Source organism: Mesorhizobium sp. B264B1B, from assembly GCF_020165765.1.
In the GTDB taxonomy this organism is placed as follows: Bacteria; Pseudomonadota; Alphaproteobacteria; order Rhizobiales; family Rhizobiaceae; genus Mesorhizobium.
Genome location: NZ_JAIUIS010000010.1, coordinates 114651 through 226271, shown reverse-complemented (window position 1 = coordinate 226271; position 111621 = coordinate 114651). Strand labels below are relative to the sequence as shown.

The following is a 111621-nucleotide window of genomic DNA, read 5'->3' as shown; positions in this document are numbered from 1 at the left end:
GTCACGAAATCTTCGAGCCATTTGATTTCCACGCGGCCTCTCCTCCACTGCGTTCGAGCATTGATCCAGCCGCAATGGGAGCATATTTCATTATAATTGCAATGTTATGCAAATTTTGCATGCTTGATTGCGAAAACCGAATTGGCCTTGTGATCGCCGACGCCCCAACGTCTGCAAAACGAAAAAGCTGGCAACTGGAGCCGGTGGCAGGGGAACGTGACGTCGAGCGCGGGAGAAGAATCTGACCGCACACGAAACGGAATGCCACTCAAAGTCAAATCTATGTCGGCGACGTCCGTGAACGCCGGGGGAGAAGAAAAGGCAGCATGAATTCGCAGAACCAAGCCGATCTCGTTTTGCATGGCGGCAAGATTTGGACCGGTTACGGAAATCCGATCGCGGAGGCGATTGCGGTCTTGGGCAACCAGGTCGTGGCCAGTGGCTCCAACGCCGATATCAAGCCCCTGATCGGAAAGGGCACGAGGGTCGTGGATCTGGCCGGGCGCTTCGCAATGCCCGGTTTGAACGATGCGCACCTGCATCTGATCTCGACGGGGCTCCTGCGTGGCAAGGTCGATGCGACGCCCGATGCCGCGCCGACCCGCGGCGCGCTGATGGCTGCGCTGCGGGCACGGGCCGCCGAAACGCCCAAAGGCGCATGGGTGACCGCGCGCGGTTTTGACCAGACCCGATATCCGGACGCACTGATGCCGACCGTGAAGGAGCTGGACGCCGCCCTGCCGGATCATCCCGTTTCGGTCACGCGCGCCTGCGGCCATGTCACTGTCGTGAATTCGCTGGCGCTGGCGCTGGCGGGAATCGATATCGACACGCCCGATCCGGATGGTGGCGTCATTGGGCGCGAGGCCGGGCAACTGACCGGAATGCTGGCTGAGAACGCCCAGAACCTCGTCTACGACGTCCAGCCGACACCCTCTTTCGCCGAGATACTCGATGCTATCGAAGCGGGGGGCCGTGACCTCCTACGGTTCGGCATAACGTCCTGCATGGACGCGGCCACTGGCCAGATCGACGGTATGACCGAGATCGAGGCTTATCATGAGGCCGAGCGCAGCGGCCGGCTCCCGGTACGGGTCTGGGCAACACTTCTGGGCGACCCCGGTTCGTCCATCGTCGAGCCTTGCCATGCCGCGGGTCTCGTTACCGGGGTCGGCAGCGACATGTTCCGCATAGGCGGCGTGAAGATATTCACGGACGGCTCGGCCGGCGGACGCACGGCCTGGATGCGCCAGCCATATATTGGCCAGCCTGACAATTTCGGTGTCCGGATGCTGCCAGACGCTCAATTGTTCGAACTGGTCGACCGCTACACCGCAATGGGCTACACCATGGTCTGCCATGGCATTGGCGATGCCGCCATCGACCAGCTCGTGCGCGCTTATGAACGTGTGCGCGCCGCCAGGCCGGATCACAAGCACCGGCACCGGATCGAGCATTGCGGTTATGTCGATGGTGCCATCAATCAGCGGATGTTGAAGGCAGGCATCCTGCCTGCGCCGCAGCAGGCCTTCATCTATGATTTCGGCGACGCCTACGTCTCGGTTCTCGGGCCGGAGCGCGGGTTGCGCTCCTATCCGATCGGAACCTGGGATCGCCTCGGCATGAAGCCGTCCACCGGCAGCGACTCGCCGGTCTGTTCGCCCAATCCCTTCCCGGACCTCTACGCCATGCTGACGCGCAAGACGCACAAGGGCATGGTAATGGACGCTTCCGAAATACTGACGCCCGAACAGGCGTTGCGCGCCTATACCGAACACGGTGCCTACTCCCAGGGCGCGGAAATGGTGAAGGGCCGGTTGGAGCCTGGAATGCTCGCGGACATCGCCGTGTTCTCCAACGACCTCCTGACGGCCACACCGGAGACAATCCTGCGTGAAACGCGCTGTGAGATGACAATTCTGGATGGGCGCATCGTCTATGAAGGAAGTTGAGGCGGAATGCCGGCTGGGCCCGTCTCTGACAGGAAATCAACAACGAACCACAGGGAGGAATTGAGGGATGTTGAACAGACTTGGCTTGATCGCGGCGCTTGCGCTTGGAACGGCGACCGCCGCGCTGGCGCAGGACGCCACACCGAAGGATGGGGGGAAATTGGTGTTCACCGCGCCCTATGGCAACTCCATCACATCGCTGGACATCACGGCGACACCGCATACGCAAGACGAGATCGTGGCCAAAGCGATCAACCGCTCCCTCTACAAATGGAACCCGGAAAGCGGCAAGCCTGAGCTCGACCTCGCCGAAACGGTAGAGAAGTCGGCGGATGGCAAGACCTATACCTACAAGCTCCGGGAAGCGACCTTTCACAATGGCGACAAGCTCGACGCCGATGACGTGATCTGGTCCTACAACCGTCTGGCCGATCCCAAGAAGGCCCTGCCGGGCGCCGAGCAGATGTTGCAGATCGCCGGCGTCGCCGAATTTCAGGCAGGCAAGGCCGATCATATTTCCGGGTTGAAGAAGATCGACGACAGGACCATCGAAATCACCTTCATCAACCTGGCCGATCCGGGCTGGAACCTGATGTCTAACTATGCGCCGATCTACTCCAAGGACTATCCGGAGGATCAGCTCGCCTCCAAGCCGAACGGCCTTGGCCCGTTCAAGCTCGCCAATTACGTCGCGGGCTCGAAGGTCGAACTGGAGAAGTTCGACGGCTATTATGAGAAGGGCAAGCCGCATCTCGACAAGCTCGACATCATGCTGATGGGCGAAGCTTCGGCTCGCGACGTCGCCTTCCGCAACGCGGAGATCGATACCAACGTTCTCGGCCCTGTGCAGTACGAGGCCTACAGCCAGGATCCGGCGCTGAAGGATCACATCCTTGAGGTGGCCGAAGTCTACACCCGCAATATCGGCTTCAATCCGAAGGTCGAGGCATTCAAGGACAAGCGCGTCCGGCAGGCGATCAATTATGCGATCAACAAGGACCTGATTGTCGAGAAGCTCTTGAAGAACAAGGCTTATCCCGCGGTCTCCTGGCTGCCGATTTCATCGCCGGCCTTCGACAAGGACGCCAAGCCCTATGCCTATGATCCGGAAAAGGCCAAGGAACTGCTGAAGGAGGCAGGGTTCGAGACCGGCCTGAAGTTCTCGGTCACTGCGACCTCGAACGAAAGCTGGGGCCTGCCGATCGTCGAGGCGATCATCCCGATGCTGGCCAAGGTGGGCGTCACCGTGACGACCGACCCGGTGGAAAGCTCGGTCCTGTCCGACAAGATCCTGTCCGACAATTTTGATGCCTTTATCTGGTCGAACTCGTCGGGCCCGGATCCGCTGAAATATCTGAACTGCTTCTATTCGAAGACGTCGCAGACCGCCTGCAACTACGTCAAGTTCAACAACTCCGACTTCGACAAGCTGATCGAGCAGGCAGGCAACGAAACCGATCCGGCCAAGCAGAACGATCTTCTGAGGCAAGCCAACAACCTGCTGCAGGACGAGGCTCCGGTCTGGTTCTTCAACTACAACAAGGCCGTCATGGCCTACCAGCCATGGGTTCACGGGCTGAAGCCGAACGGCGCGGAACTGGCTATCCAGGATTACGAGGACATCTGGATCGACGACAGCGCACCCGCATCACGCAAGTAGCGCGATGGCATGGCTGGCGGGCGGGACCGGTTTGTACGGCCCCGCCCACCGCATGGCGCCCACTCCTCGCCCGCCGCATGGCGCCCAGTTGTTGAAAGGCAGGATTCGCGGATGTCGCGCTTCATCTTTCGTCGCACGCTGCAGATGATCCCGACCCTGCTGGCGGTCGTGCTGATCATTTTCGTGATATTCAGCGTCGTCCCCGGCAGCTTCATATCGAGCCTGATGTCGGAGGGGCGCAACGCCACGAATGCCGATGTGATGGCGCATCTGAACGAGCAGTTCGGGCTGGACAAGCCTCTGCCGGTCCGCCTGTGGGACTATCTGTGGGGGCTGGCGCATTTCGACCTTGGAATTTCCTACCGCACCCGCGAACCGGTGTGGAACGTGATCGAGCCGCGGCTCTGGCCTTCGATCAAACTGGCGCTGGCGGCGATGGGCTTTGCCGCGGCAGTCGGTATTCCTCTGGGATTTCTGGCCGCGCTGAAGCCCGGCAGCGTGTTGGACACCGGCACGATGATGCTGGCGGTTTCCGGCCTGTCGGTTCCCGAATTCTGGCTAGGCTTGCTGCTAATGTACGTCTTTGCGCTGCAGCTCGGTCTGCTGCCGAGCTTCGGCTACCAGCCCGGCGGCATCCGCTACATCATATTGCCTGCCATCGCGCTCGGCGTATCGCCGATGGCGCTCCTGGCGCGAACCACCCGCGCTGGCGTTCTGGACGTGATGAACGCGGATTTCGTGCGAACGGCGCGAGCCAAAGGGTTGACCGAACCGCGTCTGGTGCGCAGTCACGTCACCCGCAACGTGCTGGTGTTGATCCTGACCACGCTTGGCCTTCAGATCGGTTCGCTCATGGGGCAGGCGATCGTGATCGAGAAACTGTTTTCCTGGCCAGGGATCGGGTCGCTTCTGGTCGACAGCGTGTCGGCACGCGACATTCCCGTGGTTCAGGGTACGGTCATCGTGATCGTGTTGTGGTTCCTTGTCATCAACATGCTGGTCGATATCGCCTATGCCATGATCGACCCGCGCATCAAGGTGGCCTGATCCATGCGGTTGCGTTTCAATTTCGCCCTTGGCCTGGCGCTGGCGTTGCTCGTGGTCGCCGCAGCCGTCAGCGCCGGCTGGATTGCCCCGTACAACCCGATATTCGACGCCGACCTGATGAATTCTGAAATGCCGCCGAGCTGGGACCATCTTTTGGGCACGGACGGGCAGGGTCGCGACGTCTTTTCCCGTATCCTCTACGGCGCCAGGGTGTCGCTGACCGTCGGCCTCGTTTCGCAGTTGATCAACTCGTGCATCGGTATGGCGCTTGGGGTTTCGGCCGGTTATTTCGGAGGCTGGTGGGACGACCTGGTGAACGGGCTGACCAACGTCATGCTGGCGATCCCATCCCTGGTCTTCGCGCTCGCCATCATGGCGGTGTTGGGACCCGGCTTGCCAAGCCTCCTGATCGCATTGGGCCTGACCAACTGGTCCTGGACCTGCCGCATCGCCCGCAGCTCCACCTTGTCGCTCAAGAATCAGGGCTTCGTGCAGGCCGCCAGGGCGGCCGGCTTCAGCGACGCCAACATCATGCGCACGCAGATACTGCCGAATATCGTCGGTCCGGTGCTGGTCATCGCGACACTTGGCATCGGCGGCGCGGTTCTGGCGGAAGCTGCACTGTCTTTCCTCGGCGTCGGCATCCGGCCACCACAGCCGAGCTGGGGGAACATGCTGACCGACGCGCGCGAACTGATCCGCACCGCCCCCTGGGCCTCGCTGTTCCCCGGCCTCGCAATCTTCGCCACGGTCCTTGGCTTCAATCTGCTCGGTGACGGGCTGCGCGACATGCTGGATCCGCATATGAGGATAAGGCAGGCATGAGCGGCATTCTTCCCGACCCTGTTCTGTCCATCCGCGACTTGCGCATCGGCGTCGGCAAGCGGAACGAAATCCTTCACGGCGTGTCTTTCGATATCCTGCCTGGGGAAACTTACGGACTTGTCGGCGAATCCGGTTCGGGCAAAAGCATCACCGGCCTTTCGGTGATGGGGTTGCTTAAACGCCCGCTGGAGGTGACCGGCGGCTCGATCTTCTTCCGGAGCCAGGACGTGTTGAAGCTTGGCAGCCGCGCCAGGCGCCGTCTGCGCGGCGACCGTATGGCGATGGTGTTTCAAGAGCCCATGACGGCGCTCAATCCGCTGATGGCGATTGGCCGTCAGATCGCGGAAATGTTCGTCGTTCACAGGGGCTTCGGGTGGTCGGATGCGCGCAGGAAAGCCGTCGAGGCACTGGAAAGCGTTCGTGTGCCGGCGCCCGAGGAACGCGCCCTGTCCTACCCCCATCAACTGTCGGGAGGGATGCGCCAGCGCGTCATGGTCGCCATTGCACTGGCCTGCCGTCCCGACCTGCTGATTGCGGACGAGCCGACCACCGCACTTGATGTGACGGTCCAGGCAGGCGTCCTGGAATTGCTTGCCGAGCTTTGCACGGCTGAAGGAACGGCCGTGCTGCTGGTCAGTCACGATTTGGGCGTGATCGCCAATATGTGCCGGCGCGTCGGGGTCATGGACCGGGGGCGGCTCGTCGAGGAGCAGGACACCAAGGCTCTGTTCGAAAATCCGCTGCATCCCTATACCCGAGGCCTGCTCGCGGCACGCCCTCGCCTGGGGTCGCGAACGCTGGTTGGACGCGCCCGCCTGACCGAACTGGACCAGGTCGTGGGCAGCGAGGAGCGTGGACGCGACGCACCGACGCTGACCACGCCGCGCGGCCTTGGTCTGGAGGCGACCGCATGAACCAGCCTCTTCTGGAAATCCGCGACCTCAACGTCCATTTCCCGCTGCCGCGTCGCTCGCTGTTGGGGCCAAAGCGGACGCTTCGTGCCGTTCAGGGCGTGAATCTGACCCTGAACGACGGAGAGTGCCTGTCCATCGTCGGTGAATCCGGCTGCGGAAAATCCACCACCGCGCTGACCGTGATGGGTCTGCAGGAGCCGACTTCGGGAAGAATCCTGTTCCAGGGCAAGCCGTTGACAGGCCCTGGCGCTCCCGCCCGCAAGGAGCGCGCGCGCATCGCTCAGATGGTGTTTCAGGACCCGTATGCGTCGCTGAATCCGCGCCAGACCATCGGCCGCATGCTGTCCTCGCAGCTTTCCCTGCATGGAATTGCCAAGGGAAGCGAGGCCAGCCACCGCGTCGCCGAGATGCTGACCCGCGTCGGCCTGACGCCCGATCACGCCGACCGTTATCCGCATGAATTCTCCGGTGGGCAGCGCCAGCGGATCGGCATCGCGCGGGCGTTGATGCTTGATCCGAAGATCCTGGTGCTGGACGAGCCGGTGTCGGCATTGGACGTGTCCATCCAGGCGCAGATCATCAACCTGCTGATGGACCTGCAGGAAACGCTGGGCTTGAGCTACATCATGATCTCCCACGATCTGAGCGTGGTCGAGCATGTCAGCGACAGGGTTGCCGTCATGTATTTCGGCCGCGTGGTGGAAGAGGGTGACTGGCATTCGATTTTTAGTCGCCCGACGCATCCCTACACGCGTCGCCTGATCGGTTCGGTTCCCGATCCCGACGCGATCCTGACCGGGGCACGCACCTTGCCGGATGCCGCCTTCGTTCCAGACGCCGCCCGCTTTTCGCCCGACATTTCGCGCCGTCCGGATCCCGACGAAGAACACGAGCCAAGCGAGCTTGTCGAGATCGGCCGCGGTCATCGCGTCCGCCTCGCGCAATAGGAATTGCCGATGACCTTCACCGTCCTTACCTGCGAATTCATGCACGAGAGCAATACGTTCTCGCGCTTCCGCACCGACTTGCCGCAGTTTCAGGTGGACACGCTTCTCCTTGGCGACGAAGCGATCCGCGCCCGCCGCAACGCCAACACCGAACTTGCTGGGTTCATGGATGTGGCGGAACCGGCGGGCTGGAACGTGATCCACGCGATTTCGGCACATGCCGTGCCCGGGGGGCGGGTGACGAAAGCCGCCTATGACCACATCGCCGGTATTATCCTGGAGGCAGCGCGTTCGAACAAGGGCCGCCTCGATGGAGTGCTTCTTGGACTTCATGGCTCGATGGTGCCGGAGTTTTGCCATGACGGTGAAGGGTATCTGCTGGGCCTTCTGCGGGCCGAACTTGGAGCGGACATTCCTGTTGCGGTAACGCTCGACCTTCATGCGATGGTGTCCGAAGACATGGTTCGGGACGCGCAGATCCTTGTTTCCTACAAGACCTATCCGCATGTGGACATGCGCGAAATCGGCGCGCATGCCGCCCGTATCCTGGATCGCGCAATGAAAGGTGAAATCGCGCCCCGGACTGTCAGGGCGCATGTGCCGATGCTGGACGAAGCGAATTCAGGCCGCACCGACATTCCCGAGACGCTGGCCCTTTATGACCGCGCCCGCGAGGCCGAGGCCGAGGGCTTGCTCGCGGTTTCCGTCAATGCAGCCTTCACGGGCGCCGACGTGTCCTGCGTCGGTCCCACCGTGCTCGCAACCTATGACAGCCGTGATCCCGGCGCCAAGCCAGCCGCCATGCGTGTGACAGAGGAACTTGCGGACAGGATCTGGCAGGGCCGGACCAAGAAACGCAATGTTTTCATCGAGGTCGATAAGGCTGCTGCCGAGGCGCATGCCTGGCGCGGCGACAAACCGCTTGTTATCGCCGATTACGCCGACAATCCCGGCGCCGGTTCCTACGGCGACTCGACCGCGCTGTTGAAGGGCCTGCTTGATGCGGGAGTAAAGGGTGCGGTACTCGCGCCGATGATCGATCCTCAAGCGGCAAATGAATTGCACCGTCACCGGCAAGGCGAGACTGTGACGGTGACGATTGGCGGCAGGGGCGACCCCAATTTCGGCGGTGGCCCGCTAACAGTGACGGGTGTGCTGACCAGGCTTTCGGAGGGCAGCTATGTCGGTGACGGACCGATTCAAGGCGGGCTCACCCATAGTTTCGGACCCACCGCCGTAATCGATGTCGACGGGATCGAAGTCCTGGTCGTTTCAGAAGCGCAGCAGATGGTCGACCTTCAGCAATTGCGGGCCTTCGGGATAGAACCGACGGCTCGCCGCGTGTTGGTCCTGAAGTCGATGCAGCATTTCCGGGCGGCATTCGAGCCGATAGCGGGCAAGGTCATCGTCTGCGATGCGGGCGCGCTGGCAACGCCGCGGGCAGAACGGCGTCCCTATATCCACGCGCCGCGCCCGCTCTGGCCGCTCGACAAGGATTTCGAGCGCTTCGTTCGTCCCTTGGTCGACACATTCTAAATTACCAAAGCGGGCCAGTGCAGACGGCCCCTTCCTGAATGCGAATGCTGACAGCGAGCGCACTCTTCGCAGGCCTGCGTGGCGACGGCGGTGCGATCGATCATCGACCGTCAAGTCACAGACATCGCCGATACGCTTCAGCTCATCTATTCGCTCCGGCCTGCGGGCCTGCCCGGGCCGTTCTTCGAGGCTCGGAAAACGGCGGCGTCCGCGCTGCATCGTGACGCGCGCCGTCCCGGTGCCAGAAGTCGAGAACGGCTGCGGTAATAGCCTCTGGCGCGTCCTCCTGAACAAGATGCTTCGCATCCGGTACGACAACGAGTGGAGCGTTTGGAATGCGCCGTGCGAGTTCCTCACCATCTTTCAGCGGGATGAATTCATCCTCGGCGCCCCAAAGAATGGTCACGGGGCAGCGGATTTCGCCGTAACGATCTTCGATCTCCTCGCTGTACTTGTCGTCCATCTGCGCCACCTGGCGCCAGAACGCCTTCTTGCCCTCCTCGCTAAGCCAAGGCTGGAGGTAAAGCCGCATCTCCTCTTCGCGCAATTTGTGCTTCGCTGCGGCACCAATATACGCGCGCAGGACGGCTTCATGGATATAAGCCGGTAGACCGGCAAAAACGTCTTGGTGCGTCTTGGCCGCCTGCACCAGCGCGGATCCCTGCGGGCTGATTGCGACAGGATCGATCAGCATGAGGCTGCTGTAGTCGATGCCGTCCATGAGATGGGCGCGCAGCGCGGCGGACCCGCCAAAGTCATGCGCGACGACGTCCGGGCGCTCTATACCCCAGTGCTTTACCAGCGCCGCGAAAACTCCATTCTGAAGACCGTGCAGGACGTCGGTATCCGGCTTGTCGGACTGCCCGAAACCTACCAAATCATAATAGAAAACCCGACGGTGCCGCGCGAGCCACGGTGCAATTCGCCGCCACACCAGCGAGGAAAATGGCGAGCCGTGCAAGAGGACCGCAGCCTGTCCCTCGCCGAGCGTGCCCCAGGCGATCGCATGACCGCGGTAGATGAAGCGTTCAGGCAGAGTCCAGTTCGCAATCATCTCGTCCTCCGTATCCAGAGACTTGTCGAGGAATCCGACAGGAAGCGGGTCGGACCGAAACTCTCAGCCATGGTGCGATGGTGCGAATTCCGGCCCTGGACAATCTCTCGGCGACAGAAACCCAGGTGGTAGCGTCGTCAGGCCAGCCGTGCAGCAGCAAAGCCGCTGTGTCATGCTTCGCGCCTTCCTCCAGAAAGGGGATGTCGAGCATTTGTGGCCGCGGTTGACGGCATGATGAGCGCGCGTGGGTCTGCATCCCTGCCCAACGAGGACGGCGCGATCGGGTTCCTTGGCATGCGACCATCAGGCCGCTCTTGTCGACCTCCGTCCGAGGCAGCCCGTTCACGGAAAGCCTTCCCCTATCCGAGCCGGACTTGCTTCATGATCCTGTTCCTCAGATGACCCCGCCATTCGCTCGGACGATCTGGCCGTTGATCCAGCCGCTGTCCGGTCCAACCAGCAGGGAGACGACGCGCGCGATGTCGTCGACCTCGCCCAGACGGCCGAGCGGGTTCATCTGTTTGATACGATCGAGCGTAGCCTGATCCTTGCCTTCGAGAAAAAGCTCGGTGGCCACCGGCCCCGGCGCAACCGCGTTGACCGTGATGGCGCGGGATCCCAACTCCTTCGCCACAATGTGGGTGAGCGCTTCGACCGCGGCCTTGGTGGCCGCATAAACGCCATAGGTCGGCTGGTAGAGTCCGACGACGCTGGTCGAGAAGTTCACGATACGGCCGCCGTCGCGCAGGCGCCTCGCCGCCTCGCGAAGGCCGTTGAACGTGCCCTTGAGATTGATCGCGATGGTCTGATCGAAGGTCGCATCATCAAATTGAGCGACCGGCGCGAGCTTCATGATGCCGGCATTGTTCACCAGCACGTCGACGCCGCCATGGGCCGCTTCGGCGGAATCGAACATCCGTCTCACAGCTTGCGGGTCGCTGACATCGGCCTGGAAGGAGGTGGCCCGACCGCTGGCCTTTTCGATCTCGTCCACCAGCTTGGCGGCCGCTTTGGCGCTGCCTGCATAGTTGACGACGACCGTGAGGCCGTCGCTCGCCAGCCGGCGGGCGATGGCCGCTCCAATGCCACGAGACGCTCCCGTGACGATCGCAACTTTGTTCGTTGAGGTGATCATTGTCGTTGTTCCTTTGCCGTGTTGTTGCCGATATCAATCCTTCGCTCGATATTCCTGCGGGATCACGAAGACCTCGTCGGCGCGGGCGTAACCGCCGTCCTTGACCTCCTCGATCAGGACCATGGTATGCGGCCGAGCGGCCTCGGAGAAATATTCCACGAGCATCGCGGTGGCCCGATGGACGATCTCTTCTTTCTGGGCCCGGTTCAGCGCCGCCTCGGGGACCTTGAAATTGACGAAAGGCATGATCTTCACTCCTGTCGATCTGAGGACTTGAATGGTGTGAAGGTAGCCGTTTTTAAAACCAGCACTAGAAAGCCGATTTCAACATCACCATTTCAAAAACCATAACAATCGACTACGAGATGGTCATGGATCGCATCGACGTCATGCGGCTCTTCGTCAGGATCGTCGAGCGTGGGAGCTTTGCCCAGGCCTCGCGGGACCTGCAGGTTCCGCGGCCCACTGCCACTCATGCGATCCAGCGCCTGGAAGCGGATCTCGGCGTTCGGCTCCTCGAACGGACAACTCGAAATGTGAGGCCGACGCTCGATGGCGCACTCTACCATGAACGCTGCATCCGGCTCCTTGCGGACCTGGATGAGGTGGAGAGCGTCTTCAGGAATGCCGAACCCAAGGGTCCGCTTCGTGTGGATATGCAGGGGACCATCGCGCGGTTTTTCGTCATGCCCGCCTTGCCCGAGTTCATCACGCGCTATCCCGGCATCTCGCTCAGCCTCAGCGAAGGCGACCGGATGGTCGACCTCATCACTGAAGGCGTCGATTGCGTCGTGCGAGCCGGCGAACTGTCCGACTCGTCTCTGATCGGTCGCCGCATAACCGCATTCGAGCAACTCACCCTGGCGAACCCAGCCTATCTTGAACGTCACGGCGTCCCTTCAACACCGGATGATCTCGGCGGCCATCGCATGGTTGCCTATACCGCCTCCGCGACAGGGCAGCCGTACCCGCTGGAATTCGAGATGGACGGCGCGGCAAGGGAAATTCCACTACCCTACGATATCGTCGTCCGGGGCGCCGAAATCTACACGGCCTCCGGCGTCGCCGGGCTCGGGTTGATACAGGTCCCGCGTTATCGCGTAGAGCATCAGATCGCCGCCGGACAGTTGGTTCCGGTACTGGAAACTTTTCCACCCCCGCCGATACCCGTATCCGTGCTCTATCCCCAGAGCCGCCATCTGTCTTCGCGGATCAGGGTATTCATTGATTGGCTGGCGGACGTCTTTCGCGCCCCTCGCGGCGCTGCCGGGAGTTCCTCTCAGAAGGGCTCGGTCGAGATGCCAAACTAGGGCAGTTCATCCCGGAAACGCCGAACGGGTAGGCCACGCTTCGGCACGCCGTCTCATCGCCCGTCCCTATGCATGAATGTGAGATGCCGCCGGTGCATTCTCAGGCGAAGGCGTCTGGCGAGCAGAAGCGCCAGGCTAAGCACGAGCACGGCGCTGCCGGCCACCAGCGCCTGGGCCGCCAGAACCATGACCGTCTGCTCCGTCGTCGAGCCTGCCCGCATCTGGCGCACATCGGCTGCCGTGACGCTGACTTGCGGGTTTCCGAAGCGCGCTGTCACATAGTTTGCAAGGGCCGCCACCTGGCCGTCGTCGAGCCAGCCGTCAAAGGCCGCCATCGATTTGCGGCCCGCGACGCCACCTGCCTTGACGCCTTCAAGGATGGTCATGACGACATTCTCAGGCGAGGTTACGCCGAGAGTGCTGTTGTTGGTCAGTGATGGATAGGTGCCATCCGCCGATCCCCCTCCATTCAGGCCATGGCATCCCGAGCAGAGCGACCGGTAGAGATCGTCGCCCACCGCGACCCCGCTGCCCTCCACGCTGGTCTTCGTCCCGGCATCGCGGGCGGCTGCGGGCGGATTGGTCCACGCGAAGCGCGGCCGCTTCTCGTCTCCCGATTGGGCGGGCACGGTCCTGAGGTAGGCGACGATGGCATGAATGTCGTCGTCCGAAAGATATTGCAGGCTGTTCATGACCGTTTCCGCCATCGGACCGCCCGCATATGCCTTTCCAGGCATGGCGCCGGTCTTGAGAAACCGAAACAGCTCCTCATCGCTCCAGCCGCCTACGCCCGCGATCTTGTCGCTGCTGATGTTGAACGCCTGCCAGATACCGGCGCTGCCGCCGGCAAGCTTGCGATCTTCATCCATGCCGAACGTCGTATTCCTTGGAGTGTGGCAGGCGCCGCAGTGGCCAAGCACCTCCACCAGGTAGGCGCCCCTGTTCCATGCGCCGGTTCGGCTTGGATTTGGTCCGAAGCCGCCGGCGTGGAGGTTGGCAAGTTTCCACAACCAGAGCGTCCAGCGCTGGTTAAATGGAAAGGGCAGTATGTTTGCCGGCGACGGCTGAGAAATCGGCGCGGTCGTGAGCAGGTAGGCTCGGATCGCGAGCACATCCTCGCGGTTCATCCCGACGAAGCTGTCATATGGCATGGCGGGATAGAGATCGGCCCCGTCGCGTCTGACGCCTTTCTGCACGGCTCGCACGAATTCGTCGGCGGAATAGCGCCCGATGCCTGTGTCGGGGTCCGGTGTGATGTTGGTGGAATAGACATCGCCGAACGGCGTCGGCACCCGATAGCCTCCGGCGAAAGGCCGGCTCGGATTGGACGTGTGGCAGCCGACGCAATCGGCGGCTCGGGCAAGATATTCGCCTTTCTGGATCTCGTTCGCCCGCAGCGGCGTGCCAGGCGCCAGCGACGCCATGACGGCCGCGATTCGTAGGAGAACGGCGAGGAACGGAACGCTTGCAGCAGGCCAACGCAAACGCTGCCCAGGGCGGATGACCGCTCGTCGGCTCCGCTGCACAGTCACAGTTCGCATCCGCTGAAGATCAATCCGGCCGCCATTTGCGCCAGCATGACGAGCGTGAACAGGGCCCCGATGCCTACCGAAGTCCTGGCCAGAAACGCGCGCGTGCGCGCCTTCAGGGGCGGGCTCGTGCCGTGCCCTGGATCATGAACGGCGCGCCATGACAACAGGACGCCCAGCGCCGCGACGGCGGCGCCTGTCAGCGAGAACAGAACAGTGGGCTGAAACCCGGCGTCGCATTGCCAATATGCGATTGAATAGTCGAGCTGCAGCGATATCGCCCACGCCGTTGGTCCGGTGGCCATGCCTGCCCAGGAAACGCCCGTGCGGATCGCCTGCATGTTACATCCTCGGAACCCAGTAGATTACGAGATAGAGCACGACCCATGAGACGACCACGAAGTCCCAGTAGAAGGCATTGTCCGACACGTCGCTGAAGTGGCGTCCGGTGTTGCCTTTCTTGGTGAACATGAGAACGGCGAGCACGATCGTGTCCCCGACATCGGTGAGGAGGTGTGTCGTGTGCAGGCCGAGCAGGAACCAGACGATCGACCCGTAGGCGTTCTGGTCCCAGGAGATCCGGAGCGCGGGAAATTCCCAGATGCGCACGATCAGGGGAAGAATTCCGGCGATCGACATGACGACGATGCCGATGCGCACCTTCACAAGGTCCTGCCGCCGCGCCCAAAGATCGATCAGACGGTTGGGGACGGCGCTGGCAAGCAGAATGATCAATATTGCCGTGCCCGGCAGGAGGTCGGGTGCTGGCGCTCCGATCGGCCAATGCCGCGCCTGCACAGCCAGGTAGAAATAGGTGCCGATCGCCAGGGCAAAACCGGTTGTTTCAAGGGTGATGAAGGCCACCGTTCCCCACCAGATCGGGCTTGCCGATCCAAAATCATAGGTGGGCAGGTGGCTGACGTCGACGGTTGGCCGGTGTCTCATTCTTCGTCCTCCGGCTCGCCTTTCGGCCAGAACCAGCAGATAAAGCCGATCGAGACCGGTATCGCGCCCCAGACCACCGCCCATGGCGTGTAAATCGAGCCCAGAAACGCGCCACCCACGGCGACGGCCGAGAGCAGCGGCCAGATCGAGTTGTCGGCCGATGGCACGCGCAGTTGCGGCACCGCATCGGCGACCGTGCCGGCAAGCACTTCGCGCGCATCGACGCGCAGGCCCTCGACCACCGGGAGTATGTCGGGTTCGGCCCAGAGCGGCTCGCGATGGGTCACCACTGGCAGGCGCGAAAAATCGTAGGAAGTTGGCGGCGACGTCGTTGCCCATTCCAGTGTGCTCGCCCCCCAGGGATTGTCTCCCGCGAGGCGACCGTTGCGAAGGCTGAGCAGCATGTTCAGGACGAAAAGCGCAAAGCCGGCGAACACCACCAGCGACGAGATGCTGATGAAGAGGTTCGTGCCGCCCCAGCCGCTCGCCGGCGGATAGGTGTAGACGCGCCGCGGCATGCCTTGCAAGCCAAGGATGTGCATCGGGAAGAAGGTGAGATTGAAGCCGATGAAGACAAGCCAGAAATTCCAGCGGCCGAGCCTCTCGGACAGCATGCGGCCGGTGATCTTGGGAAACCAGTAGTAGACGGCGCCGAGCAGGGGGAAGACGGCGCCTCCGACCAGCACATAGTGGAAATGTGCGACGACGAAATAGGTATCGTGCATCTGCAGGTCGAGCGGCACCGAGGCGACCATGACCCCGGTCAGCCCGCCGATCACGAAGGTGAAGATGAAGCCGAGCACGAAAAGCAGCGGCGTGGCAAAAATCGACCGGCCGCCCCAGATCGTCGCGATCCAGCAGAAGATCTGGATGCCGCTCGGAATGGCGATCATCATCGAGGAGGCGGTGAAGAAGCTTTCGCCGAGCTGCGGCAGGCCCGTGGCGAACATATGGTGCACCCATAGTCCAAAGGATAGGAAGCCGATCGCAACCAGCGACAGCACGATCCCGAGATAGCCAAAGACCGGACGGCGCACGAAGCTCGGCAGGATAGCCGAGACGAAGCCGGTCGCGGGAATGAAGATGATATAGACCTCCGGGTGGCCGAAGAACCAGAACAGGTGCTGCCAGAGCAGTGCGTCGCCCCCCGCCGCCGGGTCGAAGAACCTGGTGCCGACCAGCCGGTCGAGGATCAGCATGGTGCTCGACACCATCACCGCGGGCATGGCGAACAATATGATGAAAGCCATGACGAGGACTGACCAGACATAGAGCGGGATGCGATCGAGCGACATGCCAGGGGCGCGCTGCTTGAACACAGTCGCGATGATCTCGACGGCGACCGCGAGTGCGGACACTTCGGTGTAGGTCACCATCTGCGCCCAGAAATCGGGGCGCTTGCCGATCCCATATTCAGGTCCGGCGAGCGGCACGTAGGAAAACCAGCCGGCATCCGCGCCGGTGTCGAAAGCGAAGGCGATCCAGATCATCAACCCACCGGAGAGATAGACCCAGTAGCTGAAGGCGTTGAGCCGCGGGAAGGCGACGTTTCGGGTGCCGATCATCAGCGGCACCAGGTAGATGGCGAACGCTTCCATGACCGGTACGGCGAACAGGAACATCATCGTCGTGCCATGCATGGTGAAGAGCTGGTTGTAGAGATCGGGGCCGATATGGCGTGCCTCCGGCGTGGCAAGCTGGAACCGCATGGCAAGTGCCGACAGGCCTGCAAGGGCGAGGAACAGGAAGGCCGTCACCATATAGCGCCGGGCGATCAGCTTGTGGTCGACCGTGACCAGCCAACCATAGAGGCCGTTCGGCGTCCGCCAGGCATGCGCCAGATAGTCGTGCAGTCTTGCCTCGTCGAGCCCGGTGTCGCGGATGCCTTTCAGGGCCGCTTCCTGTTTTCGCCTAGCCGTCTTCCTGGCAACGCCACTCATTCAAGACTTCCAAGATAGGCGACGACCGCACGAAGATCGTCGGCGCTGAGAGCAATGCGCGGCATCTTCGCGCCGGGTTTTATGGATTGCGGATCGGCGATCCACGCGGCGAGCGCGCCGGGTGTCATGGCCAGCGTGTCGGCGGCCAATGCACGCCGGTGTGCGAGATGGGTAAGGTCGGGCCCGACCGCTCCCTTGGCCGGCGTCCCCCTTATCGTGTGGCAGAGCGCGCAACCGGTGGAAAGAAAAGCCCGCTGGCCGCGGCGTTCCTCCTCGCTGGCAGGCGCGATGGCGGCGGCGTCTTGTCTGGACCGCCATGCCTCGAACGCTTCGCGGCTTTCCGCGATGACGGTGACGGCCATGTGAGCATGCTGGTAGCCGCAGAACTCGGCGCACTGGCCGCGATAGATACCAGGCCTGTCGGCAATGAGGGTGATCTCGCTCGGCCGGCCCGGAATGAGGTCCCTTTTACCGGCGAGGCTTGGCACCCAGAAGCTGTGAATGACATCGGTCGAATCGAGTTCCACCTTTACCCGTTCGCCGACGGGAAGATGGATCTCGTTCGCCGTGACAATCATGCGCGACCGATCATCGTTGGGATAGCGTATTTCCCACCACCATTGATGCCCTGTGATGCGGATGGTGAGCGTCTCCTTTCCGCCCAGCGAGGCAATGGATTTGCCGGCGAAGAAGCTCGTTATCGTCAGCGCGGCGAGAACCAGCACGGTCGCCGCGACGGCGCTTCCGACCGCGCGGCTAAACCTGTGCTCCTGATGGCTGTCGATGACTAGCGGCGGGGGTCCTGCTTGTGCCCGGCGCTGATGGAAGAGCGCCATTGCCAGGGCCAGCATGACGAGCAGCCAGGTGATGGTCGCCACCGCGCCAAAAGACCAGAGGAGATCGAGAATCGCACGGGCATTCGCACCATGTGCGTGGAGTGCGGATTGCCAGCCGCTGCACCCGCTCAGGACCGGTGCCGAGACCACTGTAGACGCGAGGCCGAGCCATTTCAGGACGCCTGGAAGACGGCTGCCGGACGTGCTTCGAGCTGGACGTGCAAAGGCGGACGCAATGGGCCATTGCCGCCGTTGCCGCAGGCGGATGGACGGGCCCGTGCATCTTGCCATGTGAAATCCCCATGGATGCCAAGGCGATAACGCGAATCGCTGTAAAAGGATGCTTGGCAACGATGGCCGGCTTTTCTCCGCCATGCGATTGGCGCCGGGCCGATGCTTGCGCGCCGGGAGCGCAACCAAATGGCGGATATGTCCGTTTCTCCAGGCAAAGGCGCGGGACGCGCATCGGACGGTTCCACGTCGCGAAAGCTTAGGAACTAGCCATGAGCAACACAGACAAAACGGCCGGCGGAAATCGAAGCGTCGCAGGCAAGGACGATCGCAGCCAGGACGCGACGCGCAACGACCGCCGAGGCAGGGAAGAGACGCGGCAGGAACAGGCTGCGGACAGCCATCCGGAAGAGGATCCGGCGGAGGGCTCTCGCCAAACGGTCGAGCACGAGTTGGACAGGCTGGATCGGTCGGGGCGCAGCGCCTCGCAATCCGCGGGCGAGGGCCAGGTGGAACGCGCGCGTGAGGAGCTGCGGAAGCAGGTCAGCGAAGAGACGCAATTACCGGGACGAGGTTCCGCCTGACAGCGGCTGTGGATCGCCCAGGGTTTGGCTTTTTGTTTCGATTCTTCGGTGTCAGACGGCACGCAGGTCGTGTCGGGCCTGCCGTCTTCCGCTTTCCCGGATCCAGAGGGTCGCCATGAGCAGCGCCGCCCCGCCATAGATCAGGCCGGCGAGGGGAAGGTGCGGGTGAAGAGCCTCACCGCACTCTTTTCGACCGTCGGTCCCAGGCATATCCATGTCGATCTTCAAGGCGATGCGGCTCCAGCCGCATCAACGGCCAAGGCGGGCGCTGCGTTTCATTGGCGGTTGGCTTCCACAGGAACAAAAAGCTTGACCGGAGGTTCGAACCTCAATCTCGGCATCGGCACTTGGTCGGAACAATCGACATGATTTTTTCCCGTGTGGTCTCATTGGACACGCATCTCCCATGAGTGGAGCAGCTGACGATGCCGGCCGAAGCGAGGGAGAGCGAAAAGACGGCGGCATCACACGCGCTCTCGGGCTCGGACTGATCACTGGGGCGGCTGACGACGATTGCTCGGCCATTGGCACCTATGCGAGTGCCGGAGCCCGGTTCGGGCCCGACCTTTTGTGGACGGCTCCTGTCACTCTCCCGATGATGTACATCGTCGTCTATCTCTCGTCCAAACTTGGCCAGGTGTCGGGCCGTGGTCTTTTCAAGGTCATTTCCGATTTCTATCCGCGTTGGCTGCTGTGGTCCGTGCTGGTGGGCGTGCTGATCGGCAACACGATCGAGGCAGCCGCCGACCTTGGCGCGATGTCGGCGGCTGTCGTGCTGTTCGTTCCGCTGCCTTCAAACTCGGTCGTCATCGGTGTCGCGATGATTATTTTTGCCTTGCAGATGTTCGGATCCTACAAGCTAATCCGCAACATATTCCGATGGTTGGCACTGGCCCTGCTCGCCTATGTGGTCTCCGCTGTGCTCGCCAAGCCGGATGTGGTCTCGGTGCTGCGCGGCACCTTGCTGCCGAAAATCGAGTTCAGCCGCGAATATCTGTCCATCATCGTCGCCATCATCGGCACGACGCTGTCCGCCTATCTCTACACTTGGCAGTCCAATCAGGAGGTGGAGGAGGAGATCGCCAAGGGCAGGACGAGCCTCGAAGAGCGCAAGGGAGCCACCGAGGGTGAACTCCGCCGGTCCCGGCGCGATATCCTGATCGGCATGATCTTTTCCAACCTGATCATGTATTTCATCATCCTTTCGACCGGATCGACGCTGTACGAGGCGGGGCATACCCAGATCGAAACGGCAGCGCAGGCGGCCGAAGCGCTGCGGCCGCTTGCGGGCGACGCGGCGGGAATTCTCTTTGCGGCCGGGGTGATCGGCGTCGGTTTCCTGGCGGTGCCGGTCATGACGGCCGGCGCCGCTTTCGATTTCGCCCAGGCCATGGGGTGGAAGAATGGCCTGAACGCCAAGCCCCGGCACGCGCCCAAATTCTACATCGCGACGGGAGTGATCACCTTGGTGGCGGTCGTTCTCAATTTCTTTGGCTTCAACCCGATGAAAGCCTTGGTCTGGTCCGGCATCGTGCAGGGTTTTTCAACGCCACCTCTGCTGTTTCTCATGCTCATCATGACCAACAATCGCAAGATCATGGGCGACAAGGTCAACAGCAGGGCCACCAACATTCTGGGTGGCGTGACGACCATAGCGGTCTTTGCGGCGTCCGCGGGACTGGTGGCGACCTGGTTCATGTAGTTCGCCGGCGCGGAAAGGACGTTCAGGCGCAGTGGAACATCCACGGTCAACTCTCGTTGAAATGCGTGTGAGAGAAAGGGCTGTCCATGTCAAAGCTCCAAGCCGCCACTCAAGAGCATTTAGAGCAACTGAGACTCGAGGCTTCGGCTCGTTTCGCCCCGATGATGCTGCATGAGGCATTGTTGCGTCTTTCCCGGGCCTGCGGGGGTGATAGCCTTGCCCGGTTCGAGAAAGCCATGGTCGATCAGATCGAGGCGACCAAGGACGATCGAGCCGATTTCGAGGCAATCAAGGAATTCGCGATCGAACAGCTTTATGCCTGGATCAGGAACGCGAACGAATCGCCGGATAAGAAGCAACCGCTGGAAAAGATAGAGGACCGCAGAACCCCCGGCCGCTCGGAAGAGCCGCAAACGCTGGAGGATCAGCTGCAGGCCGGTCTGGAAGATTCCTTTCCCGCAAGCGACCCGCCAGCGGTGGTGTCCACCTCCATTCCAGGCGGAGCCAAGAAGCTGGTCGGAACCGACGAAGTGCTGAGAAAACAGCGGGAGGCCAAGGAGCAAGACCGCCCCTAGCCCGCACCGACTGGAATCCCGCTGGCCGAACCGCCGCTCACGGACGGGAATCCGTGCCGGTCGATAGCGTCACAGCTTGACGGCCGCTTCCCGGGCCCACAGCCGCAGCTTGCGGCAAGCCTGCACGAATGTGTTGGCGGAGGCTGCGGAGTCCAGCCGCATCAATCCCTCATCGGCATCGGCTGCGACGCCTGCCTTGGCCAGGAGAGGCGCGGCTCCCGGTGTGAAGCCGATGAATTTGCAATGCGCAAAGGCATCCGACACGAAGTCCTTCGCGGCTGCCTCCTTGACCAGCAACTCGGCGCCCGGCTCGGACAGGAGCAGTACCACGGCGTCGAACAGGACCGACGGACCGCCGTCGATCATGTGTCTGGCTTCGATGTGGGTGCCGTCTGCGGCCTCGACGCCGCCCACCTTGGGCGCTATCACCTCCATGACCGCGCCTTCCGTTTCGATGGCCGAGCGAAGTTGTTCGAAAAGGGCCGTGTCGGCCCCGTCGCTCAGCAAGACGCCGACCTTGCGGCCTTTGAAACTGTCGGGGCCGTTCTCGATAATGCTGAGAGCCGGAGACGGCGGCAGGTCGTCGCGCGGCGGGACGGCGGCCTCGGCGGGGTCGGGCATGTTTCGAATGCCAAGCTTGTCGGCGACTTGAGTCGCCAGCGTTTCGTCTATGTTCAGCAGATGCGCCACCATGCGTTCGCGGATCGCCGGTGCCTGCACCTTGCTCAATTCGAATGTCAGCGCCATGGCGATATGGCGTTGCTCCGGCGCTGTCTGGCTGTTGAAGAATTGCCGCGCTTGGCTGTAGTGGTCGGCGAAGCTCTCCGCCCGCAGACGCACCTTCTGCCCCTCTTCGGCGTCGGCGAAAGAGCGGAAGCCGCGTTGCGGATCCTCGCGGGGACCCGAGCCCCACGAATTCGGCTCATAGTTGGCGCGGCCGACCGGGTTGTGCATGGCCATGTGCCCGTCCTGCTGAAAATGTGCGAAGGGGCATTTCGGAGCGTTGATCGGAATATGGGTGAAGTTCGGGCTGCCCAGCCGCTTCAACTGGGTGTCGAGATAGGAGAAGTTGCGGCCCTGCAGAAGCGGGTCGTTGGAGAAGTCGATCCCGGGCGGCACGTTCTGGGTCATGAATGCAACCTGCTCGGTCTCGGCGAAGAAATTGTCCGGCATACGGTCGAGCACCAGCCGCCCGACCGGGATTGGCTCAATGATCTCTTCAGGGATGATCTTCGTGGCGTCCAAGATGTCGAAGTCGAAGCTGTCGGCAAAATCCTGGTCGAACAATTGCACCGTCAGCTCCCATTCCGGGAAGTTTCCTGACTGGATCGCTTCCCACAGGTCGCGGCGGTGGAAGTCGGGATCGGCGCCATTGATCTTGACCGCTTCGTTCCAGATCACCGACTGCATGCCGAGTTTCGGCTTCCAGATGAATTTGACGAATGTGGATTCGTCGTCGGCATTGACGAGGCGGAACGTGTGGACGCCAAAGCCTTGCATGAAACGGAAGGAGCGCGGTATCGCTCGATCCGACATGATCCACATGACCATGTGCATCGATTCCGGCATCAGGCTGATGAAATCCCAGAAATTGTCATGTGCGGTCTGGGCCTGCGGGAAAGCCCGGTCTGGCTCCTGCTTGGCAGCATGGATGAGGTCCGGAAATTTGATGGCGTCCTGGATGAAGAACACGGGAATATTGTTGCCGACGAGGTCCCAATTGCCTTCTTTGGTGTAGAGCTTGACGGCAAAGCCGCGCACGTCTCGGGCGAGGTCGAACGAGCCCTTGTTGCCGGCGACCGTCGAGAACCGCACGAAGGCAGGCGTCTTTTCGCCGGCGCGCTGGAAAATGTCGGCACGCGTGTATTTGGCCAGCGATTCATAAGTCTCGAAATAGCCATGAGCGCCGTAACCACGGGCATGCACCACCCTTTCCGGGATGCGTTCGTGATCGAAGTGGAAGATCTTGTCGCGAAAGTGGGAGTCCTCGATCAGAGACGGTCCGCGCTCGCCGATCCGCAATGTGTTCTGGTCGTCGGAGACAGGCGTTCCCAGGGCAGTCGTGAGAACAGGCGTGTCGGCTTCCGCGATCTGGTGCAATTCGCCGCCATTTCCGCGCGCGGCATTCTGATCGTGCATACGCGCCGATTTGGGAGCTGAACGGTGTGCGGATTTGGCCATGATTTTTTCCTCGATTGACGCCCGTGGGCTGACTTGGCTCAAGGCGCCGAACTGCCGGTGCATGGCTTTGTTCCCGCACAACGGCGCGTCGCGCCTATCCTAAGCCAGCGCGAACACGCTGGTGGACGGCGCGCAAGGGGGCGCGGCCGCAGCAGGATCGTTCGGCCGCATCAGAATTTTCTGGAGAGTTGTCTTCAACGCCCGGAACGATACAAACGTCCATGCATTTAGCTGGGGTCTGCATTCATACTTCTTTCTGGGAGCTGGACCATTGTCAGGCGAAGGCTATCTTTTGGCCGACCAGGAAACCCACGAAGTTTCCATCGTTGACCTGATACCCGCGCTACGGGCTTTCGCGCGCACCTTCTGCCGTATCCCCGACGATGCCGACGATCTGGTGCAGGAGACGTTGACGAAGGGCCTTGCCAACATCGACAAGTTCGAACCCGGCACGCGCATGAAGTCGTGGCTCTTCACCATCATGCGCAACACCTACTACACCCGGGTCAAGGTCGCGGCCAGGGAAGCGCCTGGCCTGCTCGACTGCGCGTCCTCGAGGCCGATTTCGGAAGCCACACAGGAATGGACCGTTCAGAGCAAGGAAGTTCACGGCGCCATCCAGAGGCTCCCTGAACACCAGCGCGAGGTGCTGATGCTGATCGGCGTCCTAGGTGTCAGCTATGAGGAGACGGCCGAGATATGTGGCTGTGCGGTGGGAACGGTCAAAAGCCGGCTCAACCGTGCCCGCGCCGCCGTTCTTGAGTTCCTGGGGGAGAGTTCGCTGCAGACGCTGATGGAAAGACGAAATCATCTGTCGGACGGGCAGATCGATATTGATGCCGACAGCCGCGGATAGTCAGTTCTTTATGTCGCGCCGGCGTTTCGCAAGGAGCGCGTTTTGCAGTTCGATCGCCAGTCTGGTCAAGCGATCAGGAACCTTTTCCTGCTCGATCGCGATCAGCAGAGAGGCAATCTCCTGATCCATCGCCATTCCTGCGCGCGGGTCCATTCTATCATCGCTCGAACGAGACATCGTATTCCCTGGCTGGATGGATGGCAGTCCGTCATCCTATTGTGATGACAAGCAACCGCCATTACAAGGAGATGCCCGGTGCCGAAACCGTTGCCGGCAGCCCTTGCACAGGTTTTTCTTCCACTCTCGATTGCCGAGGTCACAGATCCACTGCGGCGCTTTCAGTCCTTCGGCAATCGATTTGCGGCATGATCCTGATATTGATCGGACTTGATCTGATTGCCGTCCAGGCCGCGTTCCTCGCTGTGCTGCTTCTTGTCCCTGTTGGATAAAACGGCATTCTCTTCGATCTTGTCCTTGGCCAGTTCGGTCATTGCTCCGGCGCCGGCCCCTTTGCCGTGGCTGCCACGGCCGATATGTTTCTTGCTGCCGGATGCCATGCTGTCCTCCTTCGAATTGGCGCCGCTCTTCAGCGTCGCTGTGTTCGACGCCCGAACTGGCATTGGCTGGTAATGTTCCGTCACGCCGGCAAGCAGGAAGGCGTCGCCGTCCCACAGCCGAAACGCTTTTTCGCCATCGATGACGACCTGCAATCCGTGACGTTGCGCCAGGCGACGTATATCGGAGCGGTCCAAAAACAGTGATTCGCGATATGAGTAGTTCAGCAAGGCCAGCCTGCCCGGCCTTTTGAGGACGCGCGCAATTTCGCCGAAATGCCGCTCCGCCACGCCGGCTAGCACCAGATAGGGGAAACTGTCGACCGCCAGAACGCAGTCGAAACTCGCGTCGCCGAACTCCGCCAGATCCAGGCCTGAGGTCCGCCGCAACTCTACATTGCCAAGCGCTGCGCATTGCTCACGGGCGATCGAGACCATCCTCGACGATATGTCGATACCGACGACCCGCCCACAGGATGCCGACAGCGCGCGTTCGAAACGCCCGATGCCGCAACCGATGTCCAGAATGCTGCGTCCAGCACCGGTGAAGTCTTGCGCTGTCAGCCATGCAACGATTTCGTCGGTCGTGGCTGCCAGCCTTTCCTCATCGCCAAGGGAAGCCAACTGGACACTCGCCACCCGGGAAATCGCTGCCGCGGCATCAAAGCCCGAGGCCAGCCGCGTCACCACATCTGCATCCGTCTCGTCGTCGTCGCGTTCGTGACGAACGGCAGAACCCGTTTTCTGCAACGTGGCAAAAACCTCCGATCCGCGGCGAAGCAGCCCGGCTATCTGCTGGAGCCTTTCCCTGTCTCGAGTATCGACCGGGTCGATCTCCGCCACGATCTCCGCCAATTCGACTGCCCCGATGCCTGGGTGGAGATGCAGCGCCAGCCTGGCGATGACGGCCTCGGCACTGACAGCGTCCGCCATACAGTCCTCGACCGCCAGCCTGACCGCTATCCGGCGGCGCACGGATGTTGGTTCCATCGAAACCATGGTCTCATTTCCGCGTCCAAGTCCTTCGCATCGTCCACCTGTCGCCAGCGCCCCAGCCATATTTGTACGGCTCCTGGCCGCGCAGGAAGTCGAACTCGCGCGCACCTTCGCGGATCGATTCGGCGATTGCGTGGCCGACCAGGATCGCGCCTGGACTTTCCTCGGCATAGGCAGGATCGAAACCGCCAAGATAGGCATAGGCACGGCCGCGATGGTGAAATCCGTAGTAGGCGCCGATTGGCTTGCCGTCGATGGCGAGCACCCAGCGTCGGGTCAGATCTCGAGCGTCGAGCAGGGGAAGCGAGCACCTGTGGAATTGCTCGACGGCGGGGTCGGCCAGCACGCCGCCTCCGTTTCCGGCCCAGCGCGCGCCGTGCAGGCCTATCAGGTGGTCGAGGAACAGTTGAGGATCGCCTCGTGCCGGCGACAACTCGACCCGGCCGCGTCTGGATGCGGCGCGGCGCGCCCGGCGCAACTGGCGTCTGCGCCGGGCAGGGACGCAGCCCGCCAGCGTTTCATCGCCGTCGGTGGCAAGCACGGGACAAACGGCGTGGCCGACCAGTCCATCGGCTTTCAATTCGGGATGTTCGATCGCCAGACCGGCACTGCCTTGCGGCAGATCCGGCAGGATCCACTGCGACCACTCGATCGAGAGTATCTTCTCTGCAAGGGCAGTGGCGACCTGGGCCTCGCTGCCGGGCACACACAGCACGTCCAGATAGTCGCTGAGGGAAATGCCGATCGGAAGCAGTTTCGAGCCTTCCGTGCCATGTTCGAGATAGAGCGGCGCCAGGCCCACCAGATCGTTGCCGCGCCAGATGGCGACCGTCGCCAGCTCCCCCGGAGCGAATGTGCGCCACCACGGCAGCAGCCAGGCGGGACATTGAAAGGGCGTCGCCGACGAACTCTGCTCCCACAGGTTCCACCAGTGCGGCGCCAGTGCATGCAATTGCTCTGGATCGCCGATGATCTCGCTGCGCAGCATCTGCTCTTTCACCGCACCGCGGCGAGACGCCTGCGGTCGGCGCCGAGCCGGGCCAGCGCCAGATAGGCGCTCATGTAGGACGAGACCATGCGCTCGAGCGAAAACCGCCGGCGCGCCTCGCTTCGGCACGTCTCGGCATCAAGGCTGGGTGCCGCGACAATTGCTTGCGCCATCTCGTCGACATTGTTGACGATAAAGCCGGTCTTGCCGTGCTCGACCACTTCGGGAAGCGCACCATTTGGAAAGGCGATCACCGGTGTGCCGCAGGCGAGTGCTTCCATCGCGACCAGCGAACTGGTCTCGGCGGCGAGGCTCGGAACGACTAGGCAGCGTGCTGCATTGAGCAAGCGCCGCTTGGCGGCGAAGCCGAGCGGACCGAGGAAGCAGCGCCGACGATCGAGGCGGGGTTCGACCTCATCGCGAAAGTACTGGGTATGCGTCTCGTAAGGATAGACCCGCCCGCCGATGACCAGCGGCACATCAGCCTGCCTGGCGGCATCCAATGCCAGGTGTATGCCCTTTTCCGGGCAGATGCGGCTGAGCACGACGGCGAAGTCGCCCCTGGGCCGCGGCTGGTTCAGCGCGTCGATATCGACACCATTCGGGATCGGGGCAACCAAGCTTGCGTCCGGCGGTGCGGTTCTTTGCTGGGCTGACGAGACGGCGTGAAGCCAGAGATCGTCGCGCCCTGGGCGCAGCGCCCCGGCCGGGTACCAGTCGAGCGGCAGGTGAAGCGTCACCAGGGTCGGACCGTCGGCAGGCAGGTAGGCGTCGAAGTCGATGCCATGCAGGTGAACCACGTCGATCGGCCATTGGGCGCGGGCAGCGGCGATCGCGGCGCGATGGGACTCCTGTGCCCGGTTTTTTGCTGACTGGTCGAGCACGCCGGCTTCGGCGGGCGTTTCCACCAGAGTGCCGCTTGCACTGGAACCCTGGCAGCCGATGACGATGGACCGGTGACCGGCGCGGGTCAGGGCCTGATCGAGCATTGACAGCACCTGCTCGGCGCCGCCAACGGCGTTCGGTCCCACCGGCGCGAGAGGATAGGCAACATTGAGCACTGTGAGCGTCATGGCTGGTCGAGCCGGAGCGCCTCGTGAGCACGGGCGCTTGCATGCAGCCAGGTGCCGGGCTCGAAACCCAGCGGCAGCGATTCATAGTAGAGCCTGCCATCGTTGGGCAGCTTCAGGAAATCATAGGTCGGCGCCAGCCGGAAACGCTCGGTGCGGGTCGAGAACGGCGCCAGCGTCCGCTGCTGCGTCAGGTGGCTGGCCAGCATGCGCTGCTTTTGCTGAAAGGCCGCTTCGGTCAGGCAGACCTCTATGCAATCACTGCCGGTGCCGCTGGCGAAATCCTGAAATACCGGGCCGTCCGGGCCAGCCGAATAAAAGGCCATTTCGATGATGGTGGGCACGGGCCGGCGGTCACGGCGCAGAAGATGGCAGGCCGCGTGAACGGCAAAAGCGGTCGCGTCGTGGTCGGGATGGCCTCCCTCGAAAGGATGTGTGCAGACGAAGCGGATGTCGGGTTCGCAAACAAGGCAGGCGAGTTCCTGCGCGAGCGCCACGAGATTCGCCGCAGCCTCCTTGTCGGGATAGCCAAGAGCGGTCAGGCCCGATGGCGATATGCCGGCCGCGGCCAAGGCTTCCGTCAGTTCCGCACGGCGGGCATCGGCATAGTCCTGCCATGTCTCGAAACCATGCGCTTGCGCGTCGGCAAGATCGCGTGGTGCTCCGTCCGTGACATGGACGATGCGGCATGACCGCAGTCCGGCAAGATGCCCGCCGATGCCGATCGTCTCGTCGTCCGGATGCGCGACGACGACCATGATGGCGGAGCCATGTGCTGCGTCACTGCCCGTCAACAGGGCCGCGAATTCGCCCAGGGTTGCCGACGGTTGATGCATGGGGGCCTCACGCTGCCGAGGCTCGCCGCTTCGACGTGGAAGCCACGCCGGGCGCGTAGCGGCGGATCATGGTTGCACAGAATTCGGCGAATTCCTCCGGCACCAGCGGCGGACTGGTGTGGTGAGGCATCATCCCGCGATGCTCTGGCGTGAAGCAGAAGGTGACGGTCACGTCGAAATCGGCGAGCGCTTCCATCTGTCGGTCGAACCAGTTCAATGCATTCGGCCTGAAACTGTCGGCCCAGGAAAGTCCGGTCCGCATATTGGTGACCCCGAGCCGCTTCATCCAGGCGACGGCGTCGTCCAGCCGCGGGTCCTCGAAATGAAACCACTGCACCAGCCCCATCTCGGGCGTATGGCGCAGGAATTCCTCCAGTGCCGGTTTTGGCGTGCCGTCCTGGCGCAGCAGCCCCATATGGAAGTGACGATAGTAGGAGGAGCCTTCCGCTTCGCGATGGCGCGTTGTTGCTTCCCATTCGCGCGGAAGATCATAAAGGCTGTACCACTGGATGCGCGGAGCGTTGCCGAGCAGCAATTCAGCGGTGCGCCTGAGGCCCCAGACCTGGATCTCGTCGGCGCCGAAGGTCGATACGCCAACTTCGCTGACCCAGATCGGGAGATCGGTGACGGCCGCGATCTCACCGATCTTCTGTGGCCATTCCTGGATCTGCCACAGGTTCCAGTCGAGCGGAAAGCCATGCACCGCGACGGCATCGACGTGGTCCAGCAATCTGAGTTCCTTCATGCGCGTGACGAAGCCGGGGTCGATCGGAGAGATGCCGCCGAGCACCTTGGTCAGGGCCGGGTTCTCGGACGCTATCGCATCCGCCGACAACATTGCCATGGCGGCGAAGCGGCTCCAATCGGGGTCGAGCTCGGGATCCCAATGCGATTTGTTGTTGGGCTCGTTCCAGATCATCGCGGCTTCAATCATGGATCTGTCCTTTCGACGGGTAGACGGCGCCGCCGCCGGCCGGATCGCCGGCGGAACGGCAAAAATAAACCTCCTGCTCGGGGTGCAAAAAAATCTCGAAGCCGGCGCTGCGCAACATCGCTTCGGTGCAGGCGCGGTTGGGAATCCACCAATTGGTCGGATCGTCGGCATATCGATGTTCGATGAAATGCAGTTTCGGAAATTCCGGCCGCTCGAACAGGTCGTGCGTCCAGAAATGATAATTCTGCTCAAGCGCAGGCAGATCGGCGCTGCCGCGTTGCATGGACTGGAAGATCATCAGGTCGCCGGCGACATGCCCGCGGATCAGGTCGAGCGCGAGCAGGGGATGGCGCAGGTGGTAAAGAACCCCCATGAACAGCACGATGTCGAATGTCTCGCGCAGGGCGCCGACGTCATAAACCGAAAGCTTCTGGAACTCGATGTCGCAGTCCGCGATCTCGGCGGCAAAGCGCGCCTGTGCCAGATAGGCCTCGTCGAAATCGATGCCGAGGACGCGACCGGCGCCGCGCCGTTTCATTTCGATGGAATAGAAACCGGCATTGCAGCCGATATCGAGCACGGACTTGCCGGACAGGTCGGCTGGAATGGCATAGGCGAACTTGCGCCATTTGACCAGCGGGTAGTTACCGAGAAAATGGTCCGGAGCAGTTTCGACGCCGGCCAGTTCCATGTTGTGGAACCATGGGCCGAGGGCATCGATACGGCGTTGGATTTCAGCATGGGAATGCAGCATGGCTAAGCTCCTTCGCCCGGAACGGCATGCGAATGTGCCGTAGGCGCGATCATCGTGGGCCGGTGCTGTTTGGACGCAGCATCGTCGTCGAGCAGCCGAAGGGCCGCGCGATAACCGTTGAAAGTGCCGACATCGACATAGGCGGCCCCTGCCTTCACCCCATACGCCTGACCGCCCGCCGTCAGGTAGGCGTTGATCAACGTGCCGATATATTCGTCATAGCAATCCCGCTCGCGCCAGAGTGCCGCGAGCTGGTGCAGGACATGGCCCGGCATCTTGAACGCGCCCCATATCCAGTTCGTCGCCGCGTCCTGCCGCTTGACCTGGATTTCCCGCACCCGGCCCTCCTCGTCGAGAACCACGGCATCGAAGAATTCCGGCCGATCCACCGGGAAGAGCAGGAATGACAGCCGGTCGTCCGGCAGACGGCAGAAGCCGTCTTCGGGAAACCAGATCGTATCGGGAAGCCCGATCAACACCGTCTCGTCCGGTGCGACGAGGGGTGCTGCCCGGAAGATGGCGTCGCAAAGGCCAACAGGGTTGGGTTGTACCACGAACAGAGCGGTCGCCGCTCCGTAGCCCGCGGCATAGTATTCGAGAATGTCGGATTTACCCGATCCGATGATGAAACAGACCTTGTCGACGCCGGCGCGCACCATCCGCCGCACCAGGTACTCGCTTACGGCACATGGGCGCTCTGTCTGTCCATCGATCCGGCTCCCGACCGGCAGCAGCTCTTTCGAGAAGCCGAGCGGTTGAATGCGGCTGCCGCGTCCGGCAGCGGGCACGATGCCCAACATCAGACTGCTTCCTTCATCGGTTCGCCGGCAGACCTCTGCAAGGCTTCGTTCAGGATGCGATCCAGTTCCGCCGCGCGCCGCGTGGATGTGTGTTCGTCCAGAACCCGTTCACGCGCACGGCTTCGAATTGCATCGAGCTCCTGCGATGGCAGTTTGAGCGCCGCGATCACGTCGTCTGTGTCGTACGCCAGCAGGATCTCGCTACCGGGTTCGAAGAAACTGCTGAGGCCCGGCCAGGTGTCGGTGACGATCGGCACGCCGCATGCCGCTGCTTCGAACAGCCGGCCCGAAGGGCACCACCCCTTTTGCGCCATCGCCTCGCGCGTCACATTCAGCGTCAGGCGGGACGACGAAAAGAAGGCTGGATGATCTGCCGGCGGAAGATGCCTGACGAAGAAGATGTTGTCGCTCCACGGGAATTCCTGTGGATATTGTGCACCGCCGATGATGAAGCGGTGGTCAGGCAGGAGTGCGGCCGGACGGACCAGCAGTTTCTCGACGCCGGCCTGGCGATCTGCCGCATAGGTCCCGAGATAGGACAGATCGCCCGCAAATTCCGGCCTAGGTACTGCCGGCCGGTGTTGGTCGGGATCGACATGGCCATAGAGCGGCACCACGTGGCGTGCACCGAGGACCGACTTGAGTGCATCGATTGCCGAGCCGCCCGTGTAACTCAGGACGAGATCGAAATCGGCAAGGCCCTCGGGCCCGAAATAGGGTGGGCGTTCACCTTGATCGAGGCGCGCCAGAGTGACCGGAGTGTCCAAGTCGTAAAAGACGCGCAGCCCGCGGCATGCCTGCTGCGCCAGGCGCGAAGCGTCCACGGCGTCGGGACAGTAGGAGGTAATGATGACGACGTCGGATTGCTTGATCGTCTGCTCCGCGACCCTCCGGATGTCCTCCCAGTCGGGGTAGAGCACGATATTGCCGCCATCCAGTTGATCGAGGTCCCGCGCACCGGCATAGTAGGGGGTGTTGCGCTCGAAAAAGGTGATGGACCAGCCGTGCCGGGCCAGCGCGCGGATCAGGCCACGCCACAGGGTGGCGTGGCCGTTTCCCCATGAAGACGTGACGGTGAGACCGAAAATGACCATCTGCATCCGGCAAGTCCTCGTCAGGCAAGTTCGTTCAGACGGATGAGCTTTGCTCCCCAGTCTCCGGACACGATCGTCGTGATTGAGGCGGGGTCGATATCGAAGCGAAAACTGTCGCCGACGGGCAGACCAAGCACATGGCAGACGGCTGCCTTGATCACGTCGGCATGGCTGATCAGCGCGACGCATTGATTCTGATGCCGCTCGCGAGCCTGATCCATCAGCGAGACGATACGCTGTTGGACATCCAGCATGGTTTCGCCGCTTGGGGTGCTTGCTTCCTGCCGCCGGCTGTTCCACGCCTGCCAGCCGGCATCGCCGTTCAGCTCCTCGAACGTCTTTCCCGACCAGATGCCGAAGTCGATCTCGTCGAGTTCGGCGCAGATCGCGATTTCGCCGACATTACAGGCAGTCGCGATCGGCTTGGCGGTTTCCTGCGTGCGCTCGCGTGGGCTGCACCAGATAGCGGCAATCGGCTCGCGGGCCATGCGGCGGCCAAGATGCGCCGCCTGAGCCCTGCCGGATTCGCCAAGGCGAACTCCGCCCATCCGTCCGGCCAGATAGGAGCCGACATTGTCGTGTGCCGCGTGCCGGATCAGGAAGAAGGTCGTCGTCATTCCGCGGCATCGAGCATAGGCTCGTCCCTGCCTGTGATGAATGCGAGCGTGCGCTGCCGAGCTTCGGCATCGGTGAACTGCTCAGGCGGAGACTTCATGAAATAGCTGCACGGACCGGTCAGCGCGCCGGCGATGCCGCGGTCAAGCGCCAGCTTGGCGCAGCGCACGGCGTCGATGACCACGCCGGCCGAATTGGGCGAATCCCAGACTTCCAGCTTGAGTTCGGCGTTGAGCGGCACTCCACCGAAGGTCGTGCCTTCAACCCGGATGTAGGCCCATTTGCGATCGGTGAGCCATGGCACATGGTCACTGGGGCCGACATGAATGTTGCCCGGCTCCAGGGGAACATCGAACTGGCTGGTCACGGACTGCGTCTTCGAGATCTTCTTCGATTCCAGCCGCTCGCGTTCCAGCATGTTGAGGAAATCGGTGTTGCCGCCGAAGTTCAACTGATAAGTGCGGTCGATGCGGACGCCGCGCTCGCGGAAGAGATTGGCCAGCAACCGATGCACGATTGTCGCGCCGACCTGGCTCTTGATATCGTCGCCGACCAGCGGCAGCCCGCGTTCCTCGAAACGCAGGCGCCATTCGGGCCGTGACGCGATGAAAACCGGTATGCAGTTGACGAAGGCGCAGCCGGCCTCGAGGGCGCATTCGGCATAAAAGCGCGTCGCTTCCTCCGACCCCACCGGCAGGTACGAGACGAGCACATCGGCACCGCTGTTCCGCAGGATTTCGCTGACATTGGCAACCGGCTCCGGCGCTTCCTCGATTTCCGTGCGCAGATATTTGCCGATGCCGTCCAACGTGGGGCCACGCTCCACGCGAACCCCGGTTGCAACCGCATCGGCAAAACGGAACGTGTTGTTCGGGGCGCTGTAGATCGCATCGGCCACGTCGCACCCGACCTTGCCCTTGGCGACATCGAACGCACAGACGACCTCGATGTCGTCGACGTGGTAGCCGCCGAGATCGGTATGCATCAGCCCGGGGATCGGCTCATTGCCTTTTGCGTCTCGGTAATAGGAAAGGCCTTGCACCAGGGAGGATGCGCAATTGCCTACACCGACGATACCGACACGAACTTTCTTCGATCCCACGAAACTGCCGTCCTGTGCTGTCCAAGGTAAGTTCCTGGGCCCGAACCGTCAGCTTGCCGGAATGTTCCTTGGCATGTGGAAAAATTGCGCGCGGCAGGATGGATCAAAGCCGCGCATGCCGCGTTGGCGCACGGCGAGCTTGGAATCGGTGGATGATCGTCTACGGCGACCACAAACGAACGGAAGACGCGCGACAGCTTCGCGAGGCTGCAAGCGAAATGGCTGAAAGCCTCGATTGCAGGCCCTGTGGCATTCAACGCCACGCTGCGCTGGTAGGGTTGTTCGTCAAGGTCTCGGAACTGGTCCAGGCACTGGCCGATGTCGAGTTCGAGGTCCGCGGCGGGGACACCCCTTCGCCGAGGCAGCGGCAAGGTGCCAAGCTGCTGGTCGGCCTTGCGGCGGAAGTGGCGAGGTCCTGGCGAAGCGGCTTCACAGTGACCGGCGCCGTCGATCCCATGCTGAGGCATATGCTGGCCGCGCTCGACTGCCGGGGCAAGGTTCTTACCGGCACGGCCGAGGGATACGCGCATTATGCGCTCTATCCTGAAAGCTATCTCGGCGCGGCGCGGGCATCAGGCCTCGACGCGAATACATGCGTCATCGGCATCCGCAGCATTGGCCTCGGGCTTGCCGCCCTGGTCGCCGCGGCGATCGACGCGCCGGTACCCATCAGCGTGCGCCCGATCGGCCATCCTTTCCGCAGGTATGTCAACGCCGACCCGGAATTGATCAGCGCCTGGAGGGACAAGCCCTCGGCTTGCTTCGCTGTCGTCGACGAGGGCCCCGGCCTGTCGGGCAGTTCGATGCATGCCGTCGTCGCATGGCTGCGGGGGCTGGGCATCGATAGGGATCGCATTCACCTGTTCCCCAGCCATTCCCGCGGTCCGGGTGCCGAAGCCTCTAAGGAGGTTCGTGAGACATGGTCGGGTTGCCGCAAACATGTGGCGCGGGCCTTCGAACGCGCCTTCCCGGGCGGCGCGCAAATGCCGACGCTACGCGATTGGGTGGCGGAGGCTGCCGGCAGCCCGCAATTGGCCCTGACCGAAATATCCGCTGGAGAGTGGCGAAACCTCCACTACGCCGAGGAGAGGCTCTGGCCGCCGAGTCAACGCGGCATCGAGCGGCGAAAATTCCTGGCGTCCGCGGGACGCGATCGGTGGCTCGTCAAATTTGCCGGCCTCGGTCAAACCGGGCAGCGCAAGATGCAAACCGCGGAGATGCTGCACGAAGCCGGCTTCGGACCGCAGGTCGTCGGGCTTTGTCACGGTTTTCTGGTTGAACGGTGGGCCGACGGCAAGACAATGGATCAGGCAAGCCTATCGAAAGACAGGCTTGTCGCGGAGCTCGCACGCTATCTCGCCTGGCGTGCGGCTAATCTGGGAACTCCGGAGCCCGGTGCTCCATTGCCGGAACTCGTTGATATGGCCGTCTACAATGGCGCCGAAGCTCTTGCCGAGCGGTGCGCGGCGGAGCTGCGGAACTGGTTCTCGAAGCAAAGCCCTGCGCAAGCGCTGCCACGGGTCGAGATCGACGGAAGGCTTCACCCGTGGGAGTTTCTCGTTTGTGCCGACGGGACGTTGATCAAGACGGATGCCGTCGATCACTGCCGGGGACATGATTTGATCGGCTGCCAGCCCATAGAGTGGGACATTGCCGGCGCTCGCGTCGAATATGGATTTTCCGACAGCGAGCTAGCGACGTTGGTCCACCGCATGGAAGCCGGGGAGCGGCTCAATATCGATACCGGCCTAATTGACTATCTCGAACCTTGCTACCTGGCGTTTCAACTGGGACTCTGGGACGTTGCTGCCCGATCCGAGCATGGCCCGGAGAAGCCAAGGCTGGTAGCTGCGGCAACGCGGTACAAGAAAGGGCTGCTACGCTTCCTGGAGAGGTCCGGGCCGTGACGATCAGTCCAGTCTTCGCAGCATGTCCGCTTCGCGTTCGAGAATGGTGGCCACTTCCTCGCGCTGCAGATGCGTCATCATCAGGCTGACGCAGCACTCGAGATAGGTGATGGAGGCCCGTCGCAGAAAGGCAGCCGTCTCTCTTTCCGCAATCTGCTCGATATCCTTTGCGGATCGTTTGGGTTGCACAGGTCCGTTCTCCATAGCGGGATCTCATCGTCAAACCCCGAGCTTGCCAGGATGTTCCGCGCAATCCGCAAAAGTGCGGCAGGAGGCATGACCGTGCTTAAGCGGTCATGCCGGAACACGTGGCTGCGGCGGCCTGGCCTCAGGCCGGAAGGTCCTGCAACCTGCCCGATCTTGCGTTTGTCGCAATAGCTGTCATCCGGCCGTCGATCTCGCTGGTTTCGAGATTGGAGAAGTATCCGATCGTCTGCATCAGCCCTTGCCTGAGGGGCACTTTCGGCGTCCAGCCGAGCAGCGCCTTTGCACGCGAGATGTCGGGCTGCCTGCGGCGGGGATCGTCTTGCGGCAAGGGCAGGAATTTCAGATCCGATTTGGTTCCGGTCATGTCTCTCACCATGGATGCCAGTCGCATGATGGTGAATTCTCCGGGATTGCCCAGGTTGACAGGTTTTCCGGGATTGGGGTCGAGATCCATCAGGCGCATCATACCTTCGATCAGATCGGAGACGTAGCAGAAGGACCTTGTCTGCAACCCATCACCGAATATCGTCATCGAGCGCTTCTCAAGCGCCTGCATGATCAGGTTCGAGACGATGCGGCCGTCGGCGGGGTCCATCCTGGGACCGTAGGTATTGAAGATGCGAGCCACGCGAATATCGGCTTTTGCTGCTCTCAGATAATCGAAGCAAAGCGTTTCGGCGGTGCGCTTGCCTTCGTCGTAGCAGGCGCGCGGGCCGGTGAAGTTCACATGGCCAACATAGTCTTCCCGTTGCGGATGTTGTTCCGGGTCGCCATAAACTTCACTTGTCGACGCCTGCAGGAATCGCGCATTGTTGCGGGCGGCGAGTTCGAGCAGGTTGAGCGTTCCGATGACGCAGGTGCGTGTCGTGTGTATCGGATCGGCCTGGTAGCGCGGCGGCGAAGCAGCGCATGCCAGGTTGAAAACGCGATCGACCGGCTCGCCGAGGTTCAGCGGCCGGCAGATATCCTGCTCGATCAGCCGGAAGCGCGGCTGGTCCATGATCGAGACGATGTTGTCCATGCGGCCGGTAAGGAAATTGTCGACGCAGATCACACGCCAGCCGTTGCGGAACAACGTTTCGCAAAGATGCGAGCCGAGGAAACCCGCGCCGCCGGCGACAAGCACTGTCTTCGCCCTTCGCGCTTTTCTTGTTTGCCGCATCGCTGTTTTCTCCTGTCTTTCAGTCATGCTGCGGTTCCGATATCGAGATCGATCATCGCCGCTCTCGGTCGTGTCAGCAGCGACACGAATTCGCGGGCCCTGGCCGCACCGGTATGTGCTGCCAGGACGAGTTCGCGCGCCCGGCCGGCCATGGCGAGCCGGGCGCGCTCGGATTCCCTGAGCAGGATATCGACGATGTCATCCGCCTTGTCGGCCGTGCGGATCGCCGAAGCAGGAAAGAAGCTGTCGAGACCCGGCCAGCGATCGCTGATAATCGGCGTGCCGCAAGCGGCAGCCTCGAAAAGCCGTACGCTGGGCGACCATCCGGCGGCGATCATCGATCTGCGCGTGACGTTCAGCGTGTAGCGCTGGCGGCTATAGAATGCGGCATGGTCGGCCGGCGGCAAATGTTCGATTCGTTCGACATTCTCAGGCCAGACGATGTCGGACGGATATTGCGAGCCGGCGACGACGAAACGGCGCTCCGGCATGCGCCGTGCGGGCTCGAGCAACAGCGCGTTGAGCGTTGCCTGCCGGTCGGTGCTGTAGGTGCCGAGATAACCGAGGTCCCAGCCGACTGGGTCGGCGGTTCGGTGATGCCGTTGCGGATCGACCGAACAGTAGAGCGGTTCGGCACGGCGCGCACCGAAATCCTGCGCCAGTCGGCCAAGCGTCGGCCCGCCGGTGAAGGAGAAATAGACATCGAAATACGGAATCTGGCGCCGACTAAGATAGTCGCATTCATCCGTCGAAAGCTTTGCCAGGGTCACCGGCGTGTCGATGTCATAAAAGCAGAGCGCCCCTTTGCAGAGCGCCGCGGCAATGTCGATGACCGCGCGCCCCTCCGGAACGAAGGACCCGACGACCACGACATCGGCCTGTTGCAGGCGTCGTGCCCAGTCCTGTTGTAACTCCTGCGTCGTTTCGTAGTAGCGCAGAGTGCAGAAATCGGGATCGCGCAAGTCGCGGTGATTGGCATACCACGGCACGTTGCGCTCCAGGAAGGTCACGCGGTGACCGAGTTCATGCAGGCCTTTCAGCAGGCCTCGAAATGTCGTGGCGTGGCCGTTTCCCCAGGACGAGGAGAGGGACAGGCCGAGAAAGACGATGTTGAGCCGCTTGGTCATTACGCCGCCTCCACGGTCCCGCGCTCGAAGTGCCGCCTCAAGACCGTATCGGTCACGGCCGCTCTCATGGCGTAGGTATGTTCACCGCGGACGCGGCGCAGCGCGGACGCGCCGATCGCCTTTGCCCGATTGGGGGTCAAGGTGCGCATGATTTCGGCGACATCGCCGCCGTCGCGCGCGACCAGGATCTCCTCGCCGGGTTTCAGGAACAGTTCGACGCCCAGCCACGCATCCGTGATGAGGCAGGCACCGGCGCCCGCCGCCTCGAAAACCCGGGTGGCGGGCGAAAAGCCGTTTGCGGCCATGCTGTCGCGGCTGATGTTCAACACGGCCTTCGGGGTGACGTTGAAGGCGTTGTGGTCGCGGGTGCCGACGTGGCCGAGCCAACTGACATTGGCGGGAAGCGGCTTGTCGCCCCAGCCCGATCCGCCAAGCAGGAAACGCTGCTCCTGCAAACGGCTGGCCGGATCGAGAAAAAACGCCTCGACGCGCGCCTCACGGTCCGGCAGCCGGTTTCCGAGGAAAGCGAGGTCGCAAGCAAAACGCGCCTGACTGGCGACTGGATGATGCGTTTCAGGATCGAGCGCATTGTAGATCGGCACGCATTCCTTCGCTCCCATGGCGCGATAGGCCCAGACCACGGGGTCGCCGCCGCCATAGGTCAACACAAGATCGATTTGCCGCAGCGCGGCATGCAGCGGATGGTCCGGTTCATCGCGCAATTGGCCGAGCGTCGCCGGAGCATCCACGTCCCAGAACACGACGAGCGCGTCAGGACGCGCGTGATCGAGCACGGCGCGCAGCAGCGCCTCATCCTCGAAACCGACGCCGCTCGCCTTGACGACGATATCCGCCTCGGCGGCGCACGCCGCCACCTGCATCAGCGCGTGCTGGGTCGCCTCGTACACGACGACGGCGCACCAATCCGGCGCCTCGATGTCGCGGTTGTTCCGGCGGTCATAGACGTCAGGTTCATAGAAGGTGATTTCGTAGCCGAGTTGGGAAAGCGCCTTGAGCAACCCACGGTAATAGGTAGCGGCGCCGTTCCAGTAGGACGACAACAGGCTCGATCCATAAAAAGCGATCTTCATTCAGCAGCTTCCTTTGCGGCGGTCGGATTGGTGATGTGTTGAGGTCCGCATTCGGCGAGCACGCCGAACAACTCGTCCACGCGGTGCCGGCATGTGTGCCGCAGGCGGATGGTCTCGAGACCAGACGCCGCCAGGGAGGCAGCGAAATCCGCGTCGCCGAGTACGGCCCGGAGGTGTCGCCGCATCTGGGAGCCATTGTCCGCGAACAGGAAATCGACGCCTGGCCTGAACAGTTGCTCGGTGTCGGACCACGGGGCCGAAATCAGCGGAATGCCGCAGGCGAGCGCCTCGAACACGCGGATGGTCGGAATGCCGGGCAGGCCTTCCCGATAGGGGCGGCGCGGAACATGCACCGTGACACGATGCGCTGCGAACGCCTTCGGCACGTCGGCATTGGCGATCCAGCCTTCATGGCGCAGGCCGGCGGCTGCGAGATCGGCGAGCGCCTGCCTGGGGTAGCGCACGCCATGAACGGTGGCATCGAGGCCGAGTTCGTGCACCGGCTCGATCAGAAATTCCTTGAGCTCCGCGGTACGCTCGTCGTCGCCCCAGTTTCCAATCCAGATCAGATCGGAGGTCGGGCGGATCTCAGGATGCGGTCTGAACAGGCGGTCGTCAGCCGCCTCGTGCCAGGTGAAGACGCGTTTGCCCCACCCGGCGCGCAGGTAGCTCTCGCGCAGGGCTTCGCCAAAGGCGAGGACGCCGTCGTAATGCTCCAGCCGGAGCGCCGAGATCGCCTCGGTCGCCGACACGGCGCGGTGGTGGGTGTCGTGAAACAGGAGGATAAAGTTGCCGCCGTTGGCCCTGGCGCGACCAAGGCGCGCGACGAGGTCCGGCTCGGTCCATTCATGGACGACCACCACGTCCGCATCGGCGATCCAGGCCTCGTGGTCGAAGCCGGCATCGTAGGTCACCGGCATCAGCTCGGGGAAATCGTTCCTGAAGCGCTCGATGGCGAAGGAGCCCTTCTCGGCCAGCAGATTCGAGCGGCTCCAGCCGTTCGCCGGCTCCAGCGCGATCGCCTGATGCTGGCGCGCGACCAGCTCCCGCATGACGCCGCGCAGGAAATGTGCGTTGCCGTGGTTCCAGTCGGAAACGACCGAATGGGTATAAAACAGAAAGCGCATGATCAGCGCTCCGCCATCGCTAGGGCCGCTTTGTCGTAGACGTCGCGCATGGCCGTTGCCTGCCTCGCCAGCGAAAACCTGCGGCTCCGGCGCAGGGCTGCCCGTCCGAGCTCCCGCCTGTGCTGCGCATCCGCGGAGAGACGGTTGATGCAGGCGGCGAGGTCGTGCGGGTCGCGCGCGTCGTAGAATAACGCGGCCCCGTCCCATAACTCGCGGTAGGTGGCGATGTCGGATAGAACCAGCGGCGTCGCCGACATGGCCGCTTCCAGCGTCGCCAGGCCGAACGGCTCGTAGAGCGATGGCGACACGAAGATTCCGGCGCGTGCCATCAGGGAGCGCATCTCATCATGCGGTAGCGCTCCGAGAGCGACGGCATGGCTGAAGCCGGCGCGCTGGCCGTCCGGACCTAGCGTGGAACCGGCTGCAAAGACGGGCCATTGCGTTATCGACGCGGCCTGGTCGATCACCGCGGCGTTCTTGGCTTCATCCCACCAGCGGGCGGCGGCGAAGACGAGCGGTTGACGCTTTTCGGCTTTCGCTACCGGGCGGGCGCCGTTGGCGACGACATTAAGATGCGCGATTTGTCCATAGCAGGTTTCGAGCATGCCGGCGTGGCTGTGGCTCGGCGCGATGACGGCGTCGGCCCTGTCGAAGCCGCGCCTGTTGCGCTGCCTCTGCCAGTCCCATGCGCTGTCCACCGCCTGTCCCTTGACGGCATGGAACCATGTGACCACGCAGGAATGCGAGACCACCACGACAGGGCAGGGCGCATCGAGCCCCACTGCCTGCGTCGGCGCATTGAGATGAACAAGGTCGATGGCGTGGTCACGAATGGGCGCATGCAGCTCCCCCGGCAACGCATCGAGGTCGCTGGCATTGCGGGTCATCCAGTCCGGCGGCGTGTTCAGCCAGCTCAGTGTCGCCAAGGACTGTGCTTCTTCGGCCTGTTGCGTGGATGGTTCCGGACCGAGACCGGCGAGCAAAACGCTGTCCCCGCCATCCACGAATTCCCGCGCCAGATCAAGCGCGTACCGCCACACGCCGCCCACGGCATCGACCGTCATCAAGATGCGCCGCGAACGCGGGGTCAGTGTCCGCAACATGTCGCCTCCAGTTCCGCCAGCGGACGCGGGCGCTTCTCCTGGATGTCGCTGAATTTTTGGAACGAGGCGAGATAGTGTTCATGCGCGCGCTCCCACGCGATGTCATCGGGCTCGCCCCAAAGCTCGCGATAGCTGGGCGAACTCGGGTAGGGATAGAGCGGTACCGGCTCATTGGCCCATACGCCGTTGTCGATCAGGTGGTTTCGCCAGTAGTCGACCAGGGCAGGGTCATCTTCGACCACGCCGATCAGATTGGCCTGGACGAACGGAACATGGCGTCTTGCATCGACGAGCAGCGCGGCGAGTTCCTCCGTGCCCAGGCGGCAGCGCTTGGCCAGCATGGCCCGGCCCTCCACTGTCAGGCTTTCGAGGCCCGCTTCGATGGACACGCAACCGGCCGCGCCAAGCAATTCCAGCAGTTCGGGCTTCCACAGGTCGATGCGGGTCTGTACGCCGAATTTCACATCACGGTCGACCAGTGCCTCCAGCAAGGCTTTCTGCGGCAGGAAAATCTCGTCGATGAAGTAGATATAGCCAACACCTTGGGCGATCAGCCGGTCTATTTCCGTCACGACCGCCTCGTGGTTTCGGCGGCGATAGGCATCGCGGAAGTCCATCTTGGCGCAGAAGCTGCAATTGTAAGGGCAGCCGCGCGACGCCTCGACTTCCGCGCCGAACCCCACCTGGTGGTCGTCGAACCTGTGATGGTGGTGCGCGTGCGCGGCGATCCAGTCCGATGGCCATTCGAGCGGCGGATGGTCGATGAACGAACTGGCGTGGACACCGCCGTTCGAGATCAGCCTTGCTTCGCTAAAGTAGGCGGTTGACGACACCGCACTCCAATCATCGCGCCGTGCAAGGTCGGCCACGACCTCCTCGCATTCGCCGCGCACGATGATGTCGACGCCGAGCTTGCGCAGCGTTGGCGCCGGTGTCGCCGAGCCATGCGGCCCGACCGCGACGGTGCGCCCGCCCCGCCCGGCAAGGCGGTTGAGAAAATCGGCCGGCACGCGCAATTCCGGCGGCGCGCAGCGCCAGAACAGATAGGTCGGCGCGGTGGTGACGACCGTCATTGCCGGCGCGAACTCGGCCACCCGTTCGGAAAGGCTGGAATTGTCAAGCTTCTGAAGCTGTCCGTCCAGCATCAGCACCTCATGGCCAGCCCGTTCGAGCAAGGCTTTCGAGTAGCCGAGTTCCAGGGGTAGATGCGGTTGGCGGCAGCCGAAATAGATGCTGTCGTCGTAGGTCCAGAATGGGTTGACCAACGCGATTTTCATGCGACGTACCTCTCGGCTTCGGCGTGGGGTTCGAGCCGGTGACGCTGCAACCATTCGGCGAGGTCGCGGATGCCTTCTCGCCACGAAACATGCGCCGTCCAGCCAAGCGTGGTTTGCATCTTTCTCGTATCGGCGACGAAGAAGGGCTGGTCGCCCGTCCGCTCTGCCTCATAGCGGATCGACAGTGCTCGATCCGTCAGGCTGCCGATCTCGCTCAACAGCATGCGCAGGCTGAGCGCATTTTTCGGTCCGCCGCCGAGATTGAACGCCTGGCCCGTGATCGTCTCGATCCGGTCGAGCACGGCCCTGTAGGCTGCAACTGCATCGGAGACGTGCAGGATGTCGCGCACCTGCCTGCCGTCGCCGTAAATGGTTATCGGCCGCCCCGAAAGCGCGCAAAGCAGGAAGTGCGCAACCCAGCCCTGGTCCTCCGTTCCGAACTGGCGCGGGCCGTAGATGCAGCTCATCCGCACGACCGCCGTCGGCAAGCCATAGGACTTGGCGTAGTCGAGCACGTACTGGTCGGCCGCGCCTTTGGAGCAGCCATAGGGTGTGCAAAAGTCCAGGCTGCGGCCCTCGCCGATGCCCTCGGTGCGGATCGCAGGGTGGCAGGGCACATAGCGCTCGCCCTCCGGGCGAACCGCAATGTCGGGGAGGCTGCCGTACACCTTGTTGGTGCTGGCGAAGATCACCGGGATCCGTTCGCCGCTCTGTCGCGCCGCCTCCAGGACGTTGAACGTTCCTCTAAGGTTGATGTCGAAATCCTCGCCCGGCCGAACCAGGCTGGTGGTAACGGCGGTCTGCGCGGCCAGGTGGAATATGGCTTTCGACCCCGTGAGGGCCGAAGCCAAGCCGTTGGCGTCGCGCACATCGACGGTTTCCACGGTGAGGCGGCTTCCATGCTTGTGCGACAACCATTCAAGGTTCTGTTCGACACCAGCGCGACTGAGATTGTCGATCACCAGCACCGGCTCGCCGTCCGACAACAGGCTGTCGGCGAGATTGGACCCGATGAAGCCGCTGCCGCCGACGATGGCGACAGGTGCTTCGCGACGGTTGCGTCTACCCGGCTTCATGACACCAGCCCGCGTTCTTCGAGCTCGCGTTTCATGTCGGCGCCCCGATCGATGGCAATCGTGTTGCGCACCCAGGAAACAAAGTCGCCGAGCGAATTCTCCAATTGCCGCCCCGGCTCGAAACCGAGCAATTCACGCGCCTTGGAAATATCGGCGAAGCAGTTGCGAATGTCGCCGGAACGCGCTTTGCCGAGCAGCTCGGGTGAGCGGTCCGGCGTTCCCATGGCCTCGGCCAGCAGGCGCGCGACATCGCGGATCGCATAAGCCCGGCCGCTTCCGATGTTGATGACGTGGCCTTTTGCCTGGCGTTGCTCCAGTGCCAGGCGAAAGGCGCGGGCGACGTCACGTACATGAACGAAATCGCGCTTCTGCTGGCCATCTTCGAAGATCATCGGCCGCTTGCCGTTGGCCAGACGCGAGGCGAAGTTGGCCAGCACGCCGGTATAGGGGTTTGAAAGCGCCTGTCCGGCGCCGAAAACGTTGAACAGGCGCAGCGCCACCGCATCGACGCCATAGGCTTCGCCGAAGATCAGCACGGCGCGTTCCTGGGCATATTTCGTCAATGCATAGATGGAGGCGAGATCGATCGGCTTTTCTTCGTCTGTCGGCAACGGCGAGAGAGGTTCGCCGTCCGCAGACAAGGGATTCCACTGTCCGCCTTTGAGATCGTTGGCCTTGCGCCGGGCGTTGCCGATGCGCCGGCCGTCGGGCGTGGCGTACAGACCTTCGCCGTAGACGCTCATCGAGGACGCGACGACGATCCGCTCGACCGGGTGCTTGATCAACACCTCGAGCAGTGTTGCAGTGCCGAGATCGTTGGCGCCGACGTAGCGGGCGATCTCGTACATGGATTGGCCAACGCCGACTTCCGCAGCCAGGTGAACCACCCCGTCGACGCCGTTCAGCGCCTTGGTGACGGCTTCGCGATCGCGCACGTCGCCCTTGATCAGTTCGGCTCCAGCGGGAAGGTTGACCGCTTCGCCTGCATGCACCTGATCCAGCAATGCATCTAGGATGCAAACCGAATAACCGTGATCGGCGAATTCTTGTGCGACGTGGCGACCAATGAAACCACAGCCCCCTGTGACCAGTATACGTTTCACGACAACTCCTCGGACTGGTGACCTCGGCGTCCCCAACTTCTCGGCAAAAGCTTTGTTCCCTGGGCATCAACAAAGTTCTCCTGGCGGTTTCATTCGACAGCAGGCGCATCGCACCGCGCGACGGGTGCTGGAACATTGCCTGCCGTGTGCTGTTAGGACGCTCAACAGTTGCCGCGGTGCGTGCGCGGCGAGAGAGCAGGTCCAAAGGAGATTTCGATGTCGCAATCGCAGACGACCACCAATCACGAAGAGATTCGCAAATGGGCCGAGGAGCGGAACGGCCGGCCGGCAGTGGTGCGAACCAAGGGCGAGGGCGGCATCCTGCGGATCGATTTCGGCGAGCCCGAGGAGGCATTCGAACCAGTCGAATGGGATGAGTTCTTTCGGATATTCGATGAGAACCGTCTGGCTTTTCTTTACCAGGCCAACACCGGCGGCGGGCAGACCAGCCGTTTCAACAAGTTCGTCGAGCGTGACCAAAAGGGCTGACCGAGGCCCGGCCGGCGATCAATCGGAAACCTGGTTCGGCTCAGTTCAGAAGCCTTGCGCCGCTGGACTTTGCCAAATCGCGCATGATGGCGTTAAGCCAGTCTTCGGTGGACTGGCCGATCCGCCTTTGGTCGATGTCACGGATCGCTCGCTCAAGCGTCCTTTCGACAAGCCGGTCGGAGGCTTCCACATCCCCCAGCAACAGACGTGCCGCAAGCCTGAGTTTGGGCAGGAGCGAAAACACGTCGTCCGGCGAACTTGGCACAAAGCCGCTCGCCGCAGCCGGGCTTTGCGGCGGGAAAAGAGCATTGAATACAGCCCCGCTGCCCGAGGATTTTCGCAGGTTGCTGGCATGCCGGAGATGTTCGGGAATGGCGATATCGCTGTCACCGCTGAAAAACACGAACGGCACGCCGCGGCGCATCAGTTCGTCCGCGATCGGAAAGACCCGTCGCCCGTTGAGGTTGACGTCGAGGATGGCAGCCTCGGCCAATTCAGTGTGCAATGATGCTTGTTCGACCGTCGCTGCCGGTCCCAGGATGATCGCACCCATATTGCTGAAATAACGGGCGAGATCTCCGGCTACCATCCATTCGTCTTCGACGATCAGAAGATGCACCCCTTGCAGATCGCGCACCTCGTCATCCTTTCTCGACCGATATCTCGTGGAAACAGTCTCCCTGGCCGAGCCTGCTGGCGTTTCAGCACGAGCCCGGCCGAAATCGTCGAGCAATTCCACGCCGCTGACTCCATGTGCGTCGGGAGCTTTGTTTCAGAATGGACGTTTGGTCATTGAACACGTGAACTCCAAATTCAACGCCATCCGTCGCGACTTGTTCCGTATCTCCGCCGCGCCTATGCTTACCTGCTGTCCGCCTGCTTCATAAGTGATTTCGCACACAGGTGCCGAAAGGGGAACTTCCAGTGACAGCCCAGTCGAAAAGATTTCCCATCGTTGGCGTCGGCGCGTCCGCCGGCGGGATTCCGGCGATGGAAGGGCTGTTCAAGGGTATGGCCGATCAGCCCGGCATGGCGTTCGTCGTCATCACTCATCTCAGCCCCAAGCGAGAGAGCCTGTTGCACGAGGTCGTCGGCCGCTACACCGAAATGGCGGTCGAAATCGCGGCGGACGGCATGATCGTTCAACCAAACCACGTCTATGTCATGCCGCAGAACGTGACCATGACCATCGACAAGGGAATGCTGCGCCTGCGCCGGCCCAATGGGTTCAGCCAGGAGCGCAAACCCATAGACATCTTCTTCAGCGCACTTGCCGAAGACCAGGGCGAACATGCCGTCGGCGTCATCCTGTCGGGCGGAGATTCCGATGGAACCTTGGGCGCCAAGGCGATCAAGGAGCATGGCGGGCTCACCGTCGCGCAGATCTCCGACGGCTACGGCCCGCGCAACCCCGATATGCCGCAGAGCGCCATCACCAGCGGACTTATCGATATAGCCGCGCCCGCCGAGGAGATCGGCACGAAACTGGAAGCCTTCACGCGCGGCTTCGACGCGTTGAATGGGTTGGCGGAGGAGGATAGCGTCCGCACGGCGGGTATGGAAAAGGTCCTGTCCCAGATCTACGGCATCCTGCGCAGCCACTCAGGCCATGATTTCTCGGGCTACAAGACCAAGACGTTCCTGCGACGCATCAAGCGGCGCATGCAGATCGCGCAGATGCAATCCATTGGCGCATACGTGGAATGGCTGCAGAAGGACCCTCGCGAGGTGATGAACCTTTTTCGCGACCTGCTGATCAACGTCACCAACTTCTTTCGCGATCCCGAGGCCTTCGAACTGCTCGAGCGAAAGATCGTACCGCAACTCTTCGAAGGCAAGACCGCCAACGACATCATCAGGGTGTGGATTCCCGGCTGCGCCACAGGCGAAGAGGTGTTCTCCATCGGCATCCTGCTGCGCGAACATGTGGAAAAGCTCCCGGTCGTTCCGCGAATCCAGATATTCGCGACCGATATCGACGAACCGGCGCTGGCGGTGGCGCGGGCAGGGCGCTATCCTGAAGCCCTGCTGCAGGGACTTTCCCCCGAACGCCGCCAGCGGTTTTTCAATGGCGACGGGGACACCTATGTCATCAGCAACGAGATACGGGAGCTGTGCATCTTTTCGCCGCACAGCGTCGTTCGCGACCCGCCTTTCTCACGCATGGACCTGGTGTCGTGCCGTAACCTGCTGATCTATTTCGGCCCCGCCATTCAGAACCGGGTCATTCCTATTTTCCATTACGCCCTGAAGCCCGGCGGTTATCTTTTCCTCGGCACCTCGGAGAGCGTCGGACAGAACGACGATCTGTTCGCTACCGTCGACAAGAAACATCGCATCTTCCAGGCGCGGGAGCATGCCTCGCCGCATGTCAGGCTGCCGGCCCTGATCGGCGATGGCCGTTCAGGCGCATTCCCGTCCGAGAGCACTGGCTTGAGGAAGGGAGCCGCCGGTTATCCCCTACGCCAGGCGGTCGAGGCGCAGGTGCTGGAGCGCTTCGCCCCCCCGCATGTGCTGGTCAACGCCGAGGGCGATGTCGTCTACTACTCAGCTCGCACCGGCAAATATCTCGAAGCGCCGCAAGGCATTCCCAGCCGGCAACTGTTGACAATGGCGCGCCGTGGGCTGCGACTCGACCTGCGCGCCGCGCTGCGGGAAGCGACGTCGACGCGCCGGACCGTCATACGGGAAAATCTCACGGTCGAGGAGGATGATGAGCGGATCCAGCCGATCAAGCTCACCATTGAGCCGCTGGCGGAACGCGACAATGGCGAGCCGCTCTATCTCGTCCTGTTCGAACCGTCGGGACCTACGCAGATCCGCACAGACGAAGGCGGCAGCCATGACACCGACAGCACCGCCGATCTGGAGCGAGAACTGCGCGATGCGAGGGAGCGCCTGCAATCGACGATCGAGGAATATGAGACCGCACTGGAAGAGGTGAAATCGTCCAACGAGGAACTCGTCTCTGTCAACGAGGAGGCCCAGTCGACCAATGAGGAACTTGAGGCCTCGAAGGAGGAAATGCAGTCGCTCAATGAGGAACTGAACACTATCAATGCCGAGTTGACGAACAAGATCGAGGAACTCGATCACGCCAACAGCGATCTGCGCAACCTGTTCGAAAGCACGGAGATCGCGACCATTTTCCTCGATCGCAATCTAGTGGTGCGGACCTTCACGCCCGCGGCTTCGTCGTTCTTCAGTCTGCGACCCTCCGACGTCGGCCGGCCGCTGACGGACCTGTCGAGCCAGTTGGAGTATCCCGAGTTGAAGCAGCATATCGCCGAGGTGTTCGAGACAGGCGAGACCCTGAACCACCACCTTGCGCGCGACAGCGCCGGGCGGTTTCACATGGTCCATATCAATCCCTATCGGGACAAGAGCAACCGCGTTCAGGGTGTGGTCGTGACACTGGTCGACGTCACCACTCTGGCTCAGGCGGAAGAACATCAGCAGGTTCTCATCTCTGAGCTCAACCACCGGGTCAAGAACATGTTGGCGGTGATCGTCAGCATTGCGAGCCGCACGCGGGAGAAATCCGTGTCGAAGGATGAATTCGCGGAAGCCTTGATCGGACGCTTGCATGCGATGTCGCGGGCCTATGGATTGTTGAGCCGGAAAAGCTGGAAGGAAGCTTCGGTCAGCGAACTGCTTCACCAGGAACTCGAACCGTTTGGCATTGAACGGTTCGAACTGAACGGCCAGGAGATAGAACTTGGACCGCAACAGGGCCTTTCCCTTAGCATGGCCGTCCACGAACTGGCCACCAACGCGGCCAAATATGGCGCTCTTTCCAAACCTCGTGGCAAGGTGGTGGTGATGTGGTCGATCGCTGACGACATGTTTACGCTTACCTGGCGCGAGAAGGACGGTCCCCCTGTCAATGAACCCGTCGGCAGCGGCTTTGGCCTCACGCTGCTGCAGGGAGAGATCGGCTACAGGCTTGGCGGCCATGTCGAAACCGTTTTTCGCAAGGAAGGCCTCAACGTTCAGATCGCATTTCCCGTTAACCGGAAGGAGGGGTCGTGAACGACGGACCGCGCGTCCTGGTTGTCGAGGATGAATGGCTGATCGCGGAAGACACCGCGTTAGTCCTGCGTAGCGCCGGTTACCAGGTGGTCGGTCCCGCGCCTTCGGTAGCGGCGGCGCTTCGTCTCGTCGGCTCGGACAAGATCGACATGGCGTTGCTGGACATTCAGCTGAACGGTGAAACGAGCCTGCCCCTCGCGGAGACATTGCAGGCGCAGGGTGTTCCCTTCGCCCTCATGACGGGATTTGGCGCGCGCGACCTACCGGCATCCTTTCGCGACTGCAAATTCGTGCCCAAGCCGGCGACTGAAGCAGCTATCCTGGCTGCGCTGGCCGACCTGGGGTCGCTGCGCGACGTTTCGCGTTGACGGGCACTCGAAGGGCGCCACAGGATCAGTCCAAGGGCTTGTCCGTCGGTCGCGGAGTCGTGCTGGGCTGACGGGGACGACCGGCATTTCGATTGGCTGTGGGATTGTCCAGGGGAGGGGCTGAAGGGTGAGATCCTCCGGCAGTCTTCGGCGTCGGCGATTTCGCCCCTGCGTCCGTATCACCGGCGTCTCGCCTCGGGTGTGGCAAACCATCGGTGTTCGGAGACCGAATAACGGGTTTCGAGCGAGAATTCTCGTTGGCCATGGCGGCACCCTTCTTCCGAACCGAACTCAGCGGGTCAATCGCCGACACAACAGAAAGTTCCGAACTGCCAATGCCGATCGGGCGGGCGTCCAACGGATGCCGGGAATGACACAGCTCTTGCCTCTGGAATTGCGACATCTCAGCCATGCGGCCGCATAACCACCTTGATGCAACCATCCTGCTTGTCTCGGAAGGTCTTGTAGAGGTCCGGCCCGGCTTCGAGCTCGGCTCTGTGGGTGATGACGAAAGACGGGTCGATCTCGCCATTCTGGACCTTGGCCAGAAGTGGTTCGAGATAGCGCTGGGTATGGGTTTGGCCCATTCGGAAGGTCAGCCCCTTGTTCATCGCGGCGCCGAACGGGATGTGATCGACCAGGCCGATATAGACGCCGGGAACCGAGATGGTGCCGCCCTTGCGGCAGCAATAGATCGCCTCTCGCAGCACATGCGGCCGATCGGTGCCGAGATAGACGGCGGCCTTCACCTTGTCGAGCATGGCGTCGGCGCTGGCGCCGGGGTCGGATTCAGTGCCGACGCAGTCGATGCAGCGATCCGGGCCGCGGCCGTCGGTCATCGCCATCAGTGCGTCGTAGATATTGGAATTGCTGAAGTCGAGCGTCTCTGCTTTGCCGTGTTCACGCGCCATGGCCAGCCGCTCCGGCACCTTGTCGATGGCGATGACGCGGCCGGCGCCGAGCATCCACGCGCTCTGGATGGCGAATTGGCCAACCGGGCCGCAACCCCATATCGCGACCGTATCGCCCGGCTCGATGCCGGCGTTCTCTGCCGCCATGTACCCGGTCGGGAAGATGTCGGAGAGAAACAGCACCTGTTCATCTTCCATTCCCTCCGGCACCTTGATCGGACCGACATCGGCGAACGGAACCCGCAGATATTCCGCTTGTCCGCCCCAATAGCCGCCGACAAGATGCGAATATCCGAAAAGGCCGGCCGGCGATTGACCCATCGCTTCGGCGGCCTGTTTTGCGTTGGGATTCGAGCGGTCGCAAAGCGAAAACAGCCCGTTCTGGCAAAACCAGCACTCGCCGCAGGAAATGTTGAACGGCACCACCACCCGGTCACCCTTCTTGAATTTCGAATGGCCCTGACCAACCTCCACCACTTCGCCCATCGTCTCGTGGCCAAGCACGTCGCCCGATTTCATCGTCGGCATGTAACCGTTCATCAGGTGGAGGTCGGAGCCGCATATGGCGCAGCAGGTAACCTTGATGATCACGTCGCGGTCATCCTCGATGACGGGATCGGCCACTTGGTCGCAGCGTATGTCGCCTTTGCCGTGCCATGTAAGGGCTTTCACGATGTTGCTCCTGAGTTTCGAGGGTGCGTTTCATTGGTGAGACGCGCGTTTCTCGTGCGTGGCGCCGGAGATGCCGCCGGTCAGTCCTGGGACGCCGAGCCCGGCGCAGCCATCTCGCGGTGCTGTTCGGCCAGCGTACCCGCTGGCGTGACATGCGCAGCGGCGACCTGCAGCTTGTTCTTCCAGCCGCTGACCACCTGTTCTTCGCCAGTCATCATCGCTTCGTAGCCGGCCTTGGCAACGTCGGCCGGATTGTCCTTCTCGTCGGTGCCGACCTTGGTGTCCATCATCTCGGCGCGTTCGAAGAAGCGTGTCTGCGTGGCGCCGGGCATCAACACGGTCACCGTGACGCCGGTGTCCTGCAATTCGTGACGCAAGGCGATCGCGAAGGAATCGATGAATGCCTTGGTGCCGTTGTAGACGGCTTGGAAAGTCCCGGGCATGAAACCGGCGATCGACCCGGTGAAAAGAATGCGCCCGCGCCCGCGGCGAGCCATCTTGGCGCCGAGTTCATGCGCGAGATACACCGTTCCGGTGATATTGGTGTCGATGATGCGCCGGATCTTCCCCCAGTCCTGGTCGACGAAGCCATTGCCGAGCCCGCGTCCAGCGTTGAGAAACAGCAGGTCGATGTCACGCTCGCTAATTCGGGAGATCAGCCGATCCACGCCTTCGACGGTCGCGAGATCGGCCTCGACGGCTTCGACTGCGATGTTATGTGACCCGAGTGCCTCGGCGGCCTGCTGGATTGCCGGTTCATCAGCCGCAACGACGAGATTGTAGCCATCCTTCGCGCAGAGTTTCGCAAGTTCCTTGCCTATGCCGCTCGAGGCGCCGGTGACCACTGCGAGTTTTGCATCCGTCATGATTTCCTCCGTCGTGCCGGCCGAACCAGCAGAGGAGATGATTGTTCCGTGGATCGGTATCGTCCGGTCGGCGCCTGTCGGGAGTCTGACTTCTGCTCTTGGCCGGGCGATGGATTTTCGGAATTCGGGCGGGAACAACCGGATGGTCCCGCAGTTCGGCGCGTGCAGGAGGAACATGATGCAACATGCTGATAAGATCGCGCTCCGGCGTGTGAAAATGCTGGTCGAGCAATATGTGCTGACCAGGAGCAGGCGATATGATTTCGTGTCGACGGAGTTGGCTTGCAGGGCCATTCGTGAGGTGATGCGCAGCCCGATCGAAGATGCCGAACTGGATCGCATGTTGGCCAGAAGCGCGGCCAGGCAGGGGCTTTCGGTGCGATTCGACCGGATGGAAGCTTGGCAGGCTGCTTCGCCATCTCCCACCGAAGGAGTATCGATATGAGAGCCGTGTTGCTGATGCTGGCACTGGTCTGTCTGGCCGGGTGCAACAATCCCGATCCCGACAAATCCAAAGCGGATACGAACAGTCAGCCGGTCGACAAAAACCCCACAACCGACACGAACCCCACCCCACAAACCACCACCGGCGGAGATCAGCAAGGCACCCAACCGGCCCAGCCGGCATCCCCTAAGCCGGCTGGCGGCTAGCTACCGGCCTAGCCCACCAGACTGGGACCGCCATAGAGCAGTTCATCGTCTGCGGAAACGGCTAACCACTCTGTGTTGTTGTTTTTGCGCAATTCCTAAGGGAAAGCGCACCGCGCTTTTCCCCGGAAAGCCGTACACACTTTTCCTGGATTGCTTTAGTGGCGCGCCGAGCTTCTCGTTCTGGGTTCCCTGGCAACAATTCTGACGGGTACCGATTTGACGGCGGGGACGTGAGCCTTCTTGGCCCGGTGCCACAGAGGAACCAGGGGATTGAGTTCCGGATAATAACCGGCGCAGTTGCCTTCGGGCACGGAGTAGGGGGTGATGCGCAAACCTCGAACCCGCCGCTCCACGCCATCATCGGCATGGGTTTCCAGATCGATTTCCTGCCCGGCGCTCAATCCGAACCGCTGAATGTCGGCCTCGTTCATCAACAGGACCATGCGTGTGCCGTGTATGCCGCGCAGTCTGTCATTGTACCCATAGACGGTGGTATTGAACTGGTCATTGGAGCGCACCGTTATCAGCGTCAGCACATTGTGACCCGAAACATCGATGTCCGGGTCTGTTTCAAGCGTCGTCGGCAGCTTGAAATTGGCTTTCTTGTTCGGCGTCTCCCAGACCCGTTTCGAGGCCTTGATATCGCGGTGAAAGCCTCCCGGCGTCAGGAACCGCTTGTTGAACTCACGAAAATGCTGCGGGTAACAACGCTCGATCTCATCGCGGATAAGGGAATAATCGGCGACCCATTTATCCCACGGGATCGAACTCACCCCCGATACGGTGGCCTTGGCCAGTTCCGCCACGATCTTCGGTTCGGAAAGCAGATGCGGTGAAGCCGGCGGACGCGAACCGAAGGAGCCGTGGATACAGGCGGTGGAGTCCTCCATTGAAACGGTCTGGTCACCGCTCGCCTGATGGTCCCTTTCCAGCCGCGACAGGCAGGGCAGCAGATAGGTCACCGCCCCTGGCAGGAGATGGCTGCGGTTGAGCTTGGTGGCGACTTCGACATGCAGCCCAAGCCGACGCCATGCTTTCTCGATCAGGCCGGTTTCGGGAACGGCGCGAACGAAATTGCCGCCGAGTCCGATGAAGCCGTTCACCGAGCCGGCGATGACGCCCTCGCAGGCCTCGACCGTGTCGAGACCCTTCTCGCGTGGCGGCTCGAAATCATAGAACCGGGCGAACTTGTCGAGCGGGACGAGCTCGGGCTTTTCGGATATGCCGACAGTGCGCTGGCCCTGGACATTGGAATGGCCACGCAGCGGTGAAATGCCGGCGCCGGGCTTTCCCATGTTGCCGCGCATGAGCAGCAGGTTGCATAGCATCTGCACGTTCTCGGTACCGTGCCGGTGCTGTGTCAAACCCATGCCGTAATTGCCGATCACCGCATTGGAGCGGCTGTAGACCTCGGCAACATGTTCGAGATCCGCCTGCGCTATTCCCGAGCGCCTGACGACTTCGTCCCACCTGGCTGCCCGCAGGTAAGCCTCGAATTCGGCAAAACCATCCGTGTGCTCGGCAATGAAATCGACGTCGAGGACGCGCGGATTCCCGTGTTCCCGTGCCGCGTCGTCGAGCGCCAGCACCGCTTTGGCGATGCCGGTCATGGCGGCGATATCGCCGCCGCTGCGGACCTGGAAGAAGTCGCTGGACATCTTCGTGCCGGGCCCCGGCGACAGCATCTCAAGGGGATCTTGCGGATTCTTGAAGCGCTTCAGCCCCCTTTCCGGCAAGGGATTGAAGGTGAACACCGGCACCCCGCGTTGACGAGCCTCTTGCAGCGGATGCAGCAGCCGCGGCGCCGTCACCCCGGTGTTGTGGCCAAAAAAGAACATCATGTCGCACTGGGAGAAGTCCTCGAGCTGCACGGTTCCAACCGGCGAGCCGATCGATTCGGGCAGCCCGACCGAGGTCGATTCGTGGCACATGTTGGAAGAATCGGGCAGGTTCGATGAGCCATAGATACGCGCAAAGAGCTGATACATGAACGAAGCCTCCAACGAGGCCCGGCCGGATGTGTAGAAGACGACCGATTTCGGATCGAGCCGCCGAAGCTCCATCCCGATCTCGAGGAACGCGTCATCCCAGGAAACCGGTTCATAGCGGTCGGTTACGGCATTGTAGCGCAGGGGATCCGTAAGCCTGCCCTGTTTTTCGAGGTCACGATCCGGCCAGTCGAGCAGTTCGGTGACCGTATGTCGTGCGAAGAAATCGGGGCCGCAACGCAGCTTCGTCTGATCCCACATGGTCGCCTTCGCGCCATTTTCGCAGAACTCGAAGGGCCGCGGATCGGCCGGCTTGGCCCATGAACAGGAAACGCACATGTAGCCATCGGCTTTGTTCTGCTTGAGCAGCGTGCTCCATATGCCCGACATCAGCAGGCCTTCGCCGTATGCCTTGCGGACCAATGACCTCAGGGATCCCCATCCGCCTGTGGGATGGTTGTATTTTTTTGTTTCAATACGGTCGGTTACGGCAGGTTTCATCGAGATCGTCCTTGAAGAACCGATACCGAACCTCGCCCGTCACCGATTGTTCCCGCGGCTCCGTGCAGAGTTGGGGTCGAATCTTGCGGGTCGAAGCCGACGCGACCGAGGAGTGATCGCGGCCGGTCGTGGAACTATTTTCGTGATCGGCTGTTCGGCTTGGGAAGGGAGCCTGGCAATGGTGCGACGCAATGCAGTGCTTTCGCTCGTGATAGCCGCCATCATCATCATCGGCTTCCTCATAGGATTTCTCTATGCCGACATGGGCTGGCATACCTCGCCACTGAAGCGGGCGCCTGAACAGAACCGGGGCGGTAACGCGCCGACGGATACTTCGCCAGCCGCGGGTGTCCGGAAAAATCCCCAGGAAAACACCGAAATGCCGGGGCAGCAGTAGCGACCTCGAACGGGATCCCGCGCGAAAGGATGTCATGCTGTCAGATCCTACCGTGCTGATCTTGATGTATTTCCTGCTGCCGGTCTGGTTGGCCGCCGGATTTGCCGACTGGATCTGCCATCGCGCCTCTCACATCGAATCGACGACAGGCGCCAAGGAGTCGTTGATCCACCTTCTGATGTTCGCCGAGGTCGGAATACCTTTGCTGGCCGCCATGTTTCTTGACGTGAATGCTCTCATCATTCTCATCATGATCGTCACCTTCTTCGTCCACGAGGCGACAGCGATGTGGGACGTCAGCTACGCCACCACCGCCCGCACCGTCACGCCGATCGAGCAGCACGTTCACAGCTTCCTGGAGATGATCCCGCTGATGGGGCTGGTCAGCGTCATTTCCCTCCACTGGGGACAGTTCCTCGCCTTGTTCGGGGCGGGGACGGAAACCGCGCGCTTCGAACTTGTCTGGAAATCGGAGCAGCTGCCGGTGACCTACATTGCCTGCGTGATGGCCGTGATCCTGATTTTCGAACTGCTTCCCTATCTGGAAGAGCTCGTCAGGGGATTGCGGGCCAATGCCGGGAAACTGATCCCGTCGAAGGCCAGGCGAGGGGATCCGGGCCAGACGACATTGCGTTGACGTGATCGCGCAGCGACACTCCTCCGGCCACTGGCATCGGAATCCAGCCGGTCTGCAATGCCAGGATCGTTGTGCGGAACATTTCTGTCGGGCGAGCCATTGAGAGAGCGGGCATGGCAGCGATGGGGAGTGCGACGATGGGATTTCTATCCGACCTCGACAAGAAATTGACGGACAATGTCTACGAACATGGCAGCCAGCTCACCGATTCCGCCGCGGATCTCCCGCAGACGGTCGGCGAAATTGTCGAACGGCTGATGCCTTTCGTCCAACCTGAGGCGCGCGAGACGGTCAAGGCTCAGATTCTGGGCCTGATCCACGAGTACAAAGCCGAGCGCACCCGGAGCGCCGCCGAGCAGGATCATCCAGACTGAACTACCCGTTCTGGTCTATCGCGTGAGGCGCCGGCTGGCTGCCGCCCCCGCTGCCCGATGTATCGCGCCCGAACCATATCCAAGCCGCGACAAGCACAATCACCACGATGGCTATCCAGGCAATGAGACGGGGCATCGAGGGGTCCTTCCCTGCCAGTCGATCGTTCGGGCGGCGCGGCGATCAGGATGGAAGTCGAACCGCCCGACTCCTCGTTAATCCGATTGCCGATCCTTTGTTCCGCTCGAGCTGGTCCCCGTCGCTGCCGCTTGGCACCTGCCGCGGCCGACAGACTTGCACTCCGTGCTGGGCTCGATCGTGGCCTCGGTTGACGGGGAGGGCGGGCGCGCTAGATCAAAACTTACGCCGAACATGGTTTTCGTTGGTGGGGGAGGTCATTCGTGTGGCGGGTCCAACGCCGGATCTAATTCTTAGCGGCCGTCGCCTTGGCCGCAACAGCGCATGCCTGCTGTTGCTCATGGCCATGTCGACCGCGTGCTCGTCCTCGGACCAGATCGAACAGCAATCCCGAACTGCCGCCTCGACGGCGCAGACCGTATCAATGACGCTTGATGCCTGGGCGGCGGGAGCTGCCCCTTCCAAATATGCTTCGGGCACGCTGCAATCGGCCGGCACGACACTGGCCGATATCGACGCGAAGATCCGATCGGCCACTACGGCTGAACCTGCCGAGCAGGCTGCGTTGGCGGAGGCGGTCAAGGACCTGTCGATCGCGGTGAACCGCGCCCAGGCGGGAGTGCAAGCGGACCGCCGCCCGCAAGTGCAGGAGGCTCAGGAAGATATTCGGACGGCCACGCGCTCCCTGGCCGCCGCTTACTTCAGATATTTCGCGCCGAAGCCATGAAGAAGCTCCTGGAAATATCGCTGGGCATCGTCACCAGTGTTGGCGGCTTCCTGGAAGTCGGATCGATGGCGACGGCAGCCCAGGCAGGTGCGACCTTCGGGTTTCAGCTGATCTGGGCGGTGGTTCTCGGCACCATCTGCATCATTTTTCTGGTCGAGATGGCCGGCCGGTTTGCCGCCGTGAGCCATCACACGATCTCTGACGGGATCCGGGAACGATTTGGCTTCAACGTTTCGCTATGGCCATTGCTTGCCGCCCTGCTGGTCAATTTCATGGTGCTGTCCGCCGAGATCGGTGGTGTTGCCATCGCGCTCGAACTTGCCACCGGCATTGGCTTTCAATGGTGGGCTTTACCCGTGGCTTTGATGGCATGGCTGTTGCTGTGGAAAGGCACGTTCGGGCTGATCGAGAAAGGCGTGTCGATACTCGGCCTCGTGACGCTGTGCTTCGTGGTCGCAGCGATGATGCTGAAGCCCGATTGGACAGCTGTCGCGTCCGGCGCGGTGCCTACACTGCCGACCCATGATGCGGCGAGTTACTGGTTCATGGCGGTCAGCATCCTTGGCGCTTCGATATCGCCTTACCTGTTCATGTTCTATTCCTCGGGGGCGATCGAGGACCAGTGGGACAGAAGCTATCTCGGAACCAATCGGGCCATCGCCGGACTGGGCATGGCCTTTGGCGGCACCATTTCGATCGGCGTCTTGATGGTGGCCGCGCTCGTGCTTGCAACGCACGGCATCGATCAGGTCGACGACTATCATCAATTACCGTTGATGCTGATCCCGATATTCGGCTTCTGGGGGTTCGTCCTGTTCGTTGCCTCGCTCGCCATCGCTTGCTTCGGCGCCGCACTCGAGGTTGGGCTGCAACAGGCTTATCTGGTGGCGCAAGGGTTTGGATGGAACTGGGGCGAAAACCTCAAGCCACGCGACGATCCTGGCTTCAGTGCCGTCTACACGGTATCATTGTTTCTGGCCGCCATCCCCATCATGCTTGGGCTCGATCCGCTGAAGCTCACCATTTTTTCCATGGCGCTGACCGCCGCCAGCCTGCCGCTGACGGTAATTCCTTTCCTTTTCCTGCTGAACGACAAGCGCTATGTCGGCGAGCACCGCAACGGCATTGTCTCGAATGCCGCGGTGATCTTCATCATCGGGCTTGGTTTCGTGCTCGCCGTGGTGACCATTCCCCTGCAGATATTCGGAGGCACGTGATGGATTTGCTGCGCGACATCCTCGACAAGCAGATCGTCGACCGCGAACAGGTCAAGATCGGCAAGATCGACGGGCTGGTGGCGGAGTTGCGGCCGGGCAAGCCGCCGAGGATCATCGCGGTCGAGCTCGGCTCCGTCACCTTGGCGCGTCGCCTCGGCGTACGGCCAGGGCGTTGGATGACGCAGCTCGCGGCAGCGTGGGGCGGCAAACGCCATCGCAAGCCGCACCGGATCGCCTGGAAGAAGGTCCAGGACATAGGCGTCGACATCCAGTTCGATATCGATGTGCGCGAAACCTCGATCTTCGCCTGGCAGGACTGGCTGCGCGACCATGTCATCGGACGCATTCCGGGAGCTTGATGATGTCCACCGTCAACCTCGAACATCTGGCCGGACGACGCGTTCTCTCGCGGCAAGGCGAAAGCATCGGCTATATCGAGGAGATACGAGCCGAACCGGCCGGCGACGACTTCGTCGTTACCGAATTCCATGTCGGTATCTACGCCGCTTTCGAGCGTCTCTCGGCCTCGACCATCGGTACGGCGGTGCTGGATTTCTTCCGGCTGCGCCGTCGCGACGGCCTGTACCGTATTCCCTGGGACAAGCTCGACATCTCCGATCCTGCACGGCCGAGGCTGCTGTGTTCGACAACGGAACTTTCCGGCATGAAGGGCGCGCCCGAATTTCATCCACGAGCGAGGCAGGATCGATGACGACCCAGGCGGACGGCCGCGCGAAAAGTGCTCGAACTCAGCCAAGGGTTATCTGATGCTGTCTGCACTCAGGATGATGCGCCTTACCGCAGCAGGCTGGCTGCCAGGAACACCGCGGCCGCTATCAGTACGACGGCCGCAATCACCATTAGCGGCCAGTTGCTGCGGGGCTGCAGTTCGGGCTCGTTCTCCACCGGCCGCATCGCGTTGGCGAAGCTGGCATCGTTTTCGAATTTTGGCCGGAGAGAACGCTGCGGACCTGCTTCAGTGACCGGGTTCTGCGTGTCCGCCGCCTCGGCGTCGGTCTCGAACGGGGCAACTGCAGGATCGAATCCGGGCGTTTTGTCCCGTGTGGCTCCGGCCTGAACTTCTCCCCTGGCTGCGGCAGGTGTGGAATTTGAAATCTTGGCCATGAACTCTCCTCGGAACCCAATTCGGCAAGTTCGCTCGGTCGACAGATTGACGCTCATGGGTCGCATTTAAAATCAAATCTCGCAGCCGCCGATTTGTTCCGCGCCGCGGTCCCGATGTTGAAGGTCTCCTGGCCGGCTGTGGGGCCTGTCCGAAGGCGCTTGCAGCGCATCGCACGGCGCCGGAACAAAGCCCATCCTGGCTTGTTAGGGCGCATCGTAAGTTCGCGCATCGACAAGGACAAAGCCAATGAAAACGCGACACCTTCTTGCCTCGCTCGCCGCTGCTTCCATGCTTATCGCAATGCCTGCTTTGGCTGCTGCCGACAGCGCCCAGGATTTCGTCGACAAGGCCGCCGTCGGCGGCAAGTTCGAAGTCGACTCAAGCAAGATTGCCCAGGACAAGGCCCAGGATCAAAGCATCAAGAATTTCGCGCAGACGATGATCCGGGACCACGGCGCGGCCAACGCCAAGCTGGAAACGATTGCCGGCGAACAGAAGTTGAAGATGCCGACGGCGCTCGATGCGCAGCATCAGGCCGATCTGGATAAGCTCCAGAACGCACAGCCGCCAATCGATCCGGCCTATGTGGACATGCAGCGCAAGGCGCACGCCGATGCCGTCAATCTGTTTGAAAGCTACGCCCGCGACGGCGACAACGCGGCCCTCAAGACGTTCGCCCAGCAGACGGTCGATACGTTGAAGATGCATCGGCAGATGATCGAAAAGATCGCCGCCGGCCAGGACTCCATCACGGGAGCGACAACGCCCGCTGTGAAAACCACGAACACGCCCAATGCCGCGGCCCTGGTGCCCGGCGCAAACAGTTTCACCGAGACCCAGGCAAAGAGCCGCATCGAGGATGCCGGCTATTCCAATGTGTCGAAGCTTGCCAAGGACGATCAAGGCATCTGGCGCGGCCAGGCGACCAAGTCAGGCCAAAGTGTCGCCGTCGGGCTCGACTATCAGGGCAACGTCGTCGCCGACAGCAAATGAGCCCGATCAGGAGATATCAAAATGAAAACCGTAACTGCACTGTTCGACAACTATGACGACGCAGCCGACGCGGTCGGCGAACTGGAAGCGTCCGGAGTGCCACATTCCGATATCAGCATCATCGCCAACAACTCGGATGGCTGGTACGAGAGAGATCGTTCCGAAGCCGCTGAAGATGCCGCGAGCGGTGCAGGGATAGGGGCCGTGGTCGGTGGCGCCGGCGGTTTGCTGACAGGGTTGGGCGTCATGGCCGTTCCGGGCGTCGGACCTGTGGTTGCGGCCGGATGGCTTGCCGCTACCGCCACCGGGGCGGTTGCCGGCGCGGTGGCTGGTGGTGCGGCGGGCGGTATCATTGGCGCTCTGACGGATTCGGGCGTTTCCGAAAACGATGCAAATGTCTATGCAGAGGGCGTACGTCGTGGCGGTACGCTGGTGACGGCCAAGGTGGACGATGGGCTTGTTCCGGAAGCCGAGGACATTCTGGGTCAGTCCAGCTCGGTTGACGTGATGGAACGCCGCAGGGCTTACGAGGCGGATGGCTGGACCGGCTTTGACGTCAACGCGGGCGACTATGTCCCTGAGCGCGACGGCGGCAGGGCAATAAACCGGCCCTGAAGAACAAGCCTGCCAGGGCGGCGGGGCACTTTGCAGCCAGGCCGGCGTGGGTGCCTCGCCCGAAATTTGATCTTCGGGACATGTGCGAGGGATGTTTGGACCGCTGATCGAGTTTGCTGTGGGCCACAGTAGCTACAATCAATCCTTGTCCTGATGATAGAGCCGATCGGTGGCTCGATCGCTTTCTCTGCGTTCTGCGGGACCGCGGCGACGTCGAGTGACAATGACGTAGGCCAGCAATACGAGCAGCAACAATGGCCCGCCGGCGACGACGATCAACCACATGACGCTTTCAAACATGGGACGTCTCCTTTCCCTCACAACCGGCAAGGAGAAGAACCGTTCCGCGCGTGGACGACGGCGCCCGGATCAATCTGCCTTCAATTACCGGCCACGTTCGTAGGTTCCGACGAGTTCTGCCTGCTCCAGCAAATGTTTTTGCGCCTCCTGCCAGATACGCTCCACGCCCGTGCTTGCGGGGATAGCAAGGTTCGGCGTGTCGAGCGCCGCCAGCCGGAAGTGGTAGTGATGGACACCGTGGCCCGCAGGCGGTTCAGGGCCGTCGTAATAGGCGTTACCGAAATCGTTCCGCGCTTGCCTGAGGGCCTGTGGACCCGGTCTGCCGCTTTCCGCTTCGGGCAACTCCTGCACCTCCGGCGAAATATTGAACACCCCCCAATGGCCGAACATTCCGCTCGGCGCGTCGGGATCCTGGACGACAAGGACGAGGCTCTTTGTGCCGTCCGGTACCCCGGCCCACTTCAGAGGCGGAGATACGTTCTTGCCGTCACGAGTATAGGCTTCGGGGATCTCTCCGCCGTCGGCAAAGGCGGGGCTACTGAGCGTCAGGGGCATGGTTCGCACTCCTTTCGAGGAACATTCGATCGCATCACCGCCGCATCGCAAAGCGTGCCGGAATTGTTTGCGGTCATCGAATTGCTTGCGAGCACGTTCCGGCGCGGCTCAAGCGCGCTGCGGCTCGAAAGGATCCTAAGATCCCGTCATAAGCGGCTTGAGGACGAATATGGCCAAGAGGCCAATAAAAAACACGGCGGCGATCACGACACTCCAGGTGATGAGCTTTCCGGTACCGCGTTGCTCTTCCTCGCGAGACAGGTCTTCCGGCATTTCGCGGATCCTCCTGTAAGGTTCGATGATTTGACAACCTGTTTTGTCGAGGCAGGTTCCCGGCAGCCAAATCCAGAGCAGGACCCGCAGTTCAACTCGAACGCACCCCGCTCTGGACAGGAAGGCTGCCGGGCGCCTAGCGCCGCGCCGCCCCGCGGCTAAGCGGCTTTCTCAAGAGCGCGCTCATTGACCCCGCCTTCGCCTAAGCCTGTAAGCGCTTCATCGGTTGCCACTTCCTCTTTGAGCGTCTCGTTCAGGAGCTTGACCGCGTCGCTTTTGCCAAGCTGTTCAGCCCACGCGATCAACGTGCCGTAACGTGCGATTTCATAGTGCTCGACCGCCTGTGCCGCTCCGACCAGTCCTGCATCCAATGCTGGGTCGCCCTTATAGTCGTCGAGAATCTCCGACCCCTCTTCGAGAATGCCGTCGATTGCCGGACAGGTCTTGCCGCGGGCTGGCTTGTCCATCAGATCGAACACCTGTTCGAGGCGGTCGACCTGGCCTTCGGTTTCCACGCGATGTTTCTCGAACGCCGCCGCGACCTCCTCGGACTCGGCACCCTTGGCCATCTTGGGCAGCGCCTTTAGTATTTTCTTTTCGGCGTAATAAATATCCTTCAGCCCGTCGAGGAACAGGGCTTCCAGCCCTTTCGTCGCCGCCTTCTTCGCAGTCGCCATGTTTTCGTCTCCCTAAGGTTGTCATGAAAGCTCCACCACCGGTGTAGCTTTCCATAACCTTGAACACGGGCCGTTGTTCCCGCCGGATCGAGACAAAGACAAGGACGGCCGTATCTCACACGATCGCACTGTCCCAGCCGCCATAGTGCGCATCGCTTGACGCTGGCTGCGGTCCAGCTACCTCTCACCAGCCGGCTGGAGAGAGTGCGTAGCGGGTTTTCGACCTTCTAGGTTCGGCCCGCACGCGTGCTGGCGGCCTTCTGCGCTGCTTTCTTTCTTCCGGCAGCACCCTTGGTGCGGACCGCCTTGCGTGCGGCGGCGGACCGGCCTGCAGTGCCCTTCGTCTCCGAGGCTTTCTTGGCTGCGGCCGAGCGCTCCTCGGCCGTCCGGCGCGACGCCGCCTGCTTGGTCTGTCTTGAAAGCGCCTCATGGGATGCCGTGTTCTTCGGCTCGTGCTCGAGAACCTCGGAAACGGCCTTCGAGACCTTGGGGCTGCGTTTTGGCTTACGTTCGCCCTGGCCAACTTCATAGGCGTATTCGGCGCTCTTGCGGGTGCTCTCCTTGACGCTTCGTTTCTTGGGCGGAGGCAGGTCGATGCCTGCGCGGCGCGCCTCCGAAAGACCGATGGCGATCGCCTGCTTGGTCGAGCGCGCGCCGTGCTTGCCGCGACGGACCTTCTCGATCTCGTCATGCACGAATTCGCCGGCCTGCGTGGTGGGCGATTTGCCTTCGCGCTTGTCTTTTTTCGCTTTCTCGATGGTTCTCTTATCCGGCATCGCTTTCTCCTTGTTGGATATAGCGCGACAGATGGCGGTGCGACGTCGCGACCTCCAGAAAACCCAACGCATCGATGGCGCGAATGATCCGGAGGAAAAGAGACTTTCTCCGGCGAGGATCTACGGGCCGGCCGGACGCCACGAGAGCGCCGACGTCGTCGTGAGGCAGAGCGCGGCAAATACAATCGCAGTATTTGCCGCATGGGAATATTCCCATTGCTGCCTGAGCGCTTCCCAGTTTGCAGGAACTATCGTCCAGTTCTGCGTCGCCTGGTTGGCAGGCAGCGTCCAGACAACGAAGATCGCGAGCATGATCGCGAAACACAGCGCCGCAAGCAGGGCGAGCCAAAAGGGCCAAGCCTGTGAGCGCACGGAGATCGCCAACAATGCGTTCACGATCAGCGCGGCAGGCCAGAGCAACCCGAGGATCGCCCATCCGTAATAGATACCTTGGACGGTGAAATATTCCGGCTGCGGCAGAGATATCTTGTTGGGAAGAGCGGCGAGATGGGCCCCTGCCGGGATGAGCGCGAGGGCCGAAATGACAATGGCGAGAAATTGCAGAACCCTGACTGTCATGGAAACTTCTCCGCGGAATGATTTTTAACGCGCCGACGACCCAATCGATCTGGCTCTCTGATGAGGCGATGGCGTTGGCGCCGGCGTCACGCGGGCAGTTGGCGCAGGAACCATTGAATCGCGAGGTCCGCGACTTTTTCCAGCGCGCCGGGCTCCTCGAACAGGTGCGTCGCCGCCGGAACGATGGCGAGCTCCTTTTCACACCGCAGCGCCGCGAACGCCGAACGGTTGAGCGCGATCACCTGCGTGTCTGCGCCGCCGACCACGAGCAGCGTTGGTGCCCGGACGCGGGGCAGGGCAGGTGCCGCAAGATCCGGACGCCCGCCGCGCGAGACGACGGCGGCCGCCCGATCCGGACGTTCGGCCGCAGCTATCAGCGCCGCGGCAGCCCCTGTGCTCGCGCCGAAATAACCGACGCGCAGCGCCGACGTTTCCTCGGACATGTGCAGCCAGTCGGTAACCTGAACCAGTCGATCGGCGAGCAAGCGGATGTCGAACCGCAACTCGGCGGTAATCTGGTCGATACGTTCCTCTTCGGTCGTCAACAGGTCGATGAGCAACGTGGCGAGTTCCGCCTCGTTCAACCGTCCGGCCACATAGCGGTTGCGCGGGCTGTGCCGGCTGCTGCCGCTGCCGTGAGCGAAGAGGACGAGCCCACGGGCTTCCTGCGGCAGCGACAGGTTGCCCGCGAGCATTGCGCCGCCGGCGGGAACCTGCACGGCCTTCTCGTTTGTCTTCAGGACTGAGACCATGGCGATCTCCATCTCAACTGGATCGGTCCCTAAACCCCGAACGGATAGGTCTCCGCGAGCTCGCCGGCGTCCCATTGCGAGCTGCGCTCCAGCGGCTCAACCGCCCGCGTCTCGTCGAAATGCAGCAGCATGTCGAATTGCGCGGCAAGGTCGGCATGGAAGTAGTGGCTGGCCCGTTCGGTCTCAGGCCGGTAGATGACGCCGATCGCGCGCTCCAGGAGCCGTCGCGGCAGGGCTTCGCCGTCGCCGCGCAGATCGAGCTGGAAGCGATCAGCCGGGACTGCATGCAGCAGCGCCTCATAGCTGCGCGCCAAGGCAGGCCGGACAACCTTGCGCTCGGCCGGACCGTCCCAGTTCGATGCCGCCGTCACCGTTCCTTGATACGTCGTGAAGCCGACGAGGAAGGCGTCGCGCTGATGCTTTTCGCGGATAAGCTGTCCGAGGTTGATTTCGCCATGCAGGCTCCTGTCCGTCGCCCTGGCGTCGCCGAGATGGGAGTTATGCGCCCAAACCACGATCTTCGGCGGCCGCCCGAGCCGGCCGAGATGAGCGGTGAGAGCTTCGAACGTCTCGGCCATGTGCCGGTCACGCAGGTTCCAGGTCGATTCGGGCGCCAGGAACATGGCGCGATAATAGGCCTCCGCATTCTTCACCAGGCGGGCGTTTTGCTGCGCCGCGAAGAGTTCGTCCGCGATGGCGCCTTCGCGCGGCTCGGCCTTCGCCGGGCGCCGCTTCAGCATCTCGACCAGCTGTGCGACCACAGCCTCCTGGCAAGATTTATCGACCTCATTGCCGGCTATGAAGCCATAAGCCTGCGGGTCAGGGCCGAAATGGTCGAAACAGGCATAGCGGCGACGCGCGATCTCCGCCGCGGCCGGGTCGGCCTTTTCGAGATAGCGCAGCACAGCCTTCATCGCGCCATGCAGGGCATAGAGGTCGAGGCCGTAGAACCCGGCTTTCGGATTGCCCTTGCCGGGCGCTTCATTGTGCCGGCGCAGCCATTCGACAAAATCGACGACGACCCTGTTCCGCCACATCCAGATCGGGAAGCGCCGGAAATCGGCGAGCGCCTCTTCGGCGTCGATATCCTCGCCTGTTCCCTGAACATAGCGGTTGACCCGGTATGTGTCGGGCCAGTCGGCTTCGACAGCGACGGCGGCAAAACCCTGCTCCTCGATCAGCCGCCGCGTGATCCGCGCGCGCTCCTGATAGAATTCGTGTGTGCCGTGCGAAGCTTCACCGAGCAACACGAAGCGCGCCTCGCCGATCGCCGCCAAGAGCTCGTCGTAGTCTCGCGCGTCTCCGGAGAGCCGAACGACGTGCTTGTGCAATCGGTTTGCCGTATTCTGCGGCGCATCGCGGCCGGACGGTGCGGTTGGTCGCCCCGCCTTGGCGAGAAGGGCGCGGACCTCGTCGTCGCTGGTTTGGGAGAAATCTTCATACCAGCGCCCGACGCCGATGAGCGGCTGCGGCGTCGTCGCACAGACGACCTCGTCGGCCTCGCTCTCCATCGCCTCGCAGGTGTCGGGACTGCCGACCGGAACGGCCGCAACGATACGGGCAGGCCGCTTTCCGCGCAGCGCCCTGACCGCCGCGCGCATGGTCGACCCAGTGGCGAGCCCATCGTCCACGAGAATGACGATTCGATCCTCCACAAGGAGCGGTACCCGCTCGCCGCGATAGAGGTGCTCGCGGCGTAAAAGCTCCCTCTCCTCGCTGGCAGTGACCGCATCGATGACGTGGGCCGGCACAGCGAGGCCTTCCACGATCTCGTCGTTCAGGACGCGTACGCCGGAGGTCGCGATTGCGCCCATGGCCAACTCTTCGTAACCGGGAACGCCGAGCTTGCGTACGACGAAAACGTCGAGCGGTGCCTTCAATGCCTGTGCGACTTCGTAGGCGACAGGCACGCCGCCGCGCGGCAGCGCCAGCACGGTGACATCATCGCGCGCTGCGAAGTGGCCGAGCTTATCAGCGAGAACGCGTCCTGCCTCGCGACGATCCGAAAAGACAATAGTCATGATCTCAAGCCCAATATTTGCGTCGCGCCCACCCTTTGGAGTCCCGCTGCAAGGCTTTGATTGGCCGAGGCCACACGGGGCGGCAAGGCGTGGCGCAGGCACATCATTGGCGTGTTCGTCGCCAAGAGTTCGAGCGGCGGGCATTCCCAAGCCATCCCCCACTGCGCCGATGCTCGGAAACGGCCTAATCCCCCAAGGGTTCCGTGTCGCTCCGGTGCGGCTAGTCCGGATCGCTCCAAAAGCGTTGCCTTTGTTTCCGGAGGGAACAAAGCGGCCTGCCGGAGATTGGGGCACGCAGGAGGAGTTTCCAATGGACAAGGAAGAACTCATAAAGCGACGAGCCTACGAGATCTGGGAGCGCGAAGGCCGCCCGCCGGGCCGAGAGCAGGAGCATTGGGACCAGGCCGTGCAGGAAATAGAGGCGGAAGGATCGGAAGCCGAGCGCGGTCCGGTGGTGCCCGATCCGACCATCGGCAGCGGGTCGGAGCCTCGAAGCTCCTGAAGCGACGTCACTTGCCGCCAAGGAGGAAAAATGCGTCGACCGACTGTTCATTCCGTCGACGCATTCGAGATGGCGTCTCGGTCAACGTCCGAGCAGCGCCCTGAGCCTGGCGAAGATATTGAAACCTTCGCCCATGGCGGCGCGCACGCGAACGGCGACCCACCCGGCTTTCATGGTCGCACCGACGTGGCAATCGCAGACGATGTTGTGCAACTGCCAGTTGGACAGTTCGAAAAAGCGCTTTGCCTCGCCATAGGTGTCGCCTTCCAGACCCTGCGCCCGCAGTATCGGATCTTCGAACGCGACGCTGATGGGGGATTGCACGCAGTAGGCGTTTTCGCGCATGTCGGGGCTCATATATTCGGTGCCCGGAAGCGCTCCGAGGCGCCGTTCAGGATGACGCTCAAGAAGACTTGCCCAGCGCTCCAGGCGTTGGTTCCGCGTCATTGTCGGGCACACCGTATCAACTTCCGCGATTGCGTGTAGTTGTTCGAGTGTATGGGACTTCATGGTCAGCTCCTGTTGATCCAGGTTCCTCCCGCTTCAAGGTGAGTCGCGAGATCACGACAGCGCGCTCGCCGTCGCCGCGCTCCGAACTCTTTGTTGTCGCTGAAGTTCCATCATTTTGAGAATTTGAAGGCTGGTGCGGCGGCAACTCGGCAAACCCCAGGGCCGTTGCGCCACCTCGGTCGGTGCTGGGTCAGCCCCTTCCAACTCCACGCTCCTGGCCCCGGCCGCCTTTCGGCGCAGGAGTGTCGGTGTTCAATGCTGGAGATCGTCGGGCGGCTCCTCCAGGCTCCTGCTGGGGTGAATTTCGTTCGAGAGGGGGATATCCATCGTGCAGATCACCTCGGCATCGGTGAAGCGCAGCGAGCCAGCTCCGCCGATCTCATAGGGCACCACCTTTTCGATCAGCTCGGATCCGAAGCCGCGTCGCGCAGGTATTGCTGCCGGACCATGCAGGTCCTCGATCCAGCGGATCTTCAGCTCCTGTCTGGCGGGCGTGCCACCCACTTTCCAGCTTACGCTGATTGATTTGTCGGCTGCCGACAGCGCGCCATATTTCATCGAGTTGGTGGCGAGTTCGTGGAACGCCAGGCCCAAGGTCTCCGCCGTCTTTCCGGACAAGGAAATATCCGGGCCATCTATGGTGAACTGATCTTCCGTCCGGCCGCCTTGGGACGCAAGCTCGTCAAGGACAAGCATGTCAAGCTGCACGGTGGCCGAGGCCGATCGCATCAGCACATTGTGCGTGCGTGCGAGCGCATTGATGCGGCCCTCGAGGTGAAAGGCGTAGTCCTCGACATTGTCGCTGTTTTCAACCGACCGGCGAGCGATCGAACGGACAATGCTCAACGTGTTGCGAACGCGGTGCTGCAATTCGGCGGCAAATGCCTTCGTCGCCTGGAGGCGGTCGCGTGTGACCTGGAGTTCGGCTTCGAGCCGGGCGATATGATCGTCACGTTCGTCCATCTGTTCATCGACATGGCTGAGCCGCATCGACGCGGAAGCATCGCGTTCTTCGGTGGACACACCTTGCGGACGGGAGAATGTACCCGTGACGTCTTTCTTGGGAGGTCTTTTTCCAGCCACCTGTCAGTCTTTCAACCGTTCCTCGATCATGCGCGGTGCCAAGCGCATCGTCTCGTCGGCCTTTGGCTCGCGTTCACGCGCCCAGGATTGGCTTTCGTGCCGCCGCGCGCGGTTTTCAGCCGGCGAAAATGATACCGTCGAGCCGGCAGGAGCATTAATGCCGCCGCTGTCGGCGGAAATATGGAGGGCGATCGCAGCGGCCAACTCCCCAGCGGATCGATCGTACCTGCCGATCCGCCGATCAAATCGCGCTTGGCCATCGCTCGCTACCGCTTCCGGTCACGCCGAACCGGCAGAAGCCGGCCAGGTTCCCTATGAAGTTTCATTTTGCGCTCCACTCGATGAGCCCGTGCCTGATCATGCAAAAGGCTCCCTGACGTCCAACAGATGAAGGTAATCAGGATTGAAAAAGGCCGCCGCCTCCAGTTTCGCCAGGTTCTTGATCGTTACAGTGCCGTTGTTGAACGAAATGAGGCCGTCGCGCCTGAGATCCTGAAGCGTACGGTTTATGTGCACGTTCGAAAGACCGAGCGTATCGCCCAGGGTCGCCTGGGTTACCGGTAGGGGATAGCTCTTGCCGGCCGTTTCACCAATTGCGTGAAGCCTGTGGAACAGCTCGCAAAAAAGGTGAGCCATCCGCTCATAAGCAGTCCGCTGGCCGATGTTGACGACCCATTCGCGGGTGATCGCCTCGTCGAGCAGCGTGGTCCACCAGAGCGCACGCGTAAGATTGGGATAGCTGTTGGTGAAGCCGAGGATGGCGCTCTGCGGGATCGCCGCAACCTTGGAGCGGCTGAGAGCACCGATCGAGTGGTCCATGCGCCGCAGCAGGAACACGTGAAGATCGCAAAGGTCGCCCGGCACCAAATAGGCAAGGATCTGTCGCCGACCGTCTTCGAGAATCTTGTAACGGCAGGCAAATCCTTCGAGCAGCAGGTTGACCCCGCCTGTCCTGTCGCCCCTTTGGATGACGTCATCGCCGGCGGCGAATTCGGCGACCTTTGTTGTCGCGCTCTCGATGGCGTCGCATTCTTCCACGGACAGGACCGTGAAATTGGACAGCTTGCGGATAAGCGGGTGCCGCGCGGTCTTCGCTCTCAGGCCAACCGCCGGCTCGCTTCTCTCGTTCATCGCGTATCGTGTGCCGTCGCGGCAACGAACTCGACAATGCTGCCGAATTCCAGAGGCTTTTCAAATCGCCTGATCCCGCCGAGCTCTGCTGGAATGGCCGTCTGATCATAGCCGGTGGCGAAGGCGATCGGAACGCCTTTCGCCAACGACTCGCGGGCAATCTCGAATGTCTGCTCGCCGCGCAAGTTGATATCGAGAATCGCAAAATCGCATTGACCGCTGTTCAGCAATTCGATTGCGGGCTCGACCGTGGCGACCGGGCCGAGCACTGTCGCCCCTTGTGTGACCAGAGCCTTACGCAGGTCATCGGCGAGAAAATATTCGTCTTCCACGATCAAAACGCGAATCCCGCCCAGAAAGGCTGATTTCGCCGCTTCCCCGTCCATGGTGCAAGCACTCTCCCTTTGCGGCGGCCATCACTTGGGACACTACACCGCAACCCGCTGCACTCCCAGTTATATTTCCACCGATGCAGCGGAGGTGAACTCCAAAGCCACCGCCAGCCCCTATTCCTGAATCGACATCTTTTTCGTCTGCCGTTTTAACAATTGTGATGGCAGGTTTCGGTGTCCGTCAACACAGTGAGAAAAACCGGGAAATAAGGAGGAGGAACCGATGCCTGTGATCGATATGACCTCGAAGGAACTGATCCGGGCCATCGATCACTACATCAATTCCCGCAGAAATCTCGAATGGCCAATTTCCACGGCGCAGGCGGTGTCAGCCATCCGTTACGAACTGCCAGAATGCACTCTCTCTGACAAAGAACTGGCGGACATTGTTGCCAGCTCAGCAATTCAAAAGCATCGCAACATCGCATTTGACCTGCAGTCGTAGCCACGCTCATGCATGTCGCCCAAAACGCCTCGGTTTGGAACAAAGACATGCATGAAAACAGAAACCTGACACACGTCGCCCGCCTCGACGCATGCCGGGGCGGGCGCTTTGGAACATGCGGTCATTGAAGGACCTGGACGATTTTCCGGGTTTCCGGGTCGACCAGAACTGTTCGATTGTCGACCACGACGTAGCGGTATTTCACATCGGGAACTTCATGAAGTTCGACCGTATCAGGCACGGTGGATCCGACATTGAGTTCCACACCGGGCAGCTGGACCGAGGCCAGCGGCTGCTTCTTCACATACTCCTTGATAACGGTTTCTTGCTCCGGCTGGATGACCACATCTTGCGCCGCGGCCGCTCCGGCCCCCGCAAGAAACAGGATGCCCACTGCCGTTCCCAGTAGATATTTTTCCACTTCTGTCTCCATCAGATGTTGCGCAGGGCGCCGAGCCGACGACGCCACCGGCATTTCGGCAGGTGCGCCCCATGCGCCGAACTTCGCAAAATGCCGGCAGTTCCATCCGCTCCGGAATATATTAGTCTGCGGTGGAACAATCGCGGGGCGGCAAAGTTTTGCCGCGAAGGGACTGCCATCCTAGGAGACCTCCCATGAGAACCACTCTGATAACCAGCATGCTAGCGCTTACCCTCGGATGTGGGGCGGCAATCGCGCAGACCCAGCAGCAGTCGGGCGAAGCGGCCCAATCGGGTGGGGCAGACACTTGCGCAGCCGGCTCGGCCGATTGCCAGAAGGGCGGCAGCACCGAGCAGCAGACGCAAGGCAAGGCCGGGATGAAGACCGACGAGCAGGCGCAAGGCAAAGCCGGAGCGAAGACCGATGAGCAGGCGCAAGGCAAGGCGGGCGTAAAGACCGACGAGCAGGCGCAAGGTAAGGCCGGCATGAAGACCGATGAGCAGGCGCAAGGCAAGGCCGGCATGAAGACCGACGAGCAGGCGCAAGGCAAGGCCGGCATGAAGACCGACGAGCAGGCGCAAGGCAAAGCCGGAGCGAAGACCGACGAGCAGACGCAAGGCAAGGCGGGCGTGAAGACCGATCAGCAGGCGCAAGGCAAGCCCCGCATGAAGACCGACGAGCAGGCGCAGGGCAAGGCCGGTACGACTACCGGTCAGCAAGCGCAGGGCAAGGCCGGTACGACGACCGATCAGCAAGCGCAGGGCAAGGCCGGTACGACTACCGATCAGCAGGCGCAGGGCAAGGCCGGTACGACTACCGATCAGCAAGCGCAGGGCAAGGCCGGTACGACTACCGACCAGAGTTCAACCGCTTCAATCAACAATATATCCGTCGAGCAGAAGACCGAAATCACCAACGTCATCCGCGAGACGAAGGTGGAACCGGTCTCGAACCTCGACGTGGACATTTCGGTCGGCGTGAAAGTGCCGAAGCAGAAGGTGCGGCTGCATCGACTTCCGCACCGGATCGTCGAAATCGTTCCTGCCTATGAGAGCTATGAATATTTCCTCCTGGCCGATGGCAGGATTGTTATTGTCGATCCGAACTCATATGAGATCGTCGCTATCCTGAGTTAGGAACCGAGCCGACTAACAAAAGCCCGCTCTCCATCGAAAGCGGGCTTTTGCGGCGCCTTCGGGCTCGAAAAATGTCAGTCGTGCGTCCCCTATTCACTCCGCTGCCATGTCGGGTGCCCGGCTTCGTACCGGGCCTAGCGCGTCGGCGTTCTGCACCAGTGCGCGCATGTAGCCCAATGCGAAGGCCTTGCCGGCGTGCCATGGCGCGTCGCAGGCCATCTCAGGCGTGTGATCGGGTATCATGACGCCTTGATAATTCTCGTCGCGCAGAATGCGCACGATCTCGGCCATGTCGATGTCGCCGTCGTCGACGAAGGTTTCGTGATATTTCGGCACTTTGCCCCGCACATTGCGGAAATGGATATAGCCGATGCGGCCACGCCGCGCGAAACGGCGCACATGGCTGTAGATCTCCTCGGTCTGCGGCATCTCCTGCAGCGAGCCGAGGCAGAGCTCCAGCCCGTTGGCGGGCGAGTCGACGATATCCATCAGCCGATCATATTTCTGCGGCCGGTTGACGAGGCGCGCCGTGCCGCGCAGCGCCTCGGCGGGTGGATCGTCCGGATGCGCAGCCATCACGACGCCGGCCTCTTCGGCCACCGGTACGATTTCGCGCAGAAAGACGCCAAGCCGTTCCCACAGTTCTTCTTGCGAGACCCTGACAGGCGCGGCGCCGGCTCGGCCCGGCCGGTAGCGCATATTCCAGACCACTCCGTCGGGCAGCGGCAGGTCGGGATCGATATTGGACAAATCGAGCCCCACGGACATGGCGTCGCCGCGCGCGAATGGCCCGCGCTGCCAGCCCCACACGCCCGCGATCGAGAAGTTGTAGCCTATGCAGGGAATGCCGGCCCGGCCGGCGTCACGCACCAGGCGCTTGAGGCCGTCGAGCTGCCTCGACCGATCGGGGCCGCCGAGCAGCACGTCGGACCAGAAGCGCGGCGACAGGTTTTCGATGCCGGCGATCTCCAGGCCGTTGTCGCGTACGGTTTTCACCAGTCCGGTGAAATCCTCGTAGCTCCACAATCCATCCGTTGAACAATCGCCCCAGCCATCCGTTTCGGTGCCGGCCGACAGCGAGGGATCGCGGCCGCGAAAATAGTTGGTCAGATGCGCAACGACATGCGTTGCGCCGGCCTGCCGGGCAAAGCGGAAATTCTCCGGCGTCAGCGAATCGCGATAGAGGCCAAGTCCGATCTTCATCCGCGTTACCCTACTTGACGCCGATGCCGGCGGTGAGGCCGCCATCGATCTTGTAGTCAGCGCCGGTGCAGAAGCCGGCTTTCGATGAACACAGGAAAGCGATGAGCTCCGCCACTTCCTCCGGCTCGCCGATGCGGCCGAGCGGATGGGCGGCGCCGAAGCGCCTGTAGGCTTCTTCGACATCGGCGTCGCTGCCATTGTCGCCACGCGCCGCCTTCTCGAGGATTGGCGTGCGGATCGAGCCCGGGCTGACCGAATTGACCCGGATGCCGGCCGCGGCATAGTCGAGCGCCAGCGAACGCGTCAACGTGTGGATGGCGCCCTTGGTTGTGGCATAGGCTGCGACGTTCTGCTGGCAGGCGAACCCCTGCACCGAGGCGACATTGACGATGGCACCGCCGCCTCGGCGGATCATTTCGGGAATGCCGAAATGCGCGGTCAGGTAGATCGACCCGACATTGACCGTCATCGCCCGGTTCCAGGTTTCCCAGTCGGTGGTGGTCGCCGTGCCGTAGGGGTGGACCGCCGCCGAATTGACGATGATGTCGATGCCGCCGAACCTCGCGACGCCCGCTGCGACCGCGTCGCGCACCTGGTCGGAAACGGAGACATCCACCGTTTGCACCAGCGCATTCGCTCCGGCCTTGGCGAGGTTCTCCTGCATGGCGGCATTGGCCGCCCGGTCGATGCCGCAGGCGATGATCGCAGCGCCGCCTTGCGCCAGGCGGCTCGCAGTGGCGAGCGCGATGCCGGTCGTGCCGGTGATCAGCGCCACCTTGTTCTCAAAATCAGACATGATGCAAATCCTTGGAAGATGCCGGACCCGGCTGCACCGGGTTTGCCGCCGAGATACGGGCGTTTTCGAGGTCGTCGGGAACGAAGCGCAAGCCGAAATCGAGATGCCGGCTCATCAGGTAGCAGTAGGCAATGCGGTCGCGCGCGCGCAGCGCCGCGATGATCTCGCCATGCGCGTGGCGTGTTTCGCTCAGCACCGGCCGGATGGATTTGCCGACGGTCATGATGTGCAGGATGACCGGCGACAGGAACTGATAGGTCTGCACCAGCATACGGTTGCCGGCGAGCTTCATCAGCGCCAGATGAAAATTGAAATCGCGTTGCGCGGCTTCCTGGACATCCTTGCTGGTCTCGATCAGGTCATTGACCTCATCCAGGGCTTCAAGTTCGGCGGCACTGGCATTGAGGATGATGTGGTCGCCGACGCTCACTTCGATGATGCGGCGAAATCCTTGTATGTCGTGAAAGGACGTTTTCGATATGTCCATCTGCGCGGCGAAAAAATTCTGGATCGCGACATTCTGGCGATCGGCGAGCACCGCGCCGACGCGCGGCTTGGGATCGATCAGCCCATAGGTTCGGATGGTGCGCAGCGCCTCGCGTATCGTGTTGCGGCTGGCGCCGAACAGTTCGCCAAGCTCCCGTTCGGTGGGCAGCACATCGCCGATGGACATGGCGCGATTGCGGATGAGGTCGAGGATCTGCCGCACGGTCTGGTCGACGGCGGAACTGCTGATCCCGGCTTCGTCTGCCGCCTCCATCGAATCGTGGCTCGCCTGTTCCACCGCAGAACTCCTTGCTATTTGTTGGACCACCCTAGGGCTCGATCCACAGGAAATCAACTGTATGGCGAAGGAAAGGTTCTGTTGACAGGCTTGTGGTCCGACAATATGGTCGCCGCCAACCCTGAGGAGGCTTCATGGAACAGTGCTGGCGCTGGTATGGTCCCGATGATCCGGTGACGCTTGAACATGTCAGGCAGGCCGGCGCCACCGGCGTTGTCTCCGCGTTGCACCAGATCTATGACGGCCGCGCCTGGCCTGAGGCCGATGTGCTCGAGCGCAAGCGGATCATCGAGGCGGCTGGCCTGAAATGGTCGGTCGTCGAGAGTATTCCGGTGCACAATTCCTTCAAGATCGGCGCGCCCGAGCGCGAGCGCTATGCCGGCTACTACCGCGACAGCATCCGGGCGCTCGCCAAGGCCGGCATCGAGACGATCTGCTACAATTTCATGCCGGTGGTGGACTGGACCCGCACCGACCTAATGTATCGCCTGCCGACAACCGGCTATGCGCTGCGCTTCGATGCGATCGATTTCGCGGCCTATGATCTTTTCGTGCTGCAGCGCAAGAACGGTGCGGCAAGCTATACGCCGGCGCGTATCGCCGAGGCCGAGAAGCGGCTGAAGATGCTGACGCCAGAGCAGATCGACCGGATCGAGCGCAACCTCATTGCCGGCCTGCCGGCGACCGAACGCAGCTATAACAGGGACAGTTTTCGCGAAGCCCTGGCTGAATACGATTCGATCGGGCCGAAGGAGTTGCGCGACAACCTCGCCTGGTTCCTGCGCGAGATCATTCCGGCGGCCGAAGAGGAGGGGGTGCGCATGTGCATCCATCCCGACGACCCGCCATTCTCGCTCTACGGCCTGCCGCGCGTGGTTTCGACGGCACAGGACGCGCGTTTCATCCTCAACGCCGTCGACAGTCCCGCCAATGGACTGACCTTCTGCACCGGCTCCTATGGCACGCGCGCAGACAACGACATCGTCGCCATGGTCAAGGAATTCGCCGACCGCATCCATTTCGTCCACCTGCGCAACATCACCATCGAGGAGGACGGCTCGTTCTATGAAGCCGAGCATCTCGAAGGCGGCACCGACATGGCGAACGTCATCCTCGCTCTGATGCAGGAAGAAAAGCGCCGTCGCGAGCAAGGCCGGGCCGACTGGCAAATCCCGATGCGGCCGGACCATGGGCATCTGCTTGCCGACGACATCGGCAAGAAAAAGATCAACCCCGGCTATTCGCTTATCGGACGGCTCAAGGGGTTGGCTGAACTGCGCGGCATCATGCGCGCCGTGGAGCGTTTCGATCTGGCTTGAACCCTGCATCGGCCAGTCGGGAGGATGTGTGCGCTTGCGCAAATGAAAACAAGTTGCGCATATGAAAAATGGTGCTAGTGTCGATGGCGAGCCGGCTATTGCCGGTGCCGGGAGGATTTGAGTGGCATGACGAAGCTGCGCGGACTGGCGTGGGATCATAGACGATGCTGGGGTCCGCTGGACGCCAGCATCGAGTCCTATTGCGCCGCGCATCCCGGCCTGGAGATCCAATGGGACCGCCGCAGCCTCTATGAATTCGGTGAGGGCGCCCTCGGTCCGGTGCTCGGCACTTACGATCTGGTCGTGTTCGACCATCCCTTCATCGGCGATATCGCCCAGGATGAACTGATGGTCCCGTTCGACGCTTATCTGTCGGCCGAACAGATCCATTTCTTCGAACGTGACTCAGTCGGGGCGTCCTGGCGTTCCTACCAGAAGAACAGCCGCCAGTGGGCGCTGCCGATCGACGCCGCCTGCCAGGTCGCCTCCTATCGGCCGGATTTGCTGGAGCGCTACGGCCCGGTGCCCGGCACGCAGCAGGACGTGCTGGAGCTTGGCCGGCGCGCGCGCAGCGACGGCAAGTGGCTCGGCCTGCCCTTCGTGCCGACCGACGCCATGTGTCTGCTTCTGACGCTTGGCCGTCCCCAGGAAGATGGCGAGCAATTCATCGCGAAGGAAATGGTCGAGCAGGCGATTGCGCAATTGCGCGAGCTTGTCGCGCTTTCGCACCCGGACTCGTCGAAGTGGAATCCGATCCGCTGCTACGACCACATGATCGCGCATGACGACGTTGTCTACGTGCCGTTCGCCTTCGGCTATGTGAATTACGCCTCGAAACCCGACAGGCCCCATCTGCGCTTCGCCGACGTGCCCACCCCGCAAGCCGCCGGCGCCTTGCTCGGCGGTGCCGGCATCGGCGTCAGCGCCCAATCGAAGCACAAGCAGGCCGCGATCGACTACGCACTGTTCCTGTGCTCGCCCGAATACCAGCGCGGCGACTATGTGAAATCTGGCGGACAACCGGGTTCGCTGGCTGCCTGGAAGGATGCCGGGGTCAATGGTCTTTCCGGCGATTTCTTCGGCTCTACGCTGCGGACGATCGCCTCGTCCTATCTGCGTCCGACCCATCCGGGCTTCATCGCCTTCTTCCGCGAATGCGCGCCGCATGCCGCCGCAGCCATAGCCGGTGACATGTCGGCGACCGAACTCGCAGGCCACGTCAACAGCCTCTACCGCGAAACCAGGCAAGTCCAGCCGGAACGGAGCGTCGCCTGATGGCCGCCAGCGTTGCCGAGACGCTCGACGAGGGCGAAAGCGGCCGCAACGGCTATCGCGTGCCGGCGGTGGAGAAGGCGCTCGACGTTCTGGAATTCATGGCCTCCAGCGCCGAAACGCTGACCCAGACCGAGATCGCGACCGGCCTCGGCCGCTCCATTCACGAGATCTACCGCATCCTGCTTCTGCTGGAGAAACGGGGCTATATCTTTCGCACGCAATCGGACCGTTTCCGGCTGTCGCTGAAGCTGTTCGAACTGGCGCACATGCATCCGCCGGTAAACCGGCTGGTAGAATGCGCTCTGCCGGTGATGCGCGAATTGACCGCCAATGCCGACCAGAGCTGCCATCTCGTGGTGCGCGAGGGCCAGAACGCACTGGTGGTTTTGCAGATCGATTCGCCGCTGCCGATGCGCTACTCGGTAGCACTCGGGTCGCATTTCCCGATCCTCGAAACAAGTTCGGGTGCCGTGCTGCTCGCCCATTCGAACCGGGCCGAGCGCGACCGCATCGTCGAGCGCATCGTGGCCGCCGGTGAGGGCCAGGGCACGCGGGCCGAAATCGAGGCGCGGCTGAACGAGGTCGCCAGGCTCGGCTACGAGATGCGCGCTTCCTTGGCCGTTGCGGCCTGCACCAACATCTCCATGCCTGTGCACGATCACACCGGTGCCGTCATCGCCGCGCTAACCGTGCCGCTGCTGCCGCAGAAGGCGGCGCGGTTCGACAGCGAAACCGTCTTCGAAAGCACCCGCGCCGCCGCCGAGAAGATATCGGCGGCACTCGGCTGGGGCGAAGCCACCAACTCCTTACGTGCCGACCCGGAACGGCGGGACTATCCGTTCAGCGACTAACAAAAGCGATAAATCTGGGAGAAGAAAATGCTCTGGTCCAAGTCAATCCTGTTTGCGTCCGCCGCCGTGCTGGCGCTCGGCGCCGCCGCCGCGCATGCCGAGAACATGCCCAAGCGCATCGGCTACGTCACCAACTACGCCACCCATGAGTGGTATCAGAACGTCATCAAGGGCATGAAGGCTCACGGCAAGGAACTCGGCATCGAGGTCGAGGTGCAGGATGCCAATCTCGACATAGCCAAGCAGGTCGCCGCGGCCGAAGACTTCATCGCCAAGGGCGTCGACGTGCTGATCATCACCCCGGTGAACGAAGAAGGCGTGGTGCCGCTGCTGCGCCAGGCCAAGGCCGCCAACGTGCCGGTCGTGCTGGAAGGCAATCCGGTCAAGGGCATGACGACCATGGTCGCCATCTGCGACTACGACACAGGCTATTTCTCCGGCGTCGAGGCCGGCAAATACGCGAAGGAAAAGCTCGGCGGCGTTGCCAAGGTGATGAATGTCGGCCTGCCGCTGCTTTCCGCCACCGTGCTGCGCTCCCACGGCTTCATGGACGGGCTGAAGACCATCATCCCCGATGCGGTCATGGTCCACGATCTCGACGGCGGCGGCAATCCGGACCGCGCTCTCGAAGTGTCCTCCGCGGCACTGGCCAAGAACGCCGATATCAACATCATCTACGGCATCAATGATTCGTCTTCGTTGGGTGGCCTGCAGGCCTGGAAAGCGGCGGGCAAGTCGCAGGATGGCCTGTTGACGGTCGGCACGGGCGGCGAAGGGCTTGCCTTCATCAACGCGATGCAGAACGAGCCTTCCTATCGCATCGAAGCCGCGATGTTCCCCGAGAAGGAAGGCTTTACCGCCATTGATGCCGCGGTGAAGCTTTTCAACAATGAGGAAGTGCCGGAGCACATCGTCAGCCCGACCGCGCCTATGAACGGCGACGACTGGAAGAAGTTCTATGACTATGACGGCACCACCCGCACAATCAAATGGGATGCCGTCAACGCGCTGCAGCCGCCGGCAAAGTGCATGAAGACCTCCGCCGACCTGAAGAAATAAGGCCGGCCGATATCGCCCTTCCCGTGTTGCGGGAAGGGCAGGCGGCCAGGACCTTTCGGTGGCCAAGACAAATGCCGGGTTCGACACGACAGGTTCCAGAGGGACCAGGCAAACGGCCGGGAATGGACTGAAATGAGCGAGCTTACACAGGCCTCCGCGTCGAAGCGTTTCATCGGCGGCAACCTTCTGGGCAGCAGCCAGCTCGTGCTGGGCGCAATCCTGGCCGTGCTGTGCATCGCCATCTCGATCGCGGCGCCGCAATTCTATTCGGAGGCCAACATCATCGCCATCCTGCGCCAATGCGCTCTGGTGCTGATCGTCGCCTCGGGCATGACCATGCTCATCATCACCGCCGAGGTCGACCTATCGGTCGGCGCGTCGCTCGCCTTCGTCGGCTGCATCGGCATGGCAGTGCTCAATTCCACCCATAGTCTTGCGCTCGGCATGCTGGCGGCGCTCGCCTTTGCCGGCGGGGTCGGCCTGTTCAACGGGCTGGTCGTCACCAGGCTCAGGGTGAATTCGCTGATCGCCACCATCGGAACGATGATGATGCTACAGGGCGGCGTCTATCTGTTCACGCGCGAGGCGGTGCAGAACCACAACCAATTGGCAAGCTTCACCGATCTCGGCGCCGGTTATGTCGGCCCCGTGCCGGTTCCCGTCATCTTGGCGGAGCTGATCTTCGTGGTTGCCTATGTGACGCTGCGCTTCACCACGCTCGGCCGCTACCTCTACGCGGTCGGCGCCAATGAAAAGGCGGTGCGCCTGTCAGGCATTCGCTCGGAACGGCTCAAGCTGTTGGCCTTCGTCGTCACCGGCCTGTGCGTCGGTGTTGCCGGCATGATCCTGTCGTCGCTGATGAATGCCGGCCAGCCTACCGCCGGCCGTGGCTTCGAGCTGACGGTGATTGCCGCCGTCATCCTCGGCGGCACCAGCCTGCTTGGTGGCCGCGGTTCGCTGTTCGGTACCTTGCTTGGCGTTCTGGTGCTGAAGGTGATCGACAACGGCATCATCATCCTCGGCTGGAACCAGGATTTGCAGATGGTGGTGCCGGGCATCGTCATCATCCTGGCAACCTATCTCGACATCATCCGGAACAGAGCCAATGTCCGTTGATTTCCTGCATCCTGGCGAAGGCGCGGCCATCGATACCGATGTGCCGGCGCTGGAATTGCGCGGCATCGGCAAGCGCTTTCCCGGCGTCGTGGCGCTCGATAATGTCGACTTCACCCTGGAGCCCGGCAAGGTCCATGCGCTGATGGGCGAGAACGGCGCCGGCAAGTCGACGCTGATCAAGATCATGGCCGGCGTCTACGGCAAGGATGCCGGCTCCATCCGCATGCACGGACGCGAGGTCGACATCAAGTCGCCGCGCGACAGCTTGAAGCAAGGCATCAAGGTCGTGTTCCAGGAGATCGCGCTGATCTCCGAATTCACCGTTGCCGAGAACATCTTCCTGGAAGGCTATCCGACCGGCAGAAGCGGCTCCATCGACTGGAAGAAGATCCGCGCCGATTCAGCCGCGCTCTTCGACCGCATCGGCTTCAACGTCGATCCGGCGGCGCGAACCGGCTCGTTGCCGGTCAGCCAGCAGCAAATGGTCGAGATCGCCCGCGCGCTCGCTCATGAAGCCCGCGTGGTGGTGATGGACGAGCCGACATCCTCGCTGACGCCGAACGAGGTTTCGCTGCTGTTCACCGTCATCCGCCGGCTTGCCGACCTCGGCATCGCGGTGGTCTATGTCAGCCACAAGCTCGACGAAGTGTTCGAGATCGCCGACACGGTGACGGTGCTGCGCGACGGGCGCCACATCTCGACCAAGCCGATCGGCGAGCACACCAACGACACGCTGATCCAGGACATGATCGGCCGGCGCATCGAAAATCTGTTTCCCCGCAAGCGTGGCGCACCGGCTAGCAAGGTAGCCCTGTCAGTGGACAAGCTCAGCACGGCGAAGAAGCTCAACGGCGTGTCCTTCGAGGCGCGCGCCGGCGAGGTGCTCGGCTTCTTCGGGCTGATGGGCGCCGGTCGCACCGAACTCGCCAAGGCGATCGTCGGTTACGATCCGATTACTTCGGGCACGATCACCGTCGACGGCCAGCGCCTCTCGCCGCACGATACGCGCACCGGCGTCAGGTTAGGCATCGGTCTGCTCACCGAGGACCGCAAGAGCGAAGGGCTGATGGGCGAGCTGCCTGTCTACCAGAATGCCAGCCTCGCCTCGCTCGGCGCCTTCGCCCGTATGGGCTTCGTCGATAAGGCCAGGGAACACAAAGCGGTGCAGGATTACGTCGACCGCTTCCGCATCAAGACGCCCAGCCTGTTCCAAGAGGTGAAAAACCTCTCAGGCGGTAACCAGCAGAAGGTGCTGATCTCGCGCTGGCTGATGCGTGGCCTCAAGGTCATCGTCGTCGACGAGCCGACCCGCGGCATCGATGTCGGCGCCAAGTCGGAGATATTCGCCCTGATCGACCGGCTCGCCGGCGAAGGCTTGGCTGTCGTCATGATGACGTCGGAGATGCCGGAACTGCTCGGTCTTGCCGACCGGGTCGCGGTGATGTGCGAAGGCCGCCTGACCGCGATCATGCCGCGCGACGAAGCCACGCAGGAGAAGATCCTCAATGCGGCGATCGGATAAGACATGAGCGTTGTGAATACAGTCTCCGCGAAAGCCCGGCCGTCCATGCTGGCGCGGCTCTTTGCCCGGCAGGAATTGGCGCTGCTGGTCTGCCTCGTGCTGGTGCTGGCTTTCTTCTCCGTTACCGTCGAGAATTTCTTCTCCGTGCGCAACATGACCAATGTGCTCGGCCAGGCCTCGCTCGCGCTCACCGCCGGCATTGGCTGCGCCATCGTCTTCATTTCCGGCGAGGTCGATATTTCGATCGGATCGCTGCTGGCGACCATTGCACTGCCGCTGATCATCATCATGAACGACACCAATTCGCTGCTGCTCGGCGTCGGCGGCGCGCTGTTGTTCGGGCTGATCATCGGTGTCGTCAACGGCTATCTCACCGCCTATGCCGGCATCAACTCGCTGATCGTGACGCTGGGCACGATGTTCATCATGCGCGGCGGCGTCTATCTCTACACTGGTCAGCGGGCGATCCCTGACGATGCCAGCCTCGACAGCTTCATCGCGCTGTCGGATGGCCGCCTGTTCAACGTCATCCCCTATTCGGCCGTCATCGCCATCGTCCTGCTCGCCGCCTTCGCCTACATGATGCAGCACCGGCCGTTCGGACGGCAAATCTATGCCGTCGGCGGCAATCAGGAAGTGGCCCGTCTTGCAGGCTACGACGTGCGGCGGGTCAAGTTCATCTGCTTCATCATCAGCGCGCTGCTGGCGACGGTCGCCGGCATCATCCTGGCCGCGCGGGTCGGCTCGGCACAGCATACGGCGGGGCTCAATTTCGAATTCCAGGTGGTTGCCGCCACCGTGCTCGGCGGGGTCAGCCTTGCGGGGGGCATCGGCAGCCTGACCGGCATGGCGCTGGGCGTGCTGATCCTGCAATTCCTGTCCAACGGCCTGCGCGGGCTTGGCCTGCCGACCGAGTGGCAGCTGGTCATCACCGGCATGATCATCATTGCCGCGGTCGCCCTTGATGAAGCGAAACGCCGGCGTGCGAATGGAGGCTGAAGATGGCTCGTCTTGAAGCAAAAATCGCCGTCATCACTGGTGCGGCCGACGGGATCGGCCACGCGATCACGCAAGCGATGGCGCGCGAAGGGGCGCATGTCTTCCTGGGCGACATCGCCGACAGCGCTGGTGAGGATTTCGCGGCCGCACTTCGCGCCGCCGGCCACCGCGCCGACTATCTGCATTGCGACGTTTCGCAGGAGGCCGACATTTCAGGCCTCATCGACAGTGCCGTCAAAAAGACGGGACGCCTCGACATCCTCGTCAACAACGCGGCCATTGCCATTGGCGGCATGCCGGTGCACGAGATGACCGACGAGCAGTGGCACCGGCTGATAGCAGTCAACCTGACCAGCGTGTTTCGCGCCTGTAAATACGCGCTGCCGCACATGATCGCGCAGAAATCGGGCTCGATCATCAACATGGCCTCCGCGCAAGGCCACATCGGGCTTGATGGCTGGACCGCCTATGCCGGTGCCAAGGGCGCGGTCATGGCGATGACACGCCAGATGGCGGTTGAATTCGGGCCGCTGAACATCCGCGTCAATTCGATCTCTCCGGGCACCATCAACACGCCGATGAACGACAAACTCATCAAGGAGATCGGCGGCAATCTTGCCAAGGCCTGGGTCAAGATGCATCCGCTCGGCCGTATCGGCGAGCCTTCGGAAGTGGCCGAGGCCGCCGTCTATCTTGCCTCCGATGCCGCCGGCTTCACCACCGGCACCGACCTGCGCGTCGATGGCGGGCTGACGGCGGCGCCGCGCTACGTTCCCGAACTGCTTTGAAAATTTTGAAACGAGACATGACATGAACAAGGCCCTCGAAGGCGTCCGCATCCTCGATTTCAGCCATCTGCTGCAGGGGCCGTTCGCTACCCAGCTGCTCGGCGACATGGGCGCCGATGTCATCAAGATCGAGCGCGCCGGCGCCGGCGACATGTTCCGTGGCATGACCTTTTTCGCCAAGTGGGTCGGCGGTTCGGAGAGCCCGAACTTCCTCGCCTGGAACCGCAACAAGCGTTCGATCGCGCTCAACCTGAAGAGCCGCAAGGTGCATGCCATCATCATGGAGATGGCGAAAAGCGCCGACGTGGTGGTGCAGAACTTCCGCCCAGGCGTGCTGGCCAAGCTCGGCTATGGTTATGAGGATTTCAAGACTGTCAATCCGCGCATCATCTATTGCTCGGGCTCGGGCTATGGCGAGGAAGGGCCTTATGTCGAGCGCCCCGGCCAGGACATGCTGATCCAGGGGCTCGCAGGGCTGATCGCCAACACCGGCCGCGGCGATCAAGCCCCGGTTCCCGCCGGCGCCGGCCTCGCCGACCAGATCGGCGCCATGAACATGGTCTACGGCATCCTGTCGGCGCTCTATTATCGCGAGAAGACCGGCAAGGGCCAGAAGATCGAGGTCAACCTGCTGGCCGGCCTCTTGGCGCACCTCAACCAGGAATATGTCGCGGTGCTCAACCTTGGTGAGGACTTCGTGCGGCCGAATTCCGGGATCGGCCATCCCGGCATGCAGGCGCCGTTTGGCATCTACGAGACCAGCGACGGCGGCTACGTGTCGATCGCCATGAGCCCGTTCAAGACGCTCTACGAGGTGCTGGAGGCGCCGCAGCTTGCCGTCTACGACGATCTCAAGACTTTGTTCGACAAGCGCGATGAAGTCTTCGAGAAGGTGAATGCCGAGACCAGGAAATTCGCCACGCAGGATTTGTTGGCGCGGCTGCTGGCAGCCGATATCTGGTGCGCCGAGGTGAAGGATATCCGCCGCGCCGCTGAGGACCCGCAGGTCAAGCACATGGGCATGATCACCAGCTACGACCATCCGCGCGGCGGCAAGGTGCAGGTGGTCGCCCCGGCGGTCAAGATGAGCGAGACGCCCGCGACCATAGAACGGCCGGCGCCGCTGGTCGGCCAGCACGGCCGCGAGATCCTGGCCGAGTTCGGCCTCTCCAAGGACGAGATCGCCGCATTGGAGGCGTCCGGTGACATGACCGTGGACGCCGCCTGACGATGCGCGCCTACCAGACACTCACGGTCGAAACCGCGGGCCGGGTCGCGATCGTCACCTTCCGCCGCGCCGATCAGCTCAACGCCATGAACCGGCTGATGCAAGGCGAGATCACTGAAACCTTCGAGTCGCTATCCGGCGATGCAAGCATCGGGGCGATCGTGGTGACAGGGGAAGGGCGCGGCTTCATGGCCGGCGCCGACATCAAGGAATACGCCGCCCAGACCGGACCGGAATTCGACATTTTCCAGGCTGCCGGCATGCGCATGTACGCGGCCATCGAGAACAACCGCAAACCGGTGATCGCGGCGGTCAACGGCTTCGCGCTGGGCGGCGGCATGGAGCTGGTGCTGTGCTGCGACCTCGTCATCGCCAACCAATTCGCCAAGCTCGGCCTGCCGGAAATCAAGCTCGGGCTGATCCCCGGCGGCGGCGGCACGCAACGCAGCGTGGCCAAGCTCGGCCGCAACCGCGCCAATTTCCTGCTGATGACCGGCGCCATCGTCCCGGCCTCGGAATTCGTCGCTGCCGGTCTGGTCAACGAGATCGTCGAGGTCGACCGGCTGATGCCGCGCGCGCTGGAACTGGCCGAAATGATCGCCGCCGAGCCTGCTGCCGCAATCGAGGGACTGAAGGCGCTGACGGCGCATGCCGTGTCCGGCGATCTGGACGATGGGCTCACCATGGAGCGCGACATATTGGGTGAGCTCTATCGCAGCGAGATCGGCCAGCAGCGCGTCAAGGAGTTCGCCGAGCGGAGCACGACAAAGGCAAAGAAGGGCGGGCCGTGAACGCGGGCGACGATTATCGCGGATTGGGCTGGGCGCATGGCGCGCTGACTGTCCAGCGGCTTGGCGCGATGCTGGCGCCGGTTACGTTCATTCTGGAGGACGGTCGGCAGGTTTCGCCGATGCACATTGCGCCGTGGTCGAACGAGCCGCAGGCGCAAGCGCTGCCAGGCATCCTGCGCAAGCTGCGCGGCGAATGGCCCTGCGTGCCGTTCGGCTATTCGGTGCCTGCCGAGGGATGGCCGCAGAACTGGGCACCGCTGATGGGTCCGCCGGAGCCGGATGAAGAGATCCATGGCCACAGTTCCAACCATGACTGGCAATGGCGCGACAACGACGGCGGATCATTGTCGCTGGAGCTTGCCTATCCTCAGGGGAGCCCGGTCGAGCGCGTTGAACGGACGGTGACGCCCGATCCGTCGGCGCCGGCCGTCGACATTGAACTCAAGATCGTTGTCCGCCGTGCCTGCCGCTTGCCAATCGGCCTGCACCCGGTTTTCCGGTTGCCGTTCGAGACGGGCGCGGCCACGCTGGAACTCGGTCGCTTCGATCGAGGCCTTACCTATCCGCATGATGTCGAACCCGGCGCTGAGCTGTTTGCCCGGAACACCTCGTTCAGCGACTTGGCCAGCGTGCCCGCGCGGGCCGGCGGGGTGGCCGACGCCTCTCGCCTGCCATTGGCGGTGGACACGGAGGAATTGCTGCAGATCGAGGGCGTCGACGGCGCGGTCGCGCTGGCCAACCACGCGGACGGCTACAGGACAAAGCTCACTTGGCAGAAAGAGCATTTCCCGAGCCTTTTGCTCTGGTACTCCAATCGTGGCCGCAAAGCAGCACCCTGGAACGGGCGCCATGTCGCCATCGGCATCGAGCCGATCTGCTCGCCCCTCGGGCTCGGCCCGGCGACAGCGTTGGCCGACAATCCGATCGCGCAATCCGGCATTGCGACGGCGCAGGAATTCTCGCCTGAAAAACAGTTCGTGACCCGCTATCGCATCGAGGCATCCGCGCTGTGACGAACCGTGCCGCAATGTCCCTGGTCAAGCCGAACCGGCCGCGCTTCACGGATGTCGAAGGACTGGCCGCGATGGTCGGCCATGGCGAATCGTTTGGTGTCGGCGGCCACCATTTCGCCCGGCTGCCGATCGCATTGCTGCGTGCGATAGCCCGGTCGGGCGTCAAGGATCTGCATTACATCTGCTGGGCCGGCGGCTTGCCCCTCGAACTGCTGCTCGAAGCGCATGCCGTGGCTGAGATCGACCTCTGTTTCTCCAGCCTCGACATTTTCGGCTTGCCGCCAAAATTCCGCGCAGCCGCCGAAAGCGGCGCGATACCGGTTCGCGATTGGACGGCGCTGGCCATGATCCAGGCGCTGCGGGCGGCGCAGCAGAACCTGCCCTCGATGCCGTTCCAGCTTCCGCTGGGATCGGGCATGCTGGCGCGCGTGCCGGGTGCGAGCGCCAGACCTGATCCGATTGCCGGTACCGAAAACGGATTCGTCCCGCCGCTGCGGCTCGACACATTCGTCGTCCATGCCCAGCGCGCCGATGAAAGCGGCAATGTGCAGATCATCGGGCCCCGCGCGCTGGACTTCGCCATGGCGGGTGCGGCGCGCAAGGTGCTGGTCACGGTCGAGGAAATCGTGCCGGGCGGGACGCTGCGCCAGGACGGCCGCCAGAGCGTGCTGACCCGCAACCAGGTTTCGGCGATTGCGCTGGCGCCGGCCGGCGCCTATCCGGCCTCGTGCCTGCCGTTTTACGTCACGGATTATCAGCGATTGTCGGAGGCGTTCGCCGACCGGCAAACGCCTTTGGCGGACAATCTGCGCCCGCCTTCCGAGGGCGTGCCGAAGCCGTTGCAAAGAGCTGCGAAGGTTCGAGCTGACACAGCGCTTGCCATGCCGGCGCTTGCGCGCGCCGAAGAGAAAGCATCCGTCGACGAGATCATCGCCGCTCGCATCGCCGCCGAACTCACCAATGAGAGCTTCGCCAGCGCGGGTGCGGTCTCGCCGCTGGCCAACGTCGCCTACCGGCTGGCCAAGGCCACGCACGCGCCGGACATGATCATCGCGACGATGAGCTGCGGCCATCTCGACATCGCGCCGAGCCCGATGATCCTCTCGCTGATCGAAAGCTTCGATTGCGAAACGGCTGTCGCGCATGCCGGCGGCGACGACACCTACTCGACCTATTACCAGGCCGGCGCGGTGACGCACGAGATCGTCGGCGCGGCACAGGTCGACCGGCGCGGCCGCGTCAACACGATCGCACTGCGCAAACCAAGCGGCGGCCTCATCCGGTTGCCGGGGCAAGGCGGCATGGCCGATGTCGCCAACATGCACCGCGATTACCTGCTCTACATCCCCCGCCACTCGATCCAGTCGCTGGTGGACGAGGTCGAGATCGTCAGTTCCGCCCGGGGGTTGCTGACGGCGGCCGAACGCGAGCCGATGGGCTATCGCACCGGCAGGGCGCTGGTCTTCACCGATCTCTGCGTCTTCCGGCTCGACGAGACTTCGAGGGAATTGATCGTCGTCGAAACCATGCCGGACGTCACGCAGCAGCAGATCCGTGACGCCACCGGATTTGCGGTGTCGTTCGACGCCTGTTGCCGCGAGGTCTCGCTGCCTTCCGACAACACGCTCGCCATCTTGCGAAACCGCATCGACCCGCTCGGTCTGCGCCGTCTGGAATTCGTCAGCGCCAAGGAGCGCGGCGCGCTGATCGCCGAGATTCTTGAAGCCGACCGCGCGATGGTCGGACGCTGCATCACCGCGCAGACGGCGCTTGTCGAAAGCTGAGATCCCATGGCCAAGCCGTTGCTCGACATGTCAGCCGCGCGCGTTTTCTTCGACGGCATCTTCACCAGCCCGCGCGTCGCGCATCCGGAGGGCGTGGCCGTTCACCGCGATGGCTCGATCTGGTGTGGCACCGAAACCGGCGACCTGCTGCGGCTGGCCGCCGATGGCGGCTCGGTCGGGCGCATGGGCGGCACCGACGGTTTTCTGCTCGGCATCGCTTTCGACAGCGCGGGAAACTGCTTTGCCTGCGACCTCAGGCATGCCGCGATTTTCCGCTGGGATGCCGCGACAGCGCGCATGGAGCGCTTCGCGTCGGCCGGCATTCGCGTGCCGAATTACCCGATCGTCGACGAGGCGAGGGGTTGGCTCTTCGTTTCGGACAGCGTTGGCCAGGACAATCGCTCGGGCATCTTCCGCTACGATCTCAAGACGGGCGAGGGCGGCCTGTGGTGCCGGGAGGCGATGTCGTTCGCCAACGGCATGGCGATGGCGCCGGACGGCAACGGCCTCTATGTCGTGGAAAGCGACGCACCCTGCATCAGCTATGTGCCGATCCTTGCTGACGGATCGGCGGGGGCTCGTGAGATCGTCGTCGAGGGCGTGCACAATGTTCCGGACGGAGTGGCCTTTGCGCCTGACGGCTCATTGTTCATCTCATGTTATGAGCCCAGCCGTATTTATCGCTGGCAAAAGGACAAAGGTCTCGAAGTGCTGATCGAGGATCCCGCCGCAACCACGCTGGCGCACCCCACCAACATCGCCTTCAAGGGCGACAAGCTCTATACCGCCAATCTGGGTCGCTGGCATATTACCGAGATCGACTTGAGCCTTCTCCAGCAAGGGAAGTAGCATTTCGCAGAAGGTCAACTCGTCGGGCGAAAGGGTTTTGCCAGCGAGGCCGGGAAGTGCAGGGCCAGCATCTGGCGGTTTCGTGAGATCAGCACCAGAACGATGATGGTGGCGAGATAAGGCAGGGCCGAGAGCAGTTCGGATGGCACGTCCAGCCCCAGCGCCTGACCTTGCAACTGAAGGATCGTCATCCCGCCGAACAGCCACGCGCCAAGCAGGATACGCAGCGGCCGCCAGGTGGCGAAGACCACCAGCGCAAGCGCGATCCAACCCTTGCCGGCAGTCATGTTCTCGACCCAGAGCGGCGTGTAGGCGACCGACAAATAGGCGCCTGCCAGGCCTGCCATCAGCCCGCCGAACAGCACGGCCATGTAGCGGATCCTGATCACGGGATAGCCGATCGCATGCGACGTCTGCGGCGACTCGCCGATCGTGCGCAGCACCAGGCCAGCTTTCGTGCGGTAGAGAAACCAACTGATGGCGACGAACATCAGCAGGGCCAGATAGACCATCGGATCGAAGCGGAACAGTAGCGGACCGATCAGCGGCAGATCGGACAGAACGGGGATGTCGAGGCGGCGCAGTGCCTCGATCGGCTCGCTGCCGAAGCCGCGCCCGAGGAAGGCGGAGACGCCCGAACCGAAGATCGCCAGCGCCAGGCCGGCTGCATATTGGTTGGTCAGGAACGTCAGCGCCAGAACGCCGAACAGCAGCGAGGCGGCCGCACCCGCCAACGCGCCGGCCAGGATCGCCACAGGCATCGGATAGCCCGCGGTGACGGCCCAGAATGCCAATGCGGCGCCCATCAGCATCATGCCTTCGATGCCGAGATTGAGGACACCCGACTTCTCTACCACGAGCTCGCCGAGCGCGGCGAATATCAGCGGTGTGGCGGCAATGACGGTGCCGGTGAAGATGGCGATGAACAGATCCATCAGGCTGTCTCCCGCACGATCCGAAACCCGCTCATCGTGCCGTCTCCAGCGCATGCGTGTCCCGGACGGGTCGCACCAGGCGAACGCGATAGAAGATGAAGAAGTCGGCGGCGAGCAGGAAGAACAGCAGGATGCCCTGGAAGATCCGCGTCAGGGCCGAAGGCAGGCCGAGCGTCATCTGCACACCTTCGCCGCCGAGGAAAAGCAGCGACATCAACAGCCCGCCAAGCACGATGCCGAAGGCGTTCAGCCGTCCGACGAAGGCAACGATGATGGCCGCGAAGCCGTAGCCTGGCGAAATCTGCGGCGAGAGCTGCCCGAGCGGCCCGGCGGCTTCCGCCATTCCGGCGATGCCGGCCGCGGCACCTCCCGCCAGCAGTCCGATCCAGACCGCAGCCGATTCGCGAAAGCCGGCATAGCGGGCGGCAAGCGGTGCAGCCCCGCTCACCGACATCTTGTAGCCGAGAAAGCTGCGGTCGGTGAACAGCCACATCAGGAGCACGGCGACGACCGTGATGAATATCGACGGGTTGAGGCGATAGGCGGGGTCAAAGGATTCGAACAGGGCCGCCGTCGGCAGAAGTGCCGTCTGCGGATAGTTGAAGCCGGCCGGATCGCGCCACGGTCCGTGCACGAGATAGGACAGGAACAGCGTCGCGATATAGGTCATCATCAGCGTGACGAGGATCTCGTTGGTGTTCATGCGGGCGCGCAGAAAGGCGGGGATTGCCGCCCAGGCCATGCCGGCGCCCATGCCGGCGATGAACATCAGCGGCAACAGCAGCACGCTTTCGGGGTTCGGCCAGAAAAGCCCCACGCCGCTGGCCGCGATTGCCCCCATGGTGAACTGGCCCTCGGCGCCGATATTCCAGACATTGGCGCGGAAGCCGACCGCCAGCCCGCAAGCGATGAGGATCAGCGGCGAGGCCTTGAGCAGCCATTCGGACAGGCCGTTCATGGAAGAGAGCGGCTCGATGAAGAAGGCATGGAGGGTCGCCAGCGGATCATGTCCGAGGGAGGCGAAGAAAATCGATCCGACGATGACGGTCAACAGGGTCGCCAGTGCGGGCGCGGCGACGCGCATCAGCGAGGAGGGCTCCGGCCTTTGTTCAATCCTGAAGCGCATTGTTGCCACCTCCGTTCGCCAATGCGCCGTCGCTCATGCCGCGGCCCGTCATCAGAAGTCCGATCTCCTCGCGATCGGTCGTCTTGCGCTCCAGCGGCGGGGAAACCTTCCCTTGGCAAATGACCAGCAGCCGGTCGCAGATCTCGAACAACTCGTCGAGTTCCTCGGAGACGACGAGCACCGCCGCGCCGGCGCGGCTGAGATCGACGATGGTCTGCCGGATGAAGGCGCTCGCGCCGACGTCAACCCCCCAGGTCGGCTGAGACACCAGGAGGAGCTTCGGCTGGAGCGCGATCTCACGCCCGACGATGAATTTCTGCAGATTGCCGCCGGACAGGCTTTGCGCGGTCGCCTGCGGCCCGTTGGCCTTGACCTTGAACCTATCGATTATGCCGGCGGCGAACGCCTTGGCCCGGCGCCGGTCGACCAGCCCGTTGCGCACCGTGCCGAAGCGGTGCGCGGTCAGCACCGCATTCTCCCACAGCGTGTGCGAGGGCACGGCGCCGCGCCCGAGCCGCTCTTCGGGAACGAAGGCGACGCCGAGCTTGCGGCGCTCGTGCGGGCGAAGGCGGGCTGCGCCGGTTCCGCAAATCCGGATGGCGTCGCTGCGCTCATGCGTGCGCTCGCCGCTGAGCAAGGCGATCAGCTCGGCCTGGCCATTGCCGGAAACCCCGGCCAGGCCGACAATCTCGCCGCCATGCACCCTGAAAGAAATGTCCTTCAGGTCGACGCCGAAATGATCCCGGGACTTCACCGTAAGTCTGTTGACCTCGAGCACCGGTCTGTCGCTTGGCGTCGGCGGGCCGACATGCATTTCAGGCAGCTTCGAACCCACCATCATGCGGGCAAGCTCCAGCGACGTCGTCTCCTTCGGACGCGCGGTGCCGGTGACCTTGCCGTTGCGCAGCACGGTGGCGGTGTCGCAGAGCTCCTGGACCTCGTCGAGCTTGTGGCTGATATAGACGATGCTGCAGCCCTCGGCGGCAAGTTGGCGGAGCGTCTCGAACAGCTTCACCACCGCCTGCGGCGTCAGTACCGAGGTCGGCTCGTCGAGGATCAGCAGTTTCGGCGCCTGCAGCAGGCAGCGCACGATCTCGACGCGCTGGCGCTCGCCGACCGACAGGTCGTGCACCTGGCGATGCGGGTCGATGGGCATGCCGTAGCGGCGTGACAGATCGCGGATATTCTCGGCGAGCGAGGGCAGGTCGTACGCGCTGCTGGCCGAGAGCGCTATGTTCTCGACCACCGAAACGGATTCGAACAGCGCGAAATGCTGGTAGACCATTTCGATGCCGAGCGCGCGCGACATCGCCGGGGTGTGCGTGGCGATCGGATTGCCATCGCAAAAGATCTCGCCGGAATCGGCTTGCGTCGCCCCATAGATGATTTTCATCAGAGTGGATTTGCCGGCGCCGTTTTCGCCCAGCACGGCATGGATCTCGCCGGGTTGAATCGACAGCGACACATCGTCATTGGCGATGACGCCGGGATAGCGCTTGCAGATGTTGCGCAGTTCTAGTCGCGGATGCATGGCGGGTCCTGCCGTGGCGTGAAGCGAGGTTGGACGGGAACCAGGCAAGGAGACGCCGAAGGTATGGACTTGGGCGTCTCCCGGCACTTTTACGGCGATCAGCTCAGCCTGCCGATCATCCCCTTCACGAACCAGTTCATGCCGCGAATGTCGTCATCGGCCAGAACCGAACCGGCGGCAACCTTGACGTTGCCGTCCTGATCCTTCAGCTCCCCGGCGTAGGGATGAAGCTTGCCGCTGCCGATGTCGGCCTCGAGCTGCTTGAGCTTGGCGCGGGCATCGACGGGGATACCCTCATTGTAGGGGGCCATTTTCACCACGCCGGCCGCCAATCCGTCCCAGCGGACTTCCGGCTTCCAGGTACCGGCGGCCACGGCCTTGGCTGCGCCGACATAGTCGCTGGTCCAATCGAGAACGAAAGAGGTCAGCTGCTTGCCCGAGGCGAATTTCGACATGTCGCTGGCATAGCCGATCGACCAGGCGCCACCTTCGCCGGCGACCTGTACGCCGGTCGCGGTGTCCGTCATCGAGCAGACCACGTCGCAGCCTTGAGAGATCAGCGTCTTGGCCGCCTCCTTCTCCTTGCCCGGGTCGAACCAGGAATTCAGGAAGATGGTGTTGCAGGTCGCGTTTGGATTGACGCTCCGCGCGCCAAGCAGCAGCGCATTTGCCGGACCGACGATGTCGGGGATCGGAAAGCCGCCGATGAAACCGATCTTGCCCGATTTGGACATGTAGCCGCCCGCCGCGCCGGCGACGAAGGTGCCTTCGTAATATTTCGCTTCGAAGGTTCCCAGATTGGCTAGGTGGACGATGCCTGAGCAGTGTTCGAACGCCACCTTGGGAAAGCGCGGCGCCACCTTCTGCATCGGCGTTCCATGCGAAAAGCTTGTGCCGAAGATCAGCCTGTTGCCGGCGCTGGCCAGTTCGCGGAAGACACGCTCGGCGTCCTGCGGCATGAAGATGTTGTCGATGACGGTGAGCTCGACCTTGTCGCCGAATTCGGCCTTGATGGCCTCGACGCCGAGGCTGTGCTGCTTGGTCCAGCCGATCTCGGCGACCGGCGAGACGTAGACGGCACCGATCTTCAGCACCTCCTGCGCCTGTGCGATGGTGCTCAGCGCTCCCGCGCCAAGAGCCGCGCCGGCCGCGCCGCTGTGTTTCAGGAATTCACGTCTCGTCAGTTTCTTCATGATGGTAGCCCTCTGTTGGTCTTTTTTGTTGATGCCCGGCTTGTCGGTGCCCGGTCTGTTCTGGGGATATGGAGGTGGAGATGCGTTGCCGCGTCGCCGCCGCCGGATGCATTCGACAATCTTCGCAGCGGCACAGTCGCGCCGTCGGCCTTGCCGTCGAGATAGGGCGCTAGCGCTTCGGCAGGCGTCATCTCTGGAAACACTGCGCGATCCATGATGTAGCCGCGCACCACCGCGCGGTGGTGGGTGTCGATCAGGTCCATGGCCGGTTTCAGCCGGCCCTTCTCCAGCAGGTCGACGACCCGCGAGTGGTCGTCCAGCAGATTGCAATAGTCGAAATCGGCTGAAATGAGGGAGCGCAGCAGCGTCGTGCGGCGCACCAGCTGCGCGTGGATTTCCTGCATGACCTTGTTGCGGCTGAGGCGTACGAACACGGTATGGAACTCTTGGCCCAGCACGTCGGCCAGCGCATCGTTGCCGGCGGCAACAGCTTGGCGCTGGCGCTCGACATGCTGGCGCAGTTCGGCCCAGCCGGCCGGCCCAAGGCGATCGCTGAGCTGTGCTGCGACGCCCTGTTCGACGAGCGTCAACGCGTCGTAGATCTCCATCGCCTCCTGCATGCTCGGCTTGGCGACGAAGGCACCGCGGTTGCGTTCGATCTGGGCCAGCCCGTCATCGGCGAGCCGGATCAGGGCCTGGCGCACCACGATGCGGCTCACGTTGAATATTTCGGAGAGTTCGCGTTCGCCGAGCTTGCAGCCGGGCACGAGGCGATGGTCGATGATGGCGCGGGTCAGCGTATCCGCGATGGTCTGGGAACGGCTGCTCAAGGCATGGTTCTCCGCCATTTCGACGACATGATCAGCGGGCTTTCGTGATGGCGACATGCCTCGTCAGGACACGACATATCCCAGGTTCAGCTTTCTCATATCGGAATTCAATCATCATAATCTGTCAACACAAAAAAGGATTTTGGACGACAAAAAAATGTTGATTGGTATCCAATCTTGTGGTTTCGTCATCCCGAAACGTCGGGCTAGGTTCATGGTGAAGGGCTAGCCGAGTTGGGAGGGAAGCCGATGGCAACCCGTTGCGTTGACCGCGAGCTTTTGAACGATTGGCACATCGTCGCGGATCAGGAATCGCTAAGCCAGGATACGCGGTTTGCCACATGCCTGCTTGGGGTCGCTCTCACCGTTCACAAGTGTTCAAACAAGATCGAAGTCGTTCGCAGCGATACGGGCGCCACGCTGAAAAGCGCCGAGCGTTATGGCTTCATCTGGACCTGTCTGGAAAAGCCCTCGCGCGACATCATCTATATCCCCGAGGCCAGTGAGGCAGACCGGCATCTTGTCGGCGGCGGTTCGATCGCGGTCAAGGTGTCGGGCCTCCGCGCGGTCGAGAATTTTCTCGATATGGGGCATTTCCCCTTCATTCATACCGGCTGGCTCGGCGAGGAGCCGCATACCGAGGTCGCGCCCTACAAGGTTGAGATCACAGCGCAGGACGAGGTGCTGGCGACCGAATGCAAATTCTATCAGCCGGTGGCTTCGCCGACCGCCAAGGAAGGCTTTGTCGTCGACTACATCTACAAGGTGATTCGGCCCTACACGGTGGCTCTCTACAAGAGCAACCCGATCCAGAAGGACCGGCTCGATGTCATTACCCTGTTCGTGCAGCCGGTGGACGAGGAAAACTGCATCGCGCATCCTTACCTCTGCTATCTTAAGGAAGGCATGGAGGCGGCAACGGTGCGCAGCTTCATGCAATTGATCTTCGCCCAGGACAAACCGATCCTGGAGAACCAGGTACCTAAGCGCCTGCCGCTCGATCCGCGTGCCGAGACCCCGATCCGTGCCGATGCCGTGTCGGTTTCCTACCGGCGCTGGTTGCGTGATCGGGCCGTCACCTATGGCGCGATACCGGCACAAGCCTGATGACGTTCGAGGGCATCCAGAGGATAAAACGATGACAAAATGCTCGGATCCCGTGATCCTCAATCTCTGGCATCCCGTAGGGGCGATCGCCGAGACCGTTCCCGGCGGTGTCCAGGACACCGTTCTGCTCGAGGAGCGCCTCAGTTTTGCGGTCGATATGGATGGTGAGCCCGTCGTCTGGCGCTCACGTCCCGATGTAGAAGGGGTGGATCGTGTTCCAGGCGCCGACAGGCTGCCGGCAAGAAGCGCCTACGGCTATGTCTGGACTTCGCTCGGCTCGCCACCGGCCGAGCTGTTCCCGATCCCGGAATATGAAGAGCCGGACCGCCGCAAGCTCAACGCGGCCACGTTTGGCGTCAACGTCTCGGCACCGCGCGCCATCGAGAACTTTCTCGACATGGGCCACTTTCCCTATGTGCATACCGACATACTCGGCGTCGAGCCGCATACCGAAGTCAAGGAATACGACGTCGAGATATCCGTCGACCGTGACGAGATACTGGCCACGCGCTGCCGCTTCTTCCAGCCAATGGCTTCGACCGCTTCCGGTGGCGGTGCCGACGTGGACTATGTCTATCGCGTGCCGCACCCCTATTGCTCCGTGCTCTATAAATCGAGCCCGGTCGACGAGGCACGGCGCGACGTCATCGCCATCTTCCTGCAGCCGGTCGACCAGGAGCATGTGCGCGCCCACATGCTGCTTTGCGTGCTCGACGAAGACAATGAAGACAAGGTGATCAAGCGCTTCCAGCAGACGATCTTCGGCCAGGACAAGCCGATCCTGGAAAACCAGGTGCCCAAACGCCTGCCGCTCGATCCGCGCGCCGAAACGCCCATCCGGGCCGATAAGTCGGCCATCGCCTACCGGCGCTGGCTCAGCCAGAAGGGAGTGACCTACGGTGTCATTCCGGTTGCGGCCTGACGAGATTCTTGGAGACGATTGATGTTGGAAGAAGCCAGAAGCCAGTGGCATCCGATCGCCGCTTCCCATGATTTGCCGTACCGCCACGTTTTCCATGGTCAATTGCTCGGCCGGGAATTCGCCGTCTGGCGGGCCGATGACGGCTACATCAACATCTGGGAAAACCGCTGCCTGCATCGCGGCGTCAGGCTGTCGATAGGCATCAATGACGGGCGCGAGCTGAAGTGCCAATATCACGGCTGGCGTTATTCGAACCGCACCGCCGGCTGCACCTACATTCCAGCGCATCCTGCCGACGCGCCGGCCCGCACCATCACCAACCGCACCTTCCCCGGGGTCGAGCGCTACGGCTTGGTCTGGTCCTCCGAGGAGCCTCGCGGCGAGGTGCCGGATGTTGCCGCGCTGACCGAAGGCAAGCTGCTCGCCTTGCGCGGCATCGCGGTCAACGCGCCGGCCGACAAGGTCGTCGAAAGGCTGAAGGCCTATCGCTTTCAGCCCAACGCAGCGATCGAAGGCGAGGGCGCGGAAACCATCATCGAGGCCGCGCGGGATTTTGCCGTGGCGCTGCACTCGCGCGATGGTGGTGCCGAGACGCGCGGCGTGTTCTTCGTGCAGCCGGTTGATTCAAACCGTTCGGTGATCCGTGGCGTGCTCGATCAGGAGGTCGAAGCAGCCGCCCGCATCGCCATCCTGCGCCACCACAATGAGCGGCTTTCCAAGCTGCGCGACGAGGTCGAGCGCGACGTCGCGAACGCACCGGCGCCCGCGCCGATCGAGCCGATCTACGAAAGGGTGTCGGCCGAACTCGCCGAAATGCCCGAGGTGACCGCGCATGGCCGCAAGGCGGCGCTGCGCGTCAGCGTGGCCAGGAAATGGCAGGCGGCCGACGGCGTTGCCGGTTTCGAGCTCCGCCCGATCAAGGGCATCCTGCCGACGTTCCAGCCTGGGGCCCATATCGACGTCCATATGCCCAATGGCGAGATCAGGCAGTATTCGATCACCAACGGCCCTGGTGAAACCGACAGCTTCATCATCGGCGTCAAGCTGGAGCGGGATTCGAAGGGCGGCTCCAAATGCATGCATGAGACAGTCCGCGAGGGCGACGTGCTGGCGATCTCCGAGCCGCGCAACAATTTCCCGCTGCGCCGTGACGCGATCAAGACGCTGTTCGTCGCCGGCGGCATCGGCATCACGCCGCTGCTCGCAATGGCGCAGGCGCTGAAGAACCAGGAGCTGGCGCACGAGCTGCACTATTTTGCGCAAGGGGAGGAACACCTCGCTTTCGCCGATCGGCTGAAGCATCTCGGCGATGCGCTGAAGCCGCATCTCGGGCTGTCGCCGGACGCGACCGGCGCCGAGCTTCGGGGGATTCTCGCCGGTTACCGGGACGGCATGCATCTCTACATCTGCGGTCCCGGACCGATGCTGGAAGCCGCCCGCAAGATCGCCGCCGAGCAGGGCTGGCCGGATACCGCCATCCATTTCGAATATTTCAAGAACACCAACAAGATCGACGACAGTTCGAGCTTCGAAGTAGCGCTGGCGCGCTCCTGCGTCACGCTGCAGGTGCCGGGCGGCAAGACGATCATGCAGGTCATGCGCGAGAATGGCATCGATGTTCCGTCGTCCTGCGAGCAGGGCGCATGCGGTACCTGCGTCGCGACAGTGATCGAGGGCGAGCCGGACCATCAGGACGTCTACCTCAACGATGCCGAGCGCAAGGCCGGAACCAGGATCATGACCTGCGTCTCGCGCGCCAAATCGGCACGCCTCGTGCTCGACGTTTAGGAACTCCCGATGATCACGCTTTACGATTACGAACTTTCGGGCAATTGCTACAAGCTGCGGCTGCTGATGAGTTTTCTCGGCATCGACTACAAGACAGTGCCGGTCGACTTCTACCCCGGCCGCGAACACAAGTCGGAATGGTTCCTGAAGCTCAATCCGCTCGGCCAACTGCCGGTTATCGAGGATGGAGGGCTGATCCTGCGCGACGCCCAGGCGATCCTGGTCTACCTCGCGTCGAAATACGATCCGTCGAGCACATGGTATCCCCGGAACAGACCGGCCCTGCTCGGCGAGATCAGCCAGTGGCTGGCCTTCGCCGACGGCATCACTTCGACGGCGTCGGCCGCCCGCCTGCACGACGCGCTGTTCTACGATTTCGACATCGATGCCGCACGCGCCAGCGCGCACCGGCTGTTCCGTATCCTCGACGAGCATCTGTGGTTCGGCGAGCAGCAGGGCCGCGGCTGGATCTGCTCGGCCGATCATCCGACCATCGCCGATATTGCCTGCTTTCCCTACATCATGCTGTCGGAGGAGGGCGGCATTACGCGCCAGGACTATCCCGCCATCCGGCGTTGGTGCGATCGTGTCAAACGCATCAAAGGCTTTACCGTGATGTCGGGCGTGTTCCCGGCGGGGCCGGCCAAGGCCGCATGATTTCTATCGCAACGCCGGGCGATCGATCGTCCCGGCAAGCAAGTTTGGGAGAAAGAAATGAAAACCCGCGCCGCTGTTGCCGTTGCTGCCGGAAAGCCGCTTGAGATCATGGAGGTCGACCTCGACGGCCCGCGCGAGGGCGAGGTGCTGGTCGAGATCAAGGCGACCGGCATCTGCCACACCGACGAGTTCACGCTGTCGGGTGCCGATCCCGAGGGCCTGTTTCCCGCCATTCTCGGCCATGAGGGCGCCGGCGTGGTAGTCGATGTCGGCAAGGGCGTCACCTCGGTCAAAAAGGGCGACCATGTGATCCCGCTCTATACGCCCGAATGCCGGCAGTGCCCGTCGTGTTTGTCGCGCAAGACCAATCTGTGCACCGCCATCCGCGCCACGCAGGGGCAAGGCCTGATGCCGGACGGCACCTCGCGCTTCTCGATCGGGGGCGAAAAACTGTTTCACTATATGGGCTGCTCGACCTTCTCCAACTTCACCGTGCTGCCGGAGATCGCCGTTGCCAAGGTCAATCCCGACGCGCCCTTCGACAAGATCTGCTACATCGGCTGCGGGGTGACCACCGGCGTGGGCGCGGTGATCAACACCGCCAAGGTCGAGCAAGGCGCGACCGCGGTGGTCTTCGGCCTCGGCGGCATCGGGCTGAACGTCATCCAGGGCCTAAGACTTGCCGGCGCCGACATGATCATCGGCGTCGATCTCAACAACGACAGACGAGCCTGGGGCGAGCGCTTCGGCATGACGCATTTCGTCAATCCGAAGGAGATCGACGGCGACATCGTTCCCCATCTCGTCAACATGACCAAGCGCGGCGCCGACCAGATCGGCGGCGCCGACTATACGTTCGACTGCACCGGCAACACCAAGGTGATGCGCCAGGCGCTGGAGGCTTCGCATCGCGGCTGGGGCAAGTCGGTGGTCATCGGCGTCGCGGGCGCCGGCCAGGAGATCTCGACGCGGCCGTTCCAACTGGTCACCGGGCGGACCTGGATGGGCACCGCCTTCGGCGGCGCGCGCGGCCGCACCGACGTGCCCAGGATCGTCGACTGGTACATGGACGGCAAGATCGAGATCGACCCGATGATCACCCACACGCTGAAGCTCGAGGACATCAACAAGGGGTTCGACCTCATGCATGAGGGCAAGTCGATCAGGAGTGTCGTGGTTTACTGAGGGCGGCCCACACGCCGCGGGCCCGAGGACATCCCCGCTTGGACCGACAGGAGCCCTGTCGGCTTGAGAAGGCGGGCCACAGAAATGCCCGGACTTTTCGCTACCTCCAGCCTCCCGGCCAGGTCGGCGTGTTCCCAAAGTCCGGCGTCGACCGGCGGCGTGACCAAGGTGCACCTCGGTTACGCCGCCGGTGCTGTTTGCAGGGCTGAAGGTTGCGGGTGCGGCGGCCGGCAGCTATGTCGGACCGAAAGGTCATGACGAAAGGCAGAGTTGATGAAAGTCGTTTCCACGTCCAAGTCGCATGGCGGCGTCCAGGGTGTTTATTCGCACGCTTCAGAGGTCTGCGCCTGCGACATGACCTTTGCCGTCTTCGTGCCGCCGCAGGCCAAGGATGGGCCGGTGCCGGTGCTGTGGTATCTTTCGGGTCTCACCTGCACTCATGCCAATGTCATGGACAAGGGCGAGTACCGGCGCCTGGCGGCCGAGCTTGGTCTCATCGTGGTCTGCCCCGACACCAGCCCGCGCGGTGCCGATGTGCCGGACGAGAAGGATAATTGGCAGTTCGGCTGCGGCGCCGGTTTCTATGTCGATGCGACGCAGCAGCCTTACGCCAGGAACTACCGTATGTATTCCTACGTCCTCGACGAGCTGCCGGGATTGATCGCCGCGAACTTCCCTGCCGACATGGCGCGCCAGGGCATATCGGGGCATTCGATGGGCGGACACGGCGCGTTGACGATCGCGCTGAAGAACCCCGACCGCTTCAGGAGTTGCTCGGCCTTCGCGCCGATCGTTCAGCCGACGACTGCTGGCTGGTCGCGGCCTGCGCTCGAGAAATATCTCGGCGCCGACGACAGGGACTGGCGCGCCTATGACGCCACGCTGCTTATCGAGGACGGCCGCCGTTTTGGCGAGTTCCTGGTTGACCAGGGCACGGCCGATGGGTTCCTTGACGAAGGCCTCCGTCCGTGGCTGCTCGATGAAGCCTGCAAGAAGGCCGGCATCGACCTCACCTTGCGCTTGCAGGAAGGCTACGATCATTCCTACAACTTCATCTCGACCTTCATGGACGATCACCTGAAGTGGCACGCCGCGCGGCTAGGCTGAAGAACCGCCGGGCATTATCAGCGGTAGGACCTGTGCATCGGCGAAGGCGACATAGCCATGGCGCAGGCGGCGCACGGGTCCGCGCCCGATATCGCCGGCAAGGGTATCGTCAATCCCTACGATGATCGAATCCACCCGCATGCTGCTGCAATGGCTTGGCCACAACCGCGGCGCCATCGTCGCTGCCATCGAGAAGGAAACTGAAAATGTCCTCGCATAGGATCGCTGTCATCGGTGGTGACGGTATCGGGCCGGAGGTCGTCGAAGCCGGCGTGAAGGTGCTGGAAGCCCTGACCGCTGTCGAGCCGGGTCTGGCCTTCGACTTCAAGCGCTTCGACTGGGGCTCCGATTATTACCGCCGCAACGGCCGCATGATGCCGCCGGACGGCCTCGGGCAATTGGAGGGTTTCGATGCGATCTATTTCGGCTCGGTCGGCGATCCGGACCTTCCCGACGACATCACCCTCTGGGGCCTGCGCCTGGCCATCTGCCAGGGATTCGACCAATACGCCAACGTGCGGCCGACGCGCCTCTTGCCCGGGCTGACCGGCCCGTTGCGGCCCGATCTCGGCAAGCAGATAGACTGGGTGATCGTGCGCGAAAACAGCGAAGGCGAATATGCCGGTGTCGGCGGTCGCGCCCATCGCGGACTGCCTATCGAGGTCGGCATGGATGTCGCCGTCTTTACCCGCGCCGGGATAGAACGCATCGCCCGTTTCGCCTGCGAGCTTGCGCTGTCGCGCCCCCGCAAGCTTCTGACGGTCGTCACCAAGTCGAATGCGCAGCGTCATGGCATGGTGCTGTGGGACGAAGTCGTGCGCGGCGTGCTTCGCGACTACCCCGGTCTCACCGTCGACTGGATGCTGGTGGACGCCATGACCCAGCGCATGGTCAACAAGCCCGGCAGCATCGACACGGTTTTGGCGACCAATTTGCATGCCGACATCCTCTCCGACCTGGCCGCCGCGCTGGGCGGATCGCTCGGCATAGGCTCGACGTCGAACATCGATCCCTCGCGCAGCCGGCCGTCCATGTTCGAACCCATCCACGGTTCGGCCTTCGACATCACCGGCAAGGGCGTCGCCAATCCGCTCGGATCGTTCTGGACGGCGAGCCTGATGCTTGAGCATCTCGGCGAGCAGGCCGCCGCGCGGCGCCTCATGGTTGCGATCGAGCTTGTCACGGACCGGGCGGAATATCTCAGCCCCGATCTCGGCGGCACCGCGAGCACCGCCGAGGTTACCGCCGCGGTGATCGCGGCCCTTCGCGCCAATTAGCGCGGCACGAGCAGGCAAGCACGTCACCGAGGGCGGTGGCCTCAGGGAGTTCGCGCGCCTTCGGCGTCCGTCCCCCGATATTTCACATGCTCTATGAACGCGCGCAGCTTGGGCAAGACCTGGCGTCTGTCGGGATAATACAGAAAAACGCCCGGCGTCGTGACGGCGAAGGGCGTGAGCAACGCTTGCAACCGGCCATCGGCAATCGGGGCCTCGGTAAGAGGGCCGGGCACCTGTGCAAGTCCGACACCTTGGATCGCCGCGCCAAGCAGTGTCGGGTAATCATGCGCGACCAGCGGCCCGGAGACGATTGCCTCGACGGTCTTGTTGCCGTCGATGAAGGGCCAGGGCGCGATCGATCCGTTGGAGCGGCGCATGCGCAGGCAGGCATGGCCGCGCAGATCGTCGAGGCGCTCCGGCCGTTTCTGCCGGCGCAGATAGCCAGGGCTGCCGACGACCACGAGCGGGAACGGCGGCGTCAGCCGAACCGCGACCATGTCGGCGGCGATGAACTGGCCGAGCCGGATGCCGGCGTCGAACCCCTCGGCCGCCAGGTCGACCAGCTCACCGCTTGCGGCGATCTCCACCTCTACTTCGGGATAGGCCTGGCAAAAGGATGCCACCAGCGGCTCCAGCAGGATCGGCACCACGGCGCGCGGCACAGAGAGGCGCAACAGCCCAGTCGGCCGCTGCCCAAGTTCACGTGCGACTTCGCTTGCGGCGACCAGTTCCTCGAAAGCGGGCTTTGCGCGCGAAAGGAACCGTTCGCCGGCTTCGGTCAGGCCGACGCTGCGCGTCGTGCGCATGAAGAGCGCCGCACCGACGCGCACCTCGAGCGCGCGCACCGCCTGGCTGATCGCCGATGGCGTGACGCCGAGCTCCGCGGCCGCTTTTCGGAAGCTGCGGTGTTGCGCGACGCCGAGGAACGCCTCCACGCCGTCGAGCGCACCTTTCCGGATTGTGAAGTTCTGCTTCATGCCCCGTCAACATTATCGCGAATAGTCGACCGCTGGAAGCGGGCGTAAATTGCGCCTTACATCTCTTGGGAGGCCATATGTCGCCTGCAACCATTTTCCTGTTACATCTCGCTCTAGGCTACGTGCCTTGGCTGCTCTGCGTCGGCGTGTATGTCTTGCCCCGGCTCAGATCCGTCAACCTGGTCGAGGCGCAACGTGCCATCGCCACGCTGCACAGCTTCCGCTTCTTCGGGCTTGTCTTCATCGTTCCAGGCGTCGTCGGGCGCGATTTGCCGGCTGATTTCGCCACCTTCGCCGCCTATGGCGACTTCGCAACCGGAGTGTTGGCCATGCTGGCGCTTTTGACGACGAGGATACGTCCGCTGTTCTGGTTGTCCGTCGTCGCGTTCAATCTCGTGGGGACGATCGATATCGCCGTCGACTACTATCACGGCAGCCAAGCCGGTCTTCCTGAGCTGGCGGGGCAGTTGGGCGCTGCATACGCGATCCCCGTAATCTATGTCCCACTGCTGATGATCACGCACGTCGTCGCGTTCTACCTGATGGTGCGCCCCCAGATCCAGGCAGCTCGAGTCTTCGCAGGCGACGCGGCCGCATCTCCGTGAGGCAGCAAGTGCCGGTGTACCGGCGCGCCGCGGCGCAGACGCTTCGCGGCGCGCGGGTATTCGACTAATAGGTCGTGCGCCCGCCCGACAGGTCGAAGGTCGAGGCGGTGGTGAAGCTGTTTTCCTTTGAGACGAGCCAAGCGACCATGGCGGCGGCCTCGTCGACCTCCAGCAGACGGCCGCGTGGAATGCGCGAGCGCATGTATTCGATGTGCTCGGGCGTGAGCTGTTCGAGGATTCGAGTCTGCGCGGTGGCCGGCGAGATGCAGTTGACTGCAATGTCATACTGCGCGAGCTCCTTGCCGAGCGATTTGGTCATGCCGATGACCGCCGCCTTCGAAGCGGAATAGGCGGCGGCGTTGGGATTGCCTTCCTTGCCAGCGACGGAAGCGATGTTGACGATCCGCCCGTAATTGCGCGCCTTCATCCCGGGCACCACGGCGCGGTTGGCGTAGAAGGTGCCGTTGACGTTGATGTCGATGATCTTCTTCCACGTCTCTATGTCGTAGCTGTCGAGCGGGGCGGCGGGACCGGCAATGCCGGCAGAATTGACCAGGATGGAGATTTTGCCGGCGCTCTCCTCGGTTTTTGCCCGCGCGGCGTCCACCGTCTCCCAATCCGCAATGTCGACGACCAGGGTCGTGGCGGCCTTGCCAAGGTCGCGCTTGGCCGCTTCGAGGCGCGCCTCGTCGACGTCCCATAAGGTGACCGTCGCGCCGGAGGCGACGAAACGTTTGGCCATCGCGAAGCCGAGGCCTTGCGCGCCTCCGGTGACCACGGCGTGTTGGCCGTCAAGATCGATCCTGTTCATGCCGAGCGTTCTTTCTGGTTGAGTGAATTGAGGTTGCCCGTTGCGGGCGGGCGATGTCGCTACATGGTAGCGCCGAGGTTCCAGGGCACGAACTCATTGTCGCCGTAGCCCAGCAATTCCGATTTGGTACGCGCGCCCGATGCCACGCGCAGGATCTCTGCGAAGATCTCCTGGCCTTTGTCGTCCAGCGTGACGCCGTCGAGGATGTCTCCGCAATTGATGTCCATGTCCTCGCGCATCTGCTCGAAAATGAAGGAATTGGAGGCAAGCTTGATCGAGGGTGTCGGCTTGCAGCCGAAGGCCGAACCGCGCCCGGTGGTGAAGCACAATATGTTCGCGCCGCCGGCGACCTGGCCGGTTGCCGAAACCGGATCGTAGCCGGGCGTGTCCATGAAGACGAGGCCGCGTTCGTTGATCGGTTCGGCATATTCCAGCACCGCGCGCAGATTGGTCGTCCCGCCCTTGGCGGACGCGCCGAGCGACTTCTCCAGGATCGTCGTCAACCCGCCGAGCTTGTTGCCGGGAGACGGGTTGTTGTTCATCTCCATGTCGTGCTTGGCTGTGTAGTCCTCCCACCAGCGGATACGCTCGATCAGCTTCTCGCCGACCGCGCGGTTTTCCGCACGCATGGTGAGCAGATGTTCGGCGCCGTAGATCTCCGGCGTCTCGGACAGCACCGCCGTGCCGCCTTGCGCGACAAGCAGGTCCACGGCGGCGCCAAGCGCCGGATTGGCGCTGATGCCGGAATAGCCGTCCGACCCGCCGCATTGCAGCGCGAGCACCAGTTCGGAGGCCGGTTGTGGCGTCCTTTGCGCGGCGTTGACCATGGGCAGCATATCGACGATCGCCTTGACCCCTGCCTCGACCGTCTTGCGTGTGCCGCCAGTCTCCTGGATCGTCATCGTGCGGAAGGTCGTGCTCTCCTCGATATTGTAGGACTGCATCCAGCGCGGAATCTGGAACGCCTCGCAGCCGAGCCCAACCATCAGCACGCCGCCGACATTGGGGTTCGTGGCAAAACCCCACTGCGTGCGCTTCAAGAGGTCGTAAGCGGGGCCTTTGGTGTCAATGCCGCAGCCAGTGCCATGGACGAGCGAGATCACGCCGTCGACATTGGGATAGTCGCGCAGGATGCCGCAGCGGTTGACCTCTTCTACGATGAAGCGGGCGACGCTGGCCGAACAATTTACCGAGGTCAGGACAGCGATGAAGTTGCGCGTCCCGACCTTGCCGCTCGGCCTGCGGTAACCCATGAAGCTCGCGCGCTCGGCTTCAGGGACGACAGGCGTTTGCTTGGCGTTGGTGCCGAACAGATAGTCGCGTTCGAAATTGCGCAGATATACATTGTGCTCGTGAACCCAATCGCCGGCGGCGATCGGTCCGCGGGCGAATCCGATGGTCTGCCCATATTTCACGACCGGCTCGTCCGAAGCGATGTCGCGGATCGCCATCTTGTGGCCGCGCGGTATGCGCGCCTTCGCGGGCATGTCGCCTGCCTTGTCGCCGATCATCAACGGATCGATCGCCAGAAGGATGTTGTCGGCATGCGAAAGCTGGATGAACCGCGCCATTACAAACTCTGAAAAAGCCCCCGTCGGCACAATGCCGCCGAATGGATCGGAATACTAATATAATAGATTGTCAACGGTCAAGCTGCGAACACGGCTCACCAGGCATCGGCAAGCCGGTCGGATGCCAGGTTCGGGACCTCAAACCTGCGCCGCCCGTCTCAGCGCTCAGTCGAGGTCGTCAGTCGAGAAGCTCGGCGGCGACTTCGAGCGTGTTGCGAAATGACGTCTCGAGGTGATGCTCCATTGCCTGTGCGGCGCCCTCGGCGTCGTGACGCTTCAGCGCGTCCAGAATGGCCTCGTGCTGCTCGATCGTCTGCTCGCCATAGCCGGGCTTCGGAATGGCGAGATAGCGGCCGCGATCCATCTGCGCCTTTGAGATGTCGACGGCGCGCCAGATCATCGGCAAGCCGCATATTTCAGCAATGGTGCGGTGAAAGACGTCGTCGAGCTGAATCGCTGTGGCGTACCTGCCGCGCGCAATGGCGAGCTTATGCGCGGCCATGTTGTCTTCCAGCAATTCACAGGCAGCCGGCGTCAGCTTGGCGGCGGCGCGCCTGGCGCTCTCCATCTCCAATGCACGCCGGATGACATAGGCTTCCTCGAGGTCGGCCCGGCTGATGGGAGCAACGTAGGTGCCGGTCTGCGCCAGGATCTTGACGAGCCCTTCGTCGCTGATGCGTTTGACCGCTTCGCGCACGGGCGTGCGCGAGACGCCCAGCGCTTCGGCAATTGCGATCTCATTGATGACCTCACCCGGTTTCAGCCGTCCGACGACGATCATGTTGCGGATCTTGTTGTAGATCTGGTCGCGCAGCGGGAGGGCTCGATTGAGGGTCGAAGGATCTAGATCCATGGAAAATCCCATCGTTCGTCCACCTGAAATGGCAAAATTATTCGAATGTCAAACGGAATGCACCTGCTTGCGACGCCGGGTTCGTTGCGATCCGACGCCAGTGACGGGAGCGGTCAGATCCAGCTTGCCAGAACTATTATATTAGTGCAATAGTGCCGCCCGTTGCGTGATTTTCAGCCTATGGTGAAGTGCCTGGTGCGGATGCGCTGAAAGGGGCCTTCGGGCCGGCTCGAGGTGGGCCGAACCGTGCCTGGAAGTGCATTATACTAACATAACGCTGCCTGCATGCTACCAGGAAGGACCAAGCCTAGATGAGTGCCGCCGCCGATTGTGCCCTGGACATGAGAGGCATCTCCAAGACTTTTCCCGGCGTGAAGGCCCTGTCGAACGTCAATTTCGCCGTCCGGTTCGGCACCGTCCATGCGGTCGTCGGCGAGAATGGCGCCGGCAAGTCGACGCTGATGAAGGTGCTCAACGGATCCTACGCTCCGACCGCCGGCACGATCCTCGTCGGCGGCGCCGAAGTGCCCATGCGGCGTCCCGCCGACGCCCAGGCGCTCGGCATTCGCATGGTGCACCAGGAGATCAATCTTGTTCCCGACCTGACCGTCGCGGAGAACGTCTATCTCGGCCGCATGCCCGGCAAATGGAGCTGGCTGCACAAGGGCGAAATGGTCAGGAAGGCCGCCGCCGTCCTCCACGAGCTGGGCGCGGCCATCAACCCGCGCGCGCGGCTCGGCGACCTGTCGATCAGCCAGCAGCAACTGGTCGAGATCGCCAAGGCCTACGCGGCGCAGCCCAGGATCATCGTGCTGGACGAGCCGACATCGAGCCTGAGCGAGCACGAAACCGCGGCGCTGTTCCGGATCCTTCGCAAGATGCGCGATGACGGCATCGCCATCGTCTACATCAGCCATAGGCTGAAGGAGGTTCTCGAGATCGCCGACGAGGTGACCGTGCTGCGCGACGGCTCAATGATCGAGACCCGTCCGATCGACGGCATAACCGCGGCCGAGATGATCAGGCTGATGGTCGGCCGCGAGGTCGCCAACGTGTTCCCGAAAAGCCCGGCCGCGATCGGCAAGTCCGTGCTGCGTGTCGAACGCATCGGCGACGGGGCGCATTTCCGCGATGTCAGCTTCGATGTGCGCGCCGGCGAGATACTGGGCTTGACCGGACTGGTCGGGGCGGGGCGCACCGAGGTAGCGCGCGCCATCTTCGGCCTGTCGCGGCTGGTGGAGGGAACGGTCAGCGTCAACGGGCGCAAGGTCGCCATCAACTCTCCTTCCGAGGCGGTGCGAGCCGGGATCGCCTACGTCCCCGAGGACCGCAAGGGCGACGGCATCGTTCCGGGCATGTCGGTCCGCGAGAACATCAGCCTGCCGATATTGCGGCGTCTGACCAGCTTCGGCCGCATCAGGCGCAGCGCCGACCGTTCGCTGGCGGCGACCTATGTGAAGCAGTTTTCCATTTCGCCGCCCGACGGGGAGCGGCGCATCAACCTGTTGTCGGGAGGCAACCAGCAGAAGGCGGTCATCGCCAAATGGCTCGCGGCCAAGCCCTCCGTGCTCGTCCTCGACGAGCCGACGCGCGGCGTCGACGTCGGCGCCAAGGCCGAAATCCACAGCATCATCGGCCGGCTTGTCGCCGACGGCATGGCGGTGGTGATGATCTCGTCGGAACTCCCCGAAATCCTCGGCGTCTGCGATCGCGTCGTTGTGATGCGCGACGGCCGCGCATCGGAGCCGCTCGCCCGCGCCGAACTGAGCGAGGAGCGCATCATGGCGCTGGCGACGGGGGAGGCGGCATGACTGATGCGGCCATGGAGACCAGCGGGGCGAACCGCAATGACCGCTTCACGCGCGGCAGCAGGCTTGCCGATGTCCTGTCCAAGGCGGGGCTTGGCTTTGCCATCCTTGCAGTGATGCTCTACGGCTCATTCGTCAGCCCCGCCTTCTTCACCACGGGCAATCTGCTCAACGTCCTGACCTCGATGTCCATTGTCGGCATCGTCGTCGTCGGCATGACTTTCGTGCTTGTGGCAGGCGGCTTGGCCGACCTGTCGGTGCCGGCCACCATCGCCTGCGGGGCCATCCTTTCGCTCGGGCTGCAGCCAATGATCGGGCCGGTTCCTGCCTTCGTCCTGGCGGTGGCGCTTGCGGGCCTTATCGGCCTGCTCAACGGCGTGCTGGTCGGCTATGTCGGTATCAATCCCATCATCGCTACGCTCGGCATCGGCACCATCGGGTTGGGCATCGTGCAGGCGGCCGTCGGCGGCGTCATCGTCTATGGCAACAATCCCGCTTCGGCCGAATTCGCCAAGGGCCGGCTCTTCGGCGTCCCGGTCGCGGTGCTGATTTTCCTGTTGATCGCTCTCATAGGCCATTTCGTCCTCTCGCGCTCCTTCTGGGGCAGGTGGACGCTCGCCACGGGCGGCAATTACAGCGCCGCCGAGGCGAGCGCGGTGCCGGTGGAGGCAGTGAAGGCCGGTGCGTTCGTGATCACGGCGTTGGCTTCGGGCGTCAGCGGCGGCCTGCTGGGCCTGACCTTGCAAAGCGCGCGGCCGCTGATCGGCGCCGGCTACGAGTTCAGCGCCATCACCGCGGTCGTGGTCGGCGGCGTGTCGATCATCGGCGGTTTCGGCTCGGTGCCGAGGGCGATCGCGGGCCTGATCTTCGTGCAGCTTCTGACCAACGTCATGGTGCTCGACGGCGTGCGCACGCCGATCCAGGGTTTTGTCCTCGGCATCCTGATCGTCGGCGCCGTCGGCATGGACGCGGCATTGCGCAAGAGGGGGGTGGCGTGATGAGGTTCCTGGCGCTTGCCTCGCGGCA

At 62.6% G+C, this 111621-nt stretch carries 115 protein-coding genes and 2 pseudogenes (2 of these 117 running past the window's edge); 53 read left to right on the top strand and 64 right to left on the bottom strand.

Annotated elements, in window-relative coordinates; translation table 11 throughout:
* On the bottom strand, nt 1–32 hold the 5' end (the start) of the coding sequence (locus LB547_RS21470; RefSeq protein ID WP_140497338.1) for a LysR family transcriptional regulator. The gene continues 949 nt to the left of window position 1, outside the view; 32 of the gene's 981 nt are visible here — the first part of the coding sequence; the start codon lies at nt 30–32; the stop codon falls past the left edge of the window.
* Nucleotides 33–104: 72 nt separating this feature from the next.
* Nucleotides 105–542, bottom strand: coding sequence for a hypothetical protein (locus LB547_RS21465; protein WP_224519091.1), 438 nt, complete (start codon nt 540–542; stop codon nt 105–107).
* On the opposite strand from LB547_RS21465, the gene LB547_RS21460 reads away from it, so the two are divergent.
* The 7 genes from LB547_RS21460 (at nt 513) to LB547_RS21430 (ending at nt 8881) form a co-directional block, all read left to right on the top strand.
* A complete protein-coding gene (locus LB547_RS21460; RefSeq protein WP_246675864.1) occupies nt 513–1952 on the top strand; it encodes an amidohydrolase in 1440 nt (479 codons plus the stop codon). The two genes, LB547_RS21465 and LB547_RS21460, sit on opposite strands and share 30 nt — an antisense overlap.
* 67 nt (nt 1953–2019) lie before the next feature.
* Nucleotides 2020–3612, top strand: a complete 1593-nt coding sequence (locus tag LB547_RS21455) for an ABC transporter substrate-binding protein (RefSeq protein WP_140555695.1) — start codon at nt 2020–2022, stop codon at nt 3610–3612.
* Between the two features lie 111 nt (nt 3613–3723).
* The gene (locus LB547_RS21450; protein ID WP_140497345.1) at nt 3724–4659 is read left to right on the top strand and encodes an ABC transporter permease; all 936 of its coding nucleotides are present in this window, start codon (nt 3724–3726) and stop codon (nt 4657–4659) included.
* A gap of 3 nt (nt 4660–4662) precedes the next feature.
* Nucleotides 4663–5484 carry an ABC transporter permease gene (locus LB547_RS21445; RefSeq protein WP_140497347.1) on the top strand — a complete coding sequence of 274 codons (822 nt, stop codon included), beginning with the start codon at nt 4663–4665 and terminating at the stop codon, nt 5482–5484.
* Nucleotides 5485–5489: 5 nt separating this feature from the next.
* Nucleotides 5490–6398, top strand: a complete 909-nt coding sequence (locus tag LB547_RS21440; protein ID WP_411908915.1) for an ABC transporter ATP-binding protein — start codon at nt 5490–5492, stop codon at nt 6396–6398.
* Nucleotides 6395–7345: an ABC transporter ATP-binding protein gene (locus LB547_RS21435; protein WP_140515184.1), complete on the top strand. Its 951-nt coding sequence runs from the start codon at nt 6395–6397 to the stop codon at nt 7343–7345. Before LB547_RS21440 ends, LB547_RS21435 begins: the two co-directional genes overlap by 4 nt.
* A gap of 9 nt (nt 7346–7354) precedes the next feature.
* Nucleotides 7355–8881, top strand: a complete 1527-nt coding sequence (locus LB547_RS21430) for a M81 family metallopeptidase (protein WP_140763683.1) — start codon at nt 7355–7357, stop codon at nt 8879–8881.
* Between the two features lie 142 nt (nt 8882–9023).
* Here LB547_RS21430 and LB547_RS21425 read toward each other — a convergent pair whose 3' ends face one another.
* The 3 genes from LB547_RS21425 to LB547_RS21415 all read right to left on the bottom strand — a co-directional run bounded on the left by LB547_RS21425 (nt 9024) and on the right by LB547_RS21415 (nt 11316).
* On the bottom strand, nt 9024–9935 hold the full coding sequence (locus tag LB547_RS21425) for an alpha/beta fold hydrolase (protein WP_140763680.1): 912 nt from the start codon (nt 9933–9935) through the stop codon (nt 9024–9026).
* 394 nt (nt 9936–10329) lie between these two features.
* The gene (locus LB547_RS21420; protein WP_140763677.1) at nt 10330–11070 is read right to left on the bottom strand and encodes an SDR family oxidoreductase; all 741 of its coding nucleotides are present in this window, start codon (nt 11068–11070) and stop codon (nt 10330–10332) included.
* 33 nt (nt 11071–11103) lie between these two features.
* Nucleotides 11104–11316 (bottom strand): tautomerase family protein, encoded by a 213-nt coding sequence (locus tag LB547_RS21415; RefSeq protein ID WP_140497359.1) that lies wholly within the window; start codon nt 11314–11316, stop codon nt 11104–11106.
* A gap of 125 nt (nt 11317–11441) precedes the next feature.
* On the opposite strand from LB547_RS21415, the gene LB547_RS21410 reads away from it, so the two are divergent.
* Nucleotides 11442–12380 (top strand): LysR family transcriptional regulator, encoded by a 939-nt coding sequence (locus LB547_RS21410; protein ID WP_140763674.1) that lies wholly within the window; start codon nt 11442–11444, stop codon nt 12378–12380.
* A 53-nt stretch (nt 12381–12433) separates the two neighbouring features.
* Here the strand turns inward: LB547_RS21410 and LB547_RS21405 are convergent, their stop codons facing one another.
* From LB547_RS21405 to coxB, 5 genes are all read right to left on the bottom strand, one after another.
* A complete protein-coding gene (locus tag LB547_RS21405) occupies nt 12434–13804 on the bottom strand; it encodes a c-type cytochrome (RefSeq protein WP_140561697.1) in 1371 nt (456 codons plus the stop codon).
* 104 nt (nt 13805–13908) lie between these two features.
* On the bottom strand, nt 13909–14250 hold the full coding sequence (locus LB547_RS21400; protein WP_140525144.1) for a hypothetical protein: 342 nt from the start codon (nt 14248–14250) through the stop codon (nt 13909–13911).
* A 1-nt stretch (nt 14251) separates the two neighbouring features.
* Nucleotides 14252–14854, bottom strand: coding sequence for a heme-copper oxidase subunit III (locus LB547_RS21395; protein ID WP_140561696.1), 603 nt, complete (start codon nt 14852–14854; stop codon nt 14252–14254).
* Nucleotides 14851–16794 (bottom strand): cytochrome c oxidase subunit I, encoded by a 1944-nt coding sequence (gene ctaD / locus LB547_RS21390; RefSeq protein WP_140561694.1) that lies wholly within the window; start codon nt 16792–16794, stop codon nt 14851–14853. The genes LB547_RS21395 and ctaD overlap by 4 nt, the downstream gene beginning before the upstream one ends.
* The gene (coxB, locus tag LB547_RS21385; protein WP_224702949.1) at nt 16791–17780 is read right to left on the bottom strand and encodes a cytochrome c oxidase subunit II; all 990 of its coding nucleotides are present in this window, start codon (nt 17778–17780) and stop codon (nt 16791–16793) included. Before coxB ends, ctaD begins: the two co-directional genes overlap by 4 nt.
* Before the next feature lie 353 nt (nt 17781–18133).
* On the opposite strand from coxB, the gene LB547_RS21380 reads away from it, so the two are divergent.
* The gene (locus tag LB547_RS21380; RefSeq protein WP_140497373.1) at nt 18134–18445 is read left to right on the top strand and encodes a hypothetical protein; all 312 of its coding nucleotides are present in this window, start codon (nt 18134–18136) and stop codon (nt 18443–18445) included.
* Nucleotides 18446–18496: 51 nt separating this feature from the next.
* Here the strand turns inward: LB547_RS21380 and LB547_RS21375 are convergent, their stop codons facing one another.
* A complete protein-coding gene (locus LB547_RS21375; RefSeq protein ID WP_224647138.1) occupies nt 18497–18673 on the bottom strand; it encodes a hypothetical protein in 177 nt (58 codons plus the stop codon).
* A gap of 178 nt (nt 18674–18851) precedes the next feature.
* Here LB547_RS21375 and LB547_RS21370 point away from each other — a divergent pair, with 178 nt between their 5' ends.
* Both LB547_RS21370 and LB547_RS21365 read left to right on the top strand, forming a co-directional pair.
* Nucleotides 18852–20147: an Nramp family divalent metal transporter gene (locus LB547_RS21370; protein ID WP_140515194.1), complete on the top strand. Its 1296-nt coding sequence runs from the start codon at nt 18852–18854 to the stop codon at nt 20145–20147.
* Between the two features lie 86 nt (nt 20148–20233).
* Nucleotides 20234–20722 carry a hypothetical protein gene (locus LB547_RS21365; RefSeq protein ID WP_140497376.1) on the top strand — a complete coding sequence of 163 codons (489 nt, stop codon included), beginning with the start codon at nt 20234–20236 and terminating at the stop codon, nt 20720–20722.
* A 69-nt stretch (nt 20723–20791) separates the two neighbouring features.
* Here the strand turns inward: LB547_RS21365 and LB547_RS21360 are convergent, their stop codons facing one another.
* A complete protein-coding gene (locus tag LB547_RS21360; protein WP_140763671.1) occupies nt 20792–22903 on the bottom strand; it encodes a catalase in 2112 nt (703 codons plus the stop codon).
* Nucleotides 22904–23195: 292 nt separating this feature from the next.
* On the opposite strand from LB547_RS21360, the gene LB547_RS21355 reads away from it, so the two are divergent.
* On the top strand, nt 23196–23759 hold the full coding sequence (locus LB547_RS21355) for a sigma-70 family RNA polymerase sigma factor (RefSeq protein WP_140561714.1): 564 nt from the start codon (nt 23196–23198) through the stop codon (nt 23757–23759).
* On the opposite strand, the gene LB547_RS21350 is transcribed toward LB547_RS21355, so the two are convergent.
* The 12 genes and pseudogenes from LB547_RS21350 to LB547_RS21295 form a co-directional block, all read right to left on the bottom strand.
* Nucleotides 23760–23912: a hypothetical protein gene (locus LB547_RS21350; protein ID WP_181165412.1), complete on the bottom strand. Its 153-nt coding sequence runs from the start codon at nt 23910–23912 to the stop codon at nt 23760–23762.
* A 185-nt stretch (nt 23913–24097) separates the two neighbouring features.
* A complete protein-coding gene (locus LB547_RS21345; protein WP_224519089.1) occupies nt 24098–24316 on the bottom strand; it encodes a hypothetical protein in 219 nt (72 codons plus the stop codon).
* Between the two features lie 213 nt (nt 24317–24529).
* Nucleotides 24530–25246 (bottom strand): annotated as a pseudogene (locus LB547_RS21340) (class I SAM-dependent methyltransferase); the annotation flags it as partial.
* A 70-nt stretch (nt 25247–25316) separates the two neighbouring features.
* The gene (locus LB547_RS21335; protein WP_181169760.1) at nt 25317–26297 is read right to left on the bottom strand and encodes a GNAT family N-acetyltransferase; all 981 of its coding nucleotides are present in this window, start codon (nt 26295–26297) and stop codon (nt 25317–25319) included.
* A gap of 8 nt (nt 26298–26305) precedes the next feature.
* A complete protein-coding gene (locus LB547_RS21330) occupies nt 26306–27370 on the bottom strand; it encodes a glycosyltransferase family 4 protein (protein WP_140561687.1) in 1065 nt (354 codons plus the stop codon).
* On the bottom strand, nt 27367–28203 hold the full coding sequence (locus LB547_RS21325) for a PIG-L deacetylase family protein (protein ID WP_140497388.1): 837 nt from the start codon (nt 28201–28203) through the stop codon (nt 27367–27369). The genes LB547_RS21330 and LB547_RS21325 overlap by 4 nt, the downstream gene beginning before the upstream one ends.
* A gap of 7 nt (nt 28204–28210) precedes the next feature.
* Nucleotides 28211–29137, bottom strand: a complete 927-nt coding sequence (locus LB547_RS21320) for a beta-xylosidase (protein ID WP_140497390.1) — start codon at nt 29135–29137, stop codon at nt 28211–28213.
* On the bottom strand, nt 29130–29891 hold the full coding sequence (locus LB547_RS21315; protein ID WP_140497392.1) for a TIGR04290 family methyltransferase: 762 nt from the start codon (nt 29889–29891) through the stop codon (nt 29130–29132). The genes LB547_RS21320 and LB547_RS21315 overlap by 8 nt, the downstream gene beginning before the upstream one ends.
* A 2-nt stretch (nt 29892–29893) precedes the next feature.
* Nucleotides 29894–30691 carry a sugar phosphate nucleotidyltransferase gene (locus LB547_RS21310; RefSeq protein WP_140497394.1) on the bottom strand — a complete coding sequence of 266 codons (798 nt, stop codon included), beginning with the start codon at nt 30689–30691 and terminating at the stop codon, nt 29894–29896.
* The gene (locus tag LB547_RS21305) at nt 30691–31791 is read right to left on the bottom strand and encodes a glycosyltransferase (protein ID WP_140671955.1); all 1101 of its coding nucleotides are present in this window, start codon (nt 31789–31791) and stop codon (nt 30691–30693) included. Before LB547_RS21305 ends, LB547_RS21310 begins: the two co-directional genes overlap by 1 nt.
* A gap of 14 nt (nt 31792–31805) precedes the next feature.
* Entirely contained in the window at nt 31806–32402 is a 597-nt protein-coding gene (locus tag LB547_RS21300) for a histidine phosphatase family protein (protein ID WP_140763668.1), read from the bottom strand.
* The gene (locus LB547_RS21295) at nt 32399–33502 is read right to left on the bottom strand and encodes an inositol-3-phosphate synthase (protein ID WP_140564421.1); all 1104 of its coding nucleotides are present in this window, start codon (nt 33500–33502) and stop codon (nt 32399–32401) included. The genes LB547_RS21300 and LB547_RS21295 overlap by 4 nt, the downstream gene beginning before the upstream one ends.
* Nucleotides 33503–33654: 152 nt before the next feature.
* Here LB547_RS21295 and LB547_RS21290 point away from each other — a divergent pair, with 152 nt between their 5' ends.
* Nucleotides 33655–35409, top strand: coding sequence for a hypothetical protein (locus LB547_RS21290; RefSeq protein ID WP_140763665.1), 1755 nt, complete (start codon nt 33655–33657; stop codon nt 35407–35409).
* A gap of 3 nt (nt 35410–35412) precedes the next feature.
* Here the strand turns inward: LB547_RS21290 and LB547_RS21285 are convergent, their stop codons facing one another.
* From LB547_RS21285 to LB547_RS21245, 9 genes are all read right to left on the bottom strand, one after another.
* Complete coding sequence (locus LB547_RS21285; RefSeq protein WP_140497402.1) at nt 35413–35598, bottom strand: hypothetical protein; 186 nt, start codon at nt 35596–35598, stop codon at nt 35413–35415.
* Between the two features lie 139 nt (nt 35599–35737).
* Nucleotides 35738–36778: a UDP-glucuronic acid decarboxylase family protein gene (locus LB547_RS21280; RefSeq protein ID WP_140525130.1), complete on the bottom strand. Its 1041-nt coding sequence runs from the start codon at nt 36776–36778 to the stop codon at nt 35738–35740.
* 23 nt (nt 36779–36801) lie between these two features.
* Nucleotides 36802–37905, bottom strand: a complete 1104-nt coding sequence (locus LB547_RS21275) for a glycosyltransferase (protein WP_140655449.1) — start codon at nt 37903–37905, stop codon at nt 36802–36804.
* Nucleotides 37905–38996, bottom strand: a complete 1092-nt coding sequence (locus LB547_RS21270; protein ID WP_140663352.1) for a glycosyltransferase — start codon at nt 38994–38996, stop codon at nt 37905–37907. The genes LB547_RS21275 and LB547_RS21270 overlap by 1 nt, the downstream gene beginning before the upstream one ends.
* Nucleotides 38993–40123, bottom strand: a complete 1131-nt coding sequence (locus tag LB547_RS21265) for a glycosyltransferase (protein WP_140763662.1) — start codon at nt 40121–40123, stop codon at nt 38993–38995. The genes LB547_RS21270 and LB547_RS21265 overlap by 4 nt, the downstream gene beginning before the upstream one ends.
* A 2-nt stretch (nt 40124–40125) precedes the next feature.
* A complete protein-coding gene (locus LB547_RS21260) occupies nt 40126–41226 on the bottom strand; it encodes a glycosyltransferase family 4 protein (RefSeq protein ID WP_140729452.1) in 1101 nt (366 codons plus the stop codon).
* Nucleotides 41211–42503, bottom strand: coding sequence for a TIGR04295 family B12-binding domain-containing radical SAM protein (locus LB547_RS21255; protein WP_140497414.1), 1293 nt, complete (start codon nt 42501–42503; stop codon nt 41211–41213). Before LB547_RS21255 ends, LB547_RS21260 begins: the two co-directional genes overlap by 16 nt.
* Nucleotides 42500–43579 carry an NAD-dependent epimerase/dehydratase family protein gene (locus LB547_RS21250; protein ID WP_140763659.1) on the bottom strand — a complete coding sequence of 360 codons (1080 nt, stop codon included), beginning with the start codon at nt 43577–43579 and terminating at the stop codon, nt 42500–42502. Before LB547_RS21250 ends, LB547_RS21255 begins: the two co-directional genes overlap by 4 nt.
* On the bottom strand, nt 43576–44682 hold the full coding sequence (locus LB547_RS21245; protein ID WP_140763656.1) for an NAD-dependent epimerase/dehydratase family protein: 1107 nt from the start codon (nt 44680–44682) through the stop codon (nt 43576–43578). The genes LB547_RS21250 and LB547_RS21245 overlap by 4 nt, the downstream gene beginning before the upstream one ends.
* A 216-nt stretch (nt 44683–44898) precedes the next feature.
* On the opposite strand from LB547_RS21245, the gene LB547_RS21240 reads away from it, so the two are divergent.
* Entirely contained in the window at nt 44899–45171 is a 273-nt protein-coding gene (locus tag LB547_RS21240) for a hypothetical protein (protein ID WP_140497420.1), read from the top strand.
* 40 nt (nt 45172–45211) lie between these two features.
* On the opposite strand, the gene LB547_RS21235 is transcribed toward LB547_RS21240, so the two are convergent.
* Entirely contained in the window at nt 45212–45910 is a 699-nt protein-coding gene (locus LB547_RS21235) for a response regulator (protein WP_224655943.1), read from the bottom strand.
* Between the two features lie 185 nt (nt 45911–46095).
* Between LB547_RS21235 and LB547_RS21230 the strand changes: the two genes are divergently transcribed.
* Nucleotides 46096–49203, top strand: coding sequence for a CheR family methyltransferase (locus tag LB547_RS21230; RefSeq protein WP_140650290.1), 3108 nt, complete (start codon nt 46096–46098; stop codon nt 49201–49203).
* Nucleotides 49200–49571, top strand: coding sequence for a response regulator (locus tag LB547_RS21225; protein ID WP_140515210.1), 372 nt, complete (start codon nt 49200–49202; stop codon nt 49569–49571). The genes LB547_RS21230 and LB547_RS21225 overlap by 4 nt, the downstream gene beginning before the upstream one ends.
* Before the next feature lie 404 nt (nt 49572–49975).
* On the opposite strand, the gene LB547_RS21220 is transcribed toward LB547_RS21225, so the two are convergent.
* The 3 genes from LB547_RS21220 to LB547_RS21210 form a co-directional block, all read right to left on the bottom strand.
* Nucleotides 49976–51154: a zinc-dependent alcohol dehydrogenase gene (locus LB547_RS21220; protein WP_140497428.1), complete on the bottom strand. Its 1179-nt coding sequence runs from the start codon at nt 51152–51154 to the stop codon at nt 49976–49978.
* A gap of 80 nt (nt 51155–51234) precedes the next feature.
* Complete coding sequence (locus tag LB547_RS21215) at nt 51235–52020, bottom strand: SDR family NAD(P)-dependent oxidoreductase (protein WP_140525125.1); 786 nt, start codon at nt 52018–52020, stop codon at nt 51235–51237.
* An 806-nt stretch (nt 52021–52826) separates the two neighbouring features.
* A complete protein-coding gene (locus tag LB547_RS21210) occupies nt 52827–55160 on the bottom strand; it encodes an FdhF/YdeP family oxidoreductase (protein WP_140525124.1) in 2334 nt (777 codons plus the stop codon).
* 178 nt (nt 55161–55338) lie between these two features.
* On the opposite strand from LB547_RS21210, the gene LB547_RS21205 reads away from it, so the two are divergent.
* The 7 genes from LB547_RS21205 to LB547_RS21175 all read left to right on the top strand — a co-directional run bounded on the left by LB547_RS21205 (nt 55339) and on the right by LB547_RS21175 (nt 59360).
* Nucleotides 55339–55557 (top strand): hypothetical protein, encoded by a 219-nt coding sequence (locus LB547_RS21205; RefSeq protein ID WP_140497436.1) that lies wholly within the window; start codon nt 55339–55341, stop codon nt 55555–55557.
* A 34-nt stretch (nt 55558–55591) separates the two neighbouring features.
* Nucleotides 55592–56194 (top strand): diguanylate cyclase, encoded by a 603-nt coding sequence (locus LB547_RS21200; protein ID WP_140525123.1) that lies wholly within the window; start codon nt 55592–55594, stop codon nt 56192–56194.
* 137 nt (nt 56195–56331) lie between these two features.
* Nucleotides 56332–56568 carry a hypothetical protein gene (locus LB547_RS21195; protein ID WP_140497440.1) on the top strand — a complete coding sequence of 79 codons (237 nt, stop codon included), beginning with the start codon at nt 56332–56334 and terminating at the stop codon, nt 56566–56568.
* A 476-nt stretch (nt 56569–57044) separates the two neighbouring features.
* Nucleotides 57045–57431: a hypothetical protein gene (locus tag LB547_RS21190; protein WP_224647132.1), complete on the top strand. Its 387-nt coding sequence runs from the start codon at nt 57045–57047 to the stop codon at nt 57429–57431.
* Nucleotides 57428–58648: an Nramp family divalent metal transporter gene (locus LB547_RS21185; RefSeq protein WP_140525122.1), complete on the top strand. Its 1221-nt coding sequence runs from the start codon at nt 57428–57430 to the stop codon at nt 58646–58648. Before LB547_RS21190 ends, LB547_RS21185 begins: the two co-directional genes overlap by 4 nt.
* Entirely contained in the window at nt 58648–59007 is a 360-nt protein-coding gene (locus LB547_RS21180; protein ID WP_140515218.1) for a hypothetical protein, read from the top strand. Before LB547_RS21185 ends, LB547_RS21180 begins: the two co-directional genes overlap by 1 nt.
* 2 nt (nt 59008–59009) lie before the next feature.
* A complete protein-coding gene (locus LB547_RS21175) occupies nt 59010–59360 on the top strand; it encodes a hypothetical protein (RefSeq protein ID WP_140525121.1) in 351 nt (116 codons plus the stop codon).
* 83 nt (nt 59361–59443) lie between these two features.
* Here the strand turns inward: LB547_RS21175 and LB547_RS21170 are convergent, their stop codons facing one another.
* The gene (locus LB547_RS21170; protein WP_140525120.1) at nt 59444–59773 is read right to left on the bottom strand and encodes a hypothetical protein; all 330 of its coding nucleotides are present in this window, start codon (nt 59771–59773) and stop codon (nt 59444–59446) included.
* 247 nt (nt 59774–60020) lie between these two features.
* On the opposite strand from LB547_RS21170, the gene LB547_RS21165 reads away from it, so the two are divergent.
* A complete protein-coding gene (locus tag LB547_RS21165; protein WP_140525119.1) occupies nt 60021–60767 on the top strand; it encodes a DUF4142 domain-containing protein in 747 nt (248 codons plus the stop codon).
* A 21-nt stretch (nt 60768–60788) separates the two neighbouring features.
* Complete coding sequence (locus LB547_RS21160; RefSeq protein ID WP_140497452.1) at nt 60789–61382, top strand: general stress protein; 594 nt, start codon at nt 60789–60791, stop codon at nt 61380–61382.
* A gap of 138 nt (nt 61383–61520) precedes the next feature.
* On the opposite strand, the gene LB547_RS21155 is transcribed toward LB547_RS21160, so the two are convergent.
* The 8 genes from LB547_RS21155 to LB547_RS21120 all read right to left on the bottom strand — a co-directional run bounded on the left by LB547_RS21155 (nt 61521) and on the right by LB547_RS21120 (nt 67315).
* Nucleotides 61521–61682, bottom strand: coding sequence for a hypothetical protein (locus LB547_RS21155; RefSeq protein WP_140497454.1), 162 nt, complete (start codon nt 61680–61682; stop codon nt 61521–61523).
* A gap of 84 nt (nt 61683–61766) precedes the next feature.
* Entirely contained in the window at nt 61767–62237 is a 471-nt protein-coding gene (locus LB547_RS21150; protein ID WP_140497456.1) for a YbhB/YbcL family Raf kinase inhibitor-like protein, read from the bottom strand.
* Nucleotides 62238–62372: 135 nt separating this feature from the next.
* Complete coding sequence (locus tag LB547_RS21145) at nt 62373–62510, bottom strand: hypothetical protein (RefSeq protein ID WP_181165407.1); 138 nt, start codon at nt 62508–62510, stop codon at nt 62373–62375.
* Between the two features lie 158 nt (nt 62511–62668).
* Nucleotides 62669–63187 (bottom strand): ferritin-like domain-containing protein, encoded by a 519-nt coding sequence (locus tag LB547_RS21140; protein WP_140497458.1) that lies wholly within the window; start codon nt 63185–63187, stop codon nt 62669–62671.
* Between the two features lie 227 nt (nt 63188–63414).
* Nucleotides 63415–63963 (bottom strand): DUF6496 domain-containing protein, encoded by a 549-nt coding sequence (locus LB547_RS21135; RefSeq protein ID WP_140763653.1) that lies wholly within the window; start codon nt 63961–63963, stop codon nt 63415–63417.
* A gap of 120 nt (nt 63964–64083) precedes the next feature.
* A complete protein-coding gene (locus LB547_RS21130) occupies nt 64084–64542 on the bottom strand; it encodes a DUF1772 domain-containing protein (protein WP_140561658.1) in 459 nt (152 codons plus the stop codon).
* Nucleotides 64543–64628: 86 nt separating this feature from the next.
* The gene (locus tag LB547_RS21125) at nt 64629–65294 is read right to left on the bottom strand and encodes a dienelactone hydrolase family protein (RefSeq protein WP_140561656.1); all 666 of its coding nucleotides are present in this window, start codon (nt 65292–65294) and stop codon (nt 64629–64631) included.
* A 29-nt stretch (nt 65295–65323) separates the two neighbouring features.
* On the bottom strand, nt 65324–67315 hold the full coding sequence (locus LB547_RS21120) for an erythromycin esterase family protein (RefSeq protein ID WP_224655942.1): 1992 nt from the start codon (nt 67313–67315) through the stop codon (nt 65324–65326).
* Nucleotides 67316–67625: 310 nt separating this feature from the next.
* On the opposite strand from LB547_RS21120, the gene LB547_RS21115 reads away from it, so the two are divergent.
* Nucleotides 67626–67817: a DUF2934 domain-containing protein gene (locus tag LB547_RS21115; protein ID WP_140497466.1), complete on the top strand. Its 192-nt coding sequence runs from the start codon at nt 67626–67628 to the stop codon at nt 67815–67817.
* Nucleotides 67818–67898: 81 nt separating this feature from the next.
* Here the strand turns inward: LB547_RS21115 and LB547_RS21110 are convergent, their stop codons facing one another.
* The 5 genes from LB547_RS21110 to LB547_RS21090 form a co-directional block, all read right to left on the bottom strand.
* Nucleotides 67899–68327, bottom strand: coding sequence for a hypothetical protein (locus tag LB547_RS21110; protein ID WP_140515225.1), 429 nt, complete (start codon nt 68325–68327; stop codon nt 67899–67901).
* A gap of 252 nt (nt 68328–68579) precedes the next feature.
* A complete protein-coding gene (locus tag LB547_RS21105; RefSeq protein ID WP_140763650.1) occupies nt 68580–69410 on the bottom strand; it encodes a sensor histidine kinase in 831 nt (276 codons plus the stop codon).
* A 3-nt stretch (nt 69411–69413) separates the two neighbouring features.
* Nucleotides 69414–69614, bottom strand: coding sequence for a hypothetical protein (locus LB547_RS21100; RefSeq protein WP_140763647.1), 201 nt, complete (start codon nt 69612–69614; stop codon nt 69414–69416).
* A gap of 153 nt (nt 69615–69767) precedes the next feature.
* The gene (locus LB547_RS21095; RefSeq protein ID WP_140497473.1) at nt 69768–70541 is read right to left on the bottom strand and encodes a Crp/Fnr family transcriptional regulator; all 774 of its coding nucleotides are present in this window, start codon (nt 70539–70541) and stop codon (nt 69768–69770) included.
* Nucleotides 70538–70927, bottom strand: coding sequence for a response regulator (locus LB547_RS21090; RefSeq protein ID WP_140655479.1), 390 nt, complete (start codon nt 70925–70927; stop codon nt 70538–70540). Before LB547_RS21090 ends, LB547_RS21095 begins: the two co-directional genes overlap by 4 nt.
* Nucleotides 70928–71156: 229 nt before the next feature.
* On the opposite strand from LB547_RS21090, the gene LB547_RS21085 reads away from it, so the two are divergent.
* Nucleotides 71157–71378 carry a hypothetical protein gene (locus tag LB547_RS21085; protein WP_140497477.1) on the top strand — a complete coding sequence of 74 codons (222 nt, stop codon included), beginning with the start codon at nt 71157–71159 and terminating at the stop codon, nt 71376–71378.
* 121 nt (nt 71379–71499) lie between these two features.
* Here the strand turns inward: LB547_RS21085 and LB547_RS21080 are convergent, their stop codons facing one another.
* On the bottom strand, nt 71500–71799 hold the full coding sequence (locus LB547_RS21080; RefSeq protein ID WP_224519082.1) for a DUF1236 domain-containing protein: 300 nt from the start codon (nt 71797–71799) through the stop codon (nt 71500–71502).
* Between the two features lie 194 nt (nt 71800–71993).
* On the opposite strand from LB547_RS21080, the gene LB547_RS21075 reads away from it, so the two are divergent.
* Nucleotides 71994–72935 (top strand): DUF1236 domain-containing protein, encoded by a 942-nt coding sequence (locus LB547_RS21075; RefSeq protein WP_224655941.1) that lies wholly within the window; start codon nt 71994–71996, stop codon nt 72933–72935.
* 93 nt (nt 72936–73028) lie between these two features.
* On the opposite strand, the gene LB547_RS21070 is transcribed toward LB547_RS21075, so the two are convergent.
* From LB547_RS21070 to LB547_RS21060, 3 genes are read right to left on the bottom strand one after another with little or no spacing between them, the layout of a single operon-like run.
* Nucleotides 73029–74138 (bottom strand): mannonate dehydratase, encoded by a 1110-nt coding sequence (locus LB547_RS21070; RefSeq protein WP_140515229.1) that lies wholly within the window; start codon nt 74136–74138, stop codon nt 73029–73031.
* A 10-nt stretch (nt 74139–74148) separates the two neighbouring features.
* Entirely contained in the window at nt 74149–74934 is a 786-nt protein-coding gene (locus LB547_RS21065) for an SDR family NAD(P)-dependent oxidoreductase (protein WP_140515230.1), read from the bottom strand.
* Nucleotides 74927–75718 (bottom strand): FadR/GntR family transcriptional regulator, encoded by a 792-nt coding sequence (locus LB547_RS21060; RefSeq protein WP_224519084.1) that lies wholly within the window; start codon nt 75716–75718, stop codon nt 74927–74929. Before LB547_RS21060 ends, LB547_RS21065 begins: the two co-directional genes overlap by 8 nt.
* A gap of 134 nt (nt 75719–75852) precedes the next feature.
* Here LB547_RS21060 and uxuA point away from each other — a divergent pair, with 134 nt between their 5' ends.
* The 13 genes from uxuA to LB547_RS20995 all read left to right on the top strand — a co-directional run bounded on the left by uxuA (nt 75853) and on the right by LB547_RS20995 (nt 90312).
* Nucleotides 75853–77037, top strand: a complete 1185-nt coding sequence (uxuA, locus tag LB547_RS21055; protein ID WP_140763641.1) for a mannonate dehydratase — start codon at nt 75853–75855, stop codon at nt 77035–77037.
* Nucleotides 77038–77163: 126 nt separating this feature from the next.
* Nucleotides 77164–78312 (top strand): ABC transporter substrate-binding protein, encoded by a 1149-nt coding sequence (locus LB547_RS21050; protein WP_140515232.1) that lies wholly within the window; start codon nt 77164–77166, stop codon nt 78310–78312.
* The gene (locus tag LB547_RS21045; RefSeq protein WP_140497491.1) at nt 78312–79163 is read left to right on the top strand and encodes an IclR family transcriptional regulator; all 852 of its coding nucleotides are present in this window, start codon (nt 78312–78314) and stop codon (nt 79161–79163) included. The genes LB547_RS21050 and LB547_RS21045 overlap by 1 nt, the downstream gene beginning before the upstream one ends.
* A gap of 27 nt (nt 79164–79190) precedes the next feature.
* Nucleotides 79191–80222 carry a sugar ABC transporter substrate-binding protein gene (locus LB547_RS21040; protein ID WP_027027652.1) on the top strand — a complete coding sequence of 344 codons (1032 nt, stop codon included), beginning with the start codon at nt 79191–79193 and terminating at the stop codon, nt 80220–80222.
* A 132-nt stretch (nt 80223–80354) separates the two neighbouring features.
* A complete protein-coding gene (locus LB547_RS21035; protein WP_140763638.1) occupies nt 80355–81338 on the top strand; it encodes an ABC transporter permease in 984 nt (327 codons plus the stop codon).
* Nucleotides 81328–82860 carry a sugar ABC transporter ATP-binding protein gene (locus LB547_RS21030; protein WP_140763635.1) on the top strand — a complete coding sequence of 511 codons (1533 nt, stop codon included), beginning with the start codon at nt 81328–81330 and terminating at the stop codon, nt 82858–82860. The genes LB547_RS21035 and LB547_RS21030 overlap by 11 nt, the downstream gene beginning before the upstream one ends.
* 3 nt (nt 82861–82863) lie before the next feature.
* Entirely contained in the window at nt 82864–83859 is a 996-nt protein-coding gene (locus LB547_RS21025) for an ABC transporter permease (RefSeq protein WP_140515236.1), read from the top strand.
* A 2-nt stretch (nt 83860–83861) separates the two neighbouring features.
* A complete protein-coding gene (locus LB547_RS21020) occupies nt 83862–84647 on the top strand; it encodes an SDR family NAD(P)-dependent oxidoreductase (protein WP_140515237.1) in 786 nt (261 codons plus the stop codon).
* A 22-nt stretch (nt 84648–84669) separates the two neighbouring features.
* Entirely contained in the window at nt 84670–85875 is a 1206-nt protein-coding gene (locus LB547_RS21015; RefSeq protein WP_140515238.1) for a CaiB/BaiF CoA transferase family protein, read from the top strand.
* A 2-nt stretch (nt 85876–85877) separates the two neighbouring features.
* Entirely contained in the window at nt 85878–86666 is a 789-nt protein-coding gene (locus tag LB547_RS21010; RefSeq protein ID WP_140497502.1) for an enoyl-CoA hydratase/isomerase family protein, read from the top strand.
* Nucleotides 86663–87679: a hypothetical protein gene (locus LB547_RS21005; protein ID WP_140763632.1), complete on the top strand. Its 1017-nt coding sequence runs from the start codon at nt 86663–86665 to the stop codon at nt 87677–87679. The genes LB547_RS21010 and LB547_RS21005 overlap by 4 nt, the downstream gene beginning before the upstream one ends.
* A gap of 14 nt (nt 87680–87693) precedes the next feature.
* The gene (locus LB547_RS21000; RefSeq protein ID WP_140763629.1) at nt 87694–89463 is read left to right on the top strand and encodes a CoA-transferase; all 1770 of its coding nucleotides are present in this window, start codon (nt 87694–87696) and stop codon (nt 89461–89463) included.
* 6 nt (nt 89464–89469) lie between these two features.
* Nucleotides 89470–90312, top strand: a complete 843-nt coding sequence (locus LB547_RS20995; RefSeq protein WP_140497508.1) for an SMP-30/gluconolactonase/LRE family protein — start codon at nt 89470–89472, stop codon at nt 90310–90312.
* A 14-nt stretch (nt 90313–90326) separates the two neighbouring features.
* Here the strand turns inward: LB547_RS20995 and LB547_RS20990 are convergent, their stop codons facing one another.
* From LB547_RS20990 to LB547_RS20970, 5 genes are all read right to left on the bottom strand, one after another.
* Complete coding sequence (locus tag LB547_RS20990; protein ID WP_140515241.1) at nt 90327–91247, bottom strand: ABC transporter permease; 921 nt, start codon at nt 91245–91247, stop codon at nt 90327–90329.
* 31 nt (nt 91248–91278) lie between these two features.
* Nucleotides 91279–92373, bottom strand: coding sequence for an ABC transporter permease (locus tag LB547_RS20985; RefSeq protein ID WP_140497512.1), 1095 nt, complete (start codon nt 92371–92373; stop codon nt 91279–91281).
* Nucleotides 92357–93904: an ABC transporter ATP-binding protein gene (locus LB547_RS20980; RefSeq protein WP_140763626.1), complete on the bottom strand. Its 1548-nt coding sequence runs from the start codon at nt 93902–93904 to the stop codon at nt 92357–92359. Before LB547_RS20980 ends, LB547_RS20985 begins: the two co-directional genes overlap by 17 nt.
* Before the next feature lie 98 nt (nt 93905–94002).
* A complete protein-coding gene (locus LB547_RS20975) occupies nt 94003–95097 on the bottom strand; it encodes a BMP family ABC transporter substrate-binding protein (protein WP_140525105.1) in 1095 nt (364 codons plus the stop codon).
* A complete protein-coding gene (locus LB547_RS20970; protein ID WP_140497518.1) occupies nt 95094–95927 on the bottom strand; it encodes a GntR family transcriptional regulator in 834 nt (277 codons plus the stop codon). The genes LB547_RS20975 and LB547_RS20970 overlap by 4 nt, the downstream gene beginning before the upstream one ends.
* A 249-nt stretch (nt 95928–96176) precedes the next feature.
* On the opposite strand from LB547_RS20970, the gene LB547_RS20965 reads away from it, so the two are divergent.
* The 8 genes and pseudogenes from LB547_RS20965 (at nt 96177) to LB547_RS20930 (ending at nt 103970) form a co-directional block, all read left to right on the top strand.
* On the top strand, nt 96177–97034 hold the full coding sequence (locus tag LB547_RS20965) for an aromatic ring-hydroxylating oxygenase subunit alpha (RefSeq protein ID WP_140525104.1): 858 nt from the start codon (nt 96177–96179) through the stop codon (nt 97032–97034).
* Between the two features lie 31 nt (nt 97035–97065).
* The gene (locus tag LB547_RS20960; protein WP_140525103.1) at nt 97066–97956 is read left to right on the top strand and encodes an aromatic ring-hydroxylating oxygenase subunit alpha; all 891 of its coding nucleotides are present in this window, start codon (nt 97066–97068) and stop codon (nt 97954–97956) included.
* Nucleotides 97957–97977: 21 nt separating this feature from the next.
* Nucleotides 97978–99744, top strand: a complete 1767-nt coding sequence (locus tag LB547_RS20955) for a Rieske 2Fe-2S domain-containing protein (protein WP_140525102.1) — start codon at nt 97978–97980, stop codon at nt 99742–99744.
* A 9-nt stretch (nt 99745–99753) separates the two neighbouring features.
* Complete coding sequence (locus LB547_RS20950; RefSeq protein ID WP_140763623.1) at nt 99754–100401, top strand: glutathione S-transferase family protein; 648 nt, start codon at nt 99754–99756, stop codon at nt 100399–100401.
* Nucleotides 100402–100458: 57 nt separating this feature from the next.
* Nucleotides 100459–101586 (top strand): S-(hydroxymethyl)glutathione dehydrogenase/class III alcohol dehydrogenase, encoded by a 1128-nt coding sequence (locus tag LB547_RS20945; protein WP_140579701.1) that lies wholly within the window; start codon nt 100459–100461, stop codon nt 101584–101586.
* A gap of 273 nt (nt 101587–101859) precedes the next feature.
* Nucleotides 101860–102693, top strand: a complete 834-nt coding sequence (gene fghA, locus LB547_RS20940) for an S-formylglutathione hydrolase (RefSeq protein ID WP_140763511.1) — start codon at nt 101860–101862, stop codon at nt 102691–102693.
* Nucleotides 102694–102723: 30 nt separating this feature from the next.
* Nucleotides 102724–102871 (top strand): annotated as a pseudogene (locus LB547_RS32640) (isocitrate/isopropylmalate family dehydrogenase); the annotation flags it as partial.
* A 28-nt stretch (nt 102872–102899) separates the two neighbouring features.
* Nucleotides 102900–103970, top strand: coding sequence for a tartrate dehydrogenase (locus LB547_RS20930; RefSeq protein WP_140763508.1), 1071 nt, complete (start codon nt 102900–102902; stop codon nt 103968–103970).
* Nucleotides 103971–104011: 41 nt separating this feature from the next.
* On the opposite strand, the gene LB547_RS20925 is transcribed toward LB547_RS20930, so the two are convergent.
* Entirely contained in the window at nt 104012–104947 is a 936-nt protein-coding gene (locus tag LB547_RS20925; RefSeq protein WP_140562362.1) for a LysR family transcriptional regulator, read from the bottom strand.
* Between the two features lie 77 nt (nt 104948–105024).
* On the opposite strand from LB547_RS20925, the gene LB547_RS20920 reads away from it, so the two are divergent.
* Nucleotides 105025–105552 (top strand): hypothetical protein, encoded by a 528-nt coding sequence (locus tag LB547_RS20920; RefSeq protein ID WP_140514462.1) that lies wholly within the window; start codon nt 105025–105027, stop codon nt 105550–105552.
* Between the two features lie 64 nt (nt 105553–105616).
* Here the strand turns inward: LB547_RS20920 and LB547_RS20915 are convergent, their stop codons facing one another.
* The 3 genes from LB547_RS20915 to LB547_RS20905 form a co-directional block, all read right to left on the bottom strand.
* The gene (locus tag LB547_RS20915) at nt 105617–106363 is read right to left on the bottom strand and encodes an SDR family NAD(P)-dependent oxidoreductase (RefSeq protein ID WP_140655507.1); all 747 of its coding nucleotides are present in this window, start codon (nt 106361–106363) and stop codon (nt 105617–105619) included.
* Nucleotides 106364–106422: 59 nt separating this feature from the next.
* A complete protein-coding gene (locus LB547_RS20910; RefSeq protein ID WP_140763505.1) occupies nt 106423–107934 on the bottom strand; it encodes a UxaA family hydrolase in 1512 nt (503 codons plus the stop codon).
* A gap of 178 nt (nt 107935–108112) precedes the next feature.
* On the bottom strand, nt 108113–108787 hold the full coding sequence (locus LB547_RS20905) for a GntR family transcriptional regulator (protein WP_140497544.1): 675 nt from the start codon (nt 108785–108787) through the stop codon (nt 108113–108115).
* 311 nt (nt 108788–109098) lie between these two features.
* Here LB547_RS20905 and LB547_RS20900 point away from each other — a divergent pair, with 311 nt between their 5' ends.
* The 3 genes in view from LB547_RS20900 to LB547_RS20890 are tightly spaced (each overlapping or abutting the next) and all read left to right on the top strand, a layout consistent with a single transcriptional unit that may run on beyond the window.
* The gene (locus tag LB547_RS20900; RefSeq protein WP_140763502.1) at nt 109099–110598 is read left to right on the top strand and encodes a sugar ABC transporter ATP-binding protein; all 1500 of its coding nucleotides are present in this window, start codon (nt 109099–109101) and stop codon (nt 110596–110598) included.
* Nucleotides 110595–111593 (top strand): ABC transporter permease, encoded by a 999-nt coding sequence (locus LB547_RS20895; RefSeq protein ID WP_224655940.1) that lies wholly within the window; start codon nt 110595–110597, stop codon nt 111591–111593. The genes LB547_RS20900 and LB547_RS20895 overlap by 4 nt, the downstream gene beginning before the upstream one ends.
* A protein-coding gene (locus LB547_RS20890) for an ABC transporter permease (RefSeq protein ID WP_140763523.1) crosses the window boundary here: on the top strand, nt 111593–111621 show its beginning. Its footprint extends 967 nt past the window's final position; the window shows 29 of its 996 coding nt (coding positions 1–29); the start codon lies at nt 111593–111595; the stop codon falls past the right edge of the window. Before LB547_RS20895 ends, LB547_RS20890 begins: the two co-directional genes overlap by 1 nt.

Coding starts and splice junctions, on each gene's coding strand:
- LB547_RS21460 (WP_246675864.1), top strand. CDS start 513: ATGCCCGGTTTGAACGATGCGCACCTGCATCTGATCTCGACGGGGCTC.
- LB547_RS21465 (WP_224519091.1), bottom strand. CDS start 542: ATGCAGGTGCGCATCGTTCAAACCGGGCATTGCGAAGCGCCCGGCCAG.
- LB547_RS21455 (WP_140555695.1), top strand. CDS start 2,020: ATGTTGAACAGACTTGGCTTGATCGCGGCGCTTGCGCTTGGAACGGCG.
- LB547_RS21450 (WP_140497345.1), top strand. CDS start 3,724: ATGTCGCGCTTCATCTTTCGTCGCACGCTGCAGATGATCCCGACCCTG.
- LB547_RS21445 (WP_140497347.1), top strand. CDS start 4,663: ATGCGGTTGCGTTTCAATTTCGCCCTTGGCCTGGCGCTGGCGTTGCTC.
- LB547_RS21435 (WP_140515184.1), top strand. CDS start 6,395: ATGAACCAGCCTCTTCTGGAAATCCGCGACCTCAACGTCCATTTCCCG.
- LB547_RS21430 (WP_140763683.1), top strand. CDS start 7,355: ATGACCTTCACCGTCCTTACCTGCGAATTCATGCACGAGAGCAATACG.
- LB547_RS21425 (WP_140763680.1), bottom strand. CDS start 9,935: ATGATTGCGAACTGGACTCTGCCTGAACGCTTCATCTACCGCGGTCAT.
- LB547_RS21420 (WP_140763677.1), bottom strand. CDS start 11,070: ATGATCACCTCAACGAACAAAGTTGCGATCGTCACGGGAGCGTCTCGT.
- LB547_RS21415 (WP_140497359.1), bottom strand. CDS start 11,316: ATGCCTTTCGTCAATTTCAAGGTCCCCGAGGCGGCGCTGAACCGGGCC.
- LB547_RS21410 (WP_140763674.1), top strand. CDS start 11,442: ATGGATCGCATCGACGTCATGCGGCTCTTCGTCAGGATCGTCGAGCGT.
- LB547_RS21405 (WP_140561697.1), bottom strand. CDS start 13,804: ATGGCGTCGCTGGCGCCTGGCACGCCGCTGCGGGCGAACGAGATCCAG.
- LB547_RS21400 (WP_140525144.1), bottom strand. CDS start 14,250: ATGCAGGCGATCCGCACGGGCGTTTCCTGGGCAGGCATGGCCACCGGA.
- LB547_RS21395 (WP_140561696.1), bottom strand. CDS start 14,854: ATGAGACACCGGCCAACCGTCGACGTCAGCCACCTGCCCACCTATGAT.
- ctaD (WP_140561694.1), bottom strand. CDS start 16,794: ATGAGTGGCGTTGCCAGGAAGACGGCTAGGCGAAAACAGGAAGCGGCC.
- LB547_RS21380 (WP_140497373.1), top strand. CDS start 18,134: ATGAGCAACACAGACAAAACGGCCGGCGGAAATCGAAGCGTCGCAGGC.
- LB547_RS21370 (WP_140515194.1), top strand. CDS start 18,852: ATGAGTGGAGCAGCTGACGATGCCGGCCGAAGCGAGGGAGAGCGAAAA.
- LB547_RS21365 (WP_140497376.1), top strand. CDS start 20,234: ATGTCAAAGCTCCAAGCCGCCACTCAAGAGCATTTAGAGCAACTGAGA.
- LB547_RS21360 (WP_140763671.1), bottom strand. CDS start 22,903: ATGGCCAAATCCGCACACCGTTCAGCTCCCAAATCGGCGCGTATGCAC.
- LB547_RS21350 (WP_181165412.1), bottom strand. CDS start 23,912: ATGGACCCGCGCGCAGGAATGGCGATGGATCAGGAGATTGCCTCTCTG.
- LB547_RS21345 (WP_224519089.1), bottom strand. CDS start 24,316: ATGGCATCCGGCAGCAAGAAACATATCGGCCGTGGCAGCCACGGCAAA.
- LB547_RS21335 (WP_181169760.1), bottom strand. CDS start 26,297: ATGCTGCGCAGCGAGATCATCGGCGATCCAGAGCAATTGCATGCACTG.
- LB547_RS21330 (WP_140561687.1), bottom strand. CDS start 27,370: ATGACGCTCACAGTGCTCAATGTTGCCTATCCTCTCGCGCCGGTGGGA.
- LB547_RS21325 (WP_140497388.1), bottom strand. CDS start 28,203: ATGCATCAACCGTCGGCAACCCTGGGCGAATTCGCGGCCCTGTTGACG.
- LB547_RS21320 (WP_140497390.1), bottom strand. CDS start 29,137: ATGATTGAAGCCGCGATGATCTGGAACGAGCCCAACAACAAATCGCAT.
- LB547_RS21315 (WP_140497392.1), bottom strand. CDS start 29,891: ATGCTGCATTCCCATGCTGAAATCCAACGCCGTATCGATGCCCTCGGC.
- LB547_RS21310 (WP_140497394.1), bottom strand. CDS start 30,691: ATGTTGGGCATCGTGCCCGCTGCCGGACGCGGCAGCCGCATTCAACCG.
- LB547_RS21305 (WP_140671955.1), bottom strand. CDS start 31,791: ATGCAGATGGTCATTTTCGGTCTCACCGTCACGTCTTCATGGGGAAAC.
- LB547_RS21300 (WP_140763668.1), bottom strand. CDS start 32,402: ATGACGACGACCTTCTTCCTGATCCGGCACGCGGCACACGACAATGTC.
- LB547_RS21290 (WP_140763665.1), top strand. CDS start 33,655: ATGATCGTCTACGGCGACCACAAACGAACGGAAGACGCGCGACAGCTT.
- LB547_RS21280 (WP_140525130.1), bottom strand. CDS start 36,778: ATGCGGCAAACAAGAAAAGCGCGAAGGGCGAAGACAGTGCTTGTCGCC.
- LB547_RS21275 (WP_140655449.1), bottom strand. CDS start 37,905: ATGACCAAGCGGCTCAACATCGTCTTTCTCGGCCTGTCCCTCTCCTCG.
- LB547_RS21270 (WP_140663352.1), bottom strand. CDS start 38,996: ATGAAGATCGCTTTTTATGGATCGAGCCTGTTGTCGTCCTACTGGAAC.
- LB547_RS21265 (WP_140763662.1), bottom strand. CDS start 40,123: ATGCGCTTTCTGTTTTATACCCATTCGGTCGTTTCCGACTGGAACCAC.
- LB547_RS21260 (WP_140729452.1), bottom strand. CDS start 41,226: ATGTTGCGGACACTGACCCCGCGTTCGCGGCGCATCTTGATGACGGTC.
- LB547_RS21255 (WP_140497414.1), bottom strand. CDS start 42,503: ATGAAAATCGCGTTGGTCAACCCATTCTGGACCTACGACGACAGCATC.
- LB547_RS21250 (WP_140763659.1), bottom strand. CDS start 43,579: ATGAAGCCGGGTAGACGCAACCGTCGCGAAGCACCTGTCGCCATCGTC.
- LB547_RS21240 (WP_140497420.1), top strand. CDS start 44,899: ATGTCGCAATCGCAGACGACCACCAATCACGAAGAGATTCGCAAATGG.
- LB547_RS21215 (WP_140525125.1), bottom strand. CDS start 52,020: ATGACGGATGCAAAACTCGCAGTGGTCACCGGCGCCTCGAGCGGCATA.
- LB547_RS21210 (WP_140525124.1), bottom strand. CDS start 55,160: ATGAAACCTGCCGTAACCGACCGTATTGAAACAAAAAAATACAACCAT.
- LB547_RS21205 (WP_140497436.1), top strand. CDS start 55,339: ATGGTGCGACGCAATGCAGTGCTTTCGCTCGTGATAGCCGCCATCATC.
- LB547_RS21200 (WP_140525123.1), top strand. CDS start 55,592: ATGCTGTCAGATCCTACCGTGCTGATCTTGATGTATTTCCTGCTGCCG.
- LB547_RS21195 (WP_140497440.1), top strand. CDS start 56,332: ATGGGATTTCTATCCGACCTCGACAAGAAATTGACGGACAATGTCTAC.
- LB547_RS21190 (WP_224647132.1), top strand. CDS start 57,045: ATGGCCATGTCGACCGCGTGCTCGTCCTCGGACCAGATCGAACAGCAA.
- LB547_RS21185 (WP_140525122.1), top strand. CDS start 57,428: ATGAAGAAGCTCCTGGAAATATCGCTGGGCATCGTCACCAGTGTTGGC.
- LB547_RS21180 (WP_140515218.1), top strand. CDS start 58,648: ATGGATTTGCTGCGCGACATCCTCGACAAGCAGATCGTCGACCGCGAA.
- LB547_RS21175 (WP_140525121.1), top strand. CDS start 59,010: ATGTCCACCGTCAACCTCGAACATCTGGCCGGACGACGCGTTCTCTCG.
- LB547_RS21170 (WP_140525120.1), bottom strand. CDS start 59,773: ATGGCCAAGATTTCAAATTCCACACCTGCCGCAGCCAGGGGAGAAGTT.
- LB547_RS21165 (WP_140525119.1), top strand. CDS start 60,021: ATGAAAACGCGACACCTTCTTGCCTCGCTCGCCGCTGCTTCCATGCTT.
- LB547_RS21160 (WP_140497452.1), top strand. CDS start 60,789: ATGAAAACCGTAACTGCACTGTTCGACAACTATGACGACGCAGCCGAC.
- LB547_RS21155 (WP_140497454.1), bottom strand. CDS start 61,682: ATGTTTGAAAGCGTCATGTGGTTGATCGTCGTCGCCGGCGGGCCATTG.
- LB547_RS21150 (WP_140497456.1), bottom strand. CDS start 62,237: ATGCCCCTGACGCTCAGTAGCCCCGCCTTTGCCGACGGCGGAGAGATC.
- LB547_RS21145 (WP_181165407.1), bottom strand. CDS start 62,510: ATGCCGGAAGACCTGTCTCGCGAGGAAGAGCAACGCGGTACCGGAAAG.
- LB547_RS21140 (WP_140497458.1), bottom strand. CDS start 63,187: ATGGCGACTGCGAAGAAGGCGGCGACGAAAGGGCTGGAAGCCCTGTTC.
- LB547_RS21135 (WP_140763653.1), bottom strand. CDS start 63,963: ATGCCGGATAAGAGAACCATCGAGAAAGCGAAAAAAGACAAGCGCGAA.
- LB547_RS21130 (WP_140561658.1), bottom strand. CDS start 64,542: ATGACAGTCAGGGTTCTGCAATTTCTCGCCATTGTCATTTCGGCCCTC.
- LB547_RS21125 (WP_140561656.1), bottom strand. CDS start 65,294: ATGGTCTCAGTCCTGAAGACAAACGAGAAGGCCGTGCAGGTTCCCGCC.
- LB547_RS21120 (WP_224655942.1), bottom strand. CDS start 67,315: ATGACTATTGTCTTTTCGGATCGTCGCGAGGCAGGACGCGTTCTCGCT.
- LB547_RS21115 (WP_140497466.1), top strand. CDS start 67,626: ATGGACAAGGAAGAACTCATAAAGCGACGAGCCTACGAGATCTGGGAG.
- LB547_RS21110 (WP_140515225.1), bottom strand. CDS start 68,327: ATGAAGTCCCATACACTCGAACAACTACACGCAATCGCGGAAGTTGAT.
- LB547_RS21095 (WP_140497473.1), bottom strand. CDS start 70,541: ATGAACGAGAGAAGCGAGCCGGCGGTTGGCCTGAGAGCGAAGACCGCG.
- LB547_RS21090 (WP_140655479.1), bottom strand. CDS start 70,927: ATGGACGGGGAAGCGGCGAAATCAGCCTTTCTGGGCGGGATTCGCGTT.
- LB547_RS21085 (WP_140497477.1), top strand. CDS start 71,157: ATGCCTGTGATCGATATGACCTCGAAGGAACTGATCCGGGCCATCGAT.
- LB547_RS21075 (WP_224655941.1), top strand. CDS start 71,994: ATGAGAACCACTCTGATAACCAGCATGCTAGCGCTTACCCTCGGATGT.
- LB547_RS21070 (WP_140515229.1), bottom strand. CDS start 74,138: ATGAAGATCGGACTTGGCCTCTATCGCGATTCGCTGACGCCGGAGAAT.
- LB547_RS21065 (WP_140515230.1), bottom strand. CDS start 74,934: ATGTCTGATTTTGAGAACAAGGTGGCGCTGATCACCGGCACGACCGGC.
- uxuA (WP_140763641.1), top strand. CDS start 75,853: ATGGAACAGTGCTGGCGCTGGTATGGTCCCGATGATCCGGTGACGCTT.
- LB547_RS21050 (WP_140515232.1), top strand. CDS start 77,164: ATGACGAAGCTGCGCGGACTGGCGTGGGATCATAGACGATGCTGGGGT.
- LB547_RS21045 (WP_140497491.1), top strand. CDS start 78,312: ATGGCCGCCAGCGTTGCCGAGACGCTCGACGAGGGCGAAAGCGGCCGC.
- LB547_RS21040 (WP_027027652.1), top strand. CDS start 79,191: ATGCTCTGGTCCAAGTCAATCCTGTTTGCGTCCGCCGCCGTGCTGGCG.
- LB547_RS21035 (WP_140763638.1), top strand. CDS start 80,355: ATGAGCGAGCTTACACAGGCCTCCGCGTCGAAGCGTTTCATCGGCGGC.
- LB547_RS21030 (WP_140763635.1), top strand. CDS start 81,328: ATGTCCGTTGATTTCCTGCATCCTGGCGAAGGCGCGGCCATCGATACC.
- LB547_RS21025 (WP_140515236.1), top strand. CDS start 82,864: ATGAGCGTTGTGAATACAGTCTCCGCGAAAGCCCGGCCGTCCATGCTG.
- LB547_RS21020 (WP_140515237.1), top strand. CDS start 83,862: ATGGCTCGTCTTGAAGCAAAAATCGCCGTCATCACTGGTGCGGCCGAC.
- LB547_RS21015 (WP_140515238.1), top strand. CDS start 84,670: ATGAACAAGGCCCTCGAAGGCGTCCGCATCCTCGATTTCAGCCATCTG.
- LB547_RS21010 (WP_140497502.1), top strand. CDS start 85,878: ATGCGCGCCTACCAGACACTCACGGTCGAAACCGCGGGCCGGGTCGCG.
- LB547_RS21000 (WP_140763629.1), top strand. CDS start 87,694: ATGTCCCTGGTCAAGCCGAACCGGCCGCGCTTCACGGATGTCGAAGGA.
- LB547_RS20995 (WP_140497508.1), top strand. CDS start 89,470: ATGGCCAAGCCGTTGCTCGACATGTCAGCCGCGCGCGTTTTCTTCGAC.
- LB547_RS20990 (WP_140515241.1), bottom strand. CDS start 91,247: ATGGATCTGTTCATCGCCATCTTCACCGGCACCGTCATTGCCGCCACA.
- LB547_RS20985 (WP_140497512.1), bottom strand. CDS start 92,373: ATGCGCTTCAGGATTGAACAAAGGCCGGAGCCCTCCTCGCTGATGCGC.
- LB547_RS20980 (WP_140763626.1), bottom strand. CDS start 93,904: ATGCATCCGCGACTAGAACTGCGCAACATCTGCAAGCGCTATCCCGGC.
- LB547_RS20975 (WP_140525105.1), bottom strand. CDS start 95,097: ATGAAGAAACTGACGAGACGTGAATTCCTGAAACACAGCGGCGCGGCC.
- LB547_RS20965 (WP_140525104.1), top strand. CDS start 96,177: ATGGCAACCCGTTGCGTTGACCGCGAGCTTTTGAACGATTGGCACATC.
- LB547_RS20960 (WP_140525103.1), top strand. CDS start 97,066: ATGACAAAATGCTCGGATCCCGTGATCCTCAATCTCTGGCATCCCGTA.
- LB547_RS20955 (WP_140525102.1), top strand. CDS start 97,978: ATGTTGGAAGAAGCCAGAAGCCAGTGGCATCCGATCGCCGCTTCCCAT.
- LB547_RS20950 (WP_140763623.1), top strand. CDS start 99,754: ATGATCACGCTTTACGATTACGAACTTTCGGGCAATTGCTACAAGCTG.
- LB547_RS20945 (WP_140579701.1), top strand. CDS start 100,459: ATGAAAACCCGCGCCGCTGTTGCCGTTGCTGCCGGAAAGCCGCTTGAG.
- fghA (WP_140763511.1), top strand. CDS start 101,860: ATGAAAGTCGTTTCCACGTCCAAGTCGCATGGCGGCGTCCAGGGTGTT.
- LB547_RS20930 (WP_140763508.1), top strand. CDS start 102,900: ATGTCCTCGCATAGGATCGCTGTCATCGGTGGTGACGGTATCGGGCCG.
- LB547_RS20925 (WP_140562362.1), bottom strand. CDS start 104,947: ATGAAGCAGAACTTCACAATCCGGAAAGGTGCGCTCGACGGCGTGGAG.
- LB547_RS20920 (WP_140514462.1), top strand. CDS start 105,025: ATGTCGCCTGCAACCATTTTCCTGTTACATCTCGCTCTAGGCTACGTG.
- LB547_RS20915 (WP_140655507.1), bottom strand. CDS start 106,363: ATGAACAGGATCGATCTTGACGGCCAACACGCCGTGGTCACCGGAGGC.
- LB547_RS20910 (WP_140763505.1), bottom strand. CDS start 107,934: ATGGCGCGGTTCATCCAGCTTTCGCATGCCGACAACATCCTTCTGGCG.
- LB547_RS20905 (WP_140497544.1), bottom strand. CDS start 108,787: ATGGATCTAGATCCTTCGACCCTCAATCGAGCCCTCCCGCTGCGCGAC.
- LB547_RS20900 (WP_140763502.1), top strand. CDS start 109,099: ATGAGTGCCGCCGCCGATTGTGCCCTGGACATGAGAGGCATCTCCAAG.
- LB547_RS20895 (WP_224655940.1), top strand. CDS start 110,595: ATGACTGATGCGGCCATGGAGACCAGCGGGGCGAACCGCAATGACCGC.